Annotated in this window: 101 protein-coding genes, 1 tRNA gene, 2 rRNA genes and 1 riboswitch; of the genes, 72 read left to right on the forward strand and 32 right to left on the reverse strand. The window is 59.8% G+C overall.

The genetic code is table 11. The features are described 5' to 3' along the window. The first annotated feature begins 20 nt into the window (after positions 1–20). The 3 genes from AC1P02_RS06680 to AC1P02_RS06690 all read left to right on the forward strand — a co-directional run bounded on the left by AC1P02_RS06680 (position 21) and on the right by AC1P02_RS06690 (position 3,320). Positions 21–2,910: ribosomal RNA gene (locus AC1P02_RS06680) — 23S ribosomal RNA — on the forward strand. A 121-nt stretch (positions 2,911–3,031) separates the two neighbouring features. Continuing rightward, positions 3,032–3,146: ribosomal RNA gene (gene rrf, locus AC1P02_RS06685) — 5S ribosomal RNA — on the forward strand. 97 nt (positions 3,147–3,243) lie between these two features. After that, positions 3,244–3,320: transfer RNA gene (locus AC1P02_RS06690), tRNA-Asp, on the forward strand. A gap of 1,333 nt (positions 3,321–4,653) precedes the next feature. On the opposite strand, the gene AC1P02_RS06695 is transcribed toward AC1P02_RS06690, so the two are convergent. The 4 genes from AC1P02_RS06695 to kefF form a co-directional block, all read right to left on the reverse strand. After that, on the reverse strand, positions 4,654–5,640 hold the full coding sequence (locus AC1P02_RS06695) for a helix-turn-helix transcriptional regulator (RefSeq protein ID WP_005316508.1): 987 nt from the start codon (positions 5,638–5,640) through the stop codon (positions 4,654–4,656). 296 nt (positions 5,641–5,936) lie between these two features. Next, positions 5,937–6,323, reverse strand: a complete 387-nt coding sequence (locus AC1P02_RS06700; protein ID WP_256686741.1) for a SirB2 family protein — start codon at positions 6,321–6,323, stop codon at positions 5,937–5,939. Continuing rightward, complete coding sequence (kefC, locus tag AC1P02_RS06705; RefSeq protein WP_485184652.1) at positions 6,320–8,176, reverse strand: glutathione-regulated potassium-efflux system protein KefC; 1,857 nt, start codon at positions 8,174–8,176, stop codon at positions 6,320–6,322. Before kefC ends, AC1P02_RS06700 begins: the two co-directional genes overlap by 4 nt. Before the next feature lie 64 nt (positions 8,177–8,240). Next, positions 8,241–8,840: a glutathione-regulated potassium-efflux system oxidoreductase KefF gene (kefF, locus tag AC1P02_RS06710; RefSeq protein WP_096117690.1), complete on the reverse strand. Its 600-nt coding sequence runs from the start codon at positions 8,838–8,840 to the stop codon at positions 8,241–8,243. Positions 8,841–9,102: 262 nt separating this feature from the next. Between kefF and AC1P02_RS06715 the strand changes: the two genes are divergently transcribed. From AC1P02_RS06715 to AC1P02_RS06735, 5 genes are all read left to right on the forward strand, one after another. Next, complete coding sequence (locus AC1P02_RS06715) at positions 9,103–9,426, forward strand: hypothetical protein (protein WP_021140156.1); 324 nt, start codon at positions 9,103–9,105, stop codon at positions 9,424–9,426. 49 nt (positions 9,427–9,475) lie between these two features. Beyond that, positions 9,476–9,907 (forward strand): DUF411 domain-containing protein, encoded by a 432-nt coding sequence (locus AC1P02_RS06720; RefSeq protein WP_485184654.1) that lies wholly within the window; start codon positions 9,476–9,478, stop codon positions 9,905–9,907. Between the two features lie 234 nt (positions 9,908–10,141). Then, on the forward strand, positions 10,142–12,283 hold the full coding sequence (locus AC1P02_RS06725; RefSeq protein WP_485184656.1) for a S9 family peptidase: 2,142 nt from the start codon (positions 10,142–10,144) through the stop codon (positions 12,281–12,283). 416 nt (positions 12,284–12,699) lie between these two features. Beyond that, positions 12,700–13,671, forward strand: coding sequence for a TAXI family TRAP transporter solute-binding subunit (locus tag AC1P02_RS06730; RefSeq protein ID WP_021140159.1), 972 nt, complete (start codon positions 12,700–12,702; stop codon positions 13,669–13,671). 103 nt (positions 13,672–13,774) lie between these two features. Next, the gene (locus tag AC1P02_RS06735; protein ID WP_155602181.1) at positions 13,775–16,327 is read left to right on the forward strand and encodes a TRAP transporter permease; all 2,553 of its coding nucleotides are present in this window, start codon (positions 13,775–13,777) and stop codon (positions 16,325–16,327) included. Positions 16,328–16,492: 165 nt separating this feature from the next. Here the strand turns inward: AC1P02_RS06735 and AC1P02_RS06740 are convergent, their stop codons facing one another. Next, on the reverse strand, positions 16,493–16,645 hold the full coding sequence (locus AC1P02_RS06740) for a hypothetical protein (protein ID WP_005316486.1): 153 nt from the start codon (positions 16,643–16,645) through the stop codon (positions 16,493–16,495). A 174-nt stretch (positions 16,646–16,819) separates the two neighbouring features. On the opposite strand from AC1P02_RS06740, the gene AC1P02_RS06745 reads away from it, so the two are divergent. After that, a complete protein-coding gene (locus tag AC1P02_RS06745; protein WP_005316484.1) occupies positions 16,820–17,446 on the forward strand; it encodes a lysoplasmalogenase in 627 nt (208 codons plus the stop codon). A 121-nt stretch (positions 17,447–17,567) separates the two neighbouring features. On the opposite strand, the gene AC1P02_RS06750 is transcribed toward AC1P02_RS06745, so the two are convergent. Both AC1P02_RS06750 and AC1P02_RS06755 read right to left on the reverse strand, forming a co-directional pair. After that, entirely contained in the window at positions 17,568–19,121 is a 1,554-nt protein-coding gene (locus AC1P02_RS06750; RefSeq protein ID WP_021140163.1) for a DHA2 family efflux MFS transporter permease subunit, read from the reverse strand. After that, on the reverse strand, positions 19,121–20,173 hold the full coding sequence (locus tag AC1P02_RS06755) for an HlyD family secretion protein (protein WP_096117695.1): 1,053 nt from the start codon (positions 20,171–20,173) through the stop codon (positions 19,121–19,123). The genes AC1P02_RS06750 and AC1P02_RS06755 overlap by 1 nt, the downstream gene beginning before the upstream one ends. 96 nt (positions 20,174–20,269) lie before the next feature. Here AC1P02_RS06755 and AC1P02_RS06760 point away from each other — a divergent pair, with 96 nt between their 5' ends. Both AC1P02_RS06760 and AC1P02_RS06765 read left to right on the forward strand, forming a co-directional pair. Beyond that, the gene (locus tag AC1P02_RS06760; protein ID WP_017413013.1) at positions 20,270–21,172 is read left to right on the forward strand and encodes a LysR family transcriptional regulator; all 903 of its coding nucleotides are present in this window, start codon (positions 20,270–20,272) and stop codon (positions 21,170–21,172) included. Positions 21,173–21,291: 119 nt separating this feature from the next. Further along, positions 21,292–21,606, forward strand: coding sequence for a putative signal transducing protein (locus tag AC1P02_RS06765; protein WP_042467471.1), 315 nt, complete (start codon positions 21,292–21,294; stop codon positions 21,604–21,606). Between the two features lie 14 nt (positions 21,607–21,620). Here the strand turns inward: AC1P02_RS06765 and AC1P02_RS06770 are convergent, their stop codons facing one another. Further along, the gene (locus AC1P02_RS06770; RefSeq protein ID WP_017412345.1) at positions 21,621–22,904 is read right to left on the reverse strand and encodes a dicarboxylate/amino acid:cation symporter; all 1,284 of its coding nucleotides are present in this window, start codon (positions 22,902–22,904) and stop codon (positions 21,621–21,623) included. 208 nt (positions 22,905–23,112) lie between these two features. Between AC1P02_RS06770 and AC1P02_RS06775 the strand changes: the two genes are divergently transcribed. Next, on the forward strand, positions 23,113–23,358 hold the full coding sequence (locus tag AC1P02_RS06775; RefSeq protein WP_043141360.1) for a YecH family metal-binding protein: 246 nt from the start codon (positions 23,113–23,115) through the stop codon (positions 23,356–23,358). A gap of 101 nt (positions 23,359–23,459) precedes the next feature. After that, a complete protein-coding gene (locus AC1P02_RS06780; RefSeq protein WP_485184662.1) occupies positions 23,460–24,059 on the forward strand; it encodes a YhgN family NAAT transporter in 600 nt (199 codons plus the stop codon). A 110-nt stretch (positions 24,060–24,169) separates the two neighbouring features. Here the strand turns inward: AC1P02_RS06780 and AC1P02_RS06785 are convergent, their stop codons facing one another. Then, entirely contained in the window at positions 24,170–25,138 is a 969-nt protein-coding gene (locus AC1P02_RS06785; protein ID WP_429233842.1) for a LysR substrate-binding domain-containing protein, read from the reverse strand. A 272-nt stretch (positions 25,139–25,410) separates the two neighbouring features. On the opposite strand from AC1P02_RS06785, the gene tatA reads away from it, so the two are divergent. The 3 genes from tatA to AC1P02_RS06800 all read left to right on the forward strand — a co-directional run bounded on the left by tatA (position 25,411) and on the right by AC1P02_RS06800 (position 27,538). Then, positions 25,411–25,572: a twin-arginine translocase TatA/TatE family subunit gene (tatA, locus tag AC1P02_RS06790; protein ID WP_005316461.1), complete on the forward strand. Its 162-nt coding sequence runs from the start codon at positions 25,411–25,413 to the stop codon at positions 25,570–25,572. A gap of 14 nt (positions 25,573–25,586) precedes the next feature. Then, complete coding sequence (locus tag AC1P02_RS06795; protein WP_005316458.1) at positions 25,587–25,889, forward strand: YfcZ/YiiS family protein; 303 nt, start codon at positions 25,587–25,589, stop codon at positions 25,887–25,889. A 227-nt stretch (positions 25,890–26,116) separates the two neighbouring features. Further along, the gene (locus tag AC1P02_RS06800; RefSeq protein ID WP_059168905.1) at positions 26,117–27,538 is read left to right on the forward strand and encodes an MltF family protein; all 1,422 of its coding nucleotides are present in this window, start codon (positions 26,117–26,119) and stop codon (positions 27,536–27,538) included. Positions 27,539–27,562: 24 nt separating this feature from the next. Here the strand turns inward: AC1P02_RS06800 and AC1P02_RS06805 are convergent, their stop codons facing one another. Further along, positions 27,563–27,709: a hypothetical protein gene (locus tag AC1P02_RS06805; RefSeq protein WP_005316451.1), complete on the reverse strand. Its 147-nt coding sequence runs from the start codon at positions 27,707–27,709 to the stop codon at positions 27,563–27,565. A 78-nt stretch (positions 27,710–27,787) separates the two neighbouring features. On the opposite strand from AC1P02_RS06805, the gene AC1P02_RS06810 reads away from it, so the two are divergent. Then, positions 27,788–29,041: a phospholipase D family protein gene (locus AC1P02_RS06810; RefSeq protein WP_219593097.1), complete on the forward strand. Its 1,254-nt coding sequence runs from the start codon at positions 27,788–27,790 to the stop codon at positions 29,039–29,041. Positions 29,042–29,508: 467 nt separating this feature from the next. Here the strand turns inward: AC1P02_RS06810 and AC1P02_RS06815 are convergent, their stop codons facing one another. Next, a complete protein-coding gene (locus tag AC1P02_RS06815) occupies positions 29,509–30,627 on the reverse strand; it encodes an acyl-CoA desaturase (RefSeq protein ID WP_021140173.1) in 1,119 nt (372 codons plus the stop codon). 149 nt (positions 30,628–30,776) lie between these two features. On the opposite strand from AC1P02_RS06815, the gene fabR reads away from it, so the two are divergent. Then, positions 30,777–31,397, forward strand: a complete 621-nt coding sequence (gene fabR / locus AC1P02_RS06820; protein ID WP_005316443.1) for an HTH-type transcriptional repressor FabR — start codon at positions 30,777–30,779, stop codon at positions 31,395–31,397. A gap of 21 nt (positions 31,398–31,418) precedes the next feature. Next, a complete protein-coding gene (locus AC1P02_RS06825) occupies positions 31,419–31,784 on the forward strand; it encodes a YijD family membrane protein (RefSeq protein WP_485184667.1) in 366 nt (121 codons plus the stop codon). Between the two features lie 35 nt (positions 31,785–31,819). Here the strand turns inward: AC1P02_RS06825 and AC1P02_RS06830 are convergent, their stop codons facing one another. After that, the gene (locus AC1P02_RS06830; protein WP_034524080.1) at positions 31,820–32,134 is read right to left on the reverse strand and encodes a DUF1145 domain-containing protein; all 315 of its coding nucleotides are present in this window, start codon (positions 32,132–32,134) and stop codon (positions 31,820–31,822) included. Continuing rightward, complete coding sequence (gene rsmD, locus AC1P02_RS06835; protein ID WP_408132587.1) at positions 32,118–32,747, reverse strand: 16S rRNA (guanine(966)-N(2))-methyltransferase RsmD; 630 nt, start codon at positions 32,745–32,747, stop codon at positions 32,118–32,120. The genes AC1P02_RS06830 and rsmD overlap by 17 nt, the downstream gene beginning before the upstream one ends. 111 nt (positions 32,748–32,858) lie before the next feature. Between rsmD and ftsY the strand changes: the two genes are divergently transcribed. From ftsY to hutH, 10 genes are all read left to right on the forward strand, one after another. Further along, positions 32,859–34,550 (forward strand): signal recognition particle-docking protein FtsY, encoded by a 1,692-nt coding sequence (ftsY, locus tag AC1P02_RS06840; RefSeq protein ID WP_485184669.1) that lies wholly within the window; start codon positions 32,859–32,861, stop codon positions 34,548–34,550. A gap of 51 nt (positions 34,551–34,601) precedes the next feature. After that, the gene (ftsE, locus tag AC1P02_RS06845) at positions 34,602–35,270 is read left to right on the forward strand and encodes a cell division ATP-binding protein FtsE (protein WP_005316428.1); all 669 of its coding nucleotides are present in this window, start codon (positions 34,602–34,604) and stop codon (positions 35,268–35,270) included. Further along, positions 35,270–36,223: a permease-like cell division protein FtsX gene (gene ftsX / locus AC1P02_RS06850; protein WP_005316425.1), complete on the forward strand. Its 954-nt coding sequence runs from the start codon at positions 35,270–35,272 to the stop codon at positions 36,221–36,223. The genes ftsE and ftsX overlap by 1 nt, the downstream gene beginning before the upstream one ends. Positions 36,224–36,674: 451 nt before the next feature. Continuing rightward, a complete protein-coding gene (rpoH, locus tag AC1P02_RS06855; protein ID WP_011899178.1) occupies positions 36,675–37,529 on the forward strand; it encodes an RNA polymerase sigma factor RpoH in 855 nt (284 codons plus the stop codon). Positions 37,530–37,654: 125 nt separating this feature from the next. Then, complete coding sequence (gene can / locus AC1P02_RS06860; protein WP_005316416.1) at positions 37,655–38,314, forward strand: carbonate dehydratase; 660 nt, start codon at positions 37,655–37,657, stop codon at positions 38,312–38,314. Between the two features lie 11 nt (positions 38,315–38,325). Beyond that, positions 38,326–39,030, forward strand: coding sequence for a histidine utilization transcriptional repressor HutC (hutC, locus tag AC1P02_RS06865; protein ID WP_058394753.1), 705 nt, complete (start codon positions 38,326–38,328; stop codon positions 39,028–39,030). 155 nt (positions 39,031–39,185) lie between these two features. After that, positions 39,186–40,421, forward strand: a complete 1,236-nt coding sequence (gene hutI, locus AC1P02_RS06870) for an imidazolonepropionase (protein WP_485184672.1) — start codon at positions 39,186–39,188, stop codon at positions 40,419–40,421. Beyond that, a complete protein-coding gene (gene hutG, locus AC1P02_RS06875) occupies positions 40,414–41,358 on the forward strand; it encodes a formimidoylglutamase (protein WP_485184674.1) in 945 nt (314 codons plus the stop codon). Before hutI ends, hutG begins: the two co-directional genes overlap by 8 nt. Positions 41,359–41,413: 55 nt before the next feature. Next, positions 41,414–43,117, forward strand: coding sequence for a urocanate hydratase (hutU, locus tag AC1P02_RS06880; RefSeq protein ID WP_309266017.1), 1,704 nt, complete (start codon positions 41,414–41,416; stop codon positions 43,115–43,117). Position 43,118: 1 nt separating this feature from the next. Beyond that, entirely contained in the window at positions 43,119–44,651 is a 1,533-nt protein-coding gene (gene hutH, locus AC1P02_RS06885; protein WP_059111685.1) for a histidine ammonia-lyase, read from the forward strand. 72 nt (positions 44,652–44,723) lie between these two features. On the opposite strand, the gene AC1P02_RS06890 is transcribed toward hutH, so the two are convergent. Next, entirely contained in the window at positions 44,724–45,821 is a 1,098-nt protein-coding gene (locus AC1P02_RS06890) for a calcium:cation antiporter (protein WP_485184677.1), read from the reverse strand. 280 nt (positions 45,822–46,101) lie between these two features. Between AC1P02_RS06890 and AC1P02_RS06895 the strand changes: the two genes are divergently transcribed. Next, positions 46,102–46,752, forward strand: a complete 651-nt coding sequence (locus AC1P02_RS06895) for a class I SAM-dependent methyltransferase (protein ID WP_099991458.1) — start codon at positions 46,102–46,104, stop codon at positions 46,750–46,752. 663 nt (positions 46,753–47,415) lie between these two features. Next, positions 47,416–49,344: an EAL domain-containing protein gene (locus AC1P02_RS06900; protein WP_485184679.1), complete on the forward strand. Its 1,929-nt coding sequence runs from the start codon at positions 47,416–47,418 to the stop codon at positions 49,342–49,344. Between the two features lie 22 nt (positions 49,345–49,366). On the opposite strand, the gene AC1P02_RS06905 is transcribed toward AC1P02_RS06900, so the two are convergent. Continuing rightward, the gene (locus AC1P02_RS06905) at positions 49,367–50,314 is read right to left on the reverse strand and encodes a 1-aminocyclopropane-1-carboxylate deaminase/D-cysteine desulfhydrase (protein ID WP_485184681.1); all 948 of its coding nucleotides are present in this window, start codon (positions 50,312–50,314) and stop codon (positions 49,367–49,369) included. A gap of 69 nt (positions 50,315–50,383) precedes the next feature. On the opposite strand from AC1P02_RS06905, the gene AC1P02_RS06910 reads away from it, so the two are divergent. The 26 genes from AC1P02_RS06910 (at position 50,384) to tldD (ending at position 79,236) form a co-directional block, all read left to right on the forward strand. Continuing rightward, a complete protein-coding gene (locus AC1P02_RS06910) occupies positions 50,384–51,247 on the forward strand; it encodes a type IV pilus biogenesis protein PilM (protein WP_005316385.1) in 864 nt (287 codons plus the stop codon). After that, the gene (locus AC1P02_RS06915; RefSeq protein WP_021139571.1) at positions 51,247–51,840 is read left to right on the forward strand and encodes a PilN domain-containing protein; all 594 of its coding nucleotides are present in this window, start codon (positions 51,247–51,249) and stop codon (positions 51,838–51,840) included. Before AC1P02_RS06910 ends, AC1P02_RS06915 begins: the two co-directional genes overlap by 1 nt. Further along, positions 51,840–52,487, forward strand: coding sequence for a hypothetical protein (locus AC1P02_RS06920; protein WP_059168890.1), 648 nt, complete (start codon positions 51,840–51,842; stop codon positions 52,485–52,487). Before AC1P02_RS06915 ends, AC1P02_RS06920 begins: the two co-directional genes overlap by 1 nt. Then, a complete protein-coding gene (locus AC1P02_RS06925) occupies positions 52,480–52,800 on the forward strand; it encodes a SctD/MshK family protein (RefSeq protein ID WP_485184684.1) in 321 nt (106 codons plus the stop codon). The genes AC1P02_RS06920 and AC1P02_RS06925 overlap by 8 nt, the downstream gene beginning before the upstream one ends. Before the next feature lie 70 nt (positions 52,801–52,870). Next, positions 52,871–54,541: a pilus (MSHA type) biogenesis protein MshL gene (mshL, locus tag AC1P02_RS06930; RefSeq protein WP_212540612.1), complete on the forward strand. Its 1,671-nt coding sequence runs from the start codon at positions 52,871–52,873 to the stop codon at positions 54,539–54,541. Between the two features lie 92 nt (positions 54,542–54,633). After that, complete coding sequence (locus tag AC1P02_RS06935) at positions 54,634–55,524, forward strand: ExeA family protein (protein WP_485184686.1); 891 nt, start codon at positions 54,634–54,636, stop codon at positions 55,522–55,524. Next, positions 55,521–56,585 carry a tetratricopeptide repeat protein gene (locus tag AC1P02_RS06940; protein ID WP_485184688.1) on the forward strand — a complete coding sequence of 355 codons (1,065 nt, stop codon included), beginning with the start codon at positions 55,521–55,523 and terminating at the stop codon, positions 56,583–56,585. Before AC1P02_RS06935 ends, AC1P02_RS06940 begins: the two co-directional genes overlap by 4 nt. A 32-nt stretch (positions 56,586–56,617) precedes the next feature. Next, the gene (gene mshE, locus AC1P02_RS06945) at positions 56,618–58,327 is read left to right on the forward strand and encodes an MSHA fimbrial ATPase MshE (protein WP_485184690.1); all 1,710 of its coding nucleotides are present in this window, start codon (positions 56,618–56,620) and stop codon (positions 58,325–58,327) included. 74 nt (positions 58,328–58,401) lie between these two features. Beyond that, positions 58,402–59,622 (forward strand): MSHA fimbrial biogenesis protein MshG, encoded by a 1,221-nt coding sequence (mshG, locus tag AC1P02_RS06950; RefSeq protein ID WP_429235608.1) that lies wholly within the window; start codon positions 58,402–58,404, stop codon positions 59,620–59,622. 180 nt (positions 59,623–59,802) lie between these two features. Beyond that, complete coding sequence (locus AC1P02_RS06955; protein ID WP_485184692.1) at positions 59,803–60,264, forward strand: hypothetical protein; 462 nt, start codon at positions 59,803–59,805, stop codon at positions 60,262–60,264. 77 nt (positions 60,265–60,341) lie between these two features. After that, positions 60,342–61,013: a type II secretion system protein gene (locus AC1P02_RS06960; RefSeq protein ID WP_058394769.1), complete on the forward strand. Its 672-nt coding sequence runs from the start codon at positions 60,342–60,344 to the stop codon at positions 61,011–61,013. Between the two features lie 14 nt (positions 61,014–61,027). Continuing rightward, a complete protein-coding gene (locus AC1P02_RS06965; RefSeq protein ID WP_131730235.1) occupies positions 61,028–61,465 on the forward strand; it encodes a prepilin-type N-terminal cleavage/methylation domain-containing protein in 438 nt (145 codons plus the stop codon). Positions 61,466–61,520: 55 nt separating this feature from the next. Next, complete coding sequence (locus AC1P02_RS06970; protein WP_485184695.1) at positions 61,521–62,027, forward strand: pilus assembly FimT family protein; 507 nt, start codon at positions 61,521–61,523, stop codon at positions 62,025–62,027. Continuing rightward, on the forward strand, positions 62,014–62,637 hold the full coding sequence (locus tag AC1P02_RS06975) for a prepilin-type N-terminal cleavage/methylation domain-containing protein (RefSeq protein ID WP_485184697.1): 624 nt from the start codon (positions 62,014–62,016) through the stop codon (positions 62,635–62,637). Before AC1P02_RS06970 ends, AC1P02_RS06975 begins: the two co-directional genes overlap by 14 nt. After that, a complete protein-coding gene (locus AC1P02_RS06980; RefSeq protein ID WP_485184699.1) occupies positions 62,637–63,554 on the forward strand; it encodes a PilW family protein in 918 nt (305 codons plus the stop codon). The genes AC1P02_RS06975 and AC1P02_RS06980 overlap by 1 nt, the downstream gene beginning before the upstream one ends. A 37-nt stretch (positions 63,555–63,591) precedes the next feature. Continuing rightward, the gene (locus AC1P02_RS06985) at positions 63,592–64,014 is read left to right on the forward strand and encodes an MSHA biogenesis protein MshP (RefSeq protein WP_264304388.1); all 423 of its coding nucleotides are present in this window, start codon (positions 63,592–63,594) and stop codon (positions 64,012–64,014) included. Then, positions 64,011–67,655: a DUF6701 domain-containing protein gene (locus AC1P02_RS06990; RefSeq protein WP_485184701.1), complete on the forward strand. Its 3,645-nt coding sequence runs from the start codon at positions 64,011–64,013 to the stop codon at positions 67,653–67,655. The genes AC1P02_RS06985 and AC1P02_RS06990 overlap by 4 nt, the downstream gene beginning before the upstream one ends. Before the next feature lie 204 nt (positions 67,656–67,859). Beyond that, positions 67,860–68,900: a rod shape-determining protein gene (locus tag AC1P02_RS06995; protein WP_005308111.1), complete on the forward strand. Its 1,041-nt coding sequence runs from the start codon at positions 67,860–67,862 to the stop codon at positions 68,898–68,900. A 42-nt stretch (positions 68,901–68,942) separates the two neighbouring features. Continuing rightward, positions 68,943–69,833: a rod shape-determining protein MreC gene (gene mreC / locus AC1P02_RS07000; RefSeq protein ID WP_017412500.1), complete on the forward strand. Its 891-nt coding sequence runs from the start codon at positions 68,943–68,945 to the stop codon at positions 69,831–69,833. Further along, positions 69,833–70,318 carry a rod shape-determining protein MreD gene (mreD, locus tag AC1P02_RS07005; protein ID WP_005316354.1) on the forward strand — a complete coding sequence of 162 codons (486 nt, stop codon included), beginning with the start codon at positions 69,833–69,835 and terminating at the stop codon, positions 70,316–70,318. Before mreC ends, mreD begins: the two co-directional genes overlap by 1 nt. A gap of 100 nt (positions 70,319–70,418) precedes the next feature. Then, the gene (locus AC1P02_RS07010) at positions 70,419–71,006 is read left to right on the forward strand and encodes a Maf family protein (RefSeq protein WP_058394774.1); all 588 of its coding nucleotides are present in this window, start codon (positions 70,419–70,421) and stop codon (positions 71,004–71,006) included. Positions 71,007–71,100: 94 nt separating this feature from the next. Continuing rightward, positions 71,101–72,570, forward strand: a complete 1,470-nt coding sequence (rng, locus tag AC1P02_RS07015) for a ribonuclease G (protein ID WP_005316349.1) — start codon at positions 71,101–71,103, stop codon at positions 72,568–72,570. After that, a complete protein-coding gene (locus AC1P02_RS07020) occupies positions 72,571–76,470 on the forward strand; it encodes a YhdP family protein (protein ID WP_485184707.1) in 3,900 nt (1,299 codons plus the stop codon). It abuts the gene before it with no gap. A gap of 49 nt (positions 76,471–76,519) precedes the next feature. After that, positions 76,520–76,840: a Dabb family protein gene (locus AC1P02_RS07025; RefSeq protein ID WP_125729798.1), complete on the forward strand. Its 321-nt coding sequence runs from the start codon at positions 76,520–76,522 to the stop codon at positions 76,838–76,840. A 29-nt stretch (positions 76,841–76,869) separates the two neighbouring features. Continuing rightward, positions 76,870–77,703 (forward strand): carbon-nitrogen hydrolase family protein, encoded by an 834-nt coding sequence (locus AC1P02_RS07030; protein ID WP_429179285.1) that lies wholly within the window; start codon positions 76,870–76,872, stop codon positions 77,701–77,703. Between the two features lie 84 nt (positions 77,704–77,787). Then, positions 77,788–79,236 carry a metalloprotease TldD gene (gene tldD, locus AC1P02_RS07035; RefSeq protein WP_058394778.1) on the forward strand — a complete coding sequence of 483 codons (1,449 nt, stop codon included), beginning with the start codon at positions 77,788–77,790 and terminating at the stop codon, positions 79,234–79,236. A 125-nt stretch (positions 79,237–79,361) separates the two neighbouring features. Here tldD and AC1P02_RS07040 read toward each other — a convergent pair whose 3' ends face one another. The 3 genes from AC1P02_RS07040 to AC1P02_RS07050 all read right to left on the reverse strand — a co-directional run bounded on the left by AC1P02_RS07040 (position 79,362) and on the right by AC1P02_RS07050 (position 81,904). Further along, a complete protein-coding gene (locus AC1P02_RS07040) occupies positions 79,362–79,565 on the reverse strand; it encodes a hypothetical protein (protein ID WP_170321042.1) in 204 nt (67 codons plus the stop codon). Positions 79,566–79,728: 163 nt separating this feature from the next. Further along, positions 79,729–80,445 (reverse strand): MarC family NAAT transporter, encoded by a 717-nt coding sequence (locus AC1P02_RS07045; RefSeq protein WP_485184710.1) that lies wholly within the window; start codon positions 80,443–80,445, stop codon positions 79,729–79,731. A 142-nt stretch (positions 80,446–80,587) separates the two neighbouring features. Then, the gene (locus tag AC1P02_RS07050) at positions 80,588–81,904 is read right to left on the reverse strand and encodes an MFS transporter (protein WP_113720775.1); all 1,317 of its coding nucleotides are present in this window, start codon (positions 81,902–81,904) and stop codon (positions 80,588–80,590) included. A 181-nt stretch (positions 81,905–82,085) separates the two neighbouring features. On the opposite strand from AC1P02_RS07050, the gene AC1P02_RS07055 reads away from it, so the two are divergent. Then, positions 82,086–82,766, forward strand: coding sequence for a Dph6-related ATP pyrophosphatase (locus tag AC1P02_RS07055; protein ID WP_485184713.1), 681 nt, complete (start codon positions 82,086–82,088; stop codon positions 82,764–82,766). Here AC1P02_RS07055 and AC1P02_RS07060 read toward each other — a convergent pair. From AC1P02_RS07060 to AC1P02_RS07080, 5 genes are read right to left on the reverse strand one after another with little or no spacing between them, the layout of a single operon-like run. Continuing rightward, a complete protein-coding gene (locus AC1P02_RS07060) occupies positions 82,763–83,884 on the reverse strand; it encodes a response regulator (protein ID WP_059168870.1) in 1,122 nt (373 codons plus the stop codon). The two genes, AC1P02_RS07055 and AC1P02_RS07060, sit on opposite strands and share 4 nt — an antisense overlap. Before the next feature lie 9 nt (positions 83,885–83,893). Continuing rightward, positions 83,894–86,560: a response regulator gene (locus tag AC1P02_RS07065; protein ID WP_485184715.1), complete on the reverse strand. Its 2,667-nt coding sequence runs from the start codon at positions 86,558–86,560 to the stop codon at positions 83,894–83,896. Then, entirely contained in the window at positions 86,561–87,625 is a 1,065-nt protein-coding gene (locus tag AC1P02_RS07070; RefSeq protein WP_485184717.1) for a SpoIIE family protein phosphatase, read from the reverse strand. Positions 87,626–87,631: 6 nt separating this feature from the next. Next, complete coding sequence (locus AC1P02_RS07075; protein WP_096117741.1) at positions 87,632–88,003, reverse strand: STAS domain-containing protein; 372 nt, start codon at positions 88,001–88,003, stop codon at positions 87,632–87,634. 15 nt (positions 88,004–88,018) lie between these two features. Next, on the reverse strand, positions 88,019–89,239 hold the full coding sequence (locus AC1P02_RS07080) for a PAS domain-containing protein (RefSeq protein WP_485184719.1): 1,221 nt from the start codon (positions 89,237–89,239) through the stop codon (positions 88,019–88,021). Positions 89,240–89,498: 259 nt separating this feature from the next. Between AC1P02_RS07080 and aphA the strand changes: the two genes are divergently transcribed. Next, entirely contained in the window at positions 89,499–90,209 is a 711-nt protein-coding gene (gene aphA, locus AC1P02_RS07085) for an acid phosphatase AphA (protein WP_485184721.1), read from the forward strand. A 126-nt stretch (positions 90,210–90,335) separates the two neighbouring features. Here aphA and AC1P02_RS07090 read toward each other — a convergent pair whose 3' ends face one another. After that, positions 90,336–90,599, reverse strand: a complete 264-nt coding sequence (locus AC1P02_RS07090; protein WP_005316314.1) for a hypothetical protein — start codon at positions 90,597–90,599, stop codon at positions 90,336–90,338. Between the two features lie 175 nt (positions 90,600–90,774). Between AC1P02_RS07090 and AC1P02_RS07095 the strand changes: the two genes are divergently transcribed. Then, complete coding sequence (locus AC1P02_RS07095) at positions 90,775–91,596, forward strand: HDOD domain-containing protein (protein ID WP_192895803.1); 822 nt, start codon at positions 90,775–90,777, stop codon at positions 91,594–91,596. Between the two features lie 116 nt (positions 91,597–91,712). Beyond that, the gene (locus AC1P02_RS07100; RefSeq protein WP_005316306.1) at positions 91,713–92,234 is read left to right on the forward strand and encodes a GNAT family N-acetyltransferase; all 522 of its coding nucleotides are present in this window, start codon (positions 91,713–91,715) and stop codon (positions 92,232–92,234) included. A 146-nt stretch (positions 92,235–92,380) separates the two neighbouring features. Here the strand turns inward: AC1P02_RS07100 and AC1P02_RS07105 are convergent, their stop codons facing one another. Further along, a complete protein-coding gene (locus AC1P02_RS07105; protein ID WP_005316304.1) occupies positions 92,381–92,557 on the reverse strand; it encodes a hypothetical protein in 177 nt (58 codons plus the stop codon). A gap of 467 nt (positions 92,558–93,024) precedes the next feature. Next, entirely contained in the window at positions 93,025–94,302 is a 1,278-nt protein-coding gene (locus AC1P02_RS07110; RefSeq protein ID WP_005316302.1) for a cation:proton antiporter, read from the reverse strand. Positions 94,303–94,520: 218 nt separating this feature from the next. On the opposite strand from AC1P02_RS07110, the gene metH reads away from it, so the two are divergent. Together metH and rimK are read left to right on the forward strand one after the other, a co-directional pair. Continuing rightward, positions 94,521–98,213, forward strand: a complete 3,693-nt coding sequence (gene metH / locus AC1P02_RS07115; protein ID WP_485185430.1) for a methionine synthase — start codon at positions 94,521–94,523, stop codon at positions 98,211–98,213. A gap of 239 nt (positions 98,214–98,452) precedes the next feature. Then, positions 98,453–99,349 carry a 30S ribosomal protein S6--L-glutamate ligase gene (rimK, locus tag AC1P02_RS07120; protein WP_005316298.1) on the forward strand — a complete coding sequence of 299 codons (897 nt, stop codon included), beginning with the start codon at positions 98,453–98,455 and terminating at the stop codon, positions 99,347–99,349. A gap of 70 nt (positions 99,350–99,419) precedes the next feature. Here rimK and AC1P02_RS07125 read toward each other — a convergent pair whose 3' ends face one another. Then, positions 99,420–100,676 (reverse strand): sensor histidine kinase, encoded by a 1,257-nt coding sequence (locus AC1P02_RS07125; protein WP_234575873.1) that lies wholly within the window; start codon positions 100,674–100,676, stop codon positions 99,420–99,422. A gap of 41 nt (positions 100,677–100,717) precedes the next feature. Continuing rightward, positions 100,718–101,386, reverse strand: a complete 669-nt coding sequence (locus AC1P02_RS07130; protein ID WP_125608601.1) for a response regulator transcription factor — start codon at positions 101,384–101,386, stop codon at positions 100,718–100,720. 90 nt (positions 101,387–101,476) lie between these two features. On the opposite strand from AC1P02_RS07130, the gene AC1P02_RS07135 reads away from it, so the two are divergent. The 9 genes from AC1P02_RS07135 (at position 101,477) to thiH (ending at position 111,305) form a co-directional block, all read left to right on the forward strand. Further along, complete coding sequence (locus tag AC1P02_RS07135; protein ID WP_005316291.1) at positions 101,477–101,893, forward strand: hypothetical protein; 417 nt, start codon at positions 101,477–101,479, stop codon at positions 101,891–101,893. Between the two features lie 86 nt (positions 101,894–101,979). Further along, positions 101,980–102,459: a hypothetical protein gene (locus AC1P02_RS07140; RefSeq protein WP_125597352.1), complete on the forward strand. Its 480-nt coding sequence runs from the start codon at positions 101,980–101,982 to the stop codon at positions 102,457–102,459. Between the two features lie 303 nt (positions 102,460–102,762). Next, a complete protein-coding gene (gene aerA / locus AC1P02_RS07145; RefSeq protein WP_485184726.1) occupies positions 102,763–104,241 on the forward strand; it encodes a beta-barrel pore-forming toxin aerolysin in 1,479 nt (492 codons plus the stop codon). 105 nt (positions 104,242–104,346) lie between these two features. Continuing rightward, positions 104,347–104,460: riboswitch (TPP riboswitch) on the forward strand. A 261-nt stretch (positions 104,461–104,721) separates the two neighbouring features. Next, on the forward strand, positions 104,722–106,728 hold the full coding sequence (gene thiC, locus AC1P02_RS07150) for a phosphomethylpyrimidine synthase ThiC (protein WP_408140719.1): 2,007 nt from the start codon (positions 104,722–104,724) through the stop codon (positions 106,726–106,728). Further along, positions 106,725–108,299 (forward strand): thiamine phosphate synthase, encoded by a 1,575-nt coding sequence (gene thiE / locus AC1P02_RS07155; RefSeq protein WP_485184728.1) that lies wholly within the window; start codon positions 106,725–106,727, stop codon positions 108,297–108,299. The genes thiC and thiE overlap by 4 nt, the downstream gene beginning before the upstream one ends. Next, complete coding sequence (locus tag AC1P02_RS07160) at positions 108,289–109,062, forward strand: HesA/MoeB/ThiF family protein (RefSeq protein WP_485184730.1); 774 nt, start codon at positions 108,289–108,291, stop codon at positions 109,060–109,062. Before thiE ends, AC1P02_RS07160 begins: the two co-directional genes overlap by 11 nt. Next, a complete protein-coding gene (gene thiS / locus AC1P02_RS07165) occupies positions 109,059–109,271 on the forward strand; it encodes a sulfur carrier protein ThiS (RefSeq protein ID WP_447832169.1) in 213 nt (70 codons plus the stop codon). Before AC1P02_RS07160 ends, thiS begins: the two co-directional genes overlap by 4 nt. A gap of 1 nt (position 109,272) precedes the next feature. Next, positions 109,273–110,040 carry a thiazole synthase gene (locus tag AC1P02_RS07170; protein WP_309266044.1) on the forward strand — a complete coding sequence of 256 codons (768 nt, stop codon included), beginning with the start codon at positions 109,273–109,275 and terminating at the stop codon, positions 110,038–110,040. Between the two features lie 8 nt (positions 110,041–110,048). Beyond that, on the forward strand, positions 110,049–111,305 hold the full coding sequence (gene thiH, locus AC1P02_RS07175) for a 2-iminoacetate synthase ThiH (RefSeq protein ID WP_485185431.1): 1,257 nt from the start codon (positions 110,049–110,051) through the stop codon (positions 111,303–111,305). A gap of 492 nt (positions 111,306–111,797) precedes the next feature. Here the strand turns inward: thiH and AC1P02_RS07180 are convergent, their stop codons facing one another. The 4 genes from AC1P02_RS07180 to AC1P02_RS07195 form a co-directional block, all read right to left on the reverse strand. Continuing rightward, positions 111,798–113,264, reverse strand: a complete 1,467-nt coding sequence (locus AC1P02_RS07180; protein WP_485184733.1) for a serine/threonine protein kinase — start codon at positions 113,262–113,264, stop codon at positions 111,798–111,800. Between the two features lie 129 nt (positions 113,265–113,393). Then, entirely contained in the window at positions 113,394–113,810 is a 417-nt protein-coding gene (locus tag AC1P02_RS07185; protein ID WP_485184735.1) for a GNAT family N-acetyltransferase, read from the reverse strand. A gap of 156 nt (positions 113,811–113,966) precedes the next feature. Then, entirely contained in the window at positions 113,967–114,404 is a 438-nt protein-coding gene (locus tag AC1P02_RS07190) for a GNAT family N-acetyltransferase (protein WP_485184737.1), read from the reverse strand. A 123-nt stretch (positions 114,405–114,527) separates the two neighbouring features. After that, positions 114,528–115,130: a Vat family streptogramin A O-acetyltransferase gene (locus AC1P02_RS07195; protein WP_485185432.1), complete on the reverse strand. Its 603-nt coding sequence runs from the start codon at positions 115,128–115,130 to the stop codon at positions 114,528–114,530. Positions 115,131–115,343 lie beyond the last annotated feature (213 nt).

The following is a 115,343-nucleotide window of genomic DNA, read 5'->3' on the forward strand; positions in this document are numbered from 1 at the left end:
GACACTTCTTGGGGTTGTATGGTTAAGTGACTAAGCGTACATGGTGGATGCCTTGGCAGTCAGAGGCGATGAAGGACGTACTAACCTGCGATAAGCTGTGAGAAGTCGGTAAGAGACGCTATTACTCACAGATTTCCGAATGGGGAAACCCACCCAAGATAACTTGGGTATCGTTACATGAATACATAGTGTAACGAGGCGAACCGGGAGAACTGAAACATCTAAGTACCCCGAGGAAAAGAAATCAACCGAGATTCCCTCAGTAGCGGCGAGCGAACGGGGATTAGCCCTTAAGTTTCTTGGAAGTTAGTGGAATGGTCCTGGAAAGGCCAGCGATACAGGGTGATAGCCCCGTACATGAAAACGACCTTGAAGTGAAATCGAGTAGGGCGGGACACGTGACATCCTGTCTGAATATGGGGGGACCATCCTCCAAGGCTAAATACTCCTGACTGACCGATAGTGAACCAGTACCGTGAGGGAAAGGCGAAAAGAACCCCTGTGAGGGGAGTGAAATAGAACCTGAAACCGTGTACGTACAAGCAGTGGGAGCCCTTCGGGGTGACTGCGTACCTTTTGTATAATGGGTCAGCGACTTACATTTTGTAGCGAGGTTAACCGTATAGGGGAGCCGTAGGGAAACCGAGTCTTAACTGGGCGTCTAGTTGCAAGGTGTAGACCCGAAACCGGGTGATCTAGCCATGGGCAGGTTGAAGGTTGAGTAACATCAACTGGAGGACCGAACCCACTAACGTTGCAAAGTTAGGGGATGACCTGTGGCTGGGGGTGAAAGGCCAATCAAACTCGGAGATAGCTGGTTCTCCCCGAAAGCTATTTAGGTAGCGCCTCGGACGAATACTACTGGGGGTAGAGCACTGTTTGGACTAGGGGGTCATCCCGACTTACCAACTCCATGCAAACTCCGAATACCAGTAAGTAATATCCGGGAGACACACGGCGGGTGCTAACGTCCGTCGTGAAGAGGGAAACAACCCAGACCGCCGGCTAAGGTCCCAAAGTTCTGGTTAAGTGGGAAACGATGTGGGAAGGCTCAGACAGCTAGGATGTTGGCTTAGAAGCAGCCATCATTTAAAGAAAGCGTAATAGCTCACTAGTCGAGTCGGCCTGCGCGGAAGATGTAACGGGGCTCAAACCAGGCACCGAAGCCGCGGATTCATACTTATGTATGAGTGGTAGGGGAGCGTTCTGTAAGTCTGCGAAGGTGTATCGAGAGGTATGCTGGAGATATCAGAAGTGCGAATGCTGACGTAAGTAACGATAAAGGGGGTGAAAAGCCTCCTCGCCGGAAGACCAAGGGTTCCTGTCCAACGTTAATCGGGGCAGGGTGAGTCGACCCCTAAGGTGAGGCCGAAAGGCGTAATCGATGGGAAGCAGGTTAATATTCCTGCACGACTTGTAATTGCGATGGGGGGACGGAGAAGGCTAGGTGGGCCAGGCGACGGTTGTCCTGGTGAAAGTGCGTAGGTGGTGTTTCTAGGCAAATCCGGAGACACAACACTGAGACACGAGACGAAGCCACTACGGTGGTGAAGCCATTGATGCCCTGCTTCCAGGAAAAGCCTCTAAGCTTCAGATTACAAGTCATCGTACCCCAAACCGACACAGGTGGTCGGGTAGAGAATACCAAGGCGCTTGAGAGAACTCGGGTGAAGGAACTAGGCAAAATAGAACCGTAACTTCGGGAGAAGGTTCGCTCTTGACAGTGAAGTCCCTTGCGGATGGAGCAGTTGGGAGTCGCAGTGACCAGATGGCTGGGACTGTTTATCAAAAACACAGCACTCTGCAAACACGAAAGTGGACGTATAGGGTGTGACACCTGCCCGGTGCCGGAAGGTTAATTGATGGGGTTAGCGCAAGCGAAGCTCTTGATCGAAGCCCCGGTAAACGGCGGCCGTAACTATAACGGTCCTAAGGTAGCGAAATTCCTTGTCGGGTAAGTTCCGACCTGCACGAATGGTGTAACCATGGCCATGCTGTCTCCACCCGAGACTCAGTGAAATCGAATTCGCCGTGAAGATGCGGTGTACCCGCGGCTAGACGGAAAGACCCCGTGAACCTTTACTACAGCTTGGCACTGAACATTGAACCTACATGTGTAGGATAGGTGGGAGGCTTTGAAGGCGTGACGCCAGTTGCGCTGGAGCCGTCCTTGAAATACCACCCTTGTATGTTTGATGTTCTAACGCAGGGCCCTGAATCGGGCTCGCGGACAGTGCCTGGTGGGTAGTTTGACTGGGGCGGTCTCCTCCCAAAGAGTAACGGAGGAGCACGAAGGTTGGCTAATCCTGGTCGGACATCAGGAGGTTAGTGCAATGGCATAAGCCAGCTTAACTGCGAGACGGACAGGTCGAGCAGGTACGAAAGTAGGTCATAGTGATCCGGTGGTTCTGAATGGAAGGGCCATCGCTCAACGGATAAAAGGTACTCCGGGGATAACAGGCTGATACCGCCCAAGAGTTCATATCGACGGCGGTGTTTGGCACCTCGATGTCGGCTCATCACATCCTGGGGCTGAAGTCGGTCCCAAGGGTATGGCTGTTCGCCATTTAAAGTGGTACGCGAGCTGGGTTCAGAACGTCGTGAGACAGTTCGGTCCCTATCTGCCGTGGGCGTTGGATGATTGAAGGGAGTTGCTCCTAGTACGAGAGGACCGGAGTGAACGAACCTCTGGTGTTCGGGTTGTCACGCCAGTGGCACTGCCCGGTAGCTAAGTTCGGAATCGATAACCGCTGAAAGCATCTAAGCGGGAAGCGAGCCCTGAGATGAGTCATCCCTGACCCCTTGAGGGTCCTAAAGGGCCGTTGGAGACCACAACGTTGATAGGTGGGGTGTGTAAGCGCGGCGACGTGTTGAGCTAACCCATACTAATTACCCGTGAGGCTTAACCATACAACACCCAAGAAGTGTTCTAAGGCTTGTAGCAAATTGAAGAACTACTACCTAATTCAGTGATAGCGAAGCCAACAGGCAAATCGTTATTCACGTCAGCTTTCTCAGATTGAAGAATTTGCCTGGCGGCCATAGCGCCGTGGAACCACCTGATCCCATGCCGAACTCAGAAGTGAAACGCGGTAGCGCCGATGGTAGTGTGGCATTCGCCATGCGAGAGTAGGACACTGCCAGGCACCCAATTAAACAGTTGTGCAGACATTGCATGATTGGCCGAGAGGATGACACCTCTGATAAGCGGCAAAAGATTTAGCGAAAAGCTAGCCAAATAGCGGAGCGGTAGTTCAGTTGGTTAGAATACCGGCCTGTCACGCCGGGGGTCGCGGGTTCGAGTCCCGTCCGCTCCGCCACTAAATTGAGAAGCCCAGTCTAACGACTGGGCTTTTTTCATTTCCGAAACTGCAAAGTCAGCGGTCACCATAACCCACCTCCTCTTCCTTTCTCCACGCCGAGGCATCTGGATGTTCGCCGTTGGCTGTCTCCTTGCCATTGGCAGCCTAGTCCCTGCCTGCGCCCCCTTATGCTTGAGCCGGACAGCGTCCTCCCGTCTGCCCTGCCAATAAATTGAGAAGCCCAGTCTAACGACTGGGCTTTTTTGTGCATTTTTGCCGAGTACAACAAGGCCCTCCTGCTTGGGCAGGTCTTTTGTGTTCCTGGCTACGGAGTAGCTAGCTTTGAGCTTTAGTAGATTGCCATTGCATTACCAGCTGGATGGATATCTTGGCCTCGTTATGCAAGGTGGTGGCTAGGTTTAAAAGCGCTCAAGCCATGGGGAGATACGAAGTGTGATGTAAGGCCGGAGGCGTTGGTCTGCCAGAAAGAGCCAGCAGGGCGCTTGAGAGATGCATATAAAGAAAAGGGGACGGCAGTTGCCGTCCCCTCAAGTCATCTAGTCCAGTCCATGAACTGCAATGCTCCCTGCGATCCCTGACTTTATCCTGATCCTTCGGAATATCCCCTTCCCAATCCGTTGAGGTGTCCTGTGACCATCCTGGTCTGGCAATCGTTCCTGATTGCTGCACTCTCTCCATCCTGGAGGTGTCCCTTACCACATCCTGTGGTGTTCCTTGCGTCGTCCTGACAGATAACCATCCGGGCTATCTCGCTTCATCCTGAAGCTGTCCTGCTCGCATCCGGCGAGGTCCTGTTCTTCCTGAAGAGCGGTAATCCGTACTGCTCTGCCTCATCCCGAGGTGTCCGCAACCACATCCTGTGGTGTCCTGTTCAATCCGTTTGATAACCGTCCGGTTACCTGCCTCATCCTGAGGTATCCCTGACCACGTCCTGTGGATTATTCCCTGTTTATGCGCTGTTCCTGCATCCTGCCGAACCAGCTTCGTCCTTGTGAGACTCATATTAAGGGAAGCGCACAGAGGAACAAGGGAGGCCATGCTCTTATCTCTGTGACTCAGCCTGATCCAATTTGGCTATTAACAAGATAAATCCATAATAATCATTATCTTAGTTTGTTTCACAGGAAAGGATATTGATTCAAAGATGGCTTCGCGTACGGTGCAACACAGTGGCCTCTTACAGCCACTATGGCGGATCTCTCACACGCAAAAACAGGGGGAAAACGATGGTACAAAGCGGCTCAATTCAACTGGCAAGAGTTAAAAATTAGTTGAATAGATATGCTTTAAAAGAATACAAAAAGCCGAGGCTGAGCTCGGCTTTTTGGGATTAGCTAACCCGGCTGCCTGGTGTCGGGTATGCCTTGCGCAGTGACTCTGGCGCCAGCACTTCCAGGTTGCCGCTCATGTTATTGAGCCAGGTGCGAAATTCAGGGGTGTCCTGGACTTCGGTCTCCACCACGACACTGCGCTTGTCATAGCGAGTCATGCGTGGGTTGTGGCCCGGGATCTGGCCATCGACCAGGGTCGGGCAGTTTGCATCAATGCGACCGACAAAGCGGATTGGACCGCTGACGTCCTGGTAGCCCTGGTCACGGATCAGCTTCTGGATATTGAAATCCTTCGGCTGGGTTGCGCTGAAGTTGGTCAGTTCCACGCCCTTGATGTGATCGAACGGGATGCCGTATACCTTGGGATCCAGCTCGGACAAAGTACAGAGCAGGGTCGGACCATCGGCCTGATTCAGGATGCCGAGCGGATTGATGCGGTCATAGCAGAGCCATACTGTACGCTCCTTGATGACGCGCTGTATCTCGGCGCTGAACTTGCGACCACGCCAGAGAGCATCGCGGATCAGGGTGCTGCGACGGATCTCCGGGTTGCCGGCAAACGGACGCGGTGACTGATGTACGCTCTCGAGCCAGCGTTCGGCCAGTTCGCTCTGGCTGTCGCGGATCACCTGGCTGGCCTTGTCGATCAGCGGATTCAATTCGGTCAGCACACTTGCCGGTAGCAGTTGGCTTGCCTGATCACTCCATGTTTTCAGGGCCACCGCCAGCGACAACGGCATGATATTGGCGAAGTCGTTGAGGCCATGGCGCTCAAAGCACCAGCCGTGGGGTTTGCTGCGCTCATCCGAGGTGAGGTCGAACAACCCCATGCCGGACATCTCTTCCAGGTCCCGTTGCACGGTACGCAGACTGACATGGATACCTTCCTCTTCCAGTTTTACCTGAAGTTGGCTGGCGGTCAGCTTGTAAGGGCGGTGCGGGATGCAACGCGCCAAGGTCAGTTGTCGTAACAGCTTCTTACTCATGGTGCATGCCTTCACTGGTTTAGCGTTGAGTGTATCCTAGCCATGGCGTGCGACAGTCTATGTCGCAAGTTTTGCTGCGACAACTGTCGCCATTTTCATACAAACGTCATTAACTACATGATATTAAATATGATTACTGTTTTGGTGGGTGGCAATTGAGGCTTTTAATTGATGAAAAAATCGAAAATTAAAGTGCTGTCTTGCGGTTTTTAGGGAGAAGAAAAAATAGAAATCACGTTAAAGGGCAGAAGATGATGTGGAGGGAATGGCCTCCCCCCACCAGATGGACATTCTCGTCAAGCCAACCAGGACCAGGCCGACTTGGTCATGGCGGCTCCCACCATGTAACCAAACACTGCCAGTGCGGCGACACCCGCCACAAGCCTCTGGCTGCGAGCAGGCCGTTTTAACGCCATGACGCCGAGCCCTATGTAGACCACCAGGGCGATCAGCTTGGCCATCAACCAGGGTTGTTGACCCGGGCTCATCTGCAACGTGACAGCCAGCAGCACTCCGAACAGCAGCAAGAAGGTGTCGTTGACGTGGGGCGCTATCTTCAGCCAGCGCTGTTGCAGACGCGGGCTGGCATTGAGAGAGAGCATCCAGCGATAGACAAACAGCAGCAGGCTGACGATGGCGAGGGTCATGTGCAGGTGTTTGAGCAGAGGGTAATAGGCAATCATATTGCTTCCTTGTCGTTGTCGGGCAGACCGCTGTTCCAGTTGTGAGCGTGAATACGCTCTTGTCCTTCCTGATCGTCTTGCAACAGATCGGAAAGGATGTCCCTGTATTGCAGGCTCTTGTTGATGTAGGTGTGTTCGTCGTCCAGGTAATTGGCCTGCTCCCGCAGCAACCAGTTGTCGTGTTGTTTGAAGGTCTGTCCCGCCCGCCAGGCCTGGTTGGCCCGAAATCCCAGCTGGGTCAGCGCTTCCACCCCCAGATCCACGGCGGAACCCAGGGTTTCCCGATGCACGCTGTCCACGCCGTGGCGCAGGATCTCGTGAGCATGGGGTCTGTCTTGGGCACGCGCCAGTATCTTAAGGTGCGGGAAGTGTTTCTTCACCATTTCAATCACTTCAAGCGAGGTGGCCGGGTCATTGATGGATAGTACCAGCAGTTTTGCCTTGTGGGCGCCGGCGGCATGCAGCAGATCGAGCCGGCTGGCGTCGCCGTAGAACACCTGATAGCCGTACCTGCGCAGCATCTCTATCTGACTGGCGTCCTGCTCCAGTATGGTTGTGCCTATGCCGTGGCCGTGCAGCAGGCGCCCCACTATCTGGCCGAAGCGGCCGAAGCCGGCGATGATGACGGGGTGCTCCACCAATTCAGGTTGCTCGTGCTGCGGCGAATCGCTGTGGGTACGGTAATCGAACCAGGGCTGGATCACCCGATCGTTGAGGATCAGCAAGAGCGGCGTCAGCGCCATGGAGAGGGCCACCACCAGGGTGAGCAGCGATATGGTGTCGCCAGGCAGCACCTTGTTCTGGGAGGCAAACGAGAAGAGCACGAAGGCAAACTCGCCACCCTGTGCCAGCGCCAGCCCGAAGGTCCAGCGCTGGTTGGGCGAGATACGAATGACAAAGCCGAGCGCCATCAGCACCAGCCATTTCAATGCCATCAGGCCGATCACCAGCGCCGGGATGAGAAAGGGGTGTTCGGCAAACAGGCTGAAGTTGATTCCGGCGCCCACCGACATGAAGAAGAGGCCGAGCAGCAAGCCCTTGAACGGCTCTATGTCCGCCTCCAGCTCGTGGCGATATTCGCTGTCGGCCAGCACCACGCCGGCGAGGAAGGAGCCAAGGGCAGGGGAGAGCCCCACCGACTCCATCAGCACTGCGATGGCGATCACCAGCAGCAGGGCGGCGGCGACGAAGATCTCCCGCATGTGGGACTGGGCGATGGCGCGAAACACGGGCCGCATCAGGTAGTGGCCGCCCAGCACTATGCCGGAGATGGCCGCGACCACCAGCAGGCCGTGTTGCCAGCCAGCCAGCTCCGCACTGCCATTGCTGGCCACCGGTGCTACGGCGAGCAGCGGCAGGATCGCCAGTATGGGAATGACGGCAATGTCCTGGAACAACAGCACCGCAAAGGCGGATCGACCGCTCTCGCTCTGCATCAGTTTGCGCTCCTGCAGGCTCTGCAACACTATGGCAGTGGAGGAGAGCGCCAGGATGAGGCCGATGGCCAGTCCCTGCTGCCAGGGCAGTCCGATGAGATATACCACGCCAGTCAGGGCACCTGTGGTGAGCAGCACCTGCAGGCCGCCGGTGCCGAGTATGGGCCCCTTCAGCTGCCACAAGAGGGCAGGGCGCAGCTCCAGCCCGACCAGAAACAGCATCAGCACTACCCCGAACTCGGCGAAGTGCATCACATCCTTCTGCTCCCCCACCAGCCCCAGCAGGAAGGGACCTATGATGATGCCCGCCAGCAGGTAGCCAAGCACAGAACCCAGCCCCCAGCGTTTGGCCAGCGGCACGGCGATCACCGCCGCCGAGAGGTAGATAAGCGCATCAAACAGTAATCCGTGACCCATCAGCCCGCCCTCCGTTTAAACGTCTGGCCAAGCTCATGGAGTCGGCCAAATAGCTGACAGTGTTTCATGAGAGCACCTCCAGCAGATCCCGCAGATAAGATTGCCCCGCGAGCTGATCGGGGGTCAGTTGCTCGTCGCGCAGGGCACACAACAGCTGGCGATAATCCTGGCCACAGCGGCGCAATGCCTCCGGATCCTTGATCTTGTGAAAGGAGTGGAGCACGAACGGGGGTAGCCAGGTCATGCCGCACAGTTGTGCCGTTTGCTGGAACGGCAGCAAAAAGTCGAGCAGTGGGCGGCTGTTGTAGCCTGCGCTGCAATAGGACTCGGGGGCGCCACCCGTGGTGATGGCACTCAGCCACTGCTTGCCATTGAGGGCATGGGCCTCGGGACCGTAGGCATAGCCGTATTCCAGCACCAGGTCCATCCACTCCTTCATGATGGCGGGGCAGGAGTACCAGTAGAAGGGGTGTTGAAAGACGATGATATCGTGTTCCGACAGCAGGGCCTGTTCCTGTTTTACATTGATGAACATGTCCGGGTAGTGCTGATAGAGGTCGTGAACTGTGACGCCCTCCAGCTCTTCGATAGCCTGCAACAGCTGCTTGTTGGCTCTTGAGCTCTGCAGGGCCGGGTGTGAAAAGATAACCAGAATGCGTTTCATGGGGTCATAACCTGAAGACTGAGCCTGGTACTGGCAAAAACCAGTACTGGCGAAAATGAAGATGCATTGAGCGGTGACGTTATCAAGAAGTGCCATGGCCCGCCAGTTCCGGGATCAGGTCCCGTTACGCCGGACGCGGGGATCCGTGGGTGAATCGCGCCCCGCCAGACTACTTACATCCCGCGAACCATGGAGGGGAGGGCTTGACCCTCCCCCTGGGCCAGAGGTTACCATAGGGCTCTTCTGCTTAATGAGTCATGTCATGGTTCTGACCCGTCGCCAACTCGCTCGCGCCCGCCGCTGGCTCCCCTTGTGGAGTCTGCTGATGGTGCTGATGTCGTTTGGCAGCCGGGCGGCGACCGATCTCTGTACGCTGACCCCCCATTGCAGCCAGAGCGAGCGTACCCTGGAGAAGGCCATGCCGTGTGGCAGCTTTACAGCGGCGCTCGCCATGACGGTGCTCACCAGCGACAGCCTGACGGTGGCCGTGCTGGAGCCTGACAGGCCTGAGTTTATTTCCCCTTCCCTGTATACGCCGGATGCGCCGCCCGAGCGGCTGGAGCGTCCTCCTCGTCATCCCGGTTGAGTCGAGTTTCCCCATTTTTTTGGGTATTTCTTCTTATCCGAGGTGAGTCATGTACAAGTCCCTGTTACTGGCCCTGCTGGCCGGCAGTGTCAGCTTCTCCGCCCTGGCTGCGGAGCGGATGACTGTCTACAAGTCCCAGTATTGCGGCTGCTGCAAGACCTGGATCAAGCACATGGAAGAGAACGGCTTTAAGGTCAAGGTCGTCGAAACCGAGCAGCTTGAACCCATCAAGCAGCAGTACGGCATCACTCCGCAGCTGGCGTCCTGCCATACGGGTGTGGTCAATGGCTATGTGGTGGAGGGACATGTACCCGCTGCCGACGTGCAGAAGCTGCTCAAGGAAAAACCGGCGATCCGCGGCCTGACCATTCCGGGCATGCCCCAGAGTGCGCCAGGCATGGATATACCGGGTCAGCCCTATCAGGTGCTGAGCATCAGTCATGAGGGCGCGACCAAGACCTGGTCGAGCTATCCCGGCTGACGCAAACTGGTCATGAGCAGACACAACTCCATCATGTGAGGCACACCTGAGCGAATCCGTGTCGCTCATGGTCAGGTTTGAGGGCCACTGTCGCGAGACAGTGGCCCTTTTACGTGTTCTGGCGGGTTTTGCGCTGATAACTTGCAACTGGGGGCGACAAGGGGCAGATTGTTGGCCACACCAAGGAGCCAAGGCTCAGGTTTGCCAACCCTTTTAAAGCGCAAAGGATGCGAGATGTTCACCTTTTCCCGAGGGCTTCTGCTGCTGGCTTGTCTGGCCGCCGTCCCCTGTTCATATGCCAATGATGAGTCCGCCATGCCCACAAGTGACACCCTGATCCAGCCTCCCGTGGCCGCCAAACATCCTCATACCATCAAAAAACACGGGGATGCCCGGGTCGACAACTACTACTGGCTGCGGGATGACGAGCGCCAGAACCCCGAGATGCTGGCCTACCTCAAGGCTGAAAACGCCTATACCGATGCCATGCTCAAGCCGACCCAGCCGCTGCGCGATCAACTCTACAAAGAGATGGTGGCCCGCATTCCCCAGCAGGATGAGTCGGTGCCCTATGTGAAGAATGGCTACCGTTATCAGACCCGTTATGAGCCGGGCAAGGAGTACGGCATCTACTCCCGCACCCGGGTCGGGGAGAAGCACGCCGATGTGATGCTCGACAGCAACCAGCGCGCCGAAGGGCACGAGTTCTATGCCCTGGGCGCCCTGGAGGTGAGCCGCAACAACCGTTGGCTGGCGGTGGCGGAAGATTTCCTCTCTCGTCGTCAGTACCAGATCCAGTTCCTCGATCTGGAGAGCGGCCAGTGGGCCGGCGACAAGTTGGAAAATACCTCTGGCAATCTGGTATGGGCCAACGACAGCAAGACGGTGTTCTACGTGCGCAAGCATCCCAAGACACTGCTCCCCTATCAGGTCTATCGCCACGAGCTTGGCTCGGATCCGGCGAAAGACACCCTGGTGTATGAGGAAAAAGACGACACCTTCTACGTCAGCCTCTATGCCACCACCTCGGAAGACTTCATCGTCATCGCCCTTTCCAGCACCACAACGGGCGAGGCGCGTCTCATCGACGCCAACGTGCCGACCCAGGCGCCGCGGCTGTTCCTGCCCCGTCAGGTGGATCACGAATACAGCCTGGATCACTACCGTGGCCGCTTCTATGTGCGTTCCAACAAGGACGGCAAGAATTTCGGCTTGTACGAGACCAAAGAGAGCCCGGTCGATCGCTGGAAATCTGTGATAGCTCCCAATCCGGACGTACTGCTGGAAAGCTATGCCCTGTTCAAGGAGTGGCTGGTACTGGAGGAGCGCAACCAGGGCCTGACCCGGCTGCGCCAGATCAACTGGCAGAGCGGCGAGGAGAAGGAGATCGCCTTCGACGATCCCGCCTATGTCACCTGGCTTGCCTACAACCCGGAGCCGGATACCAGCGCCCTGCGCTATGGCTACTCCTCCATGACCACCCCCGCATCCACCTATGAGCTGGATATGACGAGCGGCAAGCGCACCCTGCTCAAGCAACAGCCGGTGGCGGGCTTCAAAGCACAACTGTATGCCAGTGAGAGGCTCTGGATCACGGCCCGTGACGGCGTGTCCGTGCCGGTGTCACTGGTCTATCGCAAGGACAAGTTCAAGAAAAACGGCCACAACCCGCTGCTGGTGTACGGCTACGGCTCTTACGGTGCCAGCATGGATCCCGACTTCAGCACCGCCCGTCTGAGCTTGCTGGACAGAGGCTTCGTCTATGCCATCGCCCATATACGAGGGGGCGAGGAGCTGGGCCGTCACTGGTATGAAGATGGCAAGCTGCTGAAAAAACAGAATACCTTCAACGACTTCATCGACGTCACCGAGGCGCTGGTGGCGCAAGGGTATGGCGCCAAAGATCAGGTTTATGCCATGGGCGGCAGTGCCGGTGGCCTGCTGATGGGGGCCGTCATCAACCAGGCTCCCCAGCTTTATCACGGCGTGGTCGCCCAGGTGCCGTTCGTGGATGTGGTCACTACCATGCTGGATGAGTCGATCCCCCTCACCACGGGGGAATACGACGAGTGGGGCAACCCGAACCAGAAGCGTTACTACGACTACATGAAGGCTTATAGCCCCTACGATCAGGTCAAGGCACAGGCCTATCCCAATCTGCTGGTCACCACTGGTCTGCACGACTCCCAGGTACAGTATTGGGAACCTGCCAAGTGGGTCGCCAAACTGCGCGAGATGAAGACGGATGATAACAAGTTGTTGCTGAATACCGACATGGATGCTGGCCATGGTGGCAAATCCGGTCGCTTCAAGGCTTACGAGGACATAGCGCTGGAATTCGCGTTTATTCTGGATCTGGCCCAAGCCGGCAGCTGAGAAAAGATGACACAGGCCCTTGCACTGCAAGGGCCACAAAAGAATCCACTGTTGGTTTCTATTGCTTTCATCAGGTAGCAGATGGAATTAATCTTTGGTAGAAAAATGAATGATCGACGTCATAATTTTCGATATTTAATTCCATCATTTTGCCATTTTGTTTGATTTGTGTTGGCGGAATGTGCTTAATCGGAGTGCTTATAACTTTTTCTTTGGCCCCTCAGGGGCCAAATTATCTTCAACTGGCACGAGGCTGGTTAACTCACCGCAGGATAGAGGGTGATTTTTGGGAATGGCGTTGCTGCCCAACCCTTTTCTTGCATGAGGCAAGTTAGGCAAACCCTGCGCAGAACAGGGCGTTGTCGTACATTCATCCGGGAATCGGATGAGATAAATCAATGAAAAGGATGGAAAACATGAAAGGATTATCCTTGGCGTGCGCCCTGTCGGCGGCTCTGGTCGGTGCATCGTTTGGCGGCCAGGTACAAGCGCAGGAGCGCTTCGTGACCATAGGTACCGGCGGCCAGACCGGCGTCTACTATGTGGCGGGTCAGTCTATCTGTCGTTTCCTCAATCGCGGCGCTGCCGATCACCAGATCAAGTGCAACGCGCCAGCCAGTGGTGGCGGTGTTGCCAACGTCAACGGCATCCGCAGCGGTGAATTCAACTTCGGCATCATGCAGTCAGATCACCAGTTCAAGGCGATGAAAGGGCTGCCCCCTTTCCAGACCGAAGGGGCCATGGATGATATCCGTGCCGTCTTCTCCCTGCAGAGCGAGGTGTTCACCATTCTGGCTCGCAGCGATGCCAAGATCGCCAGTTTTGACGATCTGAAGGGCAAGCGCGTCAACATCGGCAACCCGGGCTCGGGTCAGCGTGACACCATGGAAGAGATCATGGCGGTCAAGGGCTGGAAGAAGGGTGACTTCGCTCTGGTTTCCGAGCTGAAACCGGCGGAGCAGGCTTCTGCACTGGGTGACAACAACATCGATGCAATGAGCTACTTCGTTGGTCACCCGAACGGTGCCATCCAGGAAGCCTCCACCACCACGGATGCCGTGCTGGTGCCGGTGACCGGCGAGGCTATCGACAAGCTGTTGGCAGAGAAGAGCTACTACACCAAGGCCGAGATCCCGGGTGGCCTCTACAAGGGCAGCGACAAGCCGACCCCGTCCATCGGTGGCAAGGCTGTGCTCTCCACCAGCGCCAAGGCCGATCCGGAAGTGGTCTATCAGCTGGTGAAGTCTGTCTTTGACAACCTGGATCGCTTCAAGCGCCTGCACCCTGCCTTTGCCGACCTGAAAGAGGCCGACATGATCAAGGTAGGGCTCTCTGCACCGCTGCATGAAGGGGCTGCTCGCTACTACAAAGAGCGCGGCTGGCTCTGATTGAGGGCCCAAGGGCCTTTGTCACTCCCTCGACACCCGTTGGCTGCGCTGTTTGTGGCGGCGGGTGTCGTTTTTGTTGTACTCGTTGGCACAAGTTAACCCTATGCAAGATAAACAACTCTCTACCGAGGAACTGATCGCCCAGGATGTGGGCGCTCGTCTGCCGCTTGGCCTCATGGGCTGGCTCATTACCGCCCTGGCGCTGGCCTGGTCCCTGTTCCAGCTCTGGATCGCCTCGCCACTGCCCTTCATGCTGGGTTTTGGCGTGCTCAATGATACCGAGACCCGCGCCATTCACCTCACCTTTGCCCTGTTGCTGGCCTATCTGGTGTTTCCGGCGTTTCGTACTTCACCCCGGGATCGAGTGCCGCTCAGCGACATGGCGCTGGGGCTGATTGCTGCCGGAGCGGCTTCTTATCTGTTCGTGATGTATGAAGCGCTGGCCCTGCGTCCTGGCAGCCTCACCACCTCGGACCTGATCACGGCCTGCATCGGCATTCCGTTGCTGCTGGAAGCGGCACGGCGGGCCCTGGGCCCCGCCCTGGCGGTCATCGCCCTGCTGTTCCTCGTATACAGCCTGGCTGGCCCCTGGATGCCGGGTCTGCTGGCTCACCGCGGCGTGAGCTTCACTGCCCTGGCTAACCACCAGTGGATCACCACGGAAGGGGTGTTTGGCATAGCTCTCGGCGTGTCGACCAGCTTCGTGTTCCTGTTTGTGCTGTTTGGTGCCCTGCTGGAGCGGGCAGGTGCCGGTCACTACTTTATCCAGCTCGCCTTCAGCCTGCTCGGTCACCTGCGCGGTGGTCCGGCCAAGGCGGCTGTGGTGGCCTCCGCCCTGACCGGTCTCATCTCGGGTTCGTCCATCGCCAACGTGGTCACCACGGGCACCTTCACCATCCCCATGATGAAGAAGGTGGGCTTCAGTTCAGAGAAGGCTGGCGCAGTCGAGGTAGCCTCCTCGGTCAACGGCCAGATCATGCCTCCCGTGATGGGGGCAGCGGCCTTCCTGATGGTGGAGTACGTGGGCATCCCCTACGTCGAGATCATCAAGCATGCCTTCCTGCCGGCGACCATCTCCTATATAGCGCTGCTCTATATCGTCCATCTGGAGGCGCTCAAGCTGGGCATGGAGCCCATCGGCAACCATCAGCCGAAACCATGGCTGCGTCGGCTGACCGGCTTCGCGTTCGGCGCCGCCCTCATCAGCGGCCTGTCGCTGGCGGTCTACTACGGCCTGGGTTGGCTCAAACCCGTGCTGGGTGACTATGCGCTGCCGGGCATTTCGTTGCTGCTGGCTGCCACCTATGTGGGCCTGTTGAAGATAGCTGCCAGCAATGAACCGCTGGCGGCGGAAGATCCCGACAAGCCGCTGCTCGAGCTGCCCAACACCCGCGCCGTGCTGCTCTCCGGCCTGCACTTCCTGCTGCCCGTGGTGGTACTGGTGTGGTGTCTGATGGTGGAGCGCCTATCGCCGGGCCTGTCGGCCTTCTGGGGCACCGTCATGCTGGTCATCATACTGCTGACCCAGCGGCCGCTGCTCAACTGGCTGCGTACCGATGGCAAGCATGACTACGGCTCGCTGCTCGATGGCATGGTGGATCTGCGGGAAGGGCTGGTCGCCGGTGCCCGCAACATGATCGGTATCGGCATTGCCACCGCCACGGCGGGGATCATAGTCGGTGCTGTCTCCCAGACAGGGGTTGGCCTGGTGCTGGCGGATCTGGTGGAGTTCCTCTCCATGGGCAACCTGCTGCTGATGCTGCTGCTCACAGCCCTGCTGAGCCTGATCCTCGGCATGGGGCTGCCCACCACGGCCAACTACATAGTGGTGTCCAGCTTGCTTGCACCGGTCGTGGTGACGCTTGGTCAGCAGAACGGCCTGATAGTGCCGCTCATAGCAGTCCATCTGTTCGTGTTCTACTTCGGCATCATGGCGGACGTGACGCCGCCTGTGGGTCTGGCCTCGTTTGCGGCGGCTGCCGTTTCCAAGGGCGATCCCATCAAGACCGGCATCACGGCCTTCTACTACAGCTTGCGCACTGCGGCGTTGCCCTTCCTGTTCATCTTCAACACGGATCTGCTGCTGATCGACGTGGACTTTGCCCATGGGGTGCTGATCTTCATTGTGGCGACCATCGCCATGTTGATCTTTGCCGCTGCGACCCAGGGCTGGTTCCTGGTGAAGAGTCGATGGTACGAGAACATCTTGCTGCTGCTGGTGGCCTTCACCCTGTTCCGTCCCGGTTTCTGGATGGACATGGTGCACGATCCCTATCGCAGTACACCGCCAGCCCAGCTTGCCCAGACCATGGGTGAGGTCGAGGCGGAAAGTACGCTGCGGCTGCGGATCCAGGGTGAGGATGGGGTGGGCAAGGCTCGCCAGTCTACCCTGTTGATTGCAGTACCGGATGGCGCCAATGGTGAAGAGCGGTTGGCGAATCTGGGGCTGACGCTCTATGAGCAGGATGGCAAGACCCTGATCGACAGCGTGACCTTCGGCAGCCCGGCGGCAGTGGCCGGCATGGAGTTTGACCAGGAGATCCTCTCCGTCAAGGCACCTACCGAGCGCTGGTCCAAGGAGCTGATGTGGTTCCCGGGCTTCCTGCTGTTCGGGCTGATCGTCTGGCTGCAACGGCGACGTGTGGTTCACCAATAAAAAATGCTAATAAAAACGGCGCCATCAAGGCGCCGTTTTTATTTTCCCAATCGGGGCTTATTCTTGCGGATCCTGTTCCTGCAGCAGGCTCAGGGTCTGTTGTGCCAGTAAACTGAGGCCCGGCAGCTCGCATGCTAGTCCCAGACGGCACATCGTGAGGGAGGGCTAGTTTGACTGAGCCTGCTGTTGCAACTGATCCAGCGCCTGCTGTTCTTGCGGACTGAGACCAAGCTGTTCGCAGGCCTGCTCGAAGCTGATCCCCAGATGGCACATCATGATATCGATAGCGGGCAGATAGTTTTTCATTTCGTCTTCCATGGTGATCCTCCAGACCCTTCCTTATGCCCTGACCAGGGCTAGCGGGCAATTAGACTTTAGGCGTAGGCTGCTCATTTGCTGAGCTCCCCTGCCACTGGCCGAGGGAATTTGCTACTCTGCTGCCAGTCAGAAGATGTTGCCGTATGACTGCGAGCAACACGTGAGGAGCAGGGCATGTTATTGAGTTTCTTGATCATCGCATCGGGCTGGTGGCACATTCGTGCGGCCTACGGCTCAGACTCCCGTCAGTTCTATATCAGCAAGCCGCTGACCATGTTGTTCATCATAGCGCTGGCGTTTGGCTATCAGAGCGATGACCATGACGGCTCACACGCCTGGATCCTGCTCGGGCTCTGCCTGTCGCTGGCCGGTGACGTACTGCTGATGTTGCCAAGGGATCGCTTCATTCAGGGACTGGCGGCATTTTTTGTCGCACACCTTTGCTACATAGTCGGCTTTGCCCAGGGACCCCTGGTGTTGAACCTGGTGGATGGTCTCTTGCTGCTGCTGGTGGCAGGCATGGTATTCGGCCTGCTGTGGGGCCGGTTGGGGGAGATGAAGATCCCCGTCTTCTGCTACATGCTGGTGATCATCGGCATGGCCTGGGTGGCCGCCGGTGCCTGGCACGCCTCCTTGACCGCGGGCAGTGCCGCCGCCCTGGTGGGGGCACTGATGTTCCTCTTTTCCGACAGCATGCTGGCGCTGGACAGATTCCGGCGTCCCTTTCCTCATGCCACGGCCTGGATCATGAGCAGCTACTTCGCGGCCCAGTTTCTGATCGCAGCCTCCCTGGCGGGGTGAAGAAGCGCCGGTCTCTTTCGTCACTTGCACCTGATCCCTCAGGTTCGCTGACGGGCAGCTGATCACCAGCAAGAAAAATGGGCCTGTTGGCCCATTTTTTGTGTCTGTTTTTACGCCTCTGCTATGCCTCGAGCGGCTCGGCATCGGCCGCTCTGGGGGCTGGCTGCTTGAGCAGCAGCATCAGGGCGCTGGCGATCAGCAGGAAGATCCCCATCACGTAGAACACCTGGTTGTAAGCCATGATGGCCGCCTCGCGGCTGATGGTGTTCGACAGCATGGCCTGGGCCTGCTGTTGGGCCAGCTCGGGACCCGAGCCCTGCGCCATCATGCTCCGGGCCAGCTGCAGCAGGTAGCTCTGCCCTTCGATGCTGCTGGCGGCCAGCGTACTGCTGATCTGGCTGACATGGACGCGGGTGTCGTTGTCGATCAGGGTCGCTATGATGGCGATGCCAAAGGCACCCCCCAGGTTGCGCAGCACGTTGAGCAGGGTCGAGGAGGAGGGGATCTCGTCGTGACTCAGGCTGGCTGTCGCCACCAGAGAGAGCGGCACCATGATGAAGGGTTGACCCAGGGCCCGCACTATCAGCGACTGGATAAGCTGGGGGCCGGCGTAGTCGGCACTCATGTTCATGTTCATGAAGCAGCTGATGGCAAATACCAGAAAACCGAAGCTCACCAGATAGCGCGGGTCTATCTTGTGGGTCAGCTTGGGCACCAGCGGTAACACCAGCAGTTGGGGCAGCCCCATCCACATCAGCACCTCACCGATTTCCAGCGCGTTGTAGTTGTGGATCTGCGCCATGTAGAGCGGCAGCACATAGATGGAGCCCATCAGCGCCATGCCGAGCACCAGATAGGCAAAGCAGGCCAGCGCGAAGCGCGGGTTGTGCAGCAGCCGCAGGTTGACCAGCGGATGGCGTCTGAGCAGCTGGCTGATGACGAAGAACACCAGGGCCACCACAGAGATGACGGTGAGCCGCACTATGAAGCTCGAGCCAAACCAGTCCTCTCTGTTGCCCTCTTCCAGCACCACTTCCAGCAGACCCAGTCCCATCGCCATTGTGATGATGCCGATGAGATCCACCTGCTTGATCACGGTCCAGTCGACCGGCTTCTTGTCCAGACCATGGGCCAGCATGGCCATTACCAGCAGGCCGGGCGGTACGTTCAGGTAGAAGATGTAGTGCCAGGAGAGCTGCTCCGTCAGCCAGCCACCCAGAGTCGGACCTATGGCGGGGGCGAAGGTGGCACAGAGGCCGAACAGTGCCATGCCGGTCGCTCGCTTGTGCAGTGGCAGCAGGCTGACGATGAGGGAGAAGGCCATGGGGATCAGCGCCCCGCCGGTGAAACCCTGCAGCGCCCGGAAGACGATCATGCTGGTGAGGTTCCAGCTGAACGAGCAGAGCACGGAGGCGACGATAAAGGCCCCCGTGGTCCACAACAGGTAACGACGCACACTCAGACCCCGACTCAGCCAGCCGCTCAGGGGAATGGCGATCATCTCCGCCACCAGATAGGAGGTGGAGATCCAGGAGCTCTCGCTCAGGGTGGCCGACAGGGCCCCCTGAATATCCTTCAGGGAGGCGTTGGTGATCTGGATGTCGAGGATGGCCATGAAGGCGCCAATGAGGCCCCCCATGACGGCGATCCAGTTGCGACGTGGAATGGGTTCCATCAGTTGGCTGCCACCAGGGCGGCAGGATCACGGGTATCCACTATCACCTCGGTGGAGAGGCCCGGCAGCAGCTTGCCTGCCAGGGCACCCGGCTCGGGGATGCGGATCTTGACCGGTACCCGCTGCACTATCTTGGTGAAGTTGCCGGTGGCATTCTCCGGTGGCAACAGGGCGAATCTGGCGCCGGTGGCGGGGGCCAGGCTGTCGATGATCCCCTCGACCGGTTGATCCGGATAGGCGTCAAGGATCACTTTGACCTTCTGGCCCGGTTGCATATGGTGCAGCTGGGTCTCCTTGAAATTGGCCTCGACCCACACCTGTTGCAGTGGCACCAGACTGGCGACCTGCATGCCGGACTGAACGTAGAGCCCTGCCCGCAGACTGCGTTTTCCTATGATGCCGTCAGCCGGTGCCCGCAACTCGGTATAGCTCAGCTCCAGTCTGGCTTGTTCCAGTTGCGCCTCGCTCAATGCCAGCCTGGCCTGATTCTGCTTGGCCTCGGCATCCAGCACCAGCAGGCGTTCACGGGCGGCTTGCAGGGCTGCCCTGGCTTCCTGTTCCTGCGCCTGATTGACTTGCAGTCCGGCCCGCACTTCATCCAGGCTGTCTTGCGAGCTGTAATGGCGCTGGTTGAGCTGGCTTACCCTTTGCACCTGTTGTCTGGCGCGCACCTGCTCGGCATTGGCGGAGGCGACCTTGGCCTCGGCCTGACGGATCAGGCTCAGTTGCTGGGTCCGGGTCGCGGCCAGATTCTCGGCGGTCGCCTGATTGAGGTGCAGGTCGGCCTCGGCCTCGGCCACCCTGGTCTTGTACTCCCGATCGTCCAGTCGGGCGATCAGCTGACCGGCCTTCACCGCCTGGTTGTCGGTGACCAGCACCTCACTGATGTAGCCGGGCAGCTTGGATCCGATCCCGGTCACTTCGCTCTGCAGGTAGGCGTTGTCGGTACTCTCGAAATAGCGGCCATGCAGATACCAGTAACCGGCGAACAGCAGGCCGAGCAGGGCCAGCACCATGGCGGCCAGCAGGGGGATTTTCTTGTGTTGGCTCATTTTGGGGATTCCTGAACTTAAGCAGTGCAGGCTAACACTGGCCAACTGTTTCGATTAGTATCCATTAATGAGATATACAGTTTCACTGGTGCAACAATGGATCTGAACGCTGCCTTGATCCTGGTGCGGATCGTCGACAAGGGCTCCTTTACTGGGGCTGCCCAGGATCTGGGCATGACCAAGGCGACCGTGAGTCGCCGTATCGCAGAGCTGGAGCAGCGCCTCGGCGTACGACTGCTCTACCGCTCAACCCGTCAGCTCACCCTGACCGAGGCCGGTGAGCAATACTATCTGCGCTGCAGCAAGGCAGTGGATGAGCTGGCTCAGGCCGAGCTGATGGTGAGCGCCAGCCAGCAGGAGGTGACCGGCATTCTCAAGCTGGCGGTACCCATCGAGACGGGGCAGCTGGTGGTGGGTCGGCTGGTGGCCAAATTTCTGCAAGTTTATCCGGGGCTGCAGGTGGAGCTGGAGCTGACCAATCGCATCGTGGATCCCATCAACGAGGGGCTGGACGCCATAGTGCGCATCGGCGACATGAGCGATTCCAACCTGGCGGCGCGGCGGCTGTGGAGCACGGAACGGCTGCTGTGTGCCAGCCCGGATTATCTGGCCCGCAGTCCGGCCATCACTCATCCCGAGGATCTGGTGCGCCATGAAAGGGTGGCGGTGAGCAGCGGGTTTCTGGCTTCGCACTGGTGCTTCGAACTGGATGGAAGAGAGGTGCTGGTTGACCCTCCCTCCCGCTTTAGGGTTAATAATATAACCTGTGCCAGAGAGGCAGCGAAGGCGGGGCTCGGGCTCGCCTCCCTGCCTGCCATGCTTTGCCATGAGGAGCTTGCCAGCGGCGCCCTGGTGCCCCTGCTGCCCGAGTGGCAGCAGCCAAAGGTGCCGATTTATCTGTTGTTCCCGGAGCGGCGGCTGATGCCGCGCAAGTTGCGGGCCTTTATCGATTTTATGGTGGCGCAGGGGGCCGATTACGGGATAGACAACTTGCTGTGACAGGCAGGTCAGGGGACGGGGAAGCCATGGATCATGGGATCCAGGTTCGATCCCGAGGATGGAAGAGGGGCATGGTGTCAGCTAGACATGGCATCAACAAGCGGTTGCAGGGGGAAGGCATGGATCAATGGATCAATCTTTATCGGGCTTCCCATTCGCTGGAGGCCCATGCCCTGAAAGGGGCGCTGGAAGTGGAAGGGGTACTGGTGCGACTCAACGGCGAGGCCCTGTCGGGGGCGCTGGGCGAGCTGCCGGTGGATCTGTTGCAGGTGACCCTGATGGTGCGCGAGCAGGATCGCAGCAAGGCAGGACGGGTCATCGAACGTTATCAGCAGCGCCAGGGCAATGGCTGGCTCTGCGGTCAGTGCGGGGAGGAGAACGGCGCCAACTTTGAGGTCTGCTGGCGCTGTCATCACGATCCCCACGATAGTTAATCCCTCACCCTGCCTCAGCGCAGGGTGAAGTCGATATCATCTCCTGCGCTGGCGTCGTGATAGGTCGCCAGATCCAGCTCCTTCTCGCTGCGAGCAATCAGCACGGACACCAGAATATCGCCGGACACGTTGACCGTGGTACGCGCCATGTCGAGGATCCTGTCGATCCCGGCGATGAGGGCTACCCCTTCCAGCGGCAACCCTACCGCAGTAAGCGTCAGGGTCAGCAACATGAGCCCAGTGCCCGGTGTGCCTGCGGTACCGATACTGGCCAGGGTGGCGATGCTGATGATGGTCAGGTAATCCACCATGTGCAGATCCACGCCAAATGCCTGGGCCACGAACAGGGCTGTGACTCCCTGGTAGAGGGCGGTGCCGTCCATATTGATGGTGGCGCCGATGGGCAGCACCTTGGCGGTGATGGCGGGTGAGACCCCGAGCCGCTTCTCGGCGCAGGCCAGACTGATGGGCAGTGTGCTGCTGCTGGAGCTGCTGGTGAAGGCCACGGCCTGGGCATCGACGATGCTCTTGAAGTAGTGCAGCGGGTTGAGCCGCGCCAGCAGGATGAGCAGGCTGCTATAGACGCCAAGCACATGGAGCAGGCAGCCGAGATAGACGGCGCCGATCACCTTGAGCAGCGGCAAGAGCAGACTCACCCCGTATTTGCCTGTCATCCAGGCCATCAGGGCGCAGACCCCGTAGGGCGCCAGCGCCATGACCATCTGGGTCAGCTTGAACATTCCCTCCGCCAGCGAGGTAAAGAAGAGGATGGCGGGGCGACCGCGTCGGCCTGTGGCGTTGAGGGCGAGGGCGAGGGCGACCGCAAAAACGATCACCTGCAGTATCTTGCCATCCACCATGGCCTGCACAGGGTTGCGTGGTACCAGATGGCTCAGCACGCTGGCCAGGGTTGGCTGTTCCGCCATGCCGACCCGCTCATAGGGCCCCATGTTGGCGCCCATGCCGGGTTCCAGCAGCCAGCCCATCATCAGACCGATGCAGATGGCGATGGCGGTGGAAAAGAGATAGAGGCCTATGGCCTTGCTGCCGATCCGATCCAGGCTCTTGCCCTTGAGCAGGGAGGTGAGGCCGGCGATGACAGAACAGAAGATGAGCGGCACCATCAGCATCTGTATGGTGTTGACGAACAGGACGCCAAGGGGCTTGAGCTGCAACGCCTGCTCACTGAAGCCGAGTCCCAGCCCGATCCCCGTCAACATGCCGATCAGGGTTTTCAACCAGAGGGGACGGCGGGTCCAGATCCGCCAGGGCTTGAAAGCCAATCCATGGAACAGCATGACGCCAATGTCCTTATATTCTGTCTGCGATGGCAAAAAGGGGCGTTAGTGTAGCCATCCCCTTGTCAGGTTGCCACATTATCGACAAAGCGGTACTCACGACCAGCTTGCTATGAGGGAAATCGGCAATTTATTGGCCTATATCAAGGTCGTCAGCGGCGGTGCGGGATTTAATGGACATCAAATATGTCTATTAAAGAGGTTTGCAATGACTCAATCGGTACACGGTCACGAGGTGATGGAGATGATGCTGGCACAGGGTGGCCAATTTACCCGGGCCAGCCTCAAGCAGGCGATCGATGCGCGCTTTGGTGCCGACGCCCGTTTCCATACCTGCAGCGCCAGCGAGATGGATGCTGATGCGCTGATCGCCTTCCTGGCCCAGCGCGGCAAATTCATCGAATCGGAGCAGGGTTTCCAGACCCACGCCGACAAGATCTGCAACCACGGGTGATCCCCTGCGGCGAGCGGTCTGTGACGCTCGCCGAATCCCGTCGCCTTTGTTATATTTCGCCCTCTTTCCCCTCCTTGTTGAAGGCTTAGCCTGGGCGTTGTATGGACACTTTCTCCGCTGCCGTCATGTTGTTTCTGATCATGGATCCGCTGGGCAACCTGCCGGTCTTCCTGTCGATTCTGCGTCATATTGATCCCAAGCGGCGGCGCAAGGTGATGATGCGGGAGCTGTTGTTCTCCCTCGCCATCATGATGGCCTTCCTGTTCGCCGGTCAGCAGATCCTGAATTTCCTCAATCTGCGCCAGGAGGCAGTCAGCATAGCGGGCGGCATCATATTGTTCCTCATCGCCATCAAGATGATCTTCCCGAGTGAAGGCGGGGTGACCGGGCTGGCGGCGGGCGAGGAGCCCTTCCTGGTGCCCATGGCCATCCCCATGATTGCCGGTCCGTCCATTCTTGCCTCCCTGTTGCTGCTGGCAAACCAGGAGCCGACCCGGATGACGGATTGGTCGCTGGCTCTGTTGATGGCCTGGGGTGCCAGCGCAGTGATCCTGATGTTCTACGAGGTATTCAACAAGCTGCTGGGTGAACGAGGACTCATAGCCGTGGAGCGCCTGATGGGCATGCTGCTGGTGATGATTGCGGTGCAGATGCTGCTGGACGGTGTCCACCACTATCTGGCGGTGACGGGTCAGGGTTGACGGTCAGGCTCTCCCCTCGCCAACACTGATCATCAGGCCAGTCGTTGGCGGCGGTGTCCGGCTCACTCATGATGAGGAAGGCCGGGTGTTCTCTTGCTCGGTGCTGATAGTCAGGAGGGCTCGGTTGCCGAGGGTTCCAGCTTGCTCATGATGAGGGCGAGCAGTGTCTCCCGTAACCAGCGGTGGCCCGGGTCCTCTTCGTGGCGCTGATGCCAGATGAGCAGGTGGGAGATGCTGTCGAGTGCAATGGGCAGCGGCAGCGGTACCAGCGGATAGACCTGGGTGGCGTGGCGTGCATAGAGTCTGGAGAGGGTCACTATCATGTCCGAGTGCATGCCCATCCGCAGCGCGGCCTCGAACGAGGGCACGGTTGCCTCAATCCGGCGGTAGAGATCCATCCCCGCCAGCTTGTGATCCAGCATCCAGCGATCCCGTCCCTCGCAATAGGTTTGCACATGGGGATAGGCCAGGTAGCGGGCGAGGTCCCATTCGGGTTCGTGCAGGGCAGGGTGATCGTGCTGCACCAGACAGGTGAGATCATCGATGGCGAGCAGCCGCTGGCAGATGGCGTTGGGCAAGGTATCGAGCCGAAAGTCCGAGCTGATGCAGTTCTCCCGCACCGTGAAGGCAATATCCACCTGACCCTGGCTCATTTCGGTCAGGCTGTTCTCGGTCCACTCCTCGTAGCGCAGCCGTATGCCCGGTGCCTGGCGTTTCAGCTCGCTCAAATAGAGCGGGGCAAACAGGGTGAAGGCGCTGTCCATGCTGGCGATCACAAACTCCCGCTCTGTGCTGGCCGGCTCGAAATCCGGCGGCTGGATCAGGTTGTCCAGGGACAGCAGTATGGGTTGCAGTTGCTGTTGCAGCACCAGAGCGCGGGCCGTGGGTTCCAGCCCGTAGGCGGAGCGCACGAACAGGGGATCGTCGAAGGTTTCCCGCAGGCGCCCCAGGGCCTTGCTGACGGCTGACTGGCTCAGATGCAGGCGACGGGCTGCCCGGCTACCATTCCGCTCTTCCAGCAAAACTTGCAGGATAATCAATAGATTGAGGTCGATACGCCCCAGCTGTTCCAACAACATGATATGAATCCCTTTCAATTCTTAGATGAATTTATACCATTTGTTTTCATATCTTGGCGACCCTATGCTCGGTTCGTCTCTCGCCTTCATGGCGGCTGGTACAGGATGTAGCGGTTGAGGGGACAAGTAGCATCAATTCATACGGCGACCCTGGGTCGCCGTATTTTTTTGGTGATTTATTTGCAAACTTGCACCTGTCTTGATTTTGCCCAACAATCCTTGCGCCTTCTTTTGATACAAACAAAGCGTATCTATCAGTCAGGAGTATCCCGATGGGACTCGGTGGAATTCATATCTGGCATTTGTTGATCCTGCTCGTGGTGGTGGTCGTGGTGTTTGGCAGCAAACGCCTGGCCGGCGCCGGTGAGGATCTGGGCACCGCCATCAGGGATTTTCGTAACGCCTTGCGTGACGATGCCAATCATCCGAAATAAGTAGGAGTGGAAGTATGTCTGTAGACGAGAAAGTTGAATTGAACGAAACCTGCGACAGCTGCGGCTGTTTTGCCGAGATCGGTACCATCATTGGTGAAGGTGACGATCTGATGGAGCTGGTGATCGAAGCTGCAACAGAAGCCGATGCCCGCGCCAAGCTGGCGGCCTATGAGGCGCTGGCCAAGCAGGTGACTGCCGAAGCCATGATCAGCAGCGAGCTGAGCCAGGGTGCCAGCGGCGTGATCCTGAAGGCCCGGTTGCAATTCACCTGCACCGCCGAAAAGCTGATTTTCGAGCTGCGCGCCCGCTCTATCTGAGCCCGGTAGTGACACGGCGGGTTCGCCTGCCGTGTTGACCCTTCTGCTGTGGGTCTGCGTTCTATAGTTAGTTATCCCACAGACGGTTTGCCCGGCGGGAGTCGGCCAACAGAAGGCGTACACATGATGACGCGGCGAGATCTCTGCCGTGAATCCCACCTTCTATAACGACTTATCCTGCTGACCAACAGTCCGGTGCTACCTGGTCCACAGAAGGCGATTACATCATGATGCAGCGATGGATCTGGGGCCTGCTGGCCCTCTGCTGTCTTCCTCTGCTGGCGGCGGACCTCAAGCCACAGCGCTTGCCCCAACCCGGGGATCTCGAACATATACTGCAAAAGAAAGAACTCAGGGCCCTGGTGGTCTATGAGCGGGGTTTCTTTTTTCTCGATAAAGGCGCCCAGCACGGCATTCTGGTCAATCAGCTGCAGGGTTTCGAGCGCTGGTTGAACCAGACCTACCTCGCCAGGGAGCAGATCAAGCTCAAGATCATCTACATACCGGTGCGCCAGGACAAGCTGCTGGACTACCTCACAGAGGGGCGTGGTGATCTGGTGGCGGCCAACATGACGGTGACCCCGACCCGGCGCGAGCAGGTGGCCTTCTCCAATCCGGTGATCACCCCCATCGAAGAGTGGATCGTGAGTCAGCACGCTCTGCCGACGTTCAACCGTATCACCCAGCTTTCCGGCCGGCGCGTCTGGGTGCGGGCCAGCTCCAGTTATTACGAGAGTCTGCGCCAGCTCAACTGGCTGTTTCGAGAGCTGGGGCTTCCCCCCATCTATATCGAGACTGTCCCCGAATACCTGCAGGATGTGGATCTGCTGGAGATGGTGGCGGCAGGCATCATACCCCTCACCGTGACCGACAGCTTCAAGGGGCGCATCTGGCTTGGGATGATCAGCGGCCTCAGGGCCCACAAGCTGATCCCGCTGCGGGATAATGGCCGCAGTGCCTGGGCCCTGCGTAAAAACAGCCCCGAGCTGCTCAAGGCGGTCAACGGTTACCTGGCCGATACGGGCAAGCACTCCCTCTACAACGACATGACATTGCGCCAGTTGCTGGTGCGCAGCGACCAGATGAGCAATATTCTGGCGCCCGATCCCATGGGGCGGCTCTCGACCATCCGCAAGGTGCTTGAGCAGTATGCCGACAAGTATCAACTGGACTGGCTGATGCTGGCGGCACTGGCCTACAAGGAGTCTGGGCTCAATACCGGCGCGCGCTCGGGACGGGGGGCCGTGGGGATCATGCAGCTGTTGCCGAGTACCGGCAGCGAGGTGGGCATACGTGGTGCCAGGTTAGCCAGTCTGGAGGGCAATGTAGAGGCGGCTTGCCGCTATCTGCGGCTGATCCTGGACACCTATTTCAACGATCCTGCGCTGGATCAGCTCAATCGCCACCTGTTTGCACTGGCTGCCTATAATGCCGGACCGAACCGGGTACAGGCACTCAGGGCCAAGGCGCAAGCCGCCGGGCTGGATCCCAACGTCTGGTTTGGCAACGTGGAGCAGCTGGTGGCCAACGAGGTGGGGCAGGGCCCCATCAACTACGTCAGTACCATCTACAAGTACTATGTTGCCTATCGCTTCAGCCTGCCACAGCTGGAGGGCAAGGCGGCCGCCATCGAGGCGGCCCGGCCCTGATCACCCCACCGGTCAGGGGGATCTTTAGTGGGGCTGCTCGGGAGAAGAAAAGGGTTCCCAGCCCTGATCCCTGTGTTGCAGATACCAGGGTGTCAGCTGGCCGGTCGGGGAGGGATCCGGCTGGCTGGCTTGCGGTCGATAGCTGATGGCAGGGCGATCACTGAGTTCCATGGTAAATTCCTTTATCCACATTCCAACGAGGCCTGTAGCCAGCGTTATGCCATTCCTCCATGACAAGCAGATGACGCCATGATCCCGGGTGAGTTTGCACTGATCGACCAGCCCGAACTGGCACTCAAGGTGCGTTGCCAGCTGATCCGTAACGCCCGCAGCCGGATCCAGGCCCAGTACTACAGCTGGGAAGAGGACAGCAGCGGCAAGCTGTTGCTGTCCGAGTTGCTGCACGCAGCCCGGCGCGGGGTGCGGGTACAGCTGCTCATTGACGACCTTTATGCCGGTGACAACCGTTTTCTGGAGATAGTCGCGCGTCAGCCCGGCATAGAAGTGCGGCTGTTCAATCCGTTCTGGTTGCGGGGCTGGCGCCCGCTGACCCTGCTGCTGGAGGGGCTGCTCAGCTTTCGCCGCATCAATCACCGCATGCACAACAAGTTGCTGCTGGTGGATGGCAGCCAGGCAGTGATCGGTGGCCGCAACATAGGTGACCGCTATTTCGGGCTGGGCGGTACGCCCCGATTCGTCGATCTGGACCTCGCCTGCCGCGGCCCTGTCTGCCAGCAGGCAGAACAGGGCTTCGACCAATTCTGGCGCAGTCGCTGGAGTCACCCGATCCGCCGTCTGTTGCGCCGTCCCCTGCAGCGGGCCGAGGTGACAGTGGTGAACGACTTCCTGCTCACAATGACAGATCCGCACGTTGCCGCAGTCTACGACCTGCCTGCCAGTCTGTTCGAAGCCGAGCCCGTCTCCCTGACCTGGCATCAGGGGCGGGCCGAGGTGTGGTTCGACCGACCCGGCAAGGGGCTGGTATCTCGACCGACCACAGCGCCCCTGCTCTGGCGCAAGCTGGCTGACAACGCGGGCTCCCTGAAGTTGGTGAGTCCTTACCTGATCCTGACCCGAGGGTTGCGCCGTCGGCTCAGGCAGCAGCGTCAGGCTGGGGTGAATATCGAGATCCTCACCAACTCCCTGGCCAGTACGGATGTACCCCTGGTGTATGGTGCTTACCGGCGCCATCGTCCCTGGATGATCCGGCAGGGGATAGCGCTGTCCGAGCTGGAGGGGGATACCCTCAGCCTGCATGCCAAGTTGATCCTGATCGGGGACGGGGAGGCGCTGCTTGGCAGCTTCAATCTGGATCCTCGATCCCTGATGCTCAACACCGAATTGATGCTGCATCTCGAGTGCCCAGCGCTCTGCGCCGAGCTGCAGCAGTGGCTGACACACTGGCAGCAGCTGTCTGCTCATTCAGTGGCTGCCCCTCACTCAACCCTGCGCCGGCTGTTGGCGAAGATGAGTGACTGGTTGCCCTTGCAACGCTGGTTGTGAGCGTGTGCGAGATCTCGTAAAGCCTTGTGCGCCTTAGAGGATAACGTTTGCCATCCAAAGGCGATATTCTGCCTTATCGTATTGTTTTCAATCAGATTGTTCTTGTGTAGGAATTCTGGTAGCGCACTGTCGCTTGCATGGCAGACTGAATAAAACGGTTTTTTATTTTATTTAAGTGCGTAATATTTCAATCGCAAGGACAAACACGGCGGCTCGTCCATCGTGTGGAAAAAGGTCGTGAAGGGAACCGCCAGTTGGATCGCTCCAGCAGGCACCTGATTCGGATGGGTAGCGGAAACTCAAGAAACAGGGCAGAACCCGGCAGGACCGGACTCCAATATGGAACATGCTATTTGCGAGGGGGTGACATGGAAATGTCACCCCATTTTTATGGCCAGACCCCAAGTTTGTGCCCATAAAAAGACCGCCGGTTGGCGGTCTCTGTGTGCTGTGGCGGGGCCTGTAACTCAGGCGATGCCCGCCAGCAACCGGCTCCAGTTGCGCTTGCTGGCAACGAAGCCGTCGTGCAGGTTGCGATACTCCAGTTGCAGTTTCAGCTTGTCGTAGCGGGCCAGCGCCTTGCGTTTGCGCTGCTCCAGCAGAGACTTGCGGCTGGCATAGTAGAGCTGCAACTGCTGGCTCAGTTTGTCGTACTCCTCCTGCAACAATGCCTGCCACAGTTCCCTGTCTTCGCGTTTGCGCAATTTGGCCTGGGCGCGCTTAAGCTGCATCTCAAGTCTTGCCTGTTCGATCCGCTCTTCCGGGCAGGACCTCAGATCCCGGGCCAGCCCGCACCAGGAGGCGCTGCGGATCAGCCACTTGGTGGGATCGAACTGCCACCAGCGGATGCCGTTGCGGTAGTCGTTTTCGAACAGGTGGTGGAAGTTGTGATAACCCTCGCCGAAGGTGAAGAAGGCCAGGATGCCGTTGTCCCGTGCCGTGTTGCGGTCAGTAAATGGCTGACTGCCCCAGATGTGGGCCAGGGAGTTGATGAAGAAGGTGGTGTGGTGGGTCATCACCATGCGCAGCACCCCTGCCAGCAGCAGCATGCCGAGCAGATCGCCGTGGACAAGCCCCAGCAGCAGCGGAATGCCCAGATTGGTGGCCAGGGTCAGCGCCAGATAGTGCTTGTGTTGGAAGGCAACAATGGGGTTGTTCTGCAGATCCCGCACGTTGCTGTAATCGTTATAGATCTCGCGTTGGTACTCGCGCAGCATCCAGCCAATGTGGGAATACCAGAAGCCGCGACCCGCGCTGTAGGGATCCTTCAGGTTGTCATCCACATGGCGATGGTGACGGCGATGATCGGAAGACCAGTGCAGGGCAGAGTTCTGCAGGGCGAGGGCGCCGCCGATGGCGAAGATCCACTGCAGGATCCGGTGGGCCTTGTAGGCCTTGTGCGACCAGAGGCGGTGATAACCGGCTGTGATGGAGATGCCGCTGTAACAGAACAGCAGCAGGAAGCAGCTCCACTGCCAGAGGTCATAGCCATGGGTCATACCGTACCAGGGCACGGCGATCAGTGCGGTCAGCCCGGAGAGGGCAAACAGCAGGGTGTTGGTCATGATGATAGGTGGGCGTTCCATCTCACTCGGTTCCTTTCAGCGAACAGCTGTGCGCCATTCTCCATGTAGCAAGAATTCGGGTCAATGGTAAAAAAGTAGGAGACAAACCTGATCCTGGCTCGGCCTTCGGGTTATCATTTGGCCTCGATAACCTGAAGGTGACTGTTTTCGTGGGTATTCGCGCGCAACAAAAAGAAAAAACCCGGCGTACTCTGATCGATGCGGCGTTCAGCCAACTGTGCGCCAATCGCAGTTTTTCCAACCTCAGTTTGCGGGAAGTGGCTCGGGAGGCCGGCATAGCACCGACCTCCTTCTATCGCCATTTTCGCGACATGGAGGAGCTGGGCCTGACGCTGGTGGATGAAGGGGGCCTGACCCTGCGCCAGTTGATGCGTCAGGCTCGCCAGCGCATCGCGGGTGGTGGCAGTGTCATCAGCACCTCGGTGCAGACTTTCATGGAATTTGTCGAGAACAACCCGAATATCTTCCGGCTGCTGCTGCGGGAGCGTTCCGGTACCTCGGCTGCATTTCGTCAGGCGGTGGCACGGGAGATCCAGCACTTCATTGCCGAGCTGACCGACTACCTTGAAGCGACCTCGGGGGCTCCGCGGGAGGAGGCCTACATCCAGGCCGAGGCCATGGTGACCATCGTCTTCAGCGCCGGTGCCGATGCACTCGACATGACGAGCGAGGAGTGTCGGGCCCTGTCAGATCGCACCATACGCCAGCTGCGCATGATCGCCATGGGCGCCGAAGTTCAGAACCAGAAGCGCCGTGAACCTCTCTCTTAAGTCAACAGGATGGACAGCTCCATGCATGACCAGAATCTGATCCCGAAGAAACCCCTGCTGCTGGCCCTGCTCGTTGGTATCTGTGGCGATGCCTCCCTGTCGGCCCTGACCGAGCCTGTGGTGCCCTTTTCCTTCTTTCCCATGATTGCTCTGGTGCTTGCGGCTTATCAGCTCTATCAGCACTACCGCCATGTCTCGCTGGAGGGCAATACCCCGGTTTGCATGCTGCTCTGCTTCTTCATCGGCGGGTTCGGGCATGCGGCGCTGGTCAAGGTGCAGTATCCCGAGCTTGGCAGCAATTTCTTCTCGCTCATCATGATGCTGTTGCTGCTCGCCGTGTTGTCGATCAAGCTGGGTATCAGTGTGGGGAAAAAAGAGAAGGAGTGACCAGCACTCCTTCCTGAACCATGACAGTGCCGGCATCAGTCGGTGCTGTTGATATCTGTACCGTGCTGTTTGGCTTCTATGATGGCTTTGAGTCGGGCGCGGATATCAGCCATGCCGAAGACGCCGAACACCAGTATCAGTATGACTTCGAGCCGGGTGACCACGAAGTAGGGTTTGCAGGCAGACTTGACCATGCTGGCCTGCACCAGGTGGACCAGGGCGATGAGCAGGCCGCAGATCGGCAAAAGATCATTCAGCTTGCCGGGTAGCGGAGCCACCAGACTGACCAGCACGCCGAACCAGAAGAACAGGGTCAGCCCCATCGCCAACAGATTAAACATCCGCTTCATTGCTCACCTCCCGCAGATAGAGTTGATAGCAGACTTGACCGGCCTGCTTGTCCTTGAGCAGTTGCCAGCTGGCGGGCAACGCCAGGTCGGCCATCTCTTTCTCCCGCTCCAGATAGATCAGAGCATCCGGTGCCAGCCAGCCGTGCTGTTCCAGCAAATCGCACACCCGGGGCAGCAGCTCGCGCCGAAACGGCGGATCCAGGAACACCAGGTCGAACGGGGTGGCCGGGCCTTGCAGCCAACTGACGGCATCGGACTGGATCACCAGGCCCTTGCTGCTGCCAAGGGCGGTCAGGTTCTTTCTGATCTGGTCGGCGGCACCTTTGTCCATCTCGACCAGAGTGACCTGCTCGGCATAGCGCGACAGCGCCTCCAGCCCCAGGCCGCCGCTGCCGGCAAACAGATCGAGACAGCGAACGCCACGCACATGGGGAGCCAGCCAGTTGAAGATGGTCTCCTTGACGCGATCCGTGGTGGGTCTGAGCCCTTCTACATCCTTGACCGGCAATTTGCGGCCCTTCCACTGGCCGCTGATGATTCTTACAAAGCCCGATTTCCCCTGCGGGGCCGGGCTCTTGTTCGGGATGTTACGGCTGGCTTTCACTCTGGGCATCGCGTTTCGTCGTCAGAAAATAAAGTGGTAGTATAAGGCGGTTCATTTTTATGCCGACCCGCCGAGGGACGGCTATCTTAGCAGTCAGCCAACGAAGTGAGTATTTTTTAGATGGCAAAAGGTTTGTTTTCCTGGCTGGGTTTCGGCCGCAAGAAAGAAGAGGCTGAGGCTGTCCAACCACAGACACCCCAAGCCACCCCTGTTACCGCTGAGCCTGAGGTCACTGCTTCCCCCGCTCCCGTTTCTGATACTACGCCGGTCGTGGTGCATGAATTGCAGGCCAGTGCACAAAATGATGCCCTGCATGCTGGCGCTCCACTTCATGATGACGATTGCCCTCCCACTGAGCTGGACGTGGCTCCGCTGGTCGTGGAGGAGTGTGCTTCCGAACTGGAACCCGTCATCGTCAACGAATTGCTGATCGAGCAAGCGCGCGTTGAAGCACAGGCTGTCGAGACCGCCCGTGTTGCCGCCGAGGCACAGGCTGCAGAAGCCGCCCGTGTTGCTGCCGAAGCGCAGGCCGTAGAAGCCGTCCGTGTTGCTGCCGAAGTGCAGGCTGTAGAAGCCGCCCGTGTTGCTGCCGAAGCGCAGGCCGCAGAAGCGGCTCGTATTGCCGCCGAAGTGCAGGCTGCAGAAGCCGCCCGTGTTGCTGCCGAAGCGCAGGCCGCAGAAGCCGCTCGTCTTGCTGCCGAAGCGCAGGCCGCAGAAGCGGCTCGTATTGCCGCCGAAGCCCAGGCCGCCGAAGAGGCTCGTATCGCCAAAGAGGCCCAGAGAGCGGAAGATCTTCGCCTGGTTGCCGAGATGGAGGCTGAAGCCGCCGCACTGGCTGCCTTGCCGCTTGCCGCCAAAGTGGATGATGACACTCAGGACAAGCCGCAGCGGGAGGGTTTCTTTGCCCGTCTCAAGCGCAGTCTGGTGCGTACCAAAGAGAATATCGGTTCCGGTTTCTTCGGTCTGTTCAGTGGCAAGAAGATCGATGACGATCTGTTTGAGGAGCTGGAAACCCAGCTGCTGACCGCCGATCTGGGGGTCGATACCACCCGTCGCATCATAGATGGCCTGGTGCAGCATGCGGATCGCAAGCAGCTCAAGGATGCCGAGGCACTCTACGGCCTGCTCAAGCAGGACATGGGCGCCATGCTGGCCCAGGTCGAGCAGCCGCTGGTGATCGACACCAGCAAGAAGCCCTATGTGATCCTGATGGTCGGGGTGAACGGTGTCGGCAAGACCACCACCATCGGCAAGCTGGCCAAGCAGTTCCAGGCCGAAGGCAAGAGCGTCATGCTGGCCGCTGGCGATACCTTCCGTGCCGCTGCCGTCGAGCAGCTGCAGGTATGGGGTCAGCGCAACAACATACCCGTGATCGCCCAGCATACCGGTGCCGATTCTGCCTCCGTCATCTATGACGCCATTGAGGCTGCCCGTTCCCGCGGTGCCGACGTGCTGATCGCCGATACTGCCGGTCGCCTGCAGAACAAGAGCAATCTGATGGAAGAGCTCAAGAAAGTGGTGCGGGTGATGAAGAAGCTGGATGAAGAAGCACCTCACGAGATCATGCTGACGCTGGATGCAGGCACCGGTCAGAACGCCCTGAGCCAGGCCAAGCTGTTCAGCGAAGCCGTGGGTCTGGACGGTATCGTCCTCACCAAGCTGGATGGCACCGCCAAGGGCGGCGTCATTTTCGCGGTGGCCGACAAGTTCCAGATCCCGATCCGTTATATCGGGGTGGGCGAGGGGATCGACGATCTGCGCCCCTTCGTCGCCAACGACTTTATCGAGGCACTCTTCAGTCGCGAGGAGTAAGCGCCACATGCCCCGACTCAGGTCGGGGCATGTCAATGTCAGGGATCCGTTATGATTCGTTTTGATAAGGTCAGCAAGGTATACAGCGGCGGCCATCAGGCGTTGCAGAAGGTCAGCTTTCACCTGCACAAGGGGGAGATGGCCTTCCTGACCGGGCACTCGGGGGCTGGCAAGAGTACCCTTTTGAAGCTTATTGGCGTGATGGAGCGACCGACCGATGGCCGTGTCTTCTTTCACGGCGACGATGTCAGCCATATCAAGCGGGGGGATATCCCCTATGTGCGTCGCCAGATCGGCATGATCTTCCAGGATCACCGTCTGCTGATGGACAGAACCGTGTTTGACAACGTGGCCCTGCCGCTGGTGATCGATGGTTACAGTCATGCAGACATCAACAAGCGGGTTGCGGCGGCGCTGGACAAGGTGGGCTTGCTCGGCAAGGAGCGCTACCAGCCGCGTATGCTCTCCGGTGGTGAGCAGCAGCGGGTCGGCATCGCCCGTGCCATCGTCAACAAGCCGCCGTTGCTGCTGGCGGATGAGCCGACCGGCAACCTGGATCCCCAGCTCTCCATGGATATCATGCGGCTGTTCGAGGAGTTCAACCGCTTCGGGGTCTCGGTACTCATTGCGACCCATGATCTGGGGCTGATTGCCCGTATGCGCTACCGCACCCTGACCCTCAAGGCGGGCCGGATGTATTCGGCGGGGGAGGAGCTCTGATGGCTATCGTTCGTCATAAACAACCGCCGCTGCGCCGTCTGATGATGTACGGGGTAGATCACGTGCGTCAGGCATTTGCCAGTCTGGGGGAGCTGTGGCGCAATCCGCTCGCCTCCCTGATGACCCTGGCGGTGCTCGGCGTCAGCCTGGCGCTGCCCTCCTGCTTCCACGTCTTGCTGAAAAACGCCGAAGTGGTGGAAGGCAGCTGGCAGACCAGCTCCCAGATTTCTCTTTATCTGCGCAAGGATCTGCCAGAGCAGAGCATTCTCGACATGAAGCAGCGGATCCTGCTCTATCCCGAGGTGGAATCCGTCACCTACATGAGCCGGGAGGAGGCGCTGAAAGAGTTTCGCGAGATCTCCGGCTTCGGCGATGCCCTCGACTATCTGGACAGCAACCCCTTGCCGCCCGTGCTGAGCGTCATTCCGGATCCCCGCTGGCAGAATCCGGAAGGGGCCGCCGAGCTGCTCGGCAAGCTTAACAACGAAGACGGGGTTGAGCAGGGCAAGCTGGATCTGCAGTGGCTGACCCGGTTGCAGGGGATCATGAACCTGCTGCGCCATACCATCACAGGCATCGCCGTGCTGTTGCTCTCGGCTGTGCTGCTGATCGTCGGCAATACCCTGCGCCTGAACATCCTCAACCAGCGCTCCGAGATCGAAGTGCTCAAGCTGGTGGGGGCGACTGACGCCTTCATCCACCGTCCCTTCCTTTATACCGGCATCTGGTTCGGGGTCATCGGCGGCATGCTGGCCTGGTGGTTGACCGAAGTCATGGTGATCTGGAGCGAGGGTGTGGTGAAGGAGCTGGCCGGGCTCTACAACAGCAATTTCCGGCTGGTGGGCATGGGGGCGATAGACGGGATCAATCTGGTCTTGCTGGGTGCCTTGCTGGGGCTGATCGCTTCCTGGTTCTCGGTACATCGCCACATTCGTGACATAGAACCATCCTGATTAATTTATCAGCGTTTCAAAGCGCTGGATTTTGAGAGCTGGATCAAGTAAAAGAATTGCCGTTTCTGGCTCGGCCACTGTTCTCGGAGTAATCTGATTAACAGCTATATTCAGGATCTGCTCTGGATCCGGTGAACCTTCTGATTTATAAGCAGTCTACAAGTGCTGAAGAACTTATACGGGTGTGGCCCCTCTGCCTTGCTCGTCTGACTTGGCAAGCATGTGAAGGTTGCGAGCTCCGCAACAATGGACTTAGCATGCTACTTTTCGGGGGTCCTTGATTGTGACCCCCTTTTTTTGACTGTTCATTCATGATTCATCCTGCCGGCCTAAGATAGCCCGAGTTCAAACTGGGCACAGTGTTTGATGTGGGCCGCAGAATGATATCCGGTCAGTAGACAGACCCTCTCAGGGTGTTAGACTGGTTCGATTGAAAAGAAAGAGGTAAAAAATGGGAACTTCATTGCAACGCACTATGGCTCTGATTCCGCAAGGTAGTCTGGAAGGCTATATCCAGGCAGTAAATTCGATTCCTGTGCTGACCGCAGAGGAAGAGCGTGAGCTGGCTGAGCGTTTGCAGCAGGGTGGCGATCTCGAGGCTGCCCGTCAGCTGGTCATGTCGCACCTGCGTTTTGTCGTTCACGTCGCCAAGAGTTATGCCGGATACGGTCTGCCCCAGGCTGACCTGGTTCAGGAAGGCAACATCGGCCTGATGAAGGCGGTCAAGCGCTTTGACCCGACCGTCGGAGTGCGACTGGTCTCCTTCGCCGTGCACTGGATCAAGGCCGAGATCCACGAGTATGTCCTGCGCAACTGGCGCATGGTAAAAGTGGCCACTACCAAGGCCCAGCGCAAGCTCTTCTTCAACCTGCGCAAATCCAAGAAGCGTCTGGGCTGGTTCAGCCATGACGAAGTGCAGGCCGTCGCCGCCGAGTTGGGGGTCTCCCCGACCGACGTGACCGAGATGGAAGCGCGTATGAGCAACTACGATCAGGCGTTCGATCTGGTCGGTGATGATGAAGACGAAGGCGGCTTTGCCCCTGTCCATTATCTGGAAGACAAATCCTCCGATCTGGCAGCCACCATCGAGAACGACAACTGGGATGATCATGCGACCCGTCGCCTGAGCTCGGCCCTTGCCACTCTGGATGAGCGCAGTCAGCACATCATCCGTGCTCGCTGGCTCGATGATGACAGCAAGACCACGCTGCAGGAGCTGGCTGACACCTATGGTGTCTCCGCCGAGCGGGTGCGTCAGCTTGAGAAGAACGCACTCAAGAAGCTGAAAGACGCCATGGAGGCCTGATGCCTCCCAAACAAAAACAGGGCCTGATGGCCCTGTTTTTGTTTCGCGAGTATCTGGTCGGCCTTGCCTTGATTACCCTTGTCTATGTTATGTTGCCGCCACTGCCACAGTAGGGAGAGCAGATAGTGAAACTGTTGAACGACCTGTTTACCAACAACCGCGAGTGGGCGGAACGGATCAAGGCCGAGGATCCGAATTTCTTCGCTACCCTCTCCGCCCAGCAGGCCCCTGAATACCTCTGGATCGGTTGCTCCGACAGCCGGGTTCCCGCCAACCAGCTGATGGGCTTGCTGCCGGGGGATGTGTTCGTCCACCGCAATGTCGCCAATCTGGTGGTGCACACCGATTTCAACTGCCTCTCGGTGCTGCAATACGCGGTCGAGGTGCTCAAGGTGAAGCACATCATCATCTGCGGCCACTATGGCTGCGGTGGCGTCAAGGCGGCGATGCAGAACCAGGAGCTGGGGCTCATCGACAACTGGCTGCGCAACATCAAGGATGTCTACTTCAAGTATCGCGAACAGCTGGATGCCATCGAAGATGAGCATGAGCGTTTCGATTACCTGTGCGAGCTGAACGTGGCCGAGCAGGTTGCCAACGTCTGCCATACCACCATCATCCAGAATGCCTGGCGCAAGGGGCAGGAGCTGGCGGTGCACGGCTGGATCTATGGCATCAAGGACGGTCTGCTGCACGATCTGGATCTCTGCGTCAGCGGCCCGGATCAGATCCCCGATGTTTACCGCGCCTGGCCGGACATGCGTCCGCCCCACCGCCGTCGCTGAGGAGCCTGCCGTTGGCGCCAGCCCTCTATCTTCAGATCAAGCAGCACATCCTGGACGGGATCCGTGAACGCCACTATCAGGCGGGAGACAGGATCCCGACCGAAGCCGCCCTGTGCGAGCAGTTTGCCGTGAGCCGCATGACGGTCAACAAGGCACTGCGCGAATTGGTGGCCGAGGGCTGGCTGGTGCGCACCGCCGGTTCCGGCAGCTTCGTGGCGGACAGGCGTACCGAGTCGCCCCTGCTGGCCATTCGCAACATAGCTGACGAGATCGCCGAGCGGGGCAGCCAGTACAGCGCCCGGGTGATCCGGTTGCAACGCCAGGCCGCCGACGAGAAGGTGGCGGTCCAGCTCGGGCTGAGAGTCGGTGCTGCCATCTTCCACAGCCTCATCGTCCATCAGGCCGATGGGGAGCCGCTGCAACTGGAGGAGCGCTTCGTCGATGCCGAGCGTCTGCCCGGTTATGGCGAGCAGGATTTCACTCAACAGACCCCGAATCGCTACCTGATGGACGTCTGTCCTCTCTCCGAGATGGAGCATGTGGTAGAGGCCGTGTTGCCGAGTGCCGGTGAAGCCGGTCTGCTGCAAGTGCGTGTCGATACCCCCTGCCTGTTGCTGCACCGCCGTACCTGGTCGGAAGGGTATCTGGTCTCCTATGCCCGTCTGCTCTCGCCAGGCTCCCGCTACAAGCTGAGTTCCAAGACCAGTCTCAGTTAATTGTATATACATATTGTTTTAACAGAGCCCACCTCATGGTGGGCTTTTTTGTGCTTAAACTCTAATGAAAGCGCTGTTATCAAGATGTGAACTTGATCCTTTCTTTCCTGACAGAGATCGGATATAAGTTAATGTATATACATTTAGAGGTCGGTATGAACAAGGAACTGTTGAACTGCGAGCGGGTCTGGCTCAACGTGACACCCGCCACCCTGCGCCCCGATCTGGCTGACTACGGTCTGCTGGAACCCCACGCCCTCGGCGTTCATGAGGGCAAGATCCACGCTCTGGTGCCCATGCAGGATCTCAAGGGCCCTTATCCTGCCCACTGGCAGGACATGAAGGGCAAGCTGGCAACCCCGGGCCTCATCGATTGCCACACCCACCTTATCTTTGCCGGCAGCCGGGCCGAAGAGTTCGAGCTACGCCAGAAAGGGGTGCCCTATGCCGAAATCGCCCGCAAGGGCGGTGGCATCATCAGCACTGTGCGTGCGACCCGTGAGGCCAGCGAGGAGCAGCTGTTCACGCTGGCGGCGGCCAGGATCAAGTCGCTGATCCGGGAAGGGGTCACCACGGTGGAGATCAAATCCGGCTACGGCCTCACCCTGGAAGATGAGCTCAAGATGCTGCGGGTCGCCCGCCGACTGGGGGAGGTTCTGCCCATTCGGGTCAAGACCACCCTGCTGGCGGCCCATGCGGTGCCGCCCGAATATCGCGACGATCCCGACTCCTGGGTCGAGACCATCTGCCAGGAGATAATCCCTGCGGCTGCCGAGGCGGGTCTGGCGGATGCGGTGGATGTTTTCTGCGAGCACATCGGCTTCTCGCTGGCCCAGACCGAGCAGGTCTATCTGGCTGCGGATCAATACGGTCTGCCGGTGAAGGGCCACATGGAGCAGCTCTCCAACCTGGGAGGCAGTGCGCTGGCCGCCAACTTTGGTGCCCTCTCGGTGGATCATCTGGAGCATCTGGATCAGGAAGGGATCCAGGCACTGGCCCACCGTGGCGTGGTCGCCACCCTGCTGCCCACAGCGTTCTATTTCCTGAAAGAGACCAAGCTGCCCCCCATCGCCGCCCTGCGCAAGGCCCATGTGCCCATGGCGGTTTCCTCCGATATCAACCCGGGCACTGCCCCGATTGTGTCGCTACGCATGGCCATGAACATGGCCTGCACCCTGTTCGGTCTGAACCCGGTCGAGGCCATGGTCGGGGTGACCCGCAACGCCGCACGGGCGCTTGGCGAGCAGGAGCGTTTGGGGCAGTTGAGAGTGGGCATGCTGGCCGATTTTTTGATCTGGAACTGCGCGCACCCGGCCGAGCTGAGTTACCTCATCGGGGTCGATCAGCTGGTGAGCCGGGTCGTCAACGGGGAGGAGACGCTGCATGGATAAGTTCAGCTTGCCCCATATGTCGGTCTGGCAGGGGCGCCAGGATCCGGAAGATGGCGAGCTCGCCCTGCGCTGGCACGACAAGGTGAAGGCCTGGCCGCTGAGCGGGACGGCTGAACCCGGCGTCGCCCTGGTGGGCTTTGCCTGCGACGAGGGGGTGCGCCGCAACAAGGGGCGCGTGGGGGCCGCTGGCGCACCGCTGGCGATCCGCACTCTGCTGGCCAACAGTGCCTGGCATCTGACCCGTCCCGTCTATGACAGCGGGGATTTGACCTGCGACGACGGCGATCTCGATGCCGCTCATGCCCTCTTGGCCGAGCGGGTGGCGAGCCTGCTGGATGAGGGACACTTCCCGCTGGTGCTGGGAGGCGGTCACGAGGTGGCGTTCGGCAGCTGGAGCGGTCTCAACCGTCATCTGGTCGGTCAGGGCAGGGTCGGCATCATCAATTTCGATGCCCACTTCGACCTGCGCCGTAAGGTGGAGCAGGCGAGTTCCGGCACCCCCTTCTTCCAGATCGCCGAGCAGTGTACTGCTCAGGGAACGCCTTTCCATTACGCCTGCCTGGGGGTGGCCGAGACCGCCAATACGCAGGCGCTCTTTGCAAGGGCCGACGCCTTGGGGGTCTGGTATGTGAAAGATGAGGCCATGAGCGAGCGTAGTCTGCCCGCCTTGCTAAGCGGGCTGGATAGCTTTATCGCCCAGTGTGACCACCTCTATCTGACTATCGATCTCGACGTCTTGCCCGGCGCCGTCATGCCGGGGGTGAGTGCCCCCGCCGCCCGCGGCGTCGAGCTGGCTGTCATCGAACCCCTGATCGCCCATATCCGGGCCAGCGGCAAGCTGCGGCTCGCCGATCTGGCCGAGTACAACCCGAACCTGGATCAGGATAACCGCAGCGCCCGCGTGGCCGCCCGGCTGGTCCATCAGTTAACCAAGTAGCGCTCTGCCTAGGGCAGGTCGCCATGCTGCTGCATTGATAAAACAAGGAGTGTGTATGTCTGAGCAACACCTGGATCCCCGTCAGGATCCGAGTCGTGTCATCCGTGCCTCCCGTGGTACCACGCTGACCGCCAAGAGCTGGCTCACCGAGGCGCCGCTGCGGATGCTGATGAACAACCTGGATCCGGAAGTAGCCGAGCATCCCCAATCCCTGGTGGTCTATGGCGGTATCGGCCGCGCCGCCCGCAACTGGGCCTGCTACGACAAGATTGTCGAGGTGCTGACCCGGCTCGAGGAGGACGAGACCCTGCTGGTGCAATCGGGCAAGCCGGTCGGGGTGTTCCAGACCCACAAGGATGCGCCTCGGGTACTGATCGCCAACTCCAACCTGGTGCCCCACTGGGCCAACTGGGAACACTTCAACGAGCTGGATAAGAAAGGCTTGATGATGTACGGCCAGATGACGGCCGGCTCCTGGATCTACATAGGCACTCAGGGAATCGTGCAGGGTACCTACGAAACCTTCTTCGCGGTGGCCAATCAGCACTTCAACGGCGAACCCAAAGGGCGCTGGATCCTGACCGGCGGTCTGGGTGGCATGGGGGGTGCACAGCCGCTGGCCGCCACCATGGCCGGCTTCTCCATGATTGCCGTCGAGTGCGACGAGACCCGCATCGATTTTCGCCTCAAGACCCGCTACGTCGACAAGAAGGCTCACAGCCTGGATGAGGCGCTGGCCATGGTCGAGGAAGCCAAACAGAGCGGCACCGCCGTTTCCATCGGCCTGCTCGGCAACGCCGCCGATGTCTTTGCCGAGCTGGTGGCCCGTGGCATCACCCCGGACGTGGTGACCGACCAGACCTCGGCCCACGACCCCATCCACGGCTACCTGCCCCAGGGCTGGAGCGTTGCCCAGTGGCGCGAGCTGCAAAAATCCGCGCCCCAGGAAGTGAACCAGGCGGCACGTCACTCCATGGCCCGTCAGGTGGAAGCCATGCTGACCCTGCAATCCCGTGGCGCGGCGACCCTCGATTACGGCAACAACATCCGCCAGATGGCACTGGAAGAAGGGGTGAAAAACGCCTTCGACTTCCCCGGCTTCGTGCCTGCTTATATTCGCCCGCTGTTCTGCGAGGGGATTGGTCCCTTCCGCTGGGTGGCGCTGTCCGGCGATCCGGAAGATATCTACAAGACGGATCAGAAGGTCAAAGAGTTGATCCCGGACGATCCCCACCTGCACAACTGGCTCGACATGGCCCGCGAGCGCATCGCCTTCCAGGGCCTGCCGGCGCGGATCTGCTGGGTCGGGGTCAAGGACAGGGTACGCCTCGGCCTGGCCTTCAACGAGATGGTGAAAAATGGCGAGCTGAAGGCGCCGATCGTGATTGGCCGCGACCACCTGGATTCCGGCTCTGTGGCCAGCCCGAACCGGGAGACCGAATCCATGATGGATGGCTCCGATGCCGTTTCCGACTGGCCGCTGCTCAACGCCCTGCTCAACACGGCCGGTGGCGCGACCTGGGTTTCCCTGCACCACGGTGGCGGCGTGGGCATGGGCTTCTCCCAGCACTCGGGTGTGGTGATTGTCTGTGACGGCACAGAGGACGCCGCCAAGCGGGTCGGCCGCGTGCTGCGCAACGATCCGGCCACCGGCGTGATGCGCCATGCGGATGCCGGTTACGAGATTGCCATCAACTGTGCCCATGATGCGAAACTGGATCTGCCGATGCTGACTGCAACGGCCAAAGGGGTTAAATAAGATGTTTGAACTCAATCTGTTACCGGGCAAGCTCTGCCTCAACACCCTGCGCCGCGTCAGCCGCGAGCCGGTCCATCTCAGCCTGGATCCGGCCGCGCTGCCGGGGATCCGCGCCTCCGCAGCCGTGGTCACCAAGGTGATCGAGCAAAACCGCGTTGTGTATGGCATCAACACCGGCTTTGGCCTGCTGGCCAACACCCGCATTCCGGTGGAGCAGCTGGACGAATTGCAGCGCTCAATCGTGCTCTCCCACGCCGCCGGCATCGGTACCTACATGGATGACGCCACAGTGCGGCTGATGATGGTGCTCAAGGTCAACTCGCTGGCGCGGGGCTTCTCCGGCATCCGCTTGACTGTGCTTGAGGCGCTGATGACCCTCATCAACGCCGAAGTCTATCCTGTGGTGCCGAAGAAGGGCTCCGTCGGCGCCTCCGGCGATCTGGCGCCGCTGGCTCACATGAGCTGCCTGCTGATCGGGGAGGGCAAGGCCCGCCACAAGGGCGAGCTGATGGACGCTGCCACGGCGCTGAAGATCGCGGGTCTCGAGCCTATTTCATTGGCGCCGAAGGAGGGACTGGCCCTGCTCAACGGTACCCAGGCCAGCACGGCGTTCGCGCTGGAAGGCCTGTTCCACGCCGAAGATCTGTTCGCCGGCGCCATCACCATAGGCGCCATGAGTGTGGAGGCGGCGCTGGGCAGTCGTCGTCCGTTCGATGCCCGCATCCATGAGGTGCGCGGTCAGCGTGGCCAGATCGATGCCGCGGCTTGCTATCGTCACCTGCTGGTGGATGGCAGCGAGATCGGCATGTCCCATCACAACTGCGAGAAGGTGCAGGATCCTTACTCATTGCGCTGCCAGCCCCAGGTGATGGGGGCCTGTCTGGCCCAGATCCGTCACGCCGCCGAGGTGCTGGTGTGCGAGGCCAATGCAGTCTCCGACAACCCGCTGGTGTTCGCCGAGGATGAGGAGATCCTCTCAGGTGGCAACTTCCACGCAGAGCCCGTGGCCTTCGCCGCCGACAACCTGGCCCTGGCCATCGCCGAAATCGGGTCGCTGTCAGAGCGCCGCATGGCGCTGCTGATCGATTCCCGCATGTCGGGCCTGCCCGCCTTCCTGGTCAACAACGGCGGCGTCAACTCGGGCTTCATGATCGCCCAGGTCACCTCGGCGGCGCTCGCCTCCGAGAACAAGAGCCTGGCTCACCCGGCCTCGGTGGACAGCCTGCCCACTTCCGCCAACCAGGAAGATCACGTCTCCATGGCTACCTTTGCCGCTCGCCGACTGGCGGACATGGCGGAGAACACCCGTGGCATACTGGCCGTCGAGCTGCTGGCAGCTGCCCAGGGGCTGGATTTCCGTGCTCCGCTGCGCACCACAGCGCTGCTGGAGCAGGCCAAGGGCCGGCTGCGGGCAGAGGTGAGCTTCTACGACAAGGACAGGTACTTCTCGCCGGACATAGAGGCGGCGGCTGCGCTGCTGGCCAGGGCGAGTTACAACGACCTGATCCCGGTCGGTGTGCTGCCTAGCCTCTAAGCCCCCATTCGGCTCATAGCAAAAGACCGCCCATCGGGCGGTCTTTTCGTTTCTGGTGTTGGCTGGCGCGGGTTATTCGTGTTCAAACATCAGGAACAGATAAACCACGAACAGCACCAGGTGGGTAGCGCCGTGCAGCACATTGGTGCGGCCGCTGCTGAAGGTGACTTTGCAGACCATAAGCGTGGTGACGAGCAGTACCATGTCGGCGGCGGAGAGGCCGAGGCGCACCTCCTGGCCCAGCATGGCGCCGATGAACAGCACGGCCGGTACTGTCAGGGCTATGGTAGCCAGCACAGAGCCGAAATAGAGGTTCATGGCCCGTTGCAACTGGTTGTTGAAGGCTGCCTTGATGGCACCGACTGCCTCGGGGGCCAGTACGATACAGGCCACGATAAAGCCACCCAGCGCAGGAGGCGCCGCCATGATCTTCACGCCGAAGTTGATGGGCACGGCCAGGGTCTTGGCCAGCAGGACCACCACCACCAGATAGGCGAGCAGCAGTATGGTGTGATAGACGTTGCTGCGCAGCGGGCCGTGGTGCTCCTCGTAATCCTCGTGGTCGCTGTCGACGAAGAAGTGGCTGTGGCTGCGGGTCTGGATCAGCAGGAAGATACCATAGAGCAGGATGGAGATGATGATCAGCATCCAGGACATGGGGCTCGACATGCTGCCAATGGTGCCACCCCGGGTGAAGTTGGGCAGCACCAGACAGAGTAGCGCCAGCGGTATGATGGCGACCAGATAGGATTTGACCCCATCCAGATTGAAGCTCTGGGTGTGGTAGCGCCAGCCGCCAAACAGCAGGGTGAAGCCCACCAGGCCATTGGTGACCAGCATCACCACTGCAAACATGGTATCGCGGGCCATCACGGGATTGGGGTCGCCTGTGAGCATGACGGAGGAGATCATCACCACTTCCAGCGAGATGACGGAGAGCGTCAGGATAAGGGTACCGAAGGGTTCACCCAGCTTGATGGCGAGGGCATCCGAGTGGCGCACCACAGAGAAAATGGCCCAGGTGACGATGGCAAGCAGCGCCGCCGAGACAGGCAGATAAATCCCGAGCGGAGTCGCCTCTGTCAGCAGCTCGCTCCCTGTGGTCTTGAAGAACAGCAGGGTTAGCAGGCCAACGGGCAGGGCAATCTCTTGCCGGATAAATGACTTCATAGGCAATGGTTCTCATCTCGGGGCGGCATGAGCCGACGGGGTATGGAGGCAATGATGCAAGGTCACGGGAGGTGACGACCCAGACAATGATAAAGGCTGTTGCCCGGATCGGGAAAAATCATTTTGTTACAAACCAAGCAGTGGTGGGCTCGCCTGAAACTCGTTGTCGGCCGATGGTCGGGATATAGATAGCTAATCTGACCGTATGCTGCGTAGCATGGGCTATGCCGATCGCATTCATGCTCTTGTGGATCTGGCGGCATTCCGACCAAGGACTCCCATGTCTGTTGTGCGTCTGCGCTATCACACCATAGAGTTTGGCGAACTCGACATCCACCTGCGCACCCTGCGCGACAACCAGCAATTCTCCGATGACGAGGGGGAGGCAGAGGCGCTCGGCATCTCTTCAGCCTTCTGGCCGCTATTCGGTATCGTCTGGGATTCCGGCAATGTGCTGGCACATCTGATGGTGGAGTACGAGATAGTTGGCTTGCGGATCCTGGAGGTGGGCTGCGGCATCGCATTGGCGAGTCTGGTGCTCAATCACAGGCTGGCCGACATCACGGCCACTGATTATCACCCGGAGGCGGGCGCCTTTCTGGCGGAAAATGTGCAGCTCAACAAAGGCAGCCTCATCCCCTTTATTCGCACCGGTTGGGCAGATACCACCACGGCGCTGGGTCGCTTCGATCTCATCATCGGCAGCGATCTGCTCTATGAGCGTGGTCAGGTCGAGACCCTGGCCGCCTTTATCGAACAACACGCCAAGCCCCATTGCGAGGTGATCCTGGTGGATCCGGGTCGTGGCCTGCATGCCCGCTTCAGCAAGCGGATGGTGACGCTGGGCTACCAGCACAGTCAGCACAAGCCACTGGATGTGAGCTATCTGAGCCAGCCATTTCGTGGCCAGATCCTGCAATACCGGCGCTAGTCATCGGCAGTATGGGCTGCCGTCGCGCCAGGCTTCCCTATCCGGTAGTGGTTTCTTTATCGACCCGGTGGGCGGTCAAGGCCGTGGCGGCATAAGCCTGAGGGCGGGATTTGTCGCAAGGAGGACGGGTTTGATACACGGATGGGATGCAAATGGGAGGCGTTGTTCTGGTGCATTAGCTGTATCAATTTGATCCGCAGGGCGCGCCGTGGCAATGATAAATTATAACTCAATGATAAATATGGTTTTTATAAATCACGCTGATGAAGATTCAATCGCTTACCTGTCATAAGTGACAATTGTCCAGCTTATCTGAAATGGCTAGAGTAGTCGTGCGGTTTGACTCACCGTGTGTTCAATACTCCTGTATCTGTTTTTTTGTCAGTAGCACAGAGTGTTAGTTTTGATATGAGTGTTTCTTTCGGTCCCCTTAGTGGGACCATTTTTCTGCCTGAAAATCCCTGATCCCGCCACTCCACTCCCATTTTTCTGCCCCGGTAGCCATTTTTCACGGATGGCTTTGTGTCAGGCTTGGTGTTCCTGTGCCCATTTGGTTATGCTCGCCCGCTTAATTCCAGAAGCGGGATCTTCGTCCATAGGCGCGCTTCGGCGTTGGCTGATACGATGAAGCCACATGGATGTTGTCGGGCATACGGAAGGCATATGAAACTGACTACTCAGCTTGTCTCGTTTATTACCCTGTGCGTGATCGCCTCCATGGCCATGGTGCTGCTCGGCGGTGTGTTCAGCTTCCGTGAGCTGGGGATGGAGCTGCAGCAAAAGAAGGTCAACTCTCTGGTCGAGGTGATCGACAAGCAGCTGGATGTGGCCGATGACCATCAGGAGCTCACCCGCTGGTTGCCGACTCTGCTGCGTTCGGCTCACGTGGTGGAGCTGGAGATCCGTCAGGGCAAGCAGCGGATTTACTGGTTTCGCGACGTGCAGCAGCAGACCGACGAGAGTCTGTTGATCCCCTACAGCCAGCCCATCTCTCATCAGGCAGGCATGCAAGCCGACTTCAAGCTGGAGCGACCGTTCAAGGAGTTCGAATACTCCATGAAGGCCATGTCCGGCATCTCCCTCGGTATCTTCATCGTCATCTTCGGGCTCTGGTACTCCATTCGCTGGCTGCGGCTGCAACTGCGAGGTGCCGAGCTGCTGGCCGAAAGGGCCCAGCTTATTCTCGACAACAAGCTCACCAAGCTGGCACACGATCCGGCGGAGGAGTGGCCCGTCTCCGCCAGTCAGGCCCTGGATCATCTGCTGGCCGAGCTGGCGGATGCCCGCAAGGAGCGCAGCCGCTTCGACAACTTCATCCGCAGCAATGCCTTCGTCGACAAGATGACAGGCATAGGCAACCGGCTGTTCTTCGACAACCGGCTGGAGAGCGCCATCATGGAGGCGAGCGTGATGAGCGGCGGCGTGCTGCTGATCGAGCTCGCCGGTCTGGAGGATCTGGATCCCGAGCTGAGTGGGCGCCAGAGCCAGGATCTGCTGATGGAGGCGAGTGCCTCCATCGCCGCCTTCGTGCGCAAGCACAACGGCGCCCTGCAGGCCCGCTATGCCGGTCAGGTATTTGCCGTGCTGCTGCCCAACATGTCCGAGAGCGAAATGGTGGATGGCGTGGGTCAGCTGCACAAGAGCCTGCAGCGACTGCACTGGCCCGCGGCGGTCAATGTCGAGACCGCCGTCTACCTAGGCGCCGTCTGCTATCAGGCGCAGGATTCCCTGCTCAAGGTGCAGGAAGAGGCCGAGCTGGCGCTCAAGAGCGCGCGGCTGCAGGGTCACACCGGCTGGTTCCTCTACGAGAAGCAGCTGGATGAGGAGCAGAGCAGCAAGGGCACGGTACGCTGGCGCACCCTGATCGGCCGCCGCATCGAGGAGCACGGCATCGACTTCTACGTCCAGCCGGTGCAGCAGGAGCGGGATCAGGTGGTGTTGCAGCAGGACTTGCTGATCCGCATTCACGACGAGCAGGGGCGGGAGTTGCAGGCTGGCGTCTTCATGCCGATGGCAGAGAAGGCGGGGCTGCTGTTGCCGCTGGATCGGCTGGTGGCGGAGCAGACCCTGCGGCTGCTGCGTCAGCGCTCAGAGCAGAGCTGCCCCATCAGCCTGACCCTCTGCGCTCAGAGCCTGCTGCACCGCGAGTTCCAGCGCTGGCTCTTCTTCGATCTGTTCCAGCTGCCGCGCAGCACCAACGAGCGGTTGATCCTGCAATTATCCGAAGCTCAGGTGACTCGCCACTACGAGGCGCTCAAGCGGCCGCTGCGGGCGCTGCGCATGCTGGGCTGCCAGCTGGCCATCGATCACGCCGGTCAGGATGTGGTGAGTACCCAATACATCAAGGAGTTCGAGATCAACTTCCTCAAGCTCCACCCCAGTCTGGTGCGGGAGATCCACACCCGACAGGTCAACCAGATGGCGGTGCGCAGCCTGGTGGGAGGCTGCGCCAACACCCGTACCCGGGTGATCGCCGTCGGGGTGGAGAGTGGCGACGAGTGGAAGATGTTGCGCCACCTCGGCGTTCATGCCGGTCAGGGCCCCTGGTTCGCCGAGCCGGAGCGGCTGTTGATGGAACCGGCCGGCGCCTGATGGTGTGGCCGCAGGGCTGCCCTCAGATCCGGCCCTGCTCCTTCAAACCCGCCAGTCCCTGCATGCCACCCGTGTGGATGAAGACTATCTTGCTGCCACGGGGGATGCGCCCGGCGGCCAGCTCGCGAAACAGGCCCCACATCGCCTTGCCGCTGTAGATGGGTTCCAGCGGCAGGCCTGTCTCGGCGCTGAAATCCTGCACCCACTGCCACAGGGCCGGGCTGAATTTGGCATAGCCACCATCATGGTGATCCAGCGCTATCTGCCAGCCGGGCGTGCTGGCCGCGGCGGGATGGAGGCGACACACCTCGTCAGCGATAAAACCGCCCCCCTTCAGTACCGCGATGGCGAGGATCTGCTCCCGATCCCGTTTGCCGGCGATCAGGCCAGCCAGGGTGCCGCCGCTGGCGCAGGGCAGTACCCAGAGATCCGGCGAGAAGGGCACTTCTTCGACCAGCTCGGCCACCCCGGGAATGGCGAGCGGGCTGCTGCCTCCTTCCGGCACTATCAGGGTATCGGATGCCGCAAACTGGGCCAGCCAGTCGGGGTCCTGACGCCGCCGGTAACTCTGGCGGTCGACAAAAATGAGATCCATGCCCCAGCCTTTTGCTGCGCTCAGGGTGGAGTTGCTGACGGCCTCTGCTTCACCACGTATGATGCCGGTAGTTCTCAGGCCAGATTGACTCCCAGCTGCCGCCAGCGCATGAATGTGGTTGGAATAGGCACCGCCAAACGAGAGCAGGTGCTGCATGCCCTGTTCCCGGGCATGTTGCAGCTGGTACTTGAGTTTGCGCCACTTGTTGCCCGAGATGGTCGGGTGGATCAGGTCATCTCGTTTGCACCAGAGCTGGACGTCGTATTGCCGCAGCAGAGGGTGGAAGATGGCTTCCAGTGGCGAGGGCTGCCGGGCTGGTTGCAGGGTAAACGCCTGCGGGCGGGTCGAACTGGGTAACAATGAGTAATCCGTCATTTATCTGGAGGCTAATGCCCTGTTTATGCTAAGGTTTAATGCGTTTTATGCAGCCAGGTGCGGGTTTCAATGAAACAACTTTTCAGACGTTCAACCCCAAGCCGTCAGGTGGGGCTCCTGCTTGCCAGCGACCGGATCATGCTGGCCTCGCTGGGCAACCCCCCTGTCTTCGCCACCCGCGCCATCAACGGCCCGCAAGAGTGGCCGCTTGCCATGAGCGAGCTGTTCAGTCGCCATGGCCTCGCCAAGTCTAAAGTGCGGGTCGCCCTCGCCGCCACTCTTTATCAGCAAGTCCAGATCGACAAGCCCGCCGTGCCCGAGGCAGAAATGGCGGGCGCTCTGCCCTGGGCCATCAAGGATTATGTCAACGAGCCCGTGTTGCAGCTCGCCATGGATTACGTGGACTTGCCCACTCCGCCTGCTGGCAGGCCGCGGATCAACGTGATTTGCGTGCCCAAGGCGCGGGTGCAGCAACTGGCGGATGCGGTCAACAGCATAGCGAGTCTGGATGCCATCGTCAGCGACGAGCTGGCCATGACGGCGCTTTATGAGGCCGACAACACAGTACGCATGTTGCTGTGGCAACCCAGGGGGCAGGATCTTCAACTGCTGGTATTCCATCAGGGCGGGCTCTGTTTCTCCCGCCAGCTGCGAGGTTTCACCGCCCTCACAGGTGAGCATGAGCCGGACAGCATGCTGCTCGATTCGTTGGCGCTGGAGATCCAGCGCTCCCTCGATTATCTGGCCGGCCAGCTCAAGCTGCCGGAGCTTGGCCAGATGCAGCTCGCCATCGCCTCCTCCTTCATCGGCACCCTGGTGCGCCATATGGAGCAGACCTTCGGTTTTGCCGTCTCCGCCATGGCCAACAAGGCTGTGTTGGCCGGTGTTGAGTACCTGTCGGCCTACGCCGCAGCCATCGGGGAGCCTGCCTGATGAAACGTCAGATAAACCTCTATGGCGCAGAGTTTCGCCCCAAACGCCAGTGGGCCAGCCTCAATCAGATGGCGCTGGTGTGGGGGGGCTGCGTGATCCTGCTGCTCTGCATGGCCGCTTTTTACGGCTGGCAGCAGCAAGGGGTCAGCCGTGAACTGGCACAGGTGCGCGCGGCGCTGGAGGTCAAACGTGGGGAGGCCCAGCGGCTGGATGCCGCGTTGACTCGCCATCAGGCCAACACACAGTTGCAACAGCAGCTGGCCAACAAGCAGGAAGAGTTGACTGCCAAGCAGGGGCTGATGCGTCAGTTGGGCAGCCTGGCGTTGCAAAAATCCCAGGGCTACGCCGGCCTGATGGCCGATCTCTCCCGCATTCGGGACAAACAGCTCTCCTTGCAGCGGATCGAGATCGCCGAGGGGCGCATCAATATCTCCGGCTTTGCCGGTCGCAGCCAGGATGTGCCCGCCTGGGTAAACCGTTTCAAGCAGACACCGTCGCTGGCGGGCAAGCAGTTTGGTGAATTGACCCTGAGCCGTGACAAGGAGGGCCGCCTGGCCTTCCAGCTCAGCGGTATCGAGCGGGAGAAGCCCTGATGAGCCTGAAAGCACAATGGCAGGCGTGGGCAGACAAGATTGCCGCCCTCAGCCAGCGCGAGCGGATATTGATACTGTTGACCGGTCTGGTGCTGGTCTGTGCTGGTGGCATTTATGGCTGGCTGGATGATGCCACCCTACGCCTTGAGCAGGAGCGCGCGGCCTTGACCTCGGCCCAGCGGGATCTGGAGATCATGGATCTCGAGAATCTGGGCAAGCAGGCACGTCTGGCGCGGGATCCCGATCAGAATGTACGGGAGCAGCTGGCGCGGGTTGAGGGTGAGCTTGGCAAGCTGGATGCCGAACTCAAGGCCCAGACGGTGGATCTGATCCCGGCCCACGAGATGCCGGAGGTACTGGAGGCCTTGCTGTCACGCTCCACCAATCTGCACATGCTGGCGCTGACCTCCCTCGCCCCTGAGCCGCTGATGGCGGGGGATCAGGGCATCAACCTGTTCAAGCACGGTATTCGCCTCAAACTGGAAGGCGGTTATTTCGATGTGTATCAGTACCTGAAAGCGCTGGAGGCGCTGCCTCGTCACTTCTACTGGAAGCAGTTTGACTATCGGGTGGAAGCGCACCCCAAGGCGGTGGTGGAGATGGAAATCTACACCCTGAGCACCAGCAAGGAGTTTATTCGTGGTTAGATGGCTGACGCTATTGTGTTGCCTGCTGGGCTCAGTGGCCCAGGCCGAGGTACTGCAGGATCCCACCGAACCGCTCGAGGGAGTCAACAGCCAGGCGGGGGCGGTAGAGAGCCCGAGCGCCGGTCTGCCCAAGTTGCAGAGCGTGGTGCTGGGCAACGGCCCGGCGCTGGCGGTGCTCAACGGGAAAAGTTACCGGGTAGGCCAGCAGGTCGAGGGATATCGACTGGTGGCCATCAGTGCAGATGCCGTTGTGCTGGAGAAGGGGGGCAAGCGCCGGTCGCTGACCCTGTTTGCCAGCAAGGTCCGTATCTGAACGGGCCCTGCCCGGGATGGGCGGGGCAAGGTTTGTCGAGTTTAATTGCAAGTCAGGGTGCACTCATTACATGAAAAAAAATCATCTCTGCCTGATCTCCGTAGCCGTTCTGGCTGCAGGCTGTACCAGCTACCGGCACCCCGAACCCGTGCAGGCCAAGGACGCACTGAAACACGCCATGACCGAGCAGAACAAGGTCGGCGCCCTGGCGACCGTACCCAAGTCGGTACAAAGCGAACTGCTGCAGATGAACCGGCCGCCCCAGGCCATCAGCATGCCGGAACAGCGGCTGCGCATCGCCGCCCACGATGTGGAAGCTGTGGAGTTTTTCGGCTCCTTGTTCAAGGGCTCCCGTTACAGCGTGGCCGTGCATCCAGGGGTGGGGGGGCTGGTTTCCGTCGAGCTCAAGGACGTGACCCTGCCCGAGGTGCTGGCCGTGGTGGGTGACATGTACGGCTTCGACGTGCAGCGCAAGGGTAACGTGTTCCACGTCTATCCGGCTGGCCTGCGCACCGAAACCATACCTGTGAACTATCTGATGATGTCCCGCCGGGGTCTGTCCCGCACCTCTGTCAGTACCGGCGGTGTGACGGCCAACGACAACAACAGCAATAACAGCAGTGTCGACAATGCCAACGGCAACAGCAGTGGCAGCAACAACTCGTCCAACGGCAGTTCCGGCTCAAACAGCAGCAACGGCACCCGTATCGAGACAGACACCAACAGTGACTACTGGACCGATCTGCGCACCTCGCTGGAGATGCTGATCGGCAGCGGCGATGGCCGCGCCGTCATCACCAGTCCGCAGGCGGGTCTGGTCACCATCCGTGCCTATCCCAAAGAGCTCAAGGCGGTGCGTGAATTCCTCAGCCAGTCCGAGACTCACCTCAAGCGTCAGGTGGTGCTGGAGGCGCGGATCCTGGAGGTCGCCCTCAACGAGGGGTACGAGCAGGGGGTGGACTGGAGCGGTCTCTCCGCCAGCTGGGATGGCAACAAGGGCATTACCGGTGGCAGCTCTCTCGCGCCGACCCAGTTGCCCACGACCCCCAATCAGATCTTCACCGCCCTTGGGGGCGGGGCCGGCTTCAAGATCTCCGACGGCAACTTCAACGTGGCGGTCAATCTGCTCAAGACCCAGGGGGATGTGAATACTCTCTCCAGCCCCAGGGTGACGGCGACCAACAACCAGAAGGCGGTGATCAAGGTGGGGACGGACGAGTACTTCGTCACCAAGGCCTCGACCACCATTACCAGCAACTCGTCCGGGGTGTCGGATAGAACTCCGAACGTTGAGCTGACACCTTTTTTCTCCGGGATTTCGCTGGACGTGACGCCGCAGATCGACGAAGAGGGCAAGGTGCTGCTGCATATCCATCCCTCCGTTATCGATACGGAAGAGCAGAACAAGGTGATCGACATGGGTACCTCCGGTGGCCGGCTGGAACTGCCGCTCGCCAAGAGCTCGATCCGCGAGTCCGATACAGTGGTACAGGCCAACAACGGTGACATCATCGTCATTGGTGGCCTGATGAAGACCGACAAGCAGGAGATCGTCAGCAAGGTGCCCTTGCTGGGGGACATTCCCTGGATTGGCGAAGCCTTCACCAACCGCCGCGAGAGCACCAAGAAGGTGGAGCTGGTGATCCTGCTCAAGCCCACAGTGGTGGAGAAAGACACCTGGCAGAACGAGCTGAAACGCAGCGCCGATCTGCTGGACAAGTGGTATCCGCCCAAGGGCTAAGCCATGAAGCAGCGCGCGGTCAGCCTTACCCCATGTGCCCTCTTGCCCTGCGTCACTGCAGGCTGCTTGCTCGGGATGGCAGGTGACAACCCATGTACCTGAACCACTTCGGCTTGCAGGAGGCGCCGTTCGGCCTCACCCCCAACACGGGTTTTTACTATGGCTTGCCGCCCCACGAAGAGGCGTTGCAGGTGCTGAACTGGGCGCTGGCACAGGGGGAGGGCTTCATCAAGGTGACCGGTGAGGTGGGTACCGGCAAGACACTGCTCTGTCGCAAGCTGTTGAGCGAGCTGGGGTCTGAGGCTCACCCCGTGCGTCTGGCCTGGTTGCCCAACCCGCACCTCACGCCGGCCGAGCTGCGCACCGCCCTGGCGCTGGAGCTGGGATTGTCGGTGCGGGAGGGGGCTGAGCTGGATCTCACGGATCGTATTCATCGCCACCTTATCAGCCTGCATCAACAGGGCAGTCGAGTGGTGGTGCTGATCGACGAGGCGCAGGCTCTGCCGGACGAGACCCTGGAGGCGATCCGGCTGTTTGGCAACCTGGAGACGGAGTCGAACAAGCTGCTGCAAATCGTGCTGTTCGGTCAGCCCGAGCTGGACGCCCGGCTGGCAAAGCCTCATTTGCGCCAGTTGCGTCAGCGGATCGGCTTCTCCTACTGCCTGCGCCCCCTGCGCTTTGACGAGACCCGTGCCTATCTGGAGCACAGATTGCAGATCTCCGGCTATCGCGGTGCGCCGCTGTTTGCCGGTCGTGCCATGCGCCTGCTGTGGCGGGCGTCGCGCGGGATCCCCAGGCTTATCAACATACTGGCGCAGAAGTGCCTGATGCTGGCCTATGGCCAGGGGGGGCGCCAGATCGACAGCCGTCTGGTGCGGCTCGCCATTCGCGATACCGATGATGCCAGCCGCTTTGCGCCGTTGCGCTGGTGGCCCCTGTTACTGTTGCTGGGGTGTGCCCTGGCTTATGGAGTCTGGCCATGAGCGTGATCAACCAGATGCTCAAGGATCTGGAGCAGCGTCAGCAGGGCGGCGAGGGGGCCGTCTATGTGCCGCCCGTGCGGCAACAGGGCTGGTGGATGCTGGTGCTGACCCTGATCTGCGGCCTGGCCCTCGGCATTCTGGGCTGGCGGACCTGGATTTACTGGCAGCAGAGTCTTGCCCAGGCCAGCGAGCCGGGGGCGGATGCCATTGCCCGCGCCGTGCCCGCCACGCCGACCTATGTAGAGCAGGAGCCGGTGGATCTGGTGGTGGCCTTGCCCACACCGGGCTCCGGGCCCGAGACCCGCTCTCGGCCTGCAGTCGAACCCGGGCTGGCGCAAGAGCAGGATGAAATTGCCTATGAAGAGGCTCCGCCAAGCGATGAAGAGCTGCAACCTGAGCTCTACGCCGAGCTGGAAGCGGAACAAGAGGCGGTCGCCCCGCCGCCGCGCAAGCCGGGGGTGCTGAAGATAGAGACGGTGAACCTCTCCGAGGCCGAACTGGCCACCCTGGCCGAGCGCAAGGCCACTACCGCCATGGCCAGAGGGCAACTGCGCGACGCCCAGGACAACTACTATCAGGTGCTGGTTCACGACCCCCACAATCAGGGCGCCCGCGAACAGCTGGCGGGTCTGCTCTACGGCGAAGGGCGGCTGAGTGAGGCTGGCCAGTTGCTGGAAGAGGGGATACGGCTCGATCCGGCGCAGGCGGATTTTCGTCTGCTGCTGGCACGGCTTGCCATCAGCGGCGGCGATCAGCTCAAGGCACTTGGCTGGCTGACCGGGTATCAACCTGACTTGGCCAGCAACCTGGATTACTACGCCACCTGGGCCGGGTTGACCCAGGAGCTGGGCCGCAACGCCGAGGCGGCGGAGCTCTATGTGAAATTGCTGCGTCAGCAGCCTGATCAGGGGCGCTGGTGGCTCGGGCTAGGTGTGGCCGAAGATGGCCAGGGCCACAGCCTGCGGGCGCTCGATGCCTATCGCAATGCCCAGTTGCATGGCAACCTCGGCGAGGCGTCGACCCGCTGGATTGAACAGCGAATTGCCCAGCTTGCCCCCTGACGGGCGGGACGGTTAACTTTTTTGGAGTTTGCATGGCACAACCCAGACTGAAAATGCGCCTCGGCGACCTGCTGGTACAAGAGCAGATCATCTCGGATGATCAACTGCAGCTCGCCCTGCAGCAGCAGCGTCAGACCGGCCGCAAGCTGGGCACCACACTGATCGATCTCGGCTTCATCAGCGAGGTGCAACTGCTGCAGTTCCTCGCCCGCCAGCTGGACGTGCCCTTCTTCGATCTCAACAACCTCACCATAGACGCCTCTGCGGTGCCGCTTCTGCCCGAGGTTCAGGCGCGCCGTTATCGTGCCCTGGCGGTCAATCTCACCGACAACCGGGTGACTGTGGCCATGTCAGATCCGGCGGACCTGAGCGCCCTCGACGCCATCGCGGCCTTGCTCAGCCCCAGGGAAATGGTGCTGGCAGTGGCGCGGGAAGGTCAGCTGCTCGAGTATTTCGACCGCCTCTATCGCCGTACCCGCGAGATAGAGAGCTTTGCCGAACAGCTGCACGAGGAGTATCAGGACTCCGGCTTCGAGCTGGGTTCCAGCAACCTGGGCGCCGGCGACGAGGGGGAGGCGACGGTGGCCAAGCTGCTGCGCTCCCTGTTCGAGGATGCGGTGCAGGTGGGGGCGTCCGATATCCATATCGAGCCGGATGAGAAGGTGCTGCGCATTCGCCAGCGGATCGACGGCATACTGCACGAGAATATTCTCAACGAAGTGCGCATTGCCCAGGCGCTGGTGCTGCGCCTCAAGTTGGTGGCCGGGCTCGACATCTCCGAGAAGCGACTGCCCCAGGATGGCCGCTTCAACATGAAGGTGCGTGGTCGGGACGTGGATGTGCGTATGTCCACCATGCCGGTGCAGTACGGCGAGTCCGTGGTGATGCGTCTGCTGGATCAATCCTCCGGCATATTGTCGCTGAGCGAAACCGGCATGCCGCCGGAGATCCTGACCCGCTTCCGTCGCCAGCTCAAACGCCCCCACGGCATGATACTGGTGACAGGCCCGACCGGGAGCGGCAAGACCACCACCCTGTATGGCGCTCTGTCTGAACTCAATCAGGCCAGCAACAAGATCATCACGGTGGAAGACCCGGTGGAATACCGCTTGCCCAGGGTCAATCAGGTGCAGGTCAATCCCAAGATAGGCCTCACCTTCTCCCATGTGTTGCGCTCCACCCTGCGTCAGGATCCGGACATCTTGCTGGTGGGGGAGATGCGGGACAACGAGACGGTGGAGATAGGCCTGCGTGGCGCCATCACGGGCCATCTGGTGCTCACCACATTGCACACCAACGATGCGGTTACCAGCGCCCTGCGTCTCATCGACATGGGCGCGCCTGGCTATCTGGTGGCGAGCGCGCTGCGTGCCGTCATCGCCCAGCGGCTGGTGCGGCGGGTGTGCGAGCACTGCGTCGAGGAGAAGGCGCCTGACGAGGGGCAGGCGACCTGGCTAAGGGTGATTTCCGGCGAGGCGCCGGGTCAGCATGTCTACCACAAGGGACGTGGCTGCCAGAGCTGCAACTTCACCGGCTACTCTGGCCGGATCGGTGTCTACGAGCTGCTGGAGCTGGATCAACCCATGATGGATGCCCTGCGCCGCAACGATGCGGAAGGCTTTGCCAAGGCGGCGCGTCAGCATGAGCACTACCGGCCGCTGGCCCTGACAGCGCTCGATTATGCCCGCCAAGGGATCACGTCGGTGGACGAGGTGCTGCGGTTGGCCGAGGACCTGGGGTAAGTGATGACCAACTTCATCGGCAATGAGCAACCCGGACGGCAGCGCTCTGCGACTCGGCTTGTGCGGGGCGCGGCATGAATACCTTCGCCTACAAGGGTCGCGACAGTCAGGGCAATGCCGTCAATGGCGTGGTCGATGCTGCCAACGAGATGGCTGCCGCCGAGCAGCTGATGCGCCGTGGCGTTATGCCCACCGAACTCAAACCCGGCAAGGCGAAATCCGTGGCCATCGACTGGTCTTTGCTGCTGGAAGGTGGCGTCAAGCTGGACGAGCTGGTGGTATTCAGCCGCCAGATGTACGCCCTGACCCGGGCAGGCATTCCCATACTGCGTGCCATCGCTGGCCTGGAAGAGACAGCCCACAGCAAGCCGCTCAAGCGGGCGCTGCATGCGCTGGGAGAAGATCTCGGCAACGGTCGGCCCCTGTCCAGCTCTATGCAGGCGCACCCCAGGGTGTTCAGCAGCCTGTTCGTCGCCATCATTCACGTGGGCGAGAACACGGGTCAGCTGGAAGAGGCCTTCCTGCAACTGGCCAACTATTTCGAGCTGGAGATGGAGACCCGCAAGCGGATCAAGACCGCCATGCGCTATCCCAGCTTCGTGATGATTGCCATCGGCATCGCCATGGTGATCCTCAATATCATGGTGATCCCCGTCTTCGCCGGCATGTTTGCCAAGTTCGGGGTCGAGCTGCCGCTGGCCACCCGCATTCTGCTCGCTACCTCCCACTTTTTCGTCAACTACTGGTGGCTGCTGCTCGGCATGCTGCTGGCCATGGTGTTTGGCTGGCGGCGCTGGGTCGCCACTGTCAAGGGCAAGCTGACCTGGCACAGATGGCAACTCAAATTGCCCATCGTCGGCACCATCATAGAGCGCTCCCTGCTGGCCCGCTTTGCGCGCAGTTTTTCCATGATGCTCAAGGCTGGTGTGCCGCTCAATACTGCACTGACCCTGGTGGCCGATGCGGTGGACAACGCTTATATGGCGGGTCAGATCCGCGACATGCGGGCCGGTATAGAGCGGGGCGAGAGCCTGCTGCGCACCGCCGGCAGCAGCGGTCTGTTTACGCCCCTGGTGATGCAGATGATAGCGGTGGGGGAAGAGACGGGTCAGGTGGATGATCTGTTGCACGAGGCGGCGGAATATTACGAGCGAGAGGTTGATTATGACCTCAAGAGCCTGACCGCCCGTATCGAGCCCATCCTGATCGGGATCGTGGCCGTCATGGTATTGGTGCTGGCACTGGGTATCTTTACGCCCATGTGGGACATGATGAGTGCTGTAAGGGGTAAATAATGATCTTTCCTCCTCCTGGTGGGGGAATGATGAGTGCCGTACGCGGCAAATAAGCAGGTATCTTTACTCCTCCTGGTGGGGGAATGATGAGCGCCGTACGCGGAAAATAAGCAGACTCTTTATTTCAACGTAGGGGCCTGATGCTGAGTGGGTGGTCAACGGGGTGCGGGAGAGGTGCGGTTGAACAGACAGTCACAACAGGATGATCGCTGGCTGGGAGGGTATCGACGGATGGCCGTGCTGATCTTGCTGCTGATCATGGTGGCGACCCTGGCCCAGAGCTATCGTAGCCACAGGGCCGAGGCGCTGGCCCTCAGCCTGACCCTGCTGGGGGAGCAGTTTGCCGAGCGGGTACAAAGGTTGCACGGTCTCTGGCTGGATCAGCGCCGTCCCGCCGTCCTGCATGCAGATGGGGTGGCCTGGCAATTCGATGCCAGGGGCTGGCCACAGGGTGTTGATGCGCAGCTGGCCCCTTCGGAAAATTGCCGCCAGCTCTGGTCGTCGATCATTGGCACACAGAGCCAGGCCCTGCCGCCGTTGCAGGCCATGGCGAGCCGAGATGGCACGGGATGCGAGTTCGGGTGGGAAGATAATTGGCTGATTTATCAATTTTATGATGGCAGAGTGACACTAAAGCCTTGAATGAGGCCGATAGTGTGGTTCAGTTAAATGATTTTTTTATATCTGCATGAAATAATGCGGGTTATTACGGAGGGACCATGGCAACAAATCGAATGGCACCAAGACATCCCGCGTCGATGATGACGAGTCGGGCTGCCGGTTTCTCGTTGATCGAGCTGGTGATCGTCATCGTTATCCTGGGGATACTGGCGGTGACCGCCCTGCCTCGCTTCCTCGATGTGACCGATGAAGCCAAGAAGGCCAGCGTGGAAGGGGTCTCTGGCGGTTTCGCCACTGCGGTTTCGCTGGTACGGGCCCAGTGGGAGGCAGAAGGACGTCCCAAGGAAGACGGTCAGAACACTGTGCTGTATGACGGCTCTCGTTTCTATCTGACGACCCCGACCGAGACGCAGGTCAGCAATGGTGAGCTCTCGCCTGGCTATCCCATGGATACATCGGCAGGGGGTGGCATAGATGTTGATCCGGCCAACCTGACAGCCCAGCGCTGTCTCAAGATTTGGGAGGGATTATTACAGAACCCACCCAAGGCTACCGCCAGCTTCAACGAGGTGAGCGGTAGCGGCAATGACCTGAAATACTATGTCAGTGTGACCAATAACGGCCTGGACTCGGTCTGCCGCTACTATCTGGTCAATAGTTTGAGTAAGGGTAGTGATGGCAAGTATCAGGATCCGCAAGGTAGTACTGATGCATTCATGAGTTTCAGTTACCGTCCGGCTTCCGGTCAGGTGACCACCAATATCAATTGACAGAGGATAGTAAAATGAAAAAACAGGCGGGTTTTACCCTGATCGAGCTGGTCATAGTGATCATCATTCTGGGCATTCTGGCAGTGACCGCTGCGCCCAAGTTCCTGAATTTGCAGGATGATGCACGTAAGGCTGCTGCGGATGGCGTGAAAGCATCACTGCAAAGCGCTGCTCAGATGATATATAGCAAGGCTGCCATAGTGGGAATTGAGAGTACTTCTGGAGCAGTGTCTGTAGCGGGAGCGACCATCAACACCCTGTTTGGTTATCCGGTGACTGCTGATGCGGCTAAGACTGTTGCGTTGGATGGTTGGGCGGAAGTATCTGGCTCTGCGGGGACGTTCAAACCGAGTAATGAGCCAAACAGCAAATGTGCTGTGACCTATGCCAATACTATTACTACAGCGGGTGGTGTTCCCTCCATCGCCGTCAGCACTGACTGTGGTAAGTAATGGCTAAAAGGCGAGGCTTCGGCCTCGCTTTCTCTTTCCCCTTGTGAGAATCCCAATGCCTGCAGCCAAGGGCTTTACCCTGATTGAACTGGTTATTGTGATCCTGTTGCTCGGGATTCTGGCCGCCTTTGCCGTGCCCAAGTTGCTGGGCAAAGGCGGCTTTGAAACTCAAACTCTCCGTGATGAGCTGCTGACCCGGCTGCGGCTTGTGCAGACCGTCAATATGCACGAACCTGCCAGCCGCTGTACCCAGTTGATCGTCGCCTCCCCCCGTTTTGCCCATCGCACCAATGGCGTCACGGCCCAGACGCCTTGCCCGGGCAGCGATGCCTTGACTGGCTGGACTGACAACCAACTGACCCGTGGCCGGGTGGTGAGCGCCTCATCCGGCATACTGATCTCTCTGGTCGGTACCGGTAGTGACCGTTTTGTGCTCCGCTTTGATCAGATGGGACGGCCGCTTGGCGCCTGTGCGGGTGGCTGCACTCTGCAGATGAGCGATGGGGACGAAACGGGCCGCATCCAGATAGAGCCCGAGGGGTATATCCATGAGATCCCCTGATCGCGGTTTTACCCTGATTGAGCTCATTGTCGGCATAGTGCTGCTGGCGGTGGCGCTGACCGGCATTCTGGGGCTCTTGATCAATCAGGCGCCCCAGGCCGTGGATCCGGTGCAGCAGGTGCGTGCCGCCCAGCTGGCCCAGCGTCTGGCCGGTGAGATGCTGCAAAAGTCGTTCGATGAGCAGTCGGATCATAACGGTGGCGTCTATCGCTGTGGTGAGACCTTCAATGGCCAGTTTTATGGGGATTGCAGCTGCCCTGTCGGTGTGGCATGCACCCAGCGGCCTCCCGCTCCGGCCATCACAGGTTGGCAACCCAGTGCCTATGGCCCCGATGGCGAGCCAGTGCCTTATGCCTACAACGATGTGGATGACTTTGATACCGCAGGCAACTGGGTGGATGCCAATCGGTTTACCCAGACTGCGGCGGGGATCAGCGGCGAGGAGTATCGCAACTACCAGGTGAAAATTGCGGTGAGCGGGGTCGATTTCAGCGATGGCACTTTCAAGAACTGCACGGCTCCCTGCTCTGTGGGCAAACGCATTGATCTGCAAGTGAAGCTGCCTGACGAGAGTCGGCTCGACTTCTCCTTCTATCGGGGGAACTACTGATGGGTCGGCTTTGCGATCGTGTCCGAGTGTCCGATCCTGCTTCCGATGTCCGATTACGCCGGCAGGCGAATCGAACCTGCGCCAGACTTGGGCGTGCCCGCGGTTTTACCCTGGTCGAGCTGGTGATGGTGATCCTGCTGCTCGGCATAATGGCGACCTTTACCAGCCAGTTTATCGGCATTGGCAGCCAGATCTATGGCGATGCCAGCAGTCGCGAACAGCTGATGAGCGATGCCCGCTTTGCCATGGAGCGGCTCAACCGTGAAGTTCGCGATGCGGTCCCCGGCTCGGAGCGGATAGAGACGACAGATGGAGTCTGGGTCGACGCTGGCCCTTGCCTGAGTTTCTGGCCCATCAGCACCTCCAGCCGTTATATCACCCTGAATCGTGCGATATCAGGTAGCAGCGCCACCCTGGAGCTGGTGATGGCAACCCCCGCCTCGGCTGCCAATCCACTGAACCTGGATGCCAATGCCGTCACCGAGGGGGACCTGATGATCGTCTTCCCCGTGCCGGACAAAAATGCCGGTTCGCTGATCGCTGGCTGCGATTACGGACGCTGTGTGGCCCAGGTTTTGGGGGTGTCAGCACCTGTTTCCGGGGCGCAAAGCATCCGCTATACCCGTGCCGATAGTCTGGCTGGCTTATCCCCCGGCAGCCGGGTCTACTTTGCCCGCGAGCAGGTGCGCTATTGTGCCGAAGGTGGTGCCTTGTACCGCGCCACCGGTGTGCTCAGTGGCGCTAGCAGTACCATGCCTTTGGGAACCTTGATGGCAGAGTCGCTACGCACTGGCAGCTTCTATCGGGAGACTTCGGCCTTCAATGCAGAAGGGGAGTTTGGCATGCGCTTTGTGTTCGAGCGCAAAGGGGAGTCGGTCACCTTCAACCACAAGATAGAGGTGTTCAATGTGCCCTGATCCACATGCGTTCGGACGGATGCGAGGCAGCGCCTTGATGATCGCCCTGTTTGTGATTGTGGTGATGGCGCTGCTGGCGGCGGCCATGGGGCGTTTTCTGGTGGACAGCAGCGAGAAAAATGCAGTGGAGGTGCGCAGTGTGCGCGCCTTGCTGGCGGCACAGAGCGGGCTGGAGATAGCCTTGTATCAGCTGTTTCCCAATAGACCGACACCGCCATCACCGCTTGATCGCTGCGAGTGGGTACTCTCATCACCTGTGTTTAATGGCAATTCTGGACTGGCTGGCTGCGAGGCAAGGATCAGTTGCGTGCAACTGCCCGTGACCTATAACGGAGAGGTGACCAATGGCTACCGTCTGCTCAGTGTCGGCTCCTGTGGCTCGACCGATCTCGGCAGTGCCAACCCCGATTTTGCCGTGAGCAGGACAGTGACGGCCGAAGCCTATGATGGAGGTTTATGATGAAATGGCTATGGGGTCTGGCCCTTCTTGGTAGTCAGGCGTGGGCGTTCGATCCCATCGACATCGGCACAGTTTTCCCAGCTGTGGTTCAGGGTCACCATGGTAATAGCAGCAATACCTGCCATCAGATAAACGGTAACCAGCTGATTCAGTTTAACAATTCCAAGATCAACGGTACCGGTGGTCTGCCACTCAATTTCTGTTCCATCCAGCCCGATCAGAATAATACTCCCCGTTGCGATGATGGTGCTGGCGGCTATGAAGTATGCGCGGTTACTGGTAGTGACATTCAGGGTCTACCCCTGAGTGGAAACAATAAATTTCCGACCATTGGTGCCAATAATGACCTGACCTGCTCATCGGGCTCACGAACTGCATCCAGCGCTTCTTATCGCACCATGACAGTGGACAACTGCACCATAACGTTCCCGAGTCGCAGCGAGTATCAGATCAAGACCCTGACTCTGCGTAACAGGGCGACTCTGATACTGGGGGACGGTGACTATTTTATCGACAAGTTGAATATCGACAACGTGACCATTCGCCTCTCTGGCAGTGGCACTACCCGGATTTTTGTCAATCAGGACGTCACCCTGTTCAATACGGTCAACATCAACAGCAATAACCAAGGGAGCCTTATCTGGGTTAATTACGGCAACATGGTGCTCGACAATGCCACCACATTCTATGGTTACCTCTATGGTGACAATAAACTGACCATGAATAATTATGCGGCAGTCTATGGTCGTGTCACTGCACGCTATTTGAGCATGGATTCCCAGTCGAGCATCAACGAGGCGGTGCTGACCCCCATGCTGACCTGCTTTGCCGACGGCTTTGACAGCGCCCAGATCAACCCGGACAGCTGGGTGGTAGCCCAGCGCAACAACAGTACGTTACCATCGGTGCAGAATGGTCGTTTAAGACTGACCCAAAACACGACCAATCAGGCTACGTCGGCCACCTTTCAACGGCTGTTCCCAGGAGCCAGCAACCTGGTGACGGTCGAGTTCGATCAGTTCGCCTACAAGACGTCTGGTTCGAGCGGTGCAGACGGGATGGCGGTGGTGCTTTCCGATTCCACCCTGACCCCCCAGCCTGGTGCCTTTGGCGGCCCGTTGGGCTATGGCTTCAAGACCGGGATCAGTGGCTTTGCGGGCGGTTGGCTGGGGGTGGGGCTCGACGAGTACGGCAACTATGCCAATGAAGGTGGATCCTACAATCTGGGATCCCGCCCTCAGGCAGTTTCCATTCGTGGCTCAGGCTCGGGCACCTCGGGCTACCGTTATCTGGCTGGCACTACAAGCAACCTGAACCCGGCCGTTGACAGTGGTACGAATAGCAATCGCCCCCACCGTTATCGTATTACTGTCGACTCCCGGACCACTGGCAGCTCGTTGGCTACCGTGGAGCGAGACACCGGGGCTGGCTACACCTCTCTGGTTGGACCCATCAACATGGCGAGTCAGACCGGTCAGGCTGCGGTACCCACCAATTTCCTGCTCTCTCTGACCGGTTCTACAGGCTCGGTGACCAATTTCCACGAAATCGACAACGTGCGGATCTGTGCCCTGCGATCCAGCCCGGTCGGCGTACAGATCGATCATTTCCAACTCGATCACTCCGGTCAGGCGCTGACGTGCAATCCGGAGACGGTCACTATCAAGGCCTGTGCCGATGCGGCTTGTAGCGCCCTTATTACGGACCCTGTTACGGCGACCTTGAGTCTGACGCCGACGTCCAGCAGCAATGGTTGGATCGGCGGCAATACGGTGGCGTTCAGTGGCGGCTCCACCACGGTCCAGCTTCGCAATAACACCGCTTCGGCGGTTACTATCGGGGTGTCCGGCTCGACCCCGACCACCAAACCATTCAGTACTACCTTGTGCAAGTCAGGTAATGGAACCCCCAGCGTGGCCGCCTGCACCCTGAGTTTTGCCGACAGCGGCTTTTTCTTCGACGTGCCGGATACCTACTCCAATCAGCCGCAGACGGTGACCATCAAGGCGGTCAAGAAGAGTGACGTGACCAAACAGTGCGTACCCGGGTTTGCCAGCCAGACCAAGAGCGTCAAATTCTGGAGCAGCTACATATCCCCGGCCAGCAACCTCAGCAACAGCAAGATAAGTGTCAACAGCAGCGTGCTTGGCACCAGTCAGGGGACTGCTGTCCCCGTGTCCCTGGCGTTTGATGCGCAAGGGCAGTCGACCATAACGGTCAAGTATCCGGATGCAGGCAAGGTACAGCTGGATGCCCGTTATGATGGCACTGGTAACGAGGCGGGTCTGGTGATGCTCGGTTCAGACCAGTTCGTGGCACGCCCTGTCGGCTTGTGCATTACGCCCCCGCAAGGGGTCTGCGCGGCAGGCGATAGCAGCTGCCCGGTCTTCAAGAAAGCGGGAGAGACATTCCAGGTCGATATCAAGGCGATGGCCTGGGAGTCGGCCAATGATGGGGATATCTGTACAGGCAATCTTGCTACTCCCAATTTCTCGCTCAACGGCATCGCCTTGGGCAATACTCTCGTGGCGCCGACGCCGGGCAGTACCGCCAGCCTGGGTAAAACCAGCTATGACCATGGCGCCGCGGCCAACGGGACGACCAGCATAGAACAGAGCGTCAGCGAGGTGGGGGTCTTCAGGCTGACAGCGACCCCGCCGACCAACGGCTACTTCAATACTACCGTCCCGCCGAGTCAGAGCCAGCCGGTGGGACGCTTTATCCCGGCCGACTTCAATCTGGTCAGTGGCGACATAGTGCCGGCCTGCAATGCGTTCTCTTATATGGGGCAGTCCTTCGGCGTCACGCTGGATGTGTGGGCCCGGAACACGGCAGGTGGGCAGACCCAGAACTATACGGGGCTCTTTGCCAAGGGGGATGCCTATCTCTCGGTTGCCAACAACAAGGATGGTAACTCCTTGTCGGCCCGGTTGCGCAGCTTGTCGACGCTGCCTTGGATCAATGGGCGGGCGCAGTTTACTGGTAATAGCGAGTTTGTGCGCCTCTCCGACACTCAACAGGACGGCCCATACAAATCTTTGCTGTTTGGTCTGTATATGAAAGACAACGATGGCGACAAAACATTGATTGCCAGCCCCGACTTCAACGATGCCGTGGTCGGCAATTGCAGCGGTAGTGGCTGCAATGCTCGCCTTATCGATGCGACATCCATGAAAGCCTATTTTGGCCGATTGCTGGCGGGCACTGGGGCGGGGCTCGCAGCAGCGCCGCTGGCTATTCCACTGCAAATGCAATATTACGAATCAGGCGACTGGCTGCTCAACGAGGAAGATCAATGCACTCTGCTCTCTCTCGCCGGTGATGGGATCAACTTCATCAATCCGAGTCACACCTTTGATGTGGCCACCCAAGACCTGAATCTGGGAGCCAATCGCAAGATCAGGCTGGGGCTGGGGGATCCGCCCCCGGGAGTTATGTCGGCTACAGCCACAGATGGTGAGATCCTGTTCCAGTTTGCCAAGCCGGATATCTCGGTACGCATTCCCTACAAGGTCGACTTGTCAAAACAGCCGGCTCAGCCGCTCTGGTTATCTGACCCCGTTAGCCTGCAAGGTGAGGCCATTTTTGGCTCCAGCAGAGGTAATGACAGAATTATTTATCGGCGTGAAGTGATGCAGTAGCGGAGGCGGGGCGGCGGATCTTCGGGATCTTCCCCCCTATCTTCTTGTTTATTAGCGTTTGTCGGCCTGTGCGAGTGAGTGATGACTCGCATTTTTGTCGCGACTGATTGATTGGCGACAGTTTGAGCGCTTGCCCATTGGGGTAGGCATTGGTAAAGTTAGCCGGTTTTCTGCACCTCCAAATTCTTAGGATTTCCCGTAGCCATGTTCAAAAAGCTCAGAGGCGTCTTTTCCAACGATCTGTCGATCGACTTGGGAACTGCCAACACCCTGATCTACGTAAAAGATCAAGGGATCGTCCTTAACGAACCCTCAGTTGTCGCCATTCGCCAAGAGCGCGGGAACGCCAAATCGGTCGCTGCCGTCGGTCATGCCGCCAAGCAGATGCTGGGTCGTACCCCAGGCAACATCTCCGCTATCCGTCCGATGAAAGACGGCGTCATCGCCGACTTCTACGTGACCGAGAAGATGCTGCAGCACTTTATCAAGCAGGTTCACGACAACAACTATTTCCGCCCCAGCCCCCGTGTGCTGGTGTGCGTGCCGTGTGGCTCTACCCAGGTAGAACGCCGCGCCATCAAGGAATCCGCACTGGGCGCTGGCGCCCGTGAGGTTTACCTGATCGACGAACCCATGGCTGCCGCCATCGGCGCCGGCTTGCCGGTCTCCGAAGCGACCGGTTCCATGGTGGTCGATATCGGTGGTGGTACTACTGAAGTGGCCATCATTTCCCTGAACGGCGTGGTTTACTCCCAGTCTGTCCGTATCGGTGGCGACAAATTTGACGAAGCCATCATCAGCTACGTCCGTCGCAACTACGGCAGCCTGATCGGGGAAGCGACAGCCGAGCGCATCAAGCACGAAATCGGCTCCGCCTATCCGGGCGAAGAGGTGCGCGAGATCGAAGTCCGTGGTCGCAACCTGGCCGAAGGTGTGCCGCGCAGCTTCACCCTCAACTCCAACGAGATCCTGGAAGCGCTGCAAGAGCCGCTGTCCGGTATCGTCTCCGCCGTTATGGTGGCGCTGGAGCAGTCTCCGCCGGAACTGGCGTCCGACATCTCCGAGCGCGGCATGGTGCTGACCGGTGGTGGCGCACTGCTGAAGGATATCGACCGTCTGCTGATGGAAGAGACCGGCATACCAGTCGTGGTTGCCGAAGATCCCCTCACCTGTGTGGCCCGTGGCGGCGGCAAGGCGCTGGAGCTGATCGATATGCACGGTGGCGACCTGTTCCACTACGAATAAGACCCAAAGCCGGCCAGCGCGCCGGCTCTTTTTTGACGACCCATGAAACCCATTTTTGGTAGAGGCCCTTCGCTTCAGTTACGGTTGTTTCTCGCCGTCATCATCTCCATTGCTGCCATCGTAGCGGACTCCCGCTTCGGTGTGTTTACCCACGTCCGCGTCTACCTCAGTTCCCTTGTCAGCCCGTTGCAATACATAGCCAATGCGCCAGGTATCATGCTCGATACCATGTCGACCCAGGTGCAGACCCGGGCAGGCCTTATCGAGCAGACCAAGCAGCAGGAGCAACAGCTGTTCACCCTGCGTTCGCGCCTGCTCAAGATGGATCATCTGGAGCACGAGAACCAGCGTCTGCGTGAGCTGCTCGGTTCGCCGGTGCACAAGGAGTCCCGCAAGATGGTGGCCGAGCTGCTGTCTGTGGATTCCGACCCCTTCAGCCATCAGGTGCTGATCAACAAGGGGGCGCTGGACGGTGTCTATAACGGCCAGCCGGTGATCAACGATCAGGGTGTCATAGGTCAGGTGCTGCACGTGGGTTCCACCACCAGTCGCGTCCTGCTTGTGACCGACTCCAGCCACGGCATTCCGGTGCGGGTGCTGCGCAACGACCTGCGCGCCATTGCCTCCGGCAGCGGCGAGTTGGACAAGCTGGAGCTGCGCAACCTGCCGCGCAACACGGATGTGCAGGTCGGCGATCTGCTGGTCACCTCCGGGCTCGGCGGCCGCTTCCCGGAAGGTTATCCGGTAGCGACCGTGACCCGCTCCGACTATGTGGAGGGCAAACCCTTCGCCCAGGTCGAAGCCAAGCCGCTGGTGGCACTGGACAGATTGCGCTACCTGCTCTTGCTGTGGACCGACAAGAAACCGGATGTGCATGATGATGACGTGGCGCCAGCCGCGCCGGCAACCTCGGCAGCGGGAGCAACACGCTGATGCTAGAACCCGCCAGCGGCAGGATCTGGATCTGGATCTCGATCCTGCTGGCTCTGTGCCTGTCGATCCTGCCGCTTCCCTTTCAATTTGAACCCTTCCGTCCGGACTGGCTCGCCATGGTGCTCATCTACTGGGCGCTGGCCTTGCCGCACCGCACCAACGTCGGCTCCGCCTGGGTGGCGGGCCTGCTGCTGGATGTGCTGCTGGGCAGCACGCTCGGCGTGCGGGCCATGGCCATGGCCATCACCACCTATCTGGCGGCCTTCCAGTTTCAGAAGATCCGCAACTTCTCCCTCTGGCAACAGGCGCTGATCATCGGCTGTCTCTCGCTGGTGGGCAAGGTGACCATCTTCTGGGCCGAGCACCTGTTCAGCCGTGCCAGCCTCAATTTCGCCTACTTTTGGTCGACCCTGAGCACGATGCTAATATGGCCCTGGGTTTTTCTGGTCTTGCGCAAGGTGCGCCGTCGCTTCAATATCAAGTGAATATGAGCAAAAACAACGAACTACAACTTTACCTCAGCTCATTAAGCGAATATGAATAAGCACAGCGAACTGCAACTCTACCTCATCTCATTAAGTGAATATGAACAAGCACAACGAACTGCAACTCTATCTTGCCTCGGGCTCGCCCCGCCGCCATGAACTACTCGCCCAGCTGGGCTACCGCTTCGAGGTACTCAGACTGGACGTGCCAGAGCGGCGTGAAGAGGGTGAAAAGGCACAGGATTATGTCTGTCGCCTCGCCCGCGACAAGGCGATGGCCGGGGTGGCGGCTGCCCCGACCATGCTGCCTGTGCTGGGCGCCGACACCATAGTGGTGCTGGGTGATCGGGTGCTCGAGAAGCCCTCCGACCTGCTCGACGCCAAAGACATGCTGGAAGCGCTCTCCGGCAAGGTGCATCAGGTGATGACGGCGGTAGCGCTGGCTACCCCGGATCGCTGCGATGTGCGACTGGTCACCACCAATGTGGCGTTTCGCAAGCTGGATGAGGCCGAGATCGAAGCCTACTGGCGCACGGGCGAGCCCTGTGACAAGGCCGGTGCCTATGCGATCCAGGGGATTGCCGGCAAGTTTGTCAGCCGGATTGAGGGGAGCTACAGCGCCGTTGTCGGTCTGCCCCTGCTGGAAACGGATCTGTTGATCAAGCATCATCTGGAACAGGTCCGATAATTTTTCGTCAGCTGTGCTCTGCTGCGTTCTCCCTTGCGCGCGTTGTACCGGATTGGCTTTATAGAATTCAAAACTGGAACAGGCAAGGTAACTTATGTCGGTAGAACTGCTGGTGAACGTCACCCCCTCCGAAACCCGTGTCGCCCTGGTCGAAAACGGTCTGCTGCAGGAAGTGCACGTAGAGCGTCAGGCCAAGCGTGGCATAGTGGGCAATATCTACAAAGGCAAGATCAGTCGGGTTCTGCCCGGGATGCAGGCGGCTTTCGTCGATATCGGCATGGACAAGGCGGCGTTCCTGCACGCTTCCGACATAGTGCCGCACACCGAGTGTGTGGCGGTGAAGGAGAAGGAGCAGTTCCAGGCCGGCAACATCGCCGAGCTGGTGCGCCAGGGCCAGGACATCATGGTGCAGGTGGTGAAAGATCCACTGGGTACCAAGGGGGCCCGCCTCACCACCGACATTACCCTGCCATCCCGCTATCTGGTGTTCATGCCCGGCAGCGCCCACGTCGGTGTCTCCCAGCGTATCGAGTCCGAAGCGGAGCGCGAGCGCCTCAAGCGTACCGTGGCCGGTTATGTGGACGATCTGGGTGGCTACATCATCCGTACCGCCGCCGAAGGGGTGGGTGAGCAGGAGCTGGAGCAGGATGCCGCCTTCCTTAAACGCCTGTGGCGCAAGATCCTGGAGCGCAAGCACAAGTATCCTCCCTGCAAGATCCTCTACGAGGATCCCAGCCTGGCGTTTCGGGTGGTGCGCGACTTCGTCGGTGCCGAACTGGACAAGATCCGGGTCGATTCACGCCAGAGCTTCGATCAGCTCAAGCGCTTCACCGAGGAGTACGTGCCCGAGCTGGCCGGCAAGCTGGAGTATTACCCGGGCGAGTCGCCGATTTTCGATCTCTACGATGTGGAGAACGAGATCCAGCGCGCGCTGGAACGCAAGGTAGAGCTCAAGTCCGGTGGCTACCTCATCATCGACCAGACCGAAGCTATGACCACTGTGGACATCAACACGGGCGCCTTCGTGGGGCATCGCAATCTGGAAGAGACCATCTTCAATACCAACGTCGAGGCGACGGCTGCCATCGCCCGCCACCTGCGCCTGCGCAACCTCGGCGGTATCATCATCATCGATTTCATCGACATGCAGTCGGAAGATCATCGTCGCCGTGTGCTGCACAGTCTGGAACAGGCGCTGGCCAAGGATCGCGCCAAGACCAACGTGAACGGTTTCTCCCAGCTCGGTCTGGTGGAGATGACCCGCAAGCGCACCCGCGAAAGCCTGGAGCACGTGCTCTGCTCCGAATGCCCCGAGTGCAAGGGGCGCGGTCGGGTCAAGACGGTGGAGTCGGTCTGTTTCGAGATCCTGCGGGAGATCATCCGGGTCAACCGCGCCTATGATGCGGATCAGTTCACCGTTTACGCCGCACCGGCCGTGATCGACTATCTGCGCGGCGAGGAGTCCCACAGTCTCGCCGAGCTGGAGGTGTTCATCGGCAAGCAGGTCAGGGTGGTGAGTGAGCCCCTCTGTGGTCAGGAACAGTTCGATGTGGTGATGATGTAATTGGTCTATCGCTGGTTGAGTCGGGGCTGGTTGGCCCTCGGGGTCTTCTTCGTGCTGCTGGCCATTCTGGTCAGTCTGGTGCGCTTTGGCGGCCCTTTGCTCAATCAGCACAGACAGGCACTGCTCGATGCCCTGCTGGCCGACAATCAGCTGGAGGCCAGTGTTGAACACATAGGCCTGGACTGGACCCAGCGCGGCCCGGCGCTCGAGCTGCAACAGCTGGCGATAGCGCCGGATTCGGGTCGCTTCGCCCTGCGTCTTGGCAAGGTGTGGGCTCACCTTGATTTCTGGCGCTCCCTCAATGAACTCAGGCCTGTGTTCGGCCAGCTCATACTGAGCGATGGTGACATAGCGCTGGATCTGGCTCAGTCCGCCGATACCGATACCCGTGGCGGCGTCGATCAGCAGCAGGCGTTGCTGCGCTTCTTGCTCACCCAGCTCTCCACTTTCGATATTCACGATACCCGCCTCAGCCTGACGACGGCGCTGGGGGAGGTGCGGGCCCTCGATATCGCCCAACTGCGCTGGCAGAACCGCGGCAAACGCCATCAGGGGGTCGGCAAGGCCTATCTCATCAACGGGGTGGGCGAGAGCACTATAGATCTCATCTTGGATGTGGATACCCCCGAGGTGCGGCTCGATCGCTTGCGGGGCCAACTCTATCTCGGCGCCAGCCAGTTCGACGTCAGCCCCATGTTGGCGCGGATCCATGCCGGTGAGCCCAAGGTCGCCGGCCAGCTCGATTTCCAGCTCTGGAGTGAATTTGCCGACGGCCAGCTGGGAGAGTCCCTGCTGGCGTTTGGCGACAACTACCTGATCTGGAAGGATGAGAAGCAGGATGTCATGCACCGCCTTGGCCTGCAGGGGGGCAAGATCCAGCTGCGCCGGGATGGTGAGGAGTGGCAGCTCGCCAGCCATGACATGACCTTCAAGCTCGATGGCAAACCCTGGTTGCGCAGCCGCTTGCAGCTCGAGCGGATCGGCTCCCGCATCCAGGGTTATGTGCCTGCCGTCGATCTCGATCAGGTCGCCAACCTGAGCCAGCTGGTGTCAGGTCTCTACCCCGAACTGACCGAGACCCTCAAGCGCACCCAGCCCAAGGGTCAGCTGCAGGATCTCATTTTGCAGGCTGATGCCGGCTGGCGTGGGCTCTCCCTCAGTGGCCGGCTATCCCACATCAAGGTCAGCGCCTGGCAGGATGTGCCCGGGGTGCAGGATCTCAATGGCGAATTCTGGCTGACCCCGACGGGGGGCAGTGCCCGACTGGCCCTTGCCAATGACAAGGTGGATCCTGCCCGCCACTTCAAGGAGCCGATCCCGGTGGACAGCTTCTCGGCACGGCTCGACTGGTGGCAAGTCCCGCAGGGCTGGGTGCTCTATGGTCAGGATGTGGCGCTGGACAACCCGGATCTGCGCCTCGACAGCCGCTTCAGGATGGATCTGTTCGAACATACCTTCCTCGCGCTGACAGGCCGCATCGACGTCAAGAATGCGGGCAACGCGGATCGCTACTATCCGTTGCAGGTGATGGACAAGAGCCTGGTGGATTACCTGAGCGGCGCCATCAAGGGGGGTCAGGCCAAGGGCGCCGACCTGCTCTGGTACGGCGAGTTCAAGGATTTCCCCTACAGCAAGGGTGAGGGCATCTTCCAGGTGGCGGTTCCGCTCGAGCAGGCGACTTTCCAGTTCTTCCCCGGTTGGCAACCCCTCACCGACCTGCAGATCGATCTGCTGTTCCAGAACGCCAGTCTCGACATGAACAGCCGTTCCACCCACCTTGGCAAGGCCAGCTCCGACTCGGTCCATGCCTGGATCCCGGATCTCTATCCCGGCGCCCATCTCTATGTGGATGCCAAGGTAGAGGGTGAGGGCAAGGCCATCAGCGACTACCTGCAGGACTCTCCGCTGGGGGATTCCGTTGGTCAGGCGTTGCGGGAGATAGAGATCCGGGGCCCGCTCAAGGGGTCGGTCAAGCTGGATATTCCCCTCGATGGTGAAAGCGAGGTCAAGGCGAGCGGCGATGCCCTGTTCAACCACAACAAGGTGCGGGTCGCCAGCCTGGATCTGCCGCTGGAGCAGGTACAGGGGCGCCTCGAATATGACAACGAGCAGACCCGGTTCAGCAACCTCAAGGCCAGCCTGTGGAACCAGCCGCTGACCCTGGATTATCAGGGCAAACAGCTGCCGAACCGCTATCAGGTGGATCTCAAGTTCAAGGGACAGTGGGACAGCCGCCGCGAGCAGCGCAAGATTCCCGCCTTCGATATCCTCAAGGGGCGCAGCAACTGGGCCGGTACCCTGGGGCTGACCCTGCCCAATGACAAACCGTTCAGCTTCCAGCTGGCGATGGACTCCAATCTGCAGGGCATGGCGCTGGATCTGCCGCTCCCCCTGACCAAGGCAGCCAACAGCCGATTGCCGCTCAAGGTGACAGTGCGCGGGCGTGACGGCAGTGCCGACATTCGCGCCGTGCTGGGGGCCGACGTGGATTTGCAGAGCCGGCTGGTTTATGGGGACGGGGTTCCTTACCTCAGCCGGGTCAGGGTGAATATAGGCCAGCCGGGGGCTCGGGTGCTGCGGGACAAGCCCATGCTGCTCGCCATCAACCAGCAACAGGCCGATGTGGCTGGCTGGCTGGCCAGACTCAAACAGTGGGTGCCTGCGAGCAGTGCGCCGAGCGGCGGTGCCGTGGTTGGCTCTCCTTTCCTGCCGCAGGAGTGGTGGGTGGATGGCCAGCTGGCCCGCGCCGATATCGGCAGTGCCAATCTCAAGGCGGTGCACTTCACCGTGGGCCCGGTCAAGGACGCCACAGAGGTGATGATCGACAGCCCGGACGTCATGGGGGTGATCCGCCTGCCGGTGACTGATCGTCAGCCCATCGATGCCAAATTCGCCCGCATCCATTGGTCCGGCAAGAGTTCGGATCTGAGCCCAGAGCCTGATGCGCGGCAGGACAAAGCCATCATGGATGCCATTCCCTGGTTCACCTTCAGCTGCGTGGATTGCCGCTTCGGCGAACTGCCGCTCGGCGAGGTGAAGGGAGAGCTGCTCCCCGGGGCCAACAAGCTGACCCTCAAGGGGCTGGATATGCGGCTGGCGGGGAGCCAGCTGACGGGCACAGTGGATTGGCTGGCTGAGCCAGGCCGGATGCAGACCCATGCCAGAGCCAAGATCACCAGTAAAAACAGTGAATTGCTTCTAAAACGGATCGGCTATACCTCACCCATTGGCGATGCGCCCGGCAAGATGGCACTGGATCTGAGCTGGAATGATGTGCCCTACCGACTGAGCCTGCCGACCCTGGCTGGCAGCGCCAACTATCAACTGGAAGGGGGCACGCTGCGGGAGGTCAATGACAAGGGGGCGCGACTGCTCTCCCTGCTCAGTCTCGACTCCATGCTGCGCAAGTTGCGGCTCGATTTTCGCGATGTGTTCGACAAGGGCTTCTACTTCGAATCCATGTCCGCCTCGGCCAAGATCAAGCAGGGGGTGATGGATAACAAGGACTTCTACATGAAGGGGGCCGCGGGCAACCTGCGTGGTGAAGGCATCGCCGATCTGGTGCGCTGGCGGCTTGACTACGAGTTGAGCTTCTCCCCCAATCTGGGCGGCACCCTGCCGGTGGTGGCGGCCTTCTCGCTGACGCCGATCACGGGTCTTTATGTGCTGGCCCTCTCCAAACTGCTGGAGCCAGTGGTGGATGTGGTGACCCGCATCGATTTTAGGGTTGAGGGGCCGCTGGACAATCCCAAGCTGATCGAGGCCGGGCGAGATAGAGCCCGCATCAAGCTCAACCAGCAGCAGAAACAGGCGGTGGATACGGTAGCGCCCAAGTTGCCTGCCGCCGAAGTCACCCCTTTCCTGCTGAATCCGCAACCAGGGAGTCCCCGTCAGCCCTGATGCTGGCGCCATCCCTTGTCTCGACCTGCTTACGCTCAAGGAGAGAGCCATGATCCGACATATTCTGCTGATTGCCTTCAAAGCGGGCACCCAGGCTGACGATATTGCCGCTGTCAGGGCGGCTTTTCTCGGCATACCTGCCAGGGTCAATGGCGTGGTGGCGGTCGAGTGGGGGGAGAATGACAGCCCCGAGGGGCGCGCCGAAGGCTTTACCCACAGCGTCTTGATGACCTTTGCGGACGAGGCGGCCCGTCAGCGTTACCTGCCCCATCCGGATCACGAGGCCCTCAAGGCCATCTTCCGTCCCGTGCTGGGCCGTATCATAGTGCTGGACTACACACTGCAAGCCAAAGACGCTGTCAGCCTCTGACGGCTTGCACCAAGGACAAGGAGCGCGTCATGTGGTTAGCCGCAATACAGCTGGTATCCGGTCGTTACTGGCAGGATAACCGGGAGCAGATCGCCGCCGAGCTGGCGGCGCTGCCAGCGGAGCGTCCCTTGCTGGTACTGCTGCCGGAAAACTTTGCCCTGTTTGGCGAGCGGCAGGGCTATCTCGATGGCGCTGAACGGATCGGTGAGGGGCCAATCCAGCAGCAACTGGCTGCCTGGGCCAAAGAGTACGGCATCTGGCTGGTGGCGGGTGCCATGCCGACGACTATCGCAGGTTCAGACCATATCCATACCAGCTCGCTGGTGTTTGACTCGGCAGGGGAGCTCAAGGGTCATTACCACAAGATCCACCTGTTCGATGTGGACGTCGCCGACAATCAGGGGCGCTATCGGGAGTCGGAGACGTTCAGTCCTGGTCAGGACTGCGTGCTGATAGACTCCCCCTTTGGTCCCCTCGGCCTCTCTATCTGTTATGATTTGCGCTTTCCCGAACTCTATCGCCAGCTGGCACGCGCCGGTGCCAGGGTGTTGCTGGTGCCTGCCGCCTTTACTGCCGTGACCGGCGAGGCGCACTGGGAGCCGCTGCTGCGGGCCCGCGCCATCGAAAATCAGTGCTATGTGGTGGCTGCCAACCAGGGGGGCACCCATGAAACCGGGCGCCATACCTGGGGCCACAGCATGGTGATCGACCCCTGGGGCAGAGTGTTGGCATGCCAGCCGTCGGGCCGCGCGACCGTGCTGGCTGCCATGGATCCCGAGCTGGGCGACGAATTGAAGCGAACCATGCCAGTGCTGCAGCACGCCCGCCTGTTGTCGGCGGGTCAGGTCTCTGACAACGAATGAACAAGGCACGCCCCGCGTGCTGGCCCAGGCCGCTATGGCATGGGATCTTATTGTGAAATCCCGGATCGGGAGTGGAGAGAAAGATTGAGTCTATTGAGCCAGGTTAGTGCCTCCCTGTTGGCCCCGAACGACCTCGACGAAGGGCGGCTGCAGCAGCTGCTCGGCAGCCTGATGAGCCACCAGGTGGAGTTCGGCGATCTCTATTTCCAGCGCAGCTGGCACGAGTCCTGGATGCTGGAGGACGGCATCGTCAAGGATGGCAGCTACAACATCGACCAAGGGGTCGGGGTACGCGCCGTCAGTGGCGAGAAAACCGGCTTTGCCTACTCCGACGAGCTGAGCCTGCTGGCGCTGCAACAGTCGGTCACTGCTGCCCGCGGCATTGCCGCTGCCGGTGCTCAGGGCAAGGTGAAGGCCTGGGCTCGTACAGAGGCCAACCTGCTCTATCCGGCCATGGATCCCCTGCAGACCCTCGACAAGCACCAGAAGATTGCCTTGCTGGAGCAGATGGACAAGTTCGCCCGCAGTCTTGATCCCGTTATCAATCAGGTGATGGCCTCCATCAGCGGTGTCTATGAAGAGATACTGGTGGCAGCCACCGACGGGACGCTCGCTGCTGACATACGCCCCCTGGTTCGGCTGTCGGTGACCGTCATCGCCGAGAAAGGCGAGCGCCGCGAGCGTGGCAGCGCCGGTGGTGGTGGTCGTTGTGGTTATGACTATTTCCTGGAGCTGGACGGGCTGGAGAGCCGCGCCTTTGGCTATGTGCGCGAGGCCGTGCGTCAGGCGCTGGTCAACCTGGAGGCCATTGATGCTCCCGCTGGTACCATGCCGGTGGTACTCGGTGCCGGCTGGCCCGGCGTGCTGTTGCACGAGGCCGTGGGCCACGGCCTGGAGGGGGACTTCAACCGCAAGGGCTCGTCTGCATTTGCCGGCCGCATCGGCGAACAGGTGGCCTCCAAGCACTGCACCATAGTCGATGACGGCACACTGCCGGGTCGGCGCGGCTCCGTCTCCATCGATGACGAAGGGACGCCAGGCGGCTACAACGTCTTGATCGAGAACGGCATCCTCAAGGGTTACTTGCAGGACAAGCAGAACGCCCGCCTGATGGGGGTTCCGCTCACAGGTAACGGCCGCCGCGAATCCTACGCCGCCATGCCGATGCCGCGCATGACCAACACCTATATGCTGGCGGGTCAGTACGATCCGGCTGAGATCATCGCCTCGGTGAAGAAGGGTATCTATGCTCCCAACTTCGGCGGTGGTCAGGTGGATATCACTTCCGGCAAGTTTGTCTTCTCCGCCTCCGAGGCCTACCTCATCGAGGATGGCAAGATCACCACCCCCATCAAGGGCGCGACCCTGATAGGCAATGGTCCGGAAGCCATGAGTCTGGTTTCCATGGTGGGCAGTGATCTGGCACTGGATCGTGGTGTCGGCGTCTGCGGCAAAGAGGGACAGAGCGTGCCGGTCGGTGTCGGCCAGCCCACACTCAAGCTGGATCAACTCACAGTGGGTGGCACCCAGTAAGGGGTTTAACCCACTATGTTGTCAATGACCCCGGCCATGTGCCGGGGTCATTGTTTTGGGTAGTGCAAGCCAGACAACAAAAAGCCCCGGCGACTGGCCGGGGCTGCTGGATACGGGTGACAGGGTCAGTTGACCGATATGGCTCTGGCATCGATGTAGAAGCGGGCATTGCCTTGTTGGTCGACCCTGATTTGGGCCACCAGACGATCGCTTTTTTTGTACTCCCATCGGGTTTTTATCCGGGCCAGGGCTGGGCTGGCTACACCAACTACATTCAGATATTCATGAAACAGGCTGTAGCTTCCAATTTCGGTCAGCATCTTTTCCATCATTTGCACATCTCCTGAAGTAAGTGGGCGCCTGCCTGCAAACCTAACAACTGATCTCTGAACTGAATCTGTATGAAAAACACACTAACTCATTTGTGTGTCAATAACATGATCAGGCGCAAGATCAGTGGCGATTTGTGAGGTTTTTTGACACCGTTTTCAGTCAGGGGTGGCGCGGCTCCTGTCGTTGATCAGGGGTGTCTGGCAGGGATGGCAAGGAAGGCGTGGTGTGTATCGAGTGTGCGCCGTGGAAGACAGGATCCTGTGCCACTTCCTTGATGCCGTTGATACAGAATTGCATGCCCATGCACACCAGCAGAAAACCCATGATCCGGGTCATGGCATCGATGCCGGTGGCGCCGAGGATCTTGCAGACCGGATCCGCCAGCTTCAATACGCCCCAGCTGATCAGACTCATCAGGGCAAACGCTGTGACCATGGCGCCGTAGATGGTGAGGCGGTTGTACTCGTCGGGCAGTTCGGCAATCTGGGCAGCGCCGCTGATCACCAGCGCCATGGTACCCGGCCCGCACATGCTGGGCATGGTCAGTGGCACGAAGGCGATGCTCTGGTTGATATCGACCCCGTTGGTTTGACTGGGGGCTGGGAACAGCATGCGAAAGCCGATAAAGCCGATGATGAGACCACCTGCCAGCCGCAAGCCTGGAATGGATATCCCGAACAGATCCAGAATGGAGGAGCCGATAAAGAAGGTGATGCAGAGGGTGAAAAACAGATAGATAGCCGCCAGGTTGACCTGGCGGCGTATATGCTCCCGCGACATGCCCTTGCTCAGCCCCAATAGCAGGGTGGCCGTGGTTGGCGGGTTGACCATGGGCAGCAGCGCCAGCAAGGCGAGAAATACGACTTGAAAGAACATCTTGAGCCTCGGATAACGGAATTGGGTGACAGTCTGAGCCAGGTATTCGCCTGGCCCTAAGGGGGGAGGCTATCCTATGTCGGCCGTACTGAACACAAGGACAATAAAAAAGCCCCGAAGATGTCCGGGGCTTTTTCGTTGGTCAGGCGGCTTGTGGCGCCGTCTGCCGCTGGTTGCGCTGTTGCAGCCACAGCAGCAGACCGATGGCAAAGCCCAGTGCCGACAGGCTCACCACATAGTGGGATGGAGCCAGCACGTCGTTCTTCATCCACAGGGTCACCAGCATGGGGGTGAGGCCGCCGAAGATGGCGTAGGCCACGTTGTAGGAGAACGACAATCCCGAGAAGCGCACTATCGCCGGGAAGGCGTTGACCATGACGTAGGGCACGGCCCCGACAATTCCGACCGCGAAGCCCGCCAGCATGTAGAGCGGTACCAGCTGCTCTGTGCCCGCTACCAGACCGTGATAGAAGGCGTAGCTGGAACCTGCCAGCAGCAATGAGCCAAGCATGAAGGTGGGGCCGCTGCCGAGGGCATCGATCAGCCTGCCATAGACGATGCAGCCCAGGGTCAGGGCCAGGATGGCCAGGGAATTGGCGGTCAGGGCATCGGCCGGGCTGATGCCATGTACCTTCTGCAGATAGGTGGGGGTCATCAGTATCACCACCACGATACCGGCGGAGAGCAGCCAGGTCAGCAGCATGGAGATCACCACGCTGCCCTTGTGGCTGCGCAGCACCGTCTTGAGCGGCAGTTCCTCCGCCAGCGCCTTGTTGGCCTGCATCTCGGCGAAGACAGGGGTTTCATGCAGCCAGCGGCGCAGATACATGGCGACTATGCCAAAGATGCCCCCCAGCAGGAAGGGAACTCGCCAGCCCCACTCACTCACCTCGGCCGGGGTCAGGTTCTTGTTGACCGCGGTGGCGATGAGGGAGCCGAGCAGTATGCCGGCAGTCAGTCCGGCGGTGAGGGTGCCACAGGCGAGCCCGACCCGGCGGGCGGGCACATGCTCCGCCACGAACACCCAGGCGCCCGGTACTTCACCACCGATGGCGGCTCCTTGCAGGATGCGCAAACCCAGCAGGGCCAGCGGTGCACCTATGCCCAGTACCGCATAGGTGGGCAAGAGGCCGATCATCAGGGTGGGCAGCGCCATCAGCAGTATGCTCAGGGTAAACATCCGCTTGCGGCCGATGAGATCGCCAAAATGGGCCATGATGATGCCGCCAAGGGGGCGAGCCAGATAGCCTGCGGCGAAGATGCCGAAGGTCTGGAACTGGCGCAGCCACTCGGGAATATCGGCCGGGAAGAAGAGCTCGCCGATCACAACGGCGAAGAAGACGAAGATGATAAAGTCGTAGAATTCGAGGGCTCCACCGAGGGCTGCCAGGCTCAGTGTCTTGTAATCCTGTCGGTTGAGGGGGCGGCTGTGGTCGTAAGCTTGCGTGACTGTCGTCATATCCTTATGTTTCCCATCGTTTTTTTAGTTATTGTTCCCCATCCTTTCAGGGGAGACGCTCATTACCGAGGGTATGCTTTTGCATCCCGCTATGTAAATCGCACAATTCGCAATACAGTCTTGCAGCTTTTTGGTGCAGCAAGACCGGCAATATCATGACGAAGAGACAGTGGGAGAAATCATGACGAAGAAAAAGGTGCTGCTCTCCTGGAGCAGTGGCAAGGACAGCGCCTGGGCACTGCTCCGATTGCAGCAGGATCCGGCCATCGAGGTAGTGGGGCTGTTTACCACCCTCAATCAGGCTTTCGAGCGGGTGGCCATGCACGGGGTACGCAAGCAGTTGCTGATGCAGCAGGCCGAGTGTGTAGGGTTGCCGCTGACTACCCTCGATCTGCCCTGGCCCTGCACCAATGAGGATTACGCCCGCATCATGACCGACTTCATTGCGAGCGTGGTGGCGCAGGGGATCCGCCACATGGCGTTTGGCGACCTCTTCCTCGAGGATGTGCGCGCCTATCGGGAGAAACAGCTGGTGGGAACGGGCATAGAGCCCCTGTTCCCGCTGTGGGGCAGCAAGACGGACGAGCTGGCTCGGCAGATGATGGCGGCAGGGCTGAGGGCCAGGATCAGCTCCCTTGACCCGAAAAAGCTGGATGCCAGCCTGGGTGGTCACGATTTCGATCCTGCCCTGCTGGCGGCCTTGCCGCAGGGGGTGGATCCGTGCGGCGAGAACGGCGAGTTTCACACCCTGGCCTATGATGGTCCCATGTTTCTGCGCCCGTTGACGATGTACGTGGGAGAGACGGTAGAGCGGGACGGCTTCATCTTCACTGACTTGTTGCCTGCGGACTCCGCCGCCTAGTCGAGGTTGGTCTCCTTGTCATCGTTGTAGCGCAGTGCAATTTCGTGAAACAGCAGGTGGATGCGGGCGAAGGCATCCGTGATGTCGGGATCGAAGTGACTGCTGCGCCCCGCCAATATGATGGGGACCACCTCCGTATGGGACATGGCCGCCTTGTAACACCGCTTGCTGATGAGGGCATCGTACACATCTGCCAGTGCCATCAGTCGGGCCGACAGGGGGATTTCATCCCCCATCAGACCGTAGGGGTAGCCGGTGCCATCCCATTTTTCGTGGTGGTAGCAGGCGATCTCCTTGGCCAGCCGCAGAAACTCGACCTCCACTCCCAGCGCTTCCTCGGCGTGGACTATGGCCTCCTTGCCGAGGATGGAGTGGTGCTTCATCTGGGTGAACTCATCCGCATCCAGCTTGCCGGGTTTGAGCAGGATCCGGTCCGGTACGCCGACCTTGCCGATATCGTGCAGGGGGGCAGACTTGAACAGCAGATCTATGGTCTTTGGGGTCAGCTCTGCACGAAAGCGAGGGTGATCGCACAGGGTTTCCGCCAATAGCTTCACATAGTGCTGGGTGCGCAGTATGTGGTTGCCGGTCTCGTTGTCCCGGGTCTCGGCCAGAGAGGCGAGGGAGTGGATGGTGATGTTCTGGATCAGCTCGTTTTCACGGGTGCGCCGTTCCACCTCCTGTTCCAGATAGGCGTTTTGGTCATGGAGCAGATCCCGTGCAGCTTTCAGCTCAAGGTGGTTTCTGACGCGAGCCAGTACGATGGCGGGAGAGATAGGCTTGTGGATATAGTCCACGGCGCCGAGTGCCAGTCCGTGCGCTTCTGCGCTCTCCTCTACCTTGGCGGTCAGGAAAATCACCGGAATATGCCGCGCTTGCGGCATCTCCTGCAGTGCCTGCATCACCTGATAGCCATCCATCTGGGGCATCACCACATCGAGCAGGATCAGATCCACCCGGGTGCCTGATGACAGTATCTCCAGCGCCCGCTGGCCACTGATGGCCACCTTGACCCGATAGTGCGGGCCCAGCAGGGCGCTGAGCAGGGAGAGGTTTTCAGGGGTGTCATCGACCACCAGCAGTGTGGGTTTGGTGTCGGGATCCAGCAAGTTGAGCATAGTGGTGCCTCACTCTTGGTTGAACAGATCGGGCCTGAGAGCCCGGACTTGTTGCAGGTGTGCCAGTGCATCCGTAAAACGGAAGCGGGTCATGGCGTCTGCCATCGTCGATGCTGTTTCTCCCAGCTGTCCAGTCAGCTGTTTCTGATGTTGCTGGAACAGGGTCAGTGCCTCTGCATCATCTTCCACCAGCAGTTGGGTCAGCTGCGCCAGCAGGGGCGCTATGTCTGTTGGCTCTTGCTCCGGCAGGCCGGGCGCTGTCTGGGTGGGCAGCAGGGCCAGTACGCCATCGCTCAGTTGCTGTTGCATCTGCAGCCCTTGTTCGGCCAGCGGTAGCAGGCTGGTGGTGTCGTCTCCGCGGGAGATCGCACTCTCCAGCCTGGCCGAGATATCTCGCAGTGGATCGGCGCCCAGAGTGGCGGCAATCCCTTTGAGGGTATGGGCTTGCCGATGGGCTTCCTCCCGGTCGTCTGTCTGCAGGGCGGTGATCAGGCTCTGCATGGGTTGGGTTCCCTGTTGGGCGAACCGTTGCAGCAGGTCCTGATACCACTCCCAGTTGTGCATCAGCCGTTGCAGGGCCGCCTCGGCATTGAGCCCGAGGGCCCTTAACTGCGGTAGTAAAGGCATGTCCTGTGGTGAGGGTGAAGTCTTGCGTGTTGCATCGGTTTCACGGCTGAAGGCGGGCACCCAGCGCTGCAGGGCGGCATAGAGCTTGTCGGGGTCGATGGGCTTGGCGATATGGTCATCCATGCCCGCTGCCAGGCAGCGCTCTCTGTCACCGGCCATGACATTGGCCGTCATCGCTAGGATGGGGATGTGCTGCCCCGCGTCTTCCTGTTCGCGCAGCTGACGGGTGGCGGCCAGTCCGTCCATCGCTGGCATCTGCATGTCCATCAGGATCAGGTCGTATGGTTGTTGCTCTGCCATTTTCAGGGCTATGGCACCATTGCCGGCGATGCTGACGTCGGCTCCCACCGCTCGCAGCAGCTCCATCGCCACCTGCTGGTTCAGCTCGTTGTCTTCTGCCAGCAGTATGCGGAGTCCGTCGAAGCGATAGCTGTGGCTGGGCTGGGGGGGCTTCAAGGTGATCGCCGTGGTTTGATGGCCAAACAGCCCTATGATGGTATCGAACAGCACTGAGGCACACACCGGCTTGACCAGCACCCGGTCAAAGCCGGCGGACTGGGCTTCGCGAAAGACCTCTTCCCGCCCATAACCCGTCACCATGACCCGATAGAGCCGCTTGCCAAGACCGCGGGCGATGAGGCGGCGACCCGTCTCTATGCCGTCCAGCCCCGGCATGTGCCAATCCAGCAGCACCACCTCATAGGCGTTACCTTCATGCTCGGCACTGGCGATCATCTGCAAGGCCTGCTGACCCGATTCGGCGGTGTCCACCACGAAGCTCATGCTGCGTAGCAGGGCAGCCAGTATGGTGCGGGCGCTGGCACTGTCGTCGGCCACCAGCATGCGGCGCCCACGCAGGTCCAGACTCGGCAGATAGCGTGATCTGTATCTGCCACGGCCGAGTCGGGCTGTAAACCAGAAGGTGCTTCCCTTGCCCGGTTCGCTCTGCACGCCGACCTCACCCCCCATCAATGCCGCCAGTTCGCGGGAGATGGCGAGCCCGAGGCCGGTGCCGCCGTATTTGCGGGTGGTGGAGCTGTCCGCCTGCTGGAAAGACTGGAACAGCCGCTGCTGCTGCTCCTGGCTCATGCCGATCCCCGTGTCCTGCACCGAACAGTGCAACAGCACCTCTTTCGGCAGTTTTTCCAGGCAAGTGACCTTGACCAGTATCTCCCCCTGCTCGGTGAATTTGACCGCATTGTTGGCATAGTTGATCAGGATCTGGCCGAGCCGGAGGGGATCACCATAGAGCAGGGTGTCGAGCTGGTGGTCGACCTCGAACAGCAGCTCTATGCCCTTGGCTTCGGCCTTCTCGCCCACCAAAGTCGCCAGATTTTCCAGCACATGGTCGAGATCGAACTCGATCTGCTCCAGATCCAGTTTGCCCGCCTCTATCTTGGAGAAGTCGAGGATATCGTTGATGATGCCGAGCAGGTGCTGGGCCGAGCGCTGGATCTTGCCCACATAGTCGGCTTGCTGCGGATCGAGCCGGGTTTGCAGGGCCAGGTGGGCCATGCCCAGGATGGCGTTCATGGGGGTGCGGATCTCGTGGCTCATGTTGGCGAGAAAATCGCTCTTGGCCCGGGTCGCGCTTTCTGCCAGCTCATAGGCCTGCTCCAGCTCCTGATTCTTGGTCTGCATCACGGCGAACAGCTCATCCCGGGTCGGTTCGGCGAATTGCTGCTGCATCTGCAACAGCAGAGTGTCATCGGGCCAGTGCGGCAGGTGGCACACCAGGGCGATGTCAGTGTCAGAGTGAGGAACCAGCCGGATGTTGCCATGGGCAGCGCCGGACGGACTGTGCAGCAGTGGCTCGTCCGCCGAGAGGGAGACCCACAGCTCCTGCGTATGGCTTTCCAGCCACAGCTGGAGTTGCAGCGAGTCGGTGGTCGCCGTCAGCTGGCGCACCAGCTCCGAGGTGGTACCCGCCAGCGGCGCCACGAAGGTGGGGTTCTTGTCGATGCAGGTGAGCACCTGGATCACCTTGCGTCTGGCGGTGAGGGCTGCCGCCGGGCCAGAGAGCCTGATATCACCGATCCGCTGCCGCATCTAGCGCTCCTTCTCCGGTTGTACCCGCAACACGATACAACTCGCATCGTCCGTGCTGCGGCCGCTGTGGTCTATGACTTGACGGGCCAGGATGGCGGGATCCGCCCCCAGATCCAGTGCGCCGTCACGCAGGTTGAGCGACTCGCTGATGCCATCCGAATAGAGCATCAGCACATCCCCCGGCTCCATGGGCTGGCGTTGCAGCAAGGGGGTGGGGAAGCGCTCCCCCAGCACTCCATCGCGGGAGATGCCGCGCCAGAGGTCATGGCCGCGCAGACAGATGCGGGTGTTGCCGATACCGGCGTAGCTCAGTTCCCCCCGTTCACTGTTGACCAGGGCTATGCCAGCTGCCGCTCCCCGGGTACCGATGCAGTGTTGGTGCAACAGCTGCAGCAGAGGTGCCGGCTCCTGCTCAGGGGTGTTTTGCAGCGCCTCTTCCAGTGTCAGTGCCAGCTTGTTGGCCGAGGTGCCGTGGCCGCTGACATCGATCAGCACCAGCAAGGCGCCGTCGGGGGTGGGCCGGATAAAGACCAGATCGCCGGAGACCTTTTCCGGATAGCAGGGCCTGTTTTCGCTGGCCCATGCCAGTTTCAAACCAGACTGACCCCATGGCTGGGTTGGCATTGTGAGGCGTATCGTCGAGGGTGCCGAGCCCAGCCACTTGCGAGCCTGCACCAGGGTGCCCCCTTCCGGCGGTGTGCTGATGGTGAGCTCTGACATCATGCGCCGCACGCCGGGCAGCCCCAGCCCCAGGGTGCCCGAGGTGCTGTAGTGATCCTGCAGGGCCTGATGCACATCCGGTATGCCGGGCCCTTTGTCACGGGCGATGATGTCGATGCAGGCTCGTCCCTTGGGGTGATGGAGGGTCAGGGTGATCTCCCCCTGCCCGGCGTATTTCAGGATATTGCTGCCAAGCTCGGAAACCACGGTGGAGAGCATGGCACGATCCACGTCAGACAGGCTGGCGATAAAGGGGAGCCGACGCACCGCCATCACCGTCAGGTGCAGATCGATATCGTGGCGCAGCGGATAGTTGGCCTCCTGAGTCGCATGCTCTTGCATCATGGCGGTTTACTCCTCGCCCTTGAGACGGCGGACGTGGGCGAAGGCATCGTCCATGTCGATGAAGCAGCGCAGCGGCCCGGGCTGCGCTTCGGCCAGCGCCAGAAACGCGGCGATCCCGGCATTGAGCCCCACCAGCAGGCAGATGGCGCCTAACAGGCGGCACACCTCGGCCAGCTTGCGTACCTGCCTGAATTCATGGTGATCCAGCAGCATGACACCGGAGAAGTCGAGCAACACTGCATGGTGACGCCCGTGTACCAGTCGCTGGGAGAGGGCCTGCATCAGCATCTGCATGCCATCGTCACCGAGATCGGGACGCATGCTGACCACTATGCAGTCGGCCACATCGGCGATGCCAAGATCGTTGTTGAGCTGCATGGTCATGGCCGCATCCTAGAGGGTGGAACCGACCCGTTTGAGCGCTATTTCGAAGGCATCTCTCAGGGTTGCCGTGGTACGGACGTCACCGACCGACACCCCCAGCTCCACCATGGTGCGGGCAATGGCGGGGGAGACTCCCGAGATGATGGCCTCACAGCCCATGAACTGGGTTGCCTTGGTGATTTTGATCAGCTGGTTGGCGACGCCGGTATCCACGGTGGCGACACCGGCAATATCCAGCACGAAGACCCGGGCCCGGGTTTCGGCAATCTTGGTAAGCGACTTGTTCATCACGTCGGCGGTGCGCATTGAGTCGATGATCCCCACCAATGGCAGCAGCAGGATCCCGTCCCAGATAGGGGTGACAGGGGTCGACATCTCCTGCAGCGACTTGTGCAGCTCCTCGCGAACTCTGGCGGCCTCTTCCGCTTCCACCATGGCACGCTTGAGCTGACGGTGCTGCTCCACCTGCGCCGTTATGTCGGTGGCAAATTTGACGATTTTGCTGGGCTTGCCGTTCAGATCCAGCACCGGGTTGTAGGATCCCTGGATCCAGACCTCCTGTCCCTGCTTGCCGAGCCGGCAGAATTCGCCTGCGAGAAACTCGCCCCGTCGCAGTGTTTCCCAGAAGGTACGGTAATCCGCCGACTGGGCGTAGTCCGGGTCAACCAGCTGCCTGTGGTGCTGGCCCTTCAGCTCCTCCAGCCGGTAGCCCACTATGTCGAGAAAGCGTGGATTGGCATCCAGTATGGTGCCATCCAGCGAGAACTCCACCTTGCCCATGACCCGGCTCAGGGCATTGAGCTGGCCCTCGAAGCTGGCAGTGAGCTGCCTCTGCCCGGTCAGATCCATGGCGTATACGATGATGCGGGTCAGCTGCCCCTCGGCATCCAGAACCGGGCTGCAGGCACCCCTGATCCAGATATCCCGCCCCTGTTTATCCAGCAGGTGAAACTCGCTTTCCTGTGACGTGCCGCTGCGCAGCGTCTCCCAGAAAGTGTCATAAGTGGCAGACTTAGCCTCATCCGGGGAGAGCAGCATGCCGTGGTGCTTGCCCTTTAGCTCATCCAGCGGGTAGCCCATGATGGTGAGAAAATGAGGGTTGGCATCCAGGATCTGCCCCTCTGGCGAGAGTTCGAGCCGGGCCAGCACCTGATCGATGGCGTCCATCCCGGCCTGATGAGGGGAAGGGGCCGAACCGGTGGTCTTGGAAGAGGAAGTGTGCGCGTCCATGGCATCTCCAGTGAGAGGGAGTCGTTGATTTTGATGTCAATAAAGGGTGCTAAGCAGTTATAGCCCACTCCGGCTCTTCCGGCTGGAATAAAGGGTCAAAAGAGGCTTGTCATCTTCCGGTTGCTGGATGTTTATTCCGAGGGGACAAAACAGGGCTGGAGCTATCCACCGAGCCCTGTTTTGTGGCGAGTTTCACGGTTTGCATCGGCAGCATGGGGCAGGATTGGCACCCTGTTTCATTCACGTCATGAGTTGTGCCATGCCCGCTTTTTCCCGTCTTACCCTGATAGCATCCCTGTTTGCAGCCACCTTCAGCCTGCCCGCCCTGGCCGATCAGATCGTGACCAGCCCGGCTGGTGTCACGACTGTGACCCTGGCCCAGCAGGCTCCTGTTCACTGGGTCTCGGTAGAGCAGATTGCCAAGAGTCTGGATGGTCTACCCCCGATGGCGGTCGGTTTTGATATCGACGATACCCTGCTCTTCTCCAGCTCGGGTTTCTATCGCGGCAAGCAGGAGTTCTCGCCCAACGACGAGAGCTATCTGAAGAACCCCGCCTTCTGGGAGAAAATGAACAACGGCTGGGATGCGTTCAGCATGCCGAAAGAGGTGGGCAAGGCGCTGATCGCCATGCACCTCAAACGCGGCGATCACATCTATTTCGTCACTGGCCGTTCGGCCACCAAAACGGAAACCGTGAGCCAGACCCTGCAGCAGACCATGGGGATCCCCGCCGATCGACTCAATCCGGTGATCTTCGCCGGCGATCAGCCGGGCCAGAACACCAAGGTGCAGTGGCTCAAGGACAAGCAGATGAAGGTCTTCTACGGTGATGCGGACGGGGATATCAAGGCGGCGCAGGAGGTCGGCATTCGCGGCATTCGGCTGCTGCGGGCGGCAAACTCCAGTTATCGTCCACTGCCGCTGGCTGGCGCCCTGGGGGAAGAGGTGATCGTCAACTCCCAGTTCTGAGCGGCGTAAAACCGCTAGAAAAAAGCCGGATCCTGTCAGGATCCGGCTTTTTAGTGAGTCTGTGGCGCGGGTGTTGGCATCGTGGCATGGGTTGCCGACAAGTTCCCCTTGTTCGCGTACGGCTGTTTATTCCGCCCAGGGCATCTCGGGCAGGGAATCCAGAAACTGGGCGTAGCGCTCGAGGTTGAAGGGGCCCTGTTCAGCCTCCATCGCCATCAGCTCGGCCCCGAGGGCGCAGGCGATATATTGCAGCGCCTCTTCCCGTGGGGTGCCCTTCATCACCAATCGCATCAGGGTCGCCTTGACCTGCAATGGATGACCGTCGATCAGCTGGTTGTCGACCATCTCCAGCAGGGTTTGCTCGTCAAAGAACTCGGTGGATTCGCTCATGGTGTACTTCCTCGTGATGCCATAAAAGATGCCAGTATAACGAAGCTGGCATTAACACATTGAAATATTGCGATAAAAACATTTCTGTGGCGCCAGTTTTTGTTACTCATACTTATCCGTGGGTTTGCTGTCAGCAAACGAAAACCATCATAAAATTGCATGGACGGATATCAATATGCCCACCATAGACTCTCTGTTATCCCATCCCCAAAACCTGCCCAATGTACCCGAAGTCATGCGCGATCTGGTGCAGACCTTCAATGAGAAGGAGCCGGATATCCTGTTGATCGCCAAGAAGATCAACAAGGATCCCGTCATCTCTGCCAAGCTGCTGCGGCTGGCCAACTCCGCCAAGTTTGGCGGCAATCGTCAGGTTGCCACCGTCAACGAAGCCGTGGTGCGGCTTGGAGTCGATGTGGTACGCAATATGGTGCTTGCCTGCGGCCTGACGGGATCTGTTCATTCGGTGCCCGGCATCGATCTCAGGCACTTCTGGGGCAACGTGTTCGATGTGGCCGAGCTGGCCAGGTTGCTGGCCAAGATAAAGGGCATGAAAGGGGAGGAGGTGTTCACCTGTGCCCTGCTGTTCGACATGGGGCGCCTCATCATGCATGTGGGTCTGCCGGAAAACATGGTTAACCACATTCAGGATCTTGAACCCAGCAAGGGGCGCGCCAAGGCAGAGGAGCTGGTGGTTGGTTTCAACTATGCCCAGACCGGGGCCGAGATGGCCAAGCGCTGGCAATTTCCCCTCAGTATCTGCCATGCGGTGGAATACCACTACAACCCCATGTTGGCCAAGGAGTTTTCTGTCGAAGCTGGCCTGATCCATCTGGCCATCGCCCTGGCGGCCCAATCGGATGTGGGGGAGGTAGCGCCGCCCGAGTGGCCAACTCAGGTAGCAGACCGACTTGGTCTGCCATGGTCTGACTGCGCCGCCGTGCTGGTGGCGATGCGGGAACACGGCAATGGCTATGCGGGTTTGCTGGCGGCCTGAGCCCGTTCATATTGTCACCGGGCCGCAATGCGGCCCTTTTTCATGGGGTTTGCCTTGCTAACCCTGCGGTGCAGAGGCAGTCTTGAAGGCCTGTATTTTCTGAAAGAGCCCTTGTCATGATCCTCTCCGAGCGCCTGCTGCTGCGCGAACTGACCATCGCTGATGCTCCCTTTATCCTTGAGCTGCTCAACGACAGCGATTTCCACCGTTACATTGGCGATCGCGGTGTGCGTACCCTGGCGGATGCCGAACACTACATCCAGCAAGGGCCCGCGGTCAGTTATGCTCGCCATGGCCACGGCCTCTATCTGGTGGCGCGCAGAGGCGATGAAGCCAAGATTGGCATCTGTGGTTTGATCAGGCGAGACACCCTGCCCTGTGAAGACATTGGCTATGCCTTCCTGCCCGCCTATCGTGGTCAGGGTTATGGCATAGAAGCGGCAAAGGCGGCGCTGCAGGACGGCCGGGAAAGGTTGGGGATTGTGCGTGTCATCGCCATAGTCACACCGGGCAACGAACGATCACTGACACTGCTGGCCAAGCTGGGGCTGGTACAAAGCCGGCTTGTCAAGTTGAGCGAGGATGCCGACGCGTGTCTGCTGCTGGAGGCTGCCGGAGCTGAAACGAACCTGGCCTGAGGTATGAAACGGGGATGCAGCTTTCAGTCAGTGATGGAAGGCGATGCTGACGGTGCTGGTTCAGGAGAATATATAGGAGTTGAAGCAAAGAGGCCGCCGTGAGTTGCGGCCTGTCTGCATCGGGCGCTGCCGGAGGGCAGGCAGGATCAGTTGAGGTCTTCGATGGAGAACTCGCCAGCGATACCATCACAGGAGATGGCGAAACCGCCGCTGAAGCGGGTGCTGAACTGGATCAGGAACGCATCGGAATCCTGCTCTTGGACAGGCAGGTTGATGGGTTTGCTACGACGCAGGGGTTTGTGTGTATGTATGGCTTTCATCATGAAATTTCTCTATATAAATTAAGTGTTTGCTCCTTGTGTTGGCAAATGTCAGGTTAATGGACGCGGTCGACTTTGTGGTCAACAAGCGCGCAGGAATACCCAGCCCTGTCAGGGGCGTCTGCACTATCAAGGAATATGCTGATGCATAAATCAAATTGGGTGGGCAGAGCGGGTCTGCGCCGTGAGAGCCGGGCAACGCAGGCAGACAGCCTGACGGTTCTCGAGGCGAGTAAATCAGAGGGAGGTTATGCGGATACTGACAGGATTCATCGTGAGTGAAGCATTGCAGGGTAAACATAAACAGGGCTGATTAACTAGCCGGCGCGCATTCTCTCCTCGATATGAATAAAAAGCAAACAATTATTTGGTGATTTTGTGCCAGATCCGTTTTTGTCGTGTTATCCGAGATAAAAAGGGCTCCCGTCGGGAGCCCTTTTTCAGCAGGTCAATCACTGTCAGACGGTGACTCAGTAGTCGCCGCTGGCCTTCTTGGCCGCGGTGATCATGGGTGTAATGGTCATGCCCTGCACCACGATGGAGAACATCACCACAGAGTAGGTCATCACCAGTATGACCTGACGCAGATCGACGTTGTGCTCGGGTATCATCATGACACCGGAAGGCAATGCCAGCGCCATGGCCATGGCCAGACCGCCACGCAAGCCGCCCCAGGTAAGGATGCGGATGGTGAAGCGGTTGTAGGTGCGAAAACGGCGGAAGGCCATGAAGGGGACAGAGACGCTGATGAAGCGCGCCGCCAGGCAGAGCGGTACCGCGATAACCAGCAGGATCCAGTCACGCCAGGCGAGATCCAGCAGCACCAGTGCCAGACCGATCAGCAGGAACAAGAGCGCGTTGAGGAACTGGTCCATCAACTCCCAGAAGTGATCCAGATAGTGGCTGCTCTGCTCGGAGAAGCCGGAGTGACGGGTCCAGTTGCCGATCATGATGCCGGTGACCACCATGGCCAGGGCACCGGAGACACCCATCATGTTGGCGAGGGCAAAGCCGGCAGTCGGGATGCAAAGGGTCAGCAGCAGCTCCAGGGAGCCATCGTCGGTGGCACTGATCATCACGTGGGCGATGAGGCCCAGCACGGCGCCGAACAAGATGCCACCGAGGGCCTCGTGCAGGAACAGACCGGCGACGCTGCCGAAGGTCGGCTCAACGCCGCCAAACGCCACGGCAAATATGGTGGCGAATATCACCAGACCGGTACCGTCGTTGAACAGGGATTCCCCTTCGATCTGAATGGCGATCTGGGGGGGTGCCTGCATCTTCTTGACGATGGCCAGCACGGCAATGGGGTCGGTGGGGGTGATCAGGGCCCCGAACAGCAGGCAATAGACCAGCGGTACTTCCCAGCCCAGCAGCTTGGCGATGAACCAGAAGCCGTAACCGATCAGGAAGGTGGAGAGCAGGGTGGAGAAGATCGCCAGTATGGTGATTTCCCACTTCTGGCTGCGCAAGGCCTTGAGGTTGATGCCAATGCCGCCAGCGAACAGCAGGAAGCCCAGGATCCCCTTCAGCAGGAAATTCTGGAAGTCGATGCTCTTCATGGTTTCGATGGCCAGGGGCTCAAGGTTGAACCAACCCAGTTTGCCAAACAGCACCATCAGGGCGGAGATCAGCATGGATCCGGCAGTGATGGCGATGGTGGTCTGGATCTTCACGACATACTGGTTGGCAAAGGCGATCAGGATCGCCAACGCTGCCAAAAAGCAGAGTGTGTAGTAGACGCTCATGGTTATTTTTCTCGTTAGTAAACAGCAAGCACGTATCCTTCGCTGAGGACCGGCATAGGGTACTCTGGGGTCACATGTTACTCATTACCTATTTATGAGTATCCGGTGGTTATTGTGGACTCCACTGTGGACAGATAGACGGCTAGATTTCCATTTGATTTGTTTGCTGCTAGGATGACCTTCACGCAGTTGCATGGATGTAAGAGGAGCGAGCGGTGTTGAACGAAAAGCCGAGCATAAAGTCGGACCCAACAAAGAAACTGGAATCCTGTCTCAAGGAACGGATCCTGATCATCGACGGGGCCATGGGCACAATGATCCAGGGCTACAAGCTGGGCGAGGCGGATTATCGCGGTGAGCGGTTTGCCGACTGGCATACCGACATCAAGGGCAACAACGACCTGCTGGTGCTGACCAGGCCAGGGATCATTCGTGAGATCCACGATCAGTATTGTGCCGCCGGGGCCGACATCCTCGAAACCAACACCTTCAACGCCACTTGCATCGCCATGGCCGATTACGAGATGGAAGAGCTTTCGGCCGAGATCAACCGCGAGGCGGCTCGGCTGGCCCGTGCCGTGGCTGACGAGTGGACGGCGAAACAGCCCCACAAGCCCCGCTTTGTCGCCGGTGTGCTGGGTCCCACCAACCGCACCTGCTCCATCTCGCCGGACGTGAACGATCCCGGCAAGCGCAACGTCACCTATGACCAGCTGGTGGCTGCGTATACGGAGTCGACCCATGCCCTGATCGAGGGTGGCGCCGACCTCATTCTGATCGAGACCATCTTCGATACCCTCAACGCCAAGGCGGCGGCCTTCGCGGTGGAAGGGGTGTTTGAGGAGCTGGGCTATGCGCTGCCCGTGATGATCTCCGGCACCATCACGGATGCCTCGGGGCGTACTCTCTCCGGTCAGACCACCGAAGCCTTCTATCACTCCCTGCGCCATGTCAAACCCATCTCGTTCGGTCTCAACTGTGCGCTGGGGCCCGACGAGTTGCGTCAGTACGTGGAGGAGCTATCGCGCATCAGCGAGACCTTTGTGAGCGCCCACCCCAATGCCGGTCTGCCCAATGCGTTCGGCGAGTACGATCTCGATGCGGGTGAGATGGCTGACCATATCCGCGAGTGGGCCCAAAGCGGTTTTCTCAACATGGTGGGCGGCTGCTGCGGCACTACCCCGACCCATATTCGCGCCATGGCTGATGCCGTGGCCGGCATCAAGCCGCGCACCTTGCCCACGTTGCCGGTCGCCTGCCGCCTGTCGGGCCTCGAGCCCCTCATCATCACGGCGGACTCCATGTTTGTGAACGTGGGTGAGCGCACCAACGTCACCGGTTCCGCCAAATTCAAGCGTCTCATCAAGGAGGGGCTCTACGACGAAGCCCTCGATGTGGCCAAGCAGCAGGTGGAGAGCGGCGCCCAGATCATCGACATCAACATGGACGAGGGGATGCTGGACGCCGAAGCGGCCATGGTGCGCTTCCTGAACCTCATCGCCGGTGAGCCTGATATCGCCCGAGTGCCGGTGATGATCGACTCCTCCAAGTGGGAGGTGCTGGAAGCCGGCCTCAAGTGCGTGCAGGGCAAGCCGGTGGTCAACTCCATCTCCATGAAGGAGGGGGAGGAGAAATTCATCCAGCAGGCCAAACTGCTGCGCCGCTATGGCGCCGCCGTCATCGTCATGGCGTTCGATGAGGTGGGCCAGGCTGACACTCGCACCCGCAAGTTCGAGATCTGCCAGCGCGCTTACCGGATCCTGGTGGATCAGGTGGGTTTCCCGCCGGAAGACATCATCTTCGATCCGAATATCTTCGCGGTGGCGACCGGCATCGACGAGCACAACAACTATGCGGTGGACTTCATCGAGGCGGTGAAGGACATCAAGACCCATTTGCCCCATGCCATGATCTCCGGCGGTGTCTCCAACGTCTCTTTCTCGTTTCGCGGCAATGAACCGGTGCGCGAAGCCATCCACGCTGTCTTCCTCTACCACGCCATCCAGAACGGCATGGACATGGGCATAGTCAACGCCGGTCAGCTCGCCATCTATGAAGACATACCGGCAGAGCTGAAGGCGAAGGTCGAGGCCGTGGTGCTCAACTTGAGTGACAGTGCCACCGAGGATCTGCTGGCCATCGCCGAGAAGTATCGTGGCGCCGGTGCCCAGGCGGAGGATCCGCGGGATCAGGAGTGGCGCAGCTGGCCGGTGGGCAAGCGGCTGGAACACGCTCTGGTCAAGGGGATCACCGACTTTATCGAAGAGGATACTGAAGAGGCGCGGGCCGGCGCCGAGAAGCCGCTGCACGTGATCGAAGGGCCCCTGATGGACGGCATGAACGTGGTCGGCGATCTGTTTGGCGCGGGCAAGATGTTTCTGCCTCAGGTGGTCAAATCCGCCCGGGTGATGAAGCGGGCTGTGGCCTATCTGCAACCCTACATCGAAGCCGAGAAACAGGGCGGCTACAGCAACGGCAAGATAGTGCTCGCCACCGTCAAGGGTGACGTGCACGACATCGGCAAGAACATCGTCGGCGTTGTGCTGCAGTGCAACAACTACGAGATAGTGGATCTCGGTGTCATGGTCTCCTGTGAGACCATTCTCAAGACTGCCCGTGAAGTGGGAGCCGATATCATAGGGCTGTCTGGCCTGATCACACCGTCTCTCGACGAGATGGTGCACGTGGCCAAAGAGATGGAGCGTCAGGGCTTCAAGCTGCCGCTGCTGATCGGCGGTGCCACCACCTCCAAGGCCCACACAGCGGTCAAGATAGAGCAGAACTACAGCGAACCCGTGGTCTATGTGTCGAACGCGTCGCGCGCCGTCGGGGTGGCCCAGAGCCTGCTGAACCCTGAACTCAAGCCTGCGTTTGTCGCCCGCATCGACAAGGAGTACGAGGTCGCCCGGGATCAGCATGCCCGCAAGCAGCCGAGATCCAAGCCGGTCAGCCTGGCCCATGCCCGAGCCAACCGGCAGCAGCTGGACTGGGTGAACTATCAACCACCGGCCCCCCGTGAGCCGGGCGTGCAGACGTTTGAGAACGTGCCCGTCTCGGTGCTGCGCCCCTACATAGACTGGACGCCGTTTTTCCTCAGCTGGGAGCTGGCGGGCAAGTATCCGCGTATTCTCGAAGACGAGATCATAGGTGAGGAGGCGACCAAGCTGTTTGCCGATGCCAACGCCATGCTGGACAAGCTGGAGCAGGACGAGAGCGTGCGCTGCGCCGGCATCATAGGTCTGTTTCCGGCCAACACGATCGGCGACAGCATAGAGGTCTATACCGACGAGTCGCGCAGCAAGGTGCGCAAGGTGCTGCACCATCTGCGTCAGCAGAGCGAGAAGCAGGGCTTCCCCAACTACTGTCTGGCGGACTATGTGGCACCGAAAGAGAGCGGCAAGCCGGACTGGATCGGTGCCTTCGCGGTGACGGGCGGTATCGGGGAAGAGGCCATCGCCACTGCCTACAAGGCGGATCATGACGACTACAACGCCATCCTCATCCAGGCGGTGTGCGACCGTCTCGCCGAGGCGTTCGCCGAGTATCTGCACGAACAGGTGCGCAAGGTGCACTGGGGCTATGCAGCCGACGAGGCCCTCAGCAATGAGGATCTGATCCGCGAGAACTACCGCGGCATACGCCCGGCGCCCGGTTACCCCGCCTGTCCCGAGCACACCGAGAAGGGCAGCATCTGGGAGCTGCTGGGCGTGGAGCAGGCCATCGGCATGAAGCTGACGGAATCCTACGCCATGTGGCCGGGGGCGGCCGTGTCGGGCTGGTACTTCTCCCACCCCGACAGCAAATACTTCGCGGTGGCGCAGATCCAGCAGGATCAGGTGGAAGATTACGCCGCCCGCAAGGGGATGACCCTGGCGGAAGCAGAACGCTGGCTGGGGCCGAACCTGAACTGAATCCCGATCTCCCGAGTGACATTGGTTGATCTTTGACGAGAAACGGCGGCATCCTTGGGCTGGTGGACAGACCAGCTTAGGGCCGCCGTTTGACATATCGGTGACAACGGGATTGCAGTGTGCAGTTCTGCGTGGTTTGTCTTGTTGTCAGGAGAAACAATTGGCGTTGTCTTGGCGCTGTGGCACCTTATACTCTCCCGCCCCATCCTGCCCAGGCACTGCCTTCTAGCGGAATTGTCATGAAGATCGCCATTTTATCCCGTGAGCCCAGAAACTATTCCACCCGCCGTCTGGTCGAGGTGGCGCAGGCCCGCGGTCATCAGGTAGAGGTGCTAGACACCCTGCGCTGCTATATGAATATCGCCTCCCACAGCCCCTCCATTCATTACGAAGGACGAGAGCTGGAGAGTTACGACGCCGTGATCCCGCGCATCGGCGCCAGCATCACCTTTTACGGCACCGCCGTGCTGCGCCAGTTCGAGATGATGAACACCATGGCTCTCAACAGCTCTGTGGCCATCTCCCGTTCCCGCGACAAGCTGCGGGCCATGCAGTTGTTGTCGCGCCACGGCATAGGTCTGCCCATCACCGGCTATGCCCACAGCACCCACGATGTGCCGGATCTCATCACCATGGTGGGGGGGGCCCCTCTGGTAGTGAAGCTGCTGGAAGGCACCCAGGGAATTGGCGTTGTGTTGTGCGAGACCCACAAGGCGGCCGAGAGCGTGATCGAGGCCTTTATCCAGACCAATAACAACATATTGGTGCAGGAGTACATCCGTGAGGCCAACGGCGCCGACATTCGCTGCCTGGTGGTCAATGGCAAGGTAGTCGCAGCCATGCGCCGTCAGGCCCAGCCGGGGGAGTTTCGCTCCAACCTGCACCGTGGCGGCACTGCCGAGGCGATCAAGATAAGCCCCGAAGAGCGGGCCACCGCAGTGCAGGCGGCCAAGATCATGGGGCTGGATGTGGCGGGTGTGGATATTCTGCGCTCTGCCCGCGGCCCGCTGGTGCTGGAGGTGAACTCCTCCCCCGGTCTGCAAGGGGTGGAAGCCGCCTCCGGCAAGGATGTGGCTGGCAAGATCATCGAGTTCCTGGAGCTCAAGGCGAGCCGCAAGAACAAGCCCGCCGAATAAGCCGCTGACGGCTTGCATCGCGGTATAAACACAAGGCGCCCTCGGGCGCCTTGTGTTGTTTGCGTGTCGGTTACTCCCGCATTTCCAGTCTGGCGCTGAAGACGCCAGCCTCCAGCCGGGTGTCTATCTGCCAGCCGAGCTTCTCGCAGATGCGCTGTATGATGGTGAGGCCGCAGCCGTAGCCGAGGATCTGGTCCGGTGCGGCCGCAGTCGGGTTGCTGATGGTAAGCACGGGCCCGCACAGCTCGATCTCGATATGCCCCTCGGCATAGCTCAAGGCATTTTTCAGCAGGTTGCCGAGGGCAATGGCGAGCAAGGAGAGGGGGGCATTGACCTCGCTTGCCTCGTCCAGGGTGAGCCTGATATCGAGCGTCTCTCGCTGCAACAGCGGGGCGAGGCGCACCAGCTCCTGCCGGATCAGTGGTTCTACCCGTTGCAACGAACGCTCCACCGCCTCCTTGCGACCCAGCAGCAGGAAGGTCTCTGTGAGCAGTGCCATTTCGTCTGCTGCGGCGCGAATGCGGGTGGTGGCACGGGCGGCGGGGGCGGGCAAGTCCGTTACCTTGCCGAGCAGCGCTGCCGACCCCTGGATCACCATGTTGGGGGTGCGCAGCTCATGGCTGGCAAAACGGCTGAACTCCTGCTCGCGGGCGAACACGGCGGCCACCTCGTGTTTGCCGGTCAGCAGTGCCAGCTCGATCTCCCGCAATTCCTGCCAGGGGGCATCGGGCACGAAATCCGCCTGATCCGGGGTGAGGTGGGCGACCCTTTGCTGCAACCGCTGCAGTGGCCCCGTGATGTGACGCACCAGCCAGATGCCGAAACCGATGCACGCTATCAGCAGGGTCAAGCCTATGAGCCTGGTAGCCAGATGCAGCTGATCTTCGTAAGGATCCAGATAGTCGTCGGCGTCGTCGTTGAACACCAGATAGAGCAGCCCCTGGCCGGAGGGATGGGGCCGCACCAGGAAGTGCTTGTCCTCCTCGCCAAGCTGGTGCTCGAAGAAGCCCGGGCTCTGATAGGGCTTGAGCCAGGCTGGCAGTCGGCCCGCTTCGGTCCAGTAACTGGAGAACTGGCGCGGACTGGGGGCGGGGGCCGCCATGCCGAGCTGCAGCCAGTCATCGTTGTAGCGGGTGACCTCGGCTTCCAGCCAGTGACGCAGGCTCAACTCTTCCATCTTGTCTTCGGCCACCACCATCAACAGGCTGATGATGATCAGCAGCAGCATACCCGCCCCGCTCAGGGTCAGGATCAGGCGATGGCGCAAACTGGGCAGGCTGACCTGGGTATCCGGCTGTGCCTGGTCAAGGCCTCCGGGTTTGGTCATGGGGTCACCCGTCTCTGGTCTGTCATGGCCTCCGGGTGTGGTCATGATGTCACCAGTCGATAGCCCTGACCGTGGAGGGTTTCCAGCATGGGGGTAGGGAAGGGTTTGTCGAGGGCGTTGCGCAGGGCATAGATGTGGCTGCGCAGGGCGTCGGAGTCAGGCTCCTCGTCCCCCCAGACTGTCTCCAGCACTTCTTGCCGGCTCACCAGATGGGGCGCGCGGCGCACCAGCAGGGTGAGGATCTGGAACGGGATCTTGCCGAGCTTGAGCTCGACCCCGGCGCGGGTGGCGCGGCCACTGGCGGGATCCAGCGTCAGCTCGCCCACGCTGAGGGCCCCCATGTCGCTGCGGGGGCCACGCAGGGCCAGCGCCTGCAGCCGTACTTCCAGCTCCTCCATGGCGAACGGCTTGACCAGATAGTCATCGCCACCGGCCCGAAAGCCTGCCAGCTTGTCATCCAGACTGTCGCGGGCGGTGAGAAACAGCACAGGGGTCGCTATGCCATCGGCCCGCAGCCGCTCAACCGTGGAGAGGCCATCCAGACGCGGCATCATGACATCCATAATGATGACGTCGAAGCGCTGCTGCGCAAGCAGTTGCAGGGCTGCCTGACCGTGATAGGCGCAGTCCAGCCTGTGCCCGGCCAGCTCCAGGTAATCCATGATGGTTTCCGCTACCTGGGGATTGTCTTCCACCACCAGTATTTTCATGTTTTGATCTCCTGGTTTTGACCGATATTTCACGGTCATCTCACACTGGACGAGGCATCCTGTGTGGCAGTGTAACCCCGAGGATCCCTGATGAAGAAGTCTCTGTGCGCTCTGCTGCTGTTTATATTGTTGCCACTTGGCACTGCGCAGTCGGCCGAGTTCAAGTTGACCGGCCGCACCACCTGGCAACTGGGCCAGCTGATGGTCAACGGCATCCCCTTCGTGCTCGACGAAGGGACCCGCTTCAAGGATGGGCTGAGCGAGGACGATCTCGGTGGCCGCTGGGTCGATCTGGAAGGGGTGGTTGAGGAGGGGCTGAGGGTGATCCGCGAGGTGGAGGCGCTGGACGAAGAGGACGAGATGGAGCTGGAGGGACCGGTGGCGCAAGGACGGATCTGGGGCTATGTCACCTCGGATAACAGCCTGGCTCCCTTCGAAGGGCGCTGGCTGGAGCTGGAGTGCAAGTTCGACGGCATGCGGTTGAGCCGTTGCCGCCAAGATGATTGAGCTGCAGGCGTATCTGGCGACCGGAAAAATTGCCCGCCCAGGCCCATAGTTAAACCTCATCAGGGTTTGACCATGGGCCTTCTGTCATGACACGCACCTCCCTCCTGCTGCTGGCTCTGCCGTTCTGCACCCTTGCCGTCGATGGCGAGCTCTGGCAGGTGGAGCTGGAACACAACGATGGCATTCGGCTGCAATTTCAAGGGGCCGAGCTGGAGCTTGGCAGCGCCGCACTGGCCGGGGTGCGTCAGTTTTCCGATCTCAAGCCCGGCATGAAGCTCGCCATCCTGAGTCGCAACGGCGTCGCCGAACATATTCGCCTTGATGGACACGCACCTGAGTCAGAACCGGCTGCCCAGTGGCGCCGGGCGGAGGGCACCTTGCTCGCCGTGACGGGCCATGCGCTGCAATTGCAGGGGCTGGGCACAATGACATTTGATGCTGGTACCCGCTGGCTCAACGGCAGCCCCGCCGATCTGCAACCGGGGCGTACCCTGGTGCTGACCCGTGACGAGACGGGCCGCGTGACCGAGATACTGATCCCGAATCCGGAGGATGAGCCGAAATAATGCCGAGGCCTTGCTCACTTAATTGGGGAATATTTAAATTGCTAAATTAGAGTTCTCTTTTTTAAGATATTCTTAAATATGATTAAGTGACGAATAAAATAATAGAGTGCATGCTCTGATATTCTATTGCTCAATATAAAATAATGCTGAATATATCTGCCAATTAATTCTGTTTATATATTGAAGTGTGGGCTTGATCGCATAATGAGATTGATGCGACTGATACTGTCATACTCACATGCTGCCCGTTGATATATAAATTGGGTGAATGCATGTGTCAGTGTTTAATATATTGGGGTTGCTATGAAAAAACTAAAAATAACTGGCTTGTCATTAATCATATCCGGCCTGCTGATGGCACAGGCGCAAGCGGCAGAGCCCGTCTATCCAGACCAGCTTCGCCTGTTTTCACTGGGGAAAGAGGTCTGTGGCGACAAGTATCGCCCCGTCAATCGAGAAGAGGCGCAGAGCGTCAAAAGCAATATTGTCGGCATGATGGGACAATGGCAAATAAGCGGGCTCGCCAACGGCTGGGTCATTATGGGGCCTGGGTATAATGGTGAAATAAAACCAGGATCAGCGTCCAGCACTTGGTGCTATCCGACCAATCCTGCTACCGGAGAAATACCGACTCTGTCTGCCCTGGATATTCCAGATGGTGATGAAGTAGATGTGCAATGGCGGCTGGTACATGACAGTGCGAATTTCATCAAACCAACCAGTTATCTGGCCCATTATCTCGGCTATGCCTGGGTAGGGGGAAATCACAGTCAATATGTCGGCGAAGACATGGATGTGACCCGTGATGGCGATGGCTGGGTGATCCGTGGCAACAATGACGGTGGCTGCGACGGTTATCGCTGTGGTGACAAGACCTCCATCAAGGTGAGCAATTTTGCCTACAACCTGGATCCTGACAGTTTCAAGCATGGCGATGTGACCCAGTCCGACCGCCAGCTGGTCAAGACTGTGGTGGGGTGGGCTATCAACGACAGCGACACGCCTCAATCCGGTTATGACGTCACCCTGCGCTACGACACTGCCACCAACTGGTCCAAGACCAACACCTATGGCCTGAGCGAGAAGGTGACCACCAAGAACAAGTTCAAGTGGCCGCTGGTGGGGGAAACCGAGCTCTCCATCGAGATTGCTGCCAACCAGTCCTGGGCCTCCCAGAACGGGGGCTCGACCACCACCTCTTTGTCCCAGTCCGTGCGCCCGACAGTGCCGGCCCACTCCAAGATCCCGGTGAAGATAGAGCTCTACAAGGCCGATATCTCCTACCCCTACGAGTTCAAGGCCGATGTCAGCTATGACCTGACCCTGAGCGGTTTCCTGCGTTGGGGCGGCAATGCCTGGTATACCCATCCGGACAACCGTCCGAACTGGAACCACACCTTCGTCATAGGGCCATACAAGGACAAGGCCAGCAGTATCCGTTACCAGTGGGACAAGCGTTATATCCCGGGTGAAGTGAAGTGGTGGGATTGGAACTGGACCATACAGCAGAACGGTCTGCCTACCATGCAGAATAACCTGGCCAGGGTGCTGCGCCCGGTGCGGGCCGGGATCACAGGTGATTTCAGTGCCGAGAGCCAGTTTGCCGGCAACATCGAAATCGGCGCTCCCGTGCCGGTCGCTGCCGCCAGCCACTCGAGCCGTGCTCGCAACCTGGGTGCTGGTCAGGGTCTGAGACTGGAGATCCCGCTCGATGCACAAGAGCTCTCCGGGCTTGGCTTCAACAATGTCAGCCTCAGCGTGACCCCTGCTGCCAACCAATAATGGCAGTGTGTTGCAGTAAGAGAACCGGGCCCATGGCCCGGTTGTTGTTTGCACTGGTCGGGCTTGTTGAAGGCTTGTGCTTTCCATTTCCCCACTTATACTGGCGCCATCTTGTCGGAGTGCCAACCGTCGAACGACGCAAGGCTGAGACCGTTAATTCGGGATCCGTGGAACCTGATCAGGCTAGCACCTGCGAAGGGAAACAAGGGTAACCAGTGGGTTGCCGCGCCGGGGAGGAACAAGCTTCCCCGCTCGCCGATAGGAGTGATCCGACCGGCAAGCCAGAGCGCACAAGAGGGAGCCTGCCATCCTGTTCTGTCGCCTTGTCCATCAGGGGAGTACAGAAGATGCGCAGGAGGAAGCCAAGGCTTCAGTTTTGCTCCCTCTTGAATGCAAACCTCACCCACAGGTTCATCACTTCTCCTCGAACTCCAGACAAGCAAACACCCATAACTTCAATCAGTTAATGTGAGTTTTGCTATGTCTACCTCAAAAACTTCCGTGCCGGAAAATGCCAAGTCAGTCCCTGTCGGCCGCCGCGAGCAGCGCGCCAGTGCCCAGCGTTTTATCGACAATCTCAAGGGGATGGCCCATCCCAACTCCAGCCGCATCTTTATCGAAGGTTCTCGCCCCGATATCCGGGTGGGGCTGCGCGAAATTGCCCTGGCCGACACCCTGGTGGGGGGCAGCAAGGAGAACCCGCAGTTCGAAGCCAACGAGCCTGTCCCCGTCTACGACACCTCGGGTGCCTACGGTGATGAGCATGCGGTCATCGATGTGCGTCTCGGTCTGCCGCGCCTGCGGGAAAGCTGGGTACGGGAGCGCGGTGACACCGAAGAGCTCGATGATCTCAGCTCCGCCTTCACCCAGGAGCGCCTCGCCGATGAGGGGCTGGATCACCTGCGTTTCGATAACTTGCCCAAGCCCCGTCGCGCCAAGCCTGGCCGCCGTGTAACCCAGCTGCACTATGCCCGTCAGGGGCTGGTCACCCCCGAGATGGAATTTATCGCCATCCGCGAGAACATGGGCCGCGAGCGGGTGCGCTCCGAGTTGCTGCTGCGCCAGCATCCGGGTCAGGGTTTCGGTGCCCGCCTGCCCGAGAACATCACCCCCGAGTTCGTGCGCGATGAGGTTGCCGCTGGCCGCGCCATCATTCCCAACAACATCAACCACCCGGAAACCGAGCCCATGATCATAGGCCGCAACTTCCTGGTGAAGATCAACGCCAACATAGGCAACTCGGCGGTCAGCTCCAGCATCGAAGAGGAGGTGGAGAAGCTGGTCTGGTCCACCCGCTGGGGGGCCGACACCGTCATGGATCTCTCCACCGGTCGCAACATCCACGAGACCCGCGAGTGGATCCTGCGCAACAGCCCGGTCCCCATAGGCACTGTGCCCATCTATCAGGCGCTGGAAAAAACCAATGGCATCGCCGAAGACCTCACCTGGGAGCTGTTTCGCGACACCCTGCTCGAACAGGCCGAGCAGGGTGTGGATTACTTCACCATCCATGCCGGCGTACTGCTGCGCTACGTGCCCATGACCGCCAAACGCCTCACCGGCATCGTCTCCCGTGGCGGCAGCATCATGGCCAAGTGGTGCCTGTCGCACCACAAGGAGAACTTCCTCTACCAGCATTTTCGCGAGATCTGCGAGCTGTGCGCCGCCTATGACGTGGCCCTGTCGCTTGGAGACGGTCTGCGACCCGGCTCTGTCTATGACGCCAACGACGAGGCCCAGTTCGCCGAGCTGCGCACCCTGGGCGAGCTCACCAAGATCGCCTGGGAGTACGACGTCCAGGTGATGATAGAGGGGCCGGGCCATGTGCCCATGCATATGATAGAGCGCAACATGACGGAGCAGCTGGAGCACTGTCACGAGGCGCCTTTCTATACCCTGGGCCCGCTCACCACCGACATAGCCCCGGGTTATGATCACTTCACCTCCGGCATAGGCGCCGCCATGATCGGCTGGTACGGCTGCGCCATGCTCTGCTATGTCACCCCCAAGGAGCACCTGGGGCTGCCCAACAAGGAGGACGTGAAGCAGGGCCTCATCACCTACAAGATCGCCGCCCATGCCGCTGACTTGGCCAAGGGTCACCCAGGTGCCCAGATCCGCGACAACGCCATGTCCAAGGCGCGCTTCGAGTTTCGCTGGGAGGATCAGTTCAATCTGGCGCTGGATCCCGAAACCGCCCGCGCCTATCACGACGAGACCCTGCCCCAGGAGTCCGGCAAGGTGGCGCACTTCTGCTCCATGTGCGGCCCCAAGTTCTGCTCCATGAAGATCACCCAGGACGTGCGCGACTACGCGGCCAGCCTGGAGGCGGTCGAGGTGAAGCTGGTGGGCATGGATGGCCGGCAGGAGCGGGTAGTGGCCGAGGTGGAAAGCGGCATGGCGCAGATGGCCGAAACCTTCAAGGAGAAGGGGAGCGAACTCTACCATCAGGCGGCGGCCCTCAAACCGGCGCGGGAGGAGGCATGAACAGCCGACCCATCGTCTGGACCATAGCCGGTTCAGATTCCGGGGGCGGTGCCGGCATTCAGGCCGATCTGCATACCTTGCACGATCTCGGCGTGCACGGTTGCTCTGTCATCACCGCCATCACGGCCCAGAACTCGGTGGCGGTGAAGATGGTCGATCCCGTGCTGATGCAGACTTTCACCGCCCAGATCGACGCTCTCGGCGTCGACTTGCCCCCGGCGGCAATCAAGATAGGCCTGCTGCCGACCAGGCTCCATGTGGAGGTGCTGGCCCGGCGGCTTGATACCTTGACGGCCCCCTTCGTGGTCTACGACCCGGTGGCCATCGCCAGCACAGGCACCCCCATGGCCGAAGCCAACATGCTGGCGGCGGTGCGCGAACATCTGCTGCCAAGGCTGTCGCTTATCACCCCCAATGGCCCCGAACTGGAGGCGCTGACTGGCATTCCCGCCAGCAGCCCTGAGCTGGTGCGGGCGGGGGCGGCGCGACTGCGCGAACTGGGCGCCCGCGCCGTGCTGGTCAAGGGCGGCCATCTGGGCTGGAGCGACGAGCTCTGCCTCGATTATTACCAGGACGAGCACCGCGAGTTCTGGCTGGCGGCGCCGCGTATCGACACCCGCCACGGCCACGGCACCGGCTGCTGTTATGCCAGCGCCATCGCCGCCGTGGTGGCGCAGGATCACCCGGTCGATGACGCCATCACGCTCGCTCGTGCTTATTTGCAACAGGGGCTGGCTGGGGCGCAAGGGGTGGGGGCGGGCCCTGGCCCCATCGCCCATCTCGGCTGGCCAGCGGATCTTGCCCACTTCCCCCGCGCCGTGCTGGCAGGGTCAGGCCTGGATCGCCGCTTTGGTCTCTATCCCGCCTGCGAGGCCCGTCTGCCCGAGGGCCCCTTTGCCGCGACCGAACATCAGCTCGGTCTCTATCCTGTGGTGGATTCGGTCAAGTGGCTCAAGCGTCTGCTGGGGGCCGGGGTCAAGACCCTGCAGCTGCGCATCAAGAACCTGCCCGCCGCCCAGGTGGCACCGGCCATTGCCGAGGCGGTAGCGCTGGGTCGCCGCTTTGGTGTGCGGCTCTTTATCAACGACTACTGGCAGCAGGCCATAGCCGCGGGTGCCTATGGCGTGCATCTGGGGCAGGAGGACATGGAGACGGCGGATCTCGCCGCCATCCAGGCTGCCGGCCTGCGCCTCGGTCTCTCCACTCACGGCTACTTCGAGTTGATGCGGGCCCGCGAACTGGCACCTTCCTACATGGCGCTGGGTCATATCTTCCCCACCAACACCAAGCAGATGCCATCCCGCCCCCAGGGGTTGGTGCGACTGCAACGCTACCAGGCACTCATGCGCGACTGGCCGACGGTCGCCATCGGCGGCATCGGCGAGGATCGCATTGCTGCGGTACAGGCAAGCGGGGTCGGCAGCATTGCCCTGGTGTCAGCCATCACTGCCAGTGACGATTGGCAGGGGGCCACAGCCCGATTGCTGGCGGCAGTGGGGGCGGGGGATGAGCCTTGCTCTGCGCTTATCCATCAGGCCGTCACGCAGCAGGAGGCCGATCATGCTCTCTGATGCTGAATACCTGCGCTACGGCAGGCAACTGATGCTGAGCGAAATCGGCGAGGCGGGGCAGGCGAGGCTGAAAGAGGCATCCGTGCTGATCGTCGGCCTCGGCGGGCTTGGCTCGCCGCTGGCGCTCTATCTGGCCGGGGCCGGGGTGGGCACCTTGTGGCTCGCCGACGGCGATACGGTGGATTCCAGCAACCTGCCGCGCCAGATCCTGTTCGATTCCGAGGCGGTCAATCGTTCCAAGGCCGAGCTGGCCCGGGAGCGGCTGGCGGCCCACAACCCCTATGTGGAGCTGATTGCCATCAATCAGCGGCTCGATGAGCAGAGCCTGCCCGCCTTCGTGGCCGAGGTGGATCTGGTTGTCGACTGCTGCGACAACCAGGCCAGTCGCCACGCCATCAACGCTGTCTGTGTGGCGCAGCACAAGCCCTGGATCTCGGCCGCCGCCGTCGGCTGGCAGGGGCAACTGATGGTGCGAACCGCCCCCGAACACGCCTGCTACGCCTGCCTCTATCCGCTGGATACCCGCATCCCGGAGAGCTGCCAGAGCAGCGGCGTTGCAGGCCCCCTGGTGGGGGTGATGGGCGCCTTGCAGGCGCTGGAAGCCTTGCATCTGCTGCTGGGCAAGCCCAGTCCGGTGGCGGGCACACTGCGCCGTTTCGATGCCCTGACCCACGAGTGGCAGACCCTGGGGTTGTCCCCCGATCCCGCCTGTTCCGTGTGCGGCGCCACACCCTTTGCCAATCCCATGGAGGATGCGCAATGAAGATCCGATTGAACGACAGCGAGCTGGTGCTGACGACCAGCCCGGATAGCCAGATCTGCGTGGCCGAGCTGCTGGCGGCCCGCGAGGTTGCCCCGCAGGGGGTGGCGGTGGCCCTCAACGGCGCCGTGCTGCCCCGCAGCCGCTGGCCAGACACCCGGATCAATGACGGGGACGAACTCCACCTTTTCACTGCCATTGCCGGAGGCTGAGATGCTGACCATAGCCGACCATGAATTTTCGTCCCGCCTCTTTACCGGCACCGGCAAGTTTGCCCGCCCGGATCTGATGGCGGCCGCCATCGAAGCAAGCGGCTCCCGGCTGGTGACCATGGCCATCAAGCGCCTCGAACCCGGCAAGCGCCACGACGATATCCTCACCCCGCTGCTGGCACTCGGGGTCAAGCTGCTGCCCAACACCTCGGGCGCCAAGACAGCCGCCGAGGCGGTGTTTGCCGCCCATCTGGCCCGGGAGGCGCTCGGTACAAACTGGCTGAAACTCGAGATCCACCCCGATCCCAAATACCTGCTGCCCGATCCCATAGAGACCCTCAAGGCGGCCGAACAGCTGGTGAAAGAGGGCTTCGTGGTGCTGCCTTACTGCGGGGCCGACCCCGTGCTCTGCAAGCGGCTGGAAGAGGTGGGCTGCGCCGCCGTCATGCCGCTCGGCGCCCCCATCGGCTCCAATCAGGGGCTGGTGACCCGGGATTTCCTCGCCATCATCATCGAGCAGGCGCGGGTGCCCGTAGTGGTGGATGCGGGGATAGGTGCGCCGAGCCACGCCGCCGCGGCCTTTGAGCTGGGTGCCGACGCCGTGCTGGTCAACACCGCCATCGCCGTGAGCCGGGATCCTGTCGCCATGGGCCGCGCCTTCGCGCTCGCCTGCGAGGCCGGTCGCAGCGCCTATCTGGCGGGCCTTGGCGCGCGCGGTCTGCAAGCCTGCGCCTCCAGCCCGCTCACCGATTTTCTGGAGGCGCTATGACTCAGGGCATGGGGCAAGATGTGGCGTCTGTATGCGCCCCTCTCCCACAGGGAGAGGGGCTGGGGGGGAGGGCAGAGGCTGATCCGGCGCTTGAATGGGGCGAGCCCTGCGCTCCTCCCCCTCCCAAGGGGGAGGCCGGGAGGGGGTTGGGTTTTGCCGACCGCTGGCGCGAGCTGGAGTGGGACGATATCGGCATGCAGATCCGCACCAAGACGACCCGGGATGTGGAGCGGGCGCTGGCCAGTCCACGCCGCACCCTGGCCGACTTTATGGCGCTGATCTCGCCAGCCGCCGAGGCGTTTTTGCCGCAGATGGCGGCTGAGGCCGAGCGCCTCACCCGCCAGCGTTTTGGCAATACCATCGGCTTCTATGTGCCCCTCTATCTGTCGAACCTCTGTGCCAACGACTGCTCCTACTGCGGCTTCTCCATGAGCAATCGCTTGAAGCGCAAGACGCTGGATGCAGAGGAAATTGAGCGCGAATGCCTCGCCATCAAGGCGCGCGGTTTCGACAGCGTGTTGCTGGTGACAGGCGAGCACGAGAGCAAGGTGGGCATGGACTACTTTCGTGAGCACCTGCCGCAGATCCGCCGCCATTTCAGCGCCTTGGCGATGGAGGTGCAGCCACTGTCGCAAGCGGATTACGCCGAGCTAAAAACCCTGGGGCTGGATGCCGTCATGGTCTATCAGGAGACCTATCACGCCCCCAGTTACGCCCGCCATCATCTGCGCGGCAACAAGCAGGATATTGCGTGGCGGCTCGCCACCCCGGAGCGGCTCGGTCGTGCGGGCATCGACAAGATAGGGCTGGGGGCGCTGATCGGCCTCTCATCTGATTGGCGCGCCGACAGCTATTTCGTGGCCGAGCACCTGAGCTGGCTTGAGCGCCATCATTGGCAGAGCCGCTATTCGCTCTCCTTCCCGCGCCTGCGCCCCTGCACCGGCGGCCTGCAGCCCGAGGTGGTGATGTCGGACAGGCAGCTGGTGCAGCTTATCTGCGCCTGGCGCCTCTTCTCGCCGACCCTGGAGTTGTCGCTCTCCACCCGGGAATCCCCTGCGTTTCGCAACGGCGCCCTGCGCCTTGGCATCACCCAGATGTCGGCGGAGTCGCGCACCCAGCCGGGTGGCTATGCCGAGGGGGATAAAGAGGAGCTGGAGCAGTTCGCCATCCACGACGACAGGTCCCTCGGTGAGGTCGCCGATGCCGTCAGGCAGGCAGGGTTGCAGCCGGTGTTCAAGGACTGGGAGGCGTTTTTGGGCCGATAGGGGCGGCCATGCCCCCTTTGCCGGTGGCATTCCGGCGTCCAGCCAGACTCCGTGCCTGTGGCGAGCAGGCACGGCTGCGCCGTGCAATCGTAGGGTCGATTAGCCGTCAGGCGTAATCGTCCGTTCCGAGGTATGGCGTTGGCGGCAGGAGCCGTTGTGTGGTGGCACGGCTTTGCCGTGCAGGACGCGAGGCCGCTGGCCTCGAAGGGGTTTCGCCCGCCCTTCGGGCTGGGGCGAGTGACTTTGGAAAGACCCAAAGTCACCAAAGGTCTTTTCCCCCGCCAATCCGACCGCTACGCGGTTTCCCTCGGGTCAGGTGCAAGGTCGGACGGACCGCCGCAGACGGCACATCCCTGTGCCGGCTGCGTCTGCGCCATCATCCCTGATGGCGCTCCTGACCTTGCCCCTTCCCCTCGGCGGATTGGAGGGGGCTAATACCATGCTTGCCTCCGTCTTTGGGGTTGTTCTTCGTTATCGCAGTACTAACTGTAATTAATATTCCTCAGCTTCATGCTCAAAGGCCATTCTCGCAGCCATTTCGATATGTTTCCTAAACGAAATCTCGGACATTTTATTATGTCTAGCATCATATGTAGCGCTGGTTCTGTTATATATTGATCGCTTGCTAAATAATACGAATGACCCCTTTAAAAATCTACCTATACCTCTGGCCTCTTTAGGTAATGGTTCTCCATCATATTCTCCATTATGCCAGTGATAATATTCTACATATCTTCCTGGCTCAATTTCCAACAAGTATTCTGATGTGCCATCATAACTCATTTCAGTTTCTATTCCGGTTGGTTCAACCTCTGCAGCTTCAAGCCTGAAGTAGTTCCACTGTGGATGAAATCCTACAGATTCATACGTTAGCTTCTTTGGTTTTAGTATTTCAACTTTCGATCCACCAACATGCAATGCTAACATTCCATTCTCTTCAGCCTTGGAAGCTCCCAACAAATCCATCCCCCCCCCAGTAGGATAAAACATGTGATTTAGACTCTGTCTGTGTCCTATTTCGTTCAATACTGAACATATTGAGTCAATATCAATCCAAGTTGCTTGAGAAGGGCTCCCAGTTGGGAATATTATCTGTTGAACTTCTAACCACTCTGATAAATTTCGTCTATGAAAGTCTTTATTTAAATCGATCCATTCAACCAGTCGACTAGTAAATTTTTTTGCATTTGGTCTTTTAAATGCGTCAGTATCCGTAGATTCAATTAGTAAGTTATCTAAAGGTGTAGTATACAAACCTTGGCAATAGTTCTTTATAGATAGAATTGACGAAGGGTTATACTGACCATCAAAGCCTTTTTCTTGTTTAGTCAATACGATCCACAGAGATTTGGCTAGAGAGAATACATCGGCAGGTAGACCATCTGCCAAGGAAGCCTCCCTCCGCATTTCAGGCGCCATAGTAAATTTTGCACCTACATCTCGCTTTTCAGGTGTGATATTTTCTTTTCCTGGGTACTTTACCAAACCAAAATCAGCAAAGCACAATCTATCATTATAAAAGAGAATATTAGCTGGTTTGATATCTCTATGTGAAATTCCTTTGGAGTGCAAGTATCTCAGTGTATCTCCTAACAAGACAAATTGTCTTGCTAGCTCGATTGGTGTTTTATCTGCCGCATATTTCTCAAAGCCAATAGCCTTCGGCATGATAAACCAAGGAGTGTCTGTTTTTATGTCATCAGGTAAATGAAGATCAATGAGTGGTATAACACCATCATGCTTAATAGTTGAGAGAATATGTGTTTCAGCTTTAAAGCGCTCATAAATATTAGTATCTGTTGTTTTTAGCAGTTTCATTGCATGATTTTCATAATCATTACGCGATACCTCCCAAACTTCACCATTTCCACCAACTCCAAGTCTTTCAACTAGTTTCCAACCTCCAATCACAATATCTTTTCCAAGTTTGTATCTGTTTTTTGTTTTAGATTTAGTCATTCTTCAACCTGTATATATTTGATGAAATATTGTGGTGTCATTACTTTCACATGTATAAAAAATATTAATCAAGATGCTTATCGTAACTTTAGGCAAACAATGTACGACCTTTCGATGATTGGTAGCTGCTCAAGGAGTCCTTTTCCTCAGAAAATAACTAACATGCCCCAGCGGCATATCGGGCAGCTGGCCAAAGACTTCGTAACCCTGCTTCTGGTAGAAGGGGAGGGCCTGAAAACTGGTGGTTTCCAGATGGTAATTGGTGATGCCCTTGCTTTGGGCGTACTGCTCCATGGCGCCGAGCAAGCGGCCACCCCAGCCATCGCGGCGGATGCTTTCGTCGATCCAGAGCCAGTCGACGTGCAGCCAGCCCCACTTGATGTCGGCGATGATGCCGCCGTGTACCTTGCCCTCTTCGTCCTTGATAAAGCTGGCGATCCGCTCGCGCAGATGGGTGCCGGCGTGATCCTTGTTGTAGCCCGAGAGGCCAATGCGCAGCGCTTCGATCTCATCGTCCTGAGGCGGTTGGGGTAGGGTTAGTTGCATGGTGCTTCCTGTTTGATGATGGCTGGGGGATGGTTTCCAGCACGGCTATCTGCCCGCGGCTGTTCAGTGTCACCTGCGGGCTGACCTGTGCCACCGGGCAGACAAGAAGGCGGATATCCCAACATGACAGTCCTGGGTATGGAGGTGAATGATTGGTCAGGACTTTTCGGCGGCAATCCGCTTAAGCCCCATACCAACACTGGCTGGCGCCGTGAGCGAGAAACCGAATTGTTGATAGAGTCGGTAAGCCTCCCCATCTGCCAACAAGCTGACATAGCCTGACTCCGGTACCTCGCGGGCGATATAGTCGGCGATCTCCGTCATGATCTTCTTGCCTACCCCTTGACCCTGATATTCAGGTAGCACTGCAATATCAACCACTTGATAAAATGTCCCGCCATCTCCGATGATGCGACCCATGCCGATGGTGGTCTGGCCACAAAACACCTGGACGGCAAACAGCGTATTGGGCAAACCACGCTCTGCGGCCTCAATAGTCTTTGGGCTAAGTCCGGCTGCGGTTCGAAGATAGCGATAGGTTTCGACGGGCGGTGTTGAGTGGACGACAGTGAAAGCGGGTGTCGGTGTGGTCATGTTGATAACTCCAGTGGGACCTGATTGTTTTAAATTCGCATGTAACGCACTGATCCGGGAGATGGATGCGTGCTCTCCAGGACTGTATGGGGAGGCATCTCCTCGATGCCTCTAGGTGGGCAGCTATAACCCCACCCTCTCCAACTCGCCAATGTCCCCGCCGCCTATCAATTTCAAATTCCGGCTGATCTGCTCCACTGGCCAATTCCACCAGGCGAGGGTGTTGAGGCGGGCTATGGTGTCGTCGTCGAAGCGGTAGCGGATCACCTTGGCTGGGTTGCCGCCGACCACGGCGTAGGCGGGCACGTCAGTGGTGACCACTGAGCGGGCGGCGATAATGGCGCCGTTGCCGACCTTGACGCCCGGCATGATCAGCGCGTCATAGCCAATCCAGACATCGTTGCCAATCACCGTATCCCCCTTGTAAGGCAGCGTGCCCGGTGCGGGGGCTGCGCTCTCCCAGCCATTGCCGAAGATAAAGAAGGGGTAGGTGGAGAAGCCGGAGCTCTGGTGGTTGGCGCCGTTCATGATGAACTTGACCCCGCGGGCGATGGCGCAGAACTTGCCGATGATCAGCTTGTCGCCGATGAAGGGGAAGTGATAGAGGACGTTGCGCTCAAAGCCTGCCGAGTCTTCCGGGTCGTCGTAATAGCTGTAATCGCCCACCTCGATATTGGGCCCCTTGATGGTGTTCTTGATAAAGCACACCTGGGGAAAGCCCTTCATGGGGTGGGGATTGGCGGGATCGGGTCCGTGCACTGTGCTCTCCTTTCGAATCTGTCGGCACACTACCGTAAAGGAAGTTGATGATGGCATGCCACCTTTTTGTAGTGGTGCACTCGCCAGCCTTTGTCGCCCCGTCGTCATGTGCGCATCGACCCGGGGCGGGTTTGTCTCTAGCATGGAGCTGATGCGGGGCCTGGGCTCCGTCACGGGCTT

This window comes from Aeromonas sp. TS_SC_11, assembly GCF_057318915.1.

Coding starts and splice junctions, on each gene's coding strand:
- AC1P02_RS06695 (WP_005316508.1), bottom strand. CDS start 5,640: ATGAGTAAGAAGCTGTTACGACAACTGACCTTGGCGCGTTGCATCCCG.
- AC1P02_RS06700 (WP_256686741.1), bottom strand. CDS start 6,323: ATGATTGCCTATTACCCTCTGCTCAAACACCTGCACATGACCCTCGCC.
- kefC (WP_485184652.1), bottom strand. CDS start 8,176: ATGGGTCACGGATTACTGTTTGATGCGCTTATCTACCTCTCGGCGGCG.
- kefF (WP_096117690.1), bottom strand. CDS start 8,840: ATGAAACGCATTCTGGTTATCTTTTCACACCCGGCCCTGCAGAGCTCA.
- AC1P02_RS06715 (WP_021140156.1), top strand. CDS start 9,103: ATGGTTCTGACCCGTCGCCAACTCGCTCGCGCCCGCCGCTGGCTCCCC.
- AC1P02_RS06720 (WP_485184654.1), top strand. CDS start 9,476: ATGTACAAGTCCCTGTTACTGGCCCTGCTGGCCGGCAGTGTCAGCTTC.
- AC1P02_RS06725 (WP_485184656.1), top strand. CDS start 10,142: ATGTTCACCTTTTCCCGAGGGCTTCTGCTGCTGGCTTGTCTGGCCGCC.
- AC1P02_RS06730 (WP_021140159.1), top strand. CDS start 12,700: ATGAAAGGATTATCCTTGGCGTGCGCCCTGTCGGCGGCTCTGGTCGGT.
- AC1P02_RS06735 (WP_155602181.1), top strand. CDS start 13,775: ATGCAAGATAAACAACTCTCTACCGAGGAACTGATCGCCCAGGATGTG.
- AC1P02_RS06740 (WP_005316486.1), bottom strand. CDS start 16,645: ATGGAAGACGAAATGAAAAACTATCTGCCCGCTATCGATATCATGATG.
- AC1P02_RS06745 (WP_005316484.1), top strand. CDS start 16,820: ATGTTATTGAGTTTCTTGATCATCGCATCGGGCTGGTGGCACATTCGT.
- AC1P02_RS06750 (WP_021140163.1), bottom strand. CDS start 19,121: ATGGAACCCATTCCACGTCGCAACTGGATCGCCGTCATGGGGGGCCTC.
- AC1P02_RS06755 (WP_096117695.1), bottom strand. CDS start 20,173: ATGAGCCAACACAAGAAAATCCCCCTGCTGGCCGCCATGGTGCTGGCC.
- AC1P02_RS06760 (WP_017413013.1), top strand. CDS start 20,270: ATGGATCTGAACGCTGCCTTGATCCTGGTGCGGATCGTCGACAAGGGC.
- AC1P02_RS06765 (WP_042467471.1), top strand. CDS start 21,292: ATGGATCAATGGATCAATCTTTATCGGGCTTCCCATTCGCTGGAGGCC.
- AC1P02_RS06770 (WP_017412345.1), bottom strand. CDS start 22,904: ATGCTGTTCCATGGATTGGCTTTCAAGCCCTGGCGGATCTGGACCCGC.
- AC1P02_RS06775 (WP_043141360.1), top strand. CDS start 23,113: ATGACTCAATCGGTACACGGTCACGAGGTGATGGAGATGATGCTGGCA.
- AC1P02_RS06780 (WP_485184662.1), top strand. CDS start 23,460: ATGGACACTTTCTCCGCTGCCGTCATGTTGTTTCTGATCATGGATCCG.
- AC1P02_RS06785 (WP_429233842.1), bottom strand. CDS start 25,138: ATGTTGTTGGAACAGCTGGGGCGTATCGACCTCAATCTATTGATTATC.
- tatA (WP_005316461.1), top strand. CDS start 25,411: ATGGGACTCGGTGGAATTCATATCTGGCATTTGTTGATCCTGCTCGTG.
- AC1P02_RS06795 (WP_005316458.1), top strand. CDS start 25,587: ATGTCTGTAGACGAGAAAGTTGAATTGAACGAAACCTGCGACAGCTGC.
- AC1P02_RS06800 (WP_059168905.1), top strand. CDS start 26,117: ATGATGCAGCGATGGATCTGGGGCCTGCTGGCCCTCTGCTGTCTTCCT.
- AC1P02_RS06805 (WP_005316451.1), bottom strand. CDS start 27,709: ATGGAACTCAGTGATCGCCCTGCCATCAGCTATCGACCGCAAGCCAGC.
- AC1P02_RS06810 (WP_219593097.1), top strand. CDS start 27,788: ATGATCCCGGGTGAGTTTGCACTGATCGACCAGCCCGAACTGGCACTC.
- AC1P02_RS06815 (WP_021140173.1), bottom strand. CDS start 30,627: ATGGAACGCCCACCTATCATCATGACCAACACCCTGCTGTTTGCCCTC.
- AC1P02_RS06825 (WP_485184667.1), top strand. CDS start 31,419: ATGCATGACCAGAATCTGATCCCGAAGAAACCCCTGCTGCTGGCCCTG.
- AC1P02_RS06830 (WP_034524080.1), bottom strand. CDS start 32,134: ATGAAGCGGATGTTTAATCTGTTGGCGATGGGGCTGACCCTGTTCTTC.
- rsmD (WP_408132587.1), bottom strand. CDS start 32,747: ATGCCCAGAGTGAAAGCCAGCCGTAACATCCCGAACAAGAGCCCGGCC.
- ftsY (WP_485184669.1), top strand. CDS start 32,859: ATGGCAAAAGGTTTGTTTTCCTGGCTGGGTTTCGGCCGCAAGAAAGAA.
- ftsE (WP_005316428.1), top strand. CDS start 34,602: ATGATTCGTTTTGATAAGGTCAGCAAGGTATACAGCGGCGGCCATCAG.
- ftsX (WP_005316425.1), top strand. CDS start 35,270: ATGGCTATCGTTCGTCATAAACAACCGCCGCTGCGCCGTCTGATGATG.
- rpoH (WP_011899178.1), top strand. CDS start 36,675: ATGGGAACTTCATTGCAACGCACTATGGCTCTGATTCCGCAAGGTAGT.
- hutI (WP_485184672.1), top strand. CDS start 39,186: ATGAACAAGGAACTGTTGAACTGCGAGCGGGTCTGGCTCAACGTGACA.
- hutG (WP_485184674.1), top strand. CDS start 40,414: ATGGATAAGTTCAGCTTGCCCCATATGTCGGTCTGGCAGGGGCGCCAG.
- hutU (WP_309266017.1), top strand. CDS start 41,414: ATGTCTGAGCAACACCTGGATCCCCGTCAGGATCCGAGTCGTGTCATC.
- hutH (WP_059111685.1), top strand. CDS start 43,119: ATGTTTGAACTCAATCTGTTACCGGGCAAGCTCTGCCTCAACACCCTG.
- AC1P02_RS06890 (WP_485184677.1), bottom strand. CDS start 45,821: ATGAAGTCATTTATCCGGCAAGAGATTGCCCTGCCCGTTGGCCTGCTA.
- AC1P02_RS06895 (WP_099991458.1), top strand. CDS start 46,102: ATGTCTGTTGTGCGTCTGCGCTATCACACCATAGAGTTTGGCGAACTC.
- AC1P02_RS06900 (WP_485184679.1), top strand. CDS start 47,416: ATGAAACTGACTACTCAGCTTGTCTCGTTTATTACCCTGTGCGTGATC.
- AC1P02_RS06905 (WP_485184681.1), bottom strand. CDS start 50,314: ATGACGGATTACTCATTGTTACCCAGTTCGACCCGCCCGCAGGCGTTT.
- AC1P02_RS06910 (WP_005316385.1), top strand. CDS start 50,384: ATGAAACAACTTTTCAGACGTTCAACCCCAAGCCGTCAGGTGGGGCTC.
- AC1P02_RS06915 (WP_021139571.1), top strand. CDS start 51,247: ATGAAACGTCAGATAAACCTCTATGGCGCAGAGTTTCGCCCCAAACGC.
- AC1P02_RS06920 (WP_059168890.1), top strand. CDS start 51,840: ATGAGCCTGAAAGCACAATGGCAGGCGTGGGCAGACAAGATTGCCGCC.
- mshL (WP_212540612.1), top strand. CDS start 52,871: ATGAAAAAAAATCATCTCTGCCTGATCTCCGTAGCCGTTCTGGCTGCA.
- AC1P02_RS06935 (WP_485184686.1), top strand. CDS start 54,634: ATGTACCTGAACCACTTCGGCTTGCAGGAGGCGCCGTTCGGCCTCACC.
- AC1P02_RS06940 (WP_485184688.1), top strand. CDS start 55,521: ATGAGCGTGATCAACCAGATGCTCAAGGATCTGGAGCAGCGTCAGCAG.
- mshE (WP_485184690.1), top strand. CDS start 56,618: ATGGCACAACCCAGACTGAAAATGCGCCTCGGCGACCTGCTGGTACAA.
- mshG (WP_429235608.1), top strand. CDS start 58,402: ATGAATACCTTCGCCTACAAGGGTCGCGACAGTCAGGGCAATGCCGTC.
- AC1P02_RS06960 (WP_058394769.1), top strand. CDS start 60,342: ATGGCAACAAATCGAATGGCACCAAGACATCCCGCGTCGATGATGACG.
- AC1P02_RS06965 (WP_131730235.1), top strand. CDS start 61,028: ATGAAAAAACAGGCGGGTTTTACCCTGATCGAGCTGGTCATAGTGATC.
- AC1P02_RS06970 (WP_485184695.1), top strand. CDS start 61,521: ATGCCTGCAGCCAAGGGCTTTACCCTGATTGAACTGGTTATTGTGATC.
- AC1P02_RS06975 (WP_485184697.1), top strand. CDS start 62,014: ATGAGATCCCCTGATCGCGGTTTTACCCTGATTGAGCTCATTGTCGGC.
- AC1P02_RS06980 (WP_485184699.1), top strand. CDS start 62,637: ATGGGTCGGCTTTGCGATCGTGTCCGAGTGTCCGATCCTGCTTCCGAT.
- AC1P02_RS06985 (WP_264304388.1), top strand. CDS start 63,592: ATGATCGCCCTGTTTGTGATTGTGGTGATGGCGCTGCTGGCGGCGGCC.
- AC1P02_RS06990 (WP_485184701.1), top strand. CDS start 64,011: ATGATGAAATGGCTATGGGGTCTGGCCCTTCTTGGTAGTCAGGCGTGG.
- AC1P02_RS06995 (WP_005308111.1), top strand. CDS start 67,860: ATGTTCAAAAAGCTCAGAGGCGTCTTTTCCAACGATCTGTCGATCGAC.
- mreC (WP_017412500.1), top strand. CDS start 68,943: ATGAAACCCATTTTTGGTAGAGGCCCTTCGCTTCAGTTACGGTTGTTT.
- mreD (WP_005316354.1), top strand. CDS start 69,833: ATGCTAGAACCCGCCAGCGGCAGGATCTGGATCTGGATCTCGATCCTG.
- AC1P02_RS07010 (WP_058394774.1), top strand. CDS start 70,419: ATGAACAAGCACAACGAACTGCAACTCTATCTTGCCTCGGGCTCGCCC.
- rng (WP_005316349.1), top strand. CDS start 71,101: ATGTCGGTAGAACTGCTGGTGAACGTCACCCCCTCCGAAACCCGTGTC.
- AC1P02_RS07025 (WP_125729798.1), top strand. CDS start 76,520: ATGATCCGACATATTCTGCTGATTGCCTTCAAAGCGGGCACCCAGGCT.
- AC1P02_RS07030 (WP_429179285.1), top strand. CDS start 76,870: ATGTGGTTAGCCGCAATACAGCTGGTATCCGGTCGTTACTGGCAGGAT.
- AC1P02_RS07040 (WP_170321042.1), bottom strand. CDS start 79,565: ATGGAAAAGATGCTGACCGAAATTGGAAGCTACAGCCTGTTTCATGAA.
- AC1P02_RS07045 (WP_485184710.1), bottom strand. CDS start 80,445: ATGTTCTTTCAAGTCGTATTTCTCGCCTTGCTGGCGCTGCTGCCCATG.
- AC1P02_RS07050 (WP_113720775.1), bottom strand. CDS start 81,904: ATGACGACAGTCACGCAAGCTTACGACCACAGCCGCCCCCTCAACCGA.
- AC1P02_RS07055 (WP_485184713.1), top strand. CDS start 82,086: ATGACGAAGAAAAAGGTGCTGCTCTCCTGGAGCAGTGGCAAGGACAGC.
- AC1P02_RS07060 (WP_059168870.1), bottom strand. CDS start 83,884: ATGCTCAACTTGCTGGATCCCGACACCAAACCCACACTGCTGGTGGTC.
- AC1P02_RS07065 (WP_485184715.1), bottom strand. CDS start 86,560: ATGCGGCAGCGGATCGGTGATATCAGGCTCTCTGGCCCGGCGGCAGCC.
- AC1P02_RS07070 (WP_485184717.1), bottom strand. CDS start 87,625: ATGATGCAAGAGCATGCGACTCAGGAGGCCAACTATCCGCTGCGCCAC.
- AC1P02_RS07075 (WP_096117741.1), bottom strand. CDS start 88,003: ATGCAGCTCAACAACGATCTTGGCATCGCCGATGTGGCCGACTGCATA.
- AC1P02_RS07080 (WP_485184719.1), bottom strand. CDS start 89,239: ATGGACGCGCACACTTCCTCTTCCAAGACCACCGGTTCGGCCCCTTCC.
- aphA (WP_485184721.1), top strand. CDS start 89,499: ATGCCCGCTTTTTCCCGTCTTACCCTGATAGCATCCCTGTTTGCAGCC.
- AC1P02_RS07090 (WP_005316314.1), bottom strand. CDS start 90,599: ATGAGCGAATCCACCGAGTTCTTTGACGAGCAAACCCTGCTGGAGATG.
- AC1P02_RS07095 (WP_192895803.1), top strand. CDS start 90,775: ATGCCCACCATAGACTCTCTGTTATCCCATCCCCAAAACCTGCCCAAT.
- AC1P02_RS07100 (WP_005316306.1), top strand. CDS start 91,713: ATGATCCTCTCCGAGCGCCTGCTGCTGCGCGAACTGACCATCGCTGAT.
- AC1P02_RS07105 (WP_005316304.1), bottom strand. CDS start 92,557: ATGATGAAAGCCATACATACACACAAACCCCTGCGTCGTAGCAAACCC.
- AC1P02_RS07110 (WP_005316302.1), bottom strand. CDS start 94,302: ATGAGCGTCTACTACACACTCTGCTTTTTGGCAGCGTTGGCGATCCTG.
- rimK (WP_005316298.1), top strand. CDS start 98,453: ATGAAGATCGCCATTTTATCCCGTGAGCCCAGAAACTATTCCACCCGC.
- AC1P02_RS07125 (WP_234575873.1), bottom strand. CDS start 100,676: ATGACCAAACCCGGAGGCCTTGACCAGGCACAGCCGGATACCCAGGTC.
- AC1P02_RS07130 (WP_125608601.1), bottom strand. CDS start 101,386: ATGAAAATACTGGTGGTGGAAGACAATCCCCAGGTAGCGGAAACCATC.
- AC1P02_RS07135 (WP_005316291.1), top strand. CDS start 101,477: ATGAAGAAGTCTCTGTGCGCTCTGCTGCTGTTTATATTGTTGCCACTT.
- AC1P02_RS07140 (WP_125597352.1), top strand. CDS start 101,980: ATGACACGCACCTCCCTCCTGCTGCTGGCTCTGCCGTTCTGCACCCTT.
- aerA (WP_485184726.1), top strand. CDS start 102,763: ATGAAAAAACTAAAAATAACTGGCTTGTCATTAATCATATCCGGCCTG.
- thiC (WP_408140719.1), top strand. CDS start 104,722: ATGTCTACCTCAAAAACTTCCGTGCCGGAAAATGCCAAGTCAGTCCCT.
- thiE (WP_485184728.1), top strand. CDS start 106,725: ATGAACAGCCGACCCATCGTCTGGACCATAGCCGGTTCAGATTCCGGG.
- AC1P02_RS07160 (WP_485184730.1), top strand. CDS start 108,289: ATGCTCTCTGATGCTGAATACCTGCGCTACGGCAGGCAACTGATGCTG.
- thiS (WP_447832169.1), top strand. CDS start 109,059: ATGAAGATCCGATTGAACGACAGCGAGCTGGTGCTGACGACCAGCCCG.
- AC1P02_RS07170 (WP_309266044.1), top strand. CDS start 109,273: ATGCTGACCATAGCCGACCATGAATTTTCGTCCCGCCTCTTTACCGGC.
- thiH (WP_485185431.1), top strand. CDS start 110,049: ATGGGGCAAGATGTGGCGTCTGTATGCGCCCCTCTCCCACAGGGAGAG.
- AC1P02_RS07180 (WP_485184733.1), bottom strand. CDS start 113,264: ATGACTAAATCTAAAACAAAAAACAGATACAAACTTGGAAAAGATATT.
- AC1P02_RS07185 (WP_485184735.1), bottom strand. CDS start 113,810: ATGCAACTAACCCTACCCCAACCGCCTCAGGACGATGAGATCGAAGCG.
- AC1P02_RS07190 (WP_485184737.1), bottom strand. CDS start 114,404: ATGACCACACCGACACCCGCTTTCACTGTCGTCCACTCAACACCGCCC.
- AC1P02_RS07195 (WP_485185432.1), bottom strand. CDS start 115,130: ATGAAGGGCTTTCCCCAGGTGTGCTTTATCAAGAACACCATCAAGGGG.